Below are 106,052 nucleotides of genomic sequence, written 5' to 3' on the forward strand. Positions count from 1 at the left end.
TTCCATATCCAGATCGGTTTTATCTCCACCAATTAACCCTTTCAGGAAACGGGGAGTCAGTGCTGCGGAAAACGTGTTTTTTCCATTACGGCTGGCATTGGCCGAAGAATTCTTACTGGCGCTGACATTTTCCTGCAATGTAATCGTCAGAGTATCGCCAATATTTCGTGGTCGGCGATCTTCAAATAGCGGCTGATAACCATAATAAACCGGCTGTACGACTTGAAAAATAGCGCCATTAGGGACTGGCGCGGTTGCCGCAGAAGGTGCTGCGGTGGTTGCTCCCTCAACCAAGGGTTTTTGCGGTATATACGCACAGCCCGTTAGTGACAATACCGCCAGTGCTATACTACAACGCCATTTATTCGCCACATTTTTCCGTAAATGACGGAATTGACAAACGGCGCTGGTCTCGGCAACAGCCATTGTATCCATCTTCGATACTCTTTATTTATCCCTGAATAACGGGGAAACTGAGTGTTCCCCCGCGGTTCTGATTGACGATTAGGTTATAACTGAGTCAGTTTTTGTAACATCTGATCAGACGTCGATACCGCTTTACTGTTAACTTCATAAGCGCGCTGAGTCTGAATCATGTTGACCAATTCTTCAGCGATATTAACGTTAGATGTTTCCACATATTTATGATAGAGCAACCCTGTGCCATTAATTCCAGGCGTGTTTTCAATCGGCACGCCAGAACTGCTAGTCTCGACATAAAGGTTTTCGCCGATACTTTCTAACCCATTGTCATTGATAAAGGTTGTCAGGGTCAGTTGGCCAACTTGCTGAAGTGCCGATTGCCCCTGTACTTTCACACTGACAACACCATCACGACTGATGTCGAGGTCCGTTGCGTTATCAGGAATAGTAATGGTAGGAAAGATCAAAAAACCGCTAGCGGTTGTCAACTGCCCGTTTTGATCTTCCTGAAATGAGCCGTCACGGGTATAGGCGCTGGTACCGTCCGGTAACTGAACTTGAAAGAAACCCTTTCCTTTAATAGCAACATTATGACCGTTATTAGTTTCAGATAAGTTTCCCTGACTATGTATACGTTCTGTTGCTACCGGACGTACCCCGGTACCTATCTGTAAACCAGAAGGTAAACGGGTCTGTTCCGATGACATCGCCCCGGGTTGACGAATGTTCTGGTAAAGCAGATCTTCAAAAACGGCACGCTGGCGTTTAAAACCATTGGTGCTGACGTTCGCCAAGTTGTTGGCAATCACATCCATATTGGTTTGCTGGGCATCCAGCCCAGTTTTAGCAATCCATAATGATCGGATCATCGGTTTTATCCTCTGTGTCTAAATCAACTCATTGCTAATAGCTGATTAGCACGTTGTGCATTTTCATCTGAGCTATGGATGACTTTCATCTGCATTTCAAAACGGCGGGCATTGGCAATCATACTCACCATGCTTTCCATTGGATTGACGTTACTTCCTTCAAGCACTCCGGGAATTAATTTCGCCTCATCACTGGCCGGCAAGACATTACCCTGTAACGTTTGCGCCTGTTCCGTCATGTGAAAGAGGCCATCATCACCGCGGACTAGCTGATCGCTCTCCGGTTTCACCATTTTCAATCTGCCAAGCTGCCCCAACTGTGTTGGCGGATCGCCAGGAATCAGTGCAGATATAGAACCATCGGTCGCCAGGGTTAACTCAGCCTGCGGCGGAACATTGATCGGGCCGTTGTCCCCCATCAACAAGTTACCTTGAACAGTTAACTGACCTTCTGCTGAAATCTGAATACTGCCGTTACGCGTGTAAGCCTCAGAACCATCTTCAAGCTGAACCGCCAGATATCCCCCCTGCCCAATCGCCACATCTAACGGGCGAGAGGTATAGTTCATCGGCCCTTGGCGATTGTCAGAGCCCGGCGTTGAAGCGACAACCAAAGTTCGGGTATTAAAAGCAGCCCCTTCAACAGGTACCGCTCGCAAAGCAGCCAGTTGCGCCTTAAAACCCGGCGTCGATGCATTAGCCAGGTTATTTGCCGTCACTGCCTGATGTTCTAGTGTCTGACGCGCACCGCCCATTGCGGTATAAATGACATGATCCATAATGCTATCCCGAAACTATCAGCGCATACTGACCAGCGTTTGCAGGATCTGATCTTGGGTTTTAATGGTTTGCGCACTGGATTGATAGTTGCGCTGAGCGACAATCATATTAACCAGTTCCTGGCTCATATCGACATTGGATGCTTCCAACGAGCCGCTGAGCAATTTGCCAAAACCGCCAGAATCCGCAATGCCAACCACTGGGCTGCCTGACGCCCCCGTCTCTATCCAAACGTTGTCACCCTGTGCTGCCAGCCCCTCTGGGTTAGCAAAGTTAGTCAGAACGACCTGACCTAATAATTGAGATTGCTTATTGGAATAGGTACCAATGACACGGCCATCTTGCTCAATACGGTAACCATCGAATTCACCTGCGGCATAACCGTCTTGCTTAAGTGCCGATATGCTATCAGCATCAATTTTCTGCTGTTTACTGCCATTAAAATCAATCGTGATATCAGCGGCATTAGAGCCATTCAGAGAAGGAACATTAAAGATAAACTGATTATTGTCACCAATCAGTTTACCATTGCCATCAAATTTCAACGTCCCCAACGAAGCGGCTTTAGCGCCTTCAACCGAACTATCCTGAGCATGAACCTGCCATTCGTTATCATTCGTTTTCACAAAGAAAACCCTGATACCATGTGGGTTACCCAAGCTATCAAAGGTGGTAACACTGGTAGGATAGTTATAAGAATCCTTATCTTCTGGCGAGAAACCATTTGTCGGTTTTTTATGCATCGAATTAAGGTTGGTTGTCATCGTCACCTTAGTTGTTGCTTTAGCCGACAGTATACCTTGAGGTATTGTAATCGGCTCTGGGTTAGCCCCTTTCTGAATCTCCGGCGCACCGCCATTGATACCGACTGCGGGATAGCCGGTCAGTTTCATGCCTTGCATGTTGATGATATTGCGGTTCTCATCCAGCTTGAATTGACCGTTACGGGAATAGTAAATCCCACCATCACCACCTTGCAGGCGGAAAAAACCATTCTGAGTAATCGCCAGATCAAGTGGGCGATTCGTTGTCGTCGGCGTACCATCTTTAAAATTCTGATTAACACCCGATATTTTTACCCCCAAACCCACTTGAGAACCGGCAAAAATGTCAGAAAAAGCAACTGTGCTGGATTTAAAGCCATAGGTCGCCGCGTTAGCGATATTATTACCAATAACATCCAAATTACCTGCCGCGGCATTCAAACCACTTACTGCTTGTGAAAAAGCCATACTATTCTCCGTTAAAATTCTTGCTGGTTAAAGAATCTGACGTATCTGATCCATTGTGACAGTACCGATCCGTCCTAAATCTAACTTAGCGCCGTCCGCGTCACGAGTAACGCCTTTTACCTCCGCGAACCTCAATGGCTGAAACACTCTCTGCTCGCCTTTATAGCTAGCAGTAATGGTGAAGTTATAAGCGCCATCCTCAACATTAGCGCCGTCTTCTTTTGTTCCATTCCAAGTGAAATTATGGACACCTGCTTCCAACCCACCGAAATCAATTTGGCGCACAACCATCCCTTGTTTATCAGTAATGGTGACTTTTACACTGTCCGCTGGCCTTTCTAGTTCAACACCGAATGGTGCTATGCTGACGCTCCCCTCTTCTTTGTTTGAACCCACCAAAATGGTATCCCCAGGGACCATCACTTTCCGTCCAATCAGAGCCGATGCCTGTACAGGCTGATTATTATTTATCTGACCGACAATCGACCCCAGAGTGGTATTCAGCTTTTCGATCCCCGCGAGTGTGTTAATTTGCGCCAAATGGGAGGTCAGCTCATTGTTCTTCATCGGATTAGTTGGGTCTTGATTTTTCATTTGCGCTAACAGCAAATTCATAAAGTTGCTATTCAGCTCTTCACTCCCCTTCTTCTTGCTAGTCGATGCTGACTCTCCAACAATCGTGTTATTCGGTGATTCATTCACTGAACTGGTAATAGACATGAGTCACTCCTGTTACTGACCTAACGTCAATGTTTTCAACATTATCGATTTAGTGGTATTAAGCACTTCAACGTTGGCTTGATAACTACGGGAAGCGGAAATGGTATTAATCATTTCTCCGACCACATCAACGTTTGGCATCCGCACATAACCCTTTTCATCAGCCAACGGGTGTCCCGGCTGATACTCAAGGCGGAAAGGGGTGGGATCATCAACAATTTCACTGACTCTGACGCCGCCGGTTTCTTGCCCTGCTGGTGCGGCAACACGGAAAACCACTTGTTTAGCCCGATATGGCTGACCATCAGGCCCCGCAACGCTATCCGCATTCGCCATATTGCTGGCGCTGACATTTAATCGTTGGGATTGAGCTGATAATGCCGAACTGGCGATATCAAAAACACTAAGTAAAGACATTGCCCTTATCCTTGCTGTAAGACTGACATCATGCTTTTAACTTGAGAACTGGTCGCCGTCAGTTCAGCCTGATATTTCAAGCTGTTATCCATAAAATTGCTGCGTTCCATATCCATATCCACGGTGTTGCCATCCATTGCCGGCTGATAAGGCACCCGATACAGTAAGTCCATCTCCATTCTCTTTTGAGGCTGAATAGGAATATGCCGATCGGATGTCAGCGTCAGCCCGATCCCGTTTCCGGCGACCCGACCGTGTGCAATGGTTTTTTTCAGTTGTGTGGCGAAATCAATATCCCGCGCTTGATAACCGGGCGTATCCGCATTGGCGATGTTAGCGGACAATATTTCTTGTCGCCGTGATCGCAATGACAGGGCTTCCTGCTGAAAATGAAAGGCTGCATCTAATTTATCGAGCATATTCCTCCCTCTGATGTGACTGACCTGTATTGTGAACCTTTAATAACGCTTTTCGCGATCGCGAAATTCGCAGTAAATAGAATAAACGCAGAAAGAAAAGCCTATCGGATGAATAGACGCTAATTGGATTGCTATTTATCCCATTGACCGATATTCAATGCAGGTACACTTATACGTGACGAAACAGTACGCGACTAAACAGCAACGGATTCATCTACAGAAATAATGAGAGCGAGAAGATGCAAGCTATAAATATTATCGGGCTGTTCGCATTTTTCTTTATCACTTCGATGGCATGGGGCAATAATTTACCCCAAGCTATAGAGCACTATTTCCAGCAGATACATAAGGATAGTCATCACAAAGTTTCTGTTGACATCAGGACCCCTGAACAACAATGGCCCCAATGTGAACGGCCAGAAATTCAACCTGCTATTGGTGGTCAAAATTGGGGAAATCTCTCTTTACCGGTTATCTGCCATCAACAACGCAAATTCATTCAAGTCGCTGTCAGTGTGACAGGAAATTATCTGGTTGCCCGCCGCGCCCTCTCACGTAATGATGTTTTATCAGAGGGCGATTTGCAGATCAGAAGCGGATTACTGGAAAAACTCCCCCATGATCTGGTTATTAACAAAAATGAAATAAAAAACAGCATTGCGATACGTAATATTCCGGCAGGGCAAGTCATTACACGTAATATGTTACGCCGCGCGTGGGCTATACGATCAGGCCAGAGTGTGATGGTGATTGTACAGGGAAATGGCTTTCAGATACGGCATGAAGGGAAAGCTATTAATAACGCCGCCATTTCTGATAAAGTCAGGGTTCGAATGAATTCAGGGCATGTTATAACCGGCCAAGCATTAGAAAACGGCAGTGTAAAAATCATGTTATAAGTTACTAAAGTTTTCTTTCACTGTGCCGATATAACCAGCAGAGCACGATTTGCAGGTATGCAAATGGCATGTAACCTGCTCCGATCCATAGGTGAACCTATGCCTGGCCACAAAGGATAATAATTATGAGTATCGAACGCACTCACCCCTTATTAGCAATCGCTGCGGTTCAACAGCGACCCACTAATGAAAGCAGCGCCCAGGGCACCCGCAAAACCTCCGGCGTTACCTTACAAAGCAGCGATGCGCAAGTAAAACTGAGCGAAGCACAAACAAAACTGGTTCAACCAAGCAGCCAGGATATTAATATCCAAAAGGTGCAAAAGTTGAAAGAAGCTATTGCTCAAGGAACCTTAAAAATGAACAGCGGTAAAATCGCAGACGCTTTGCTCAAAGAAGCCGCCGAAAACTTTCAGTACGATAAGAAATAATTGCACCCGCTATGGAAGAACTACAACAATTACTCGAACAGCAAGTGACCTATTTGACCTCGCTGACCCAAACTATGGCGGAAGAGCAGCGTATTTTGTGCGCAGGTTTTATTGAAGCACGAGATTTGCACCAGATAACAGAACGAAAGAATTTTTTGTTATCTGCGCTTAGCCATTCAGAACAGCAACGTCTTAATTTGAGCAAAGCATTAAACATCATCGCGCCTTATGATAAGCAACCTGCGCTTGCCGCATTATGGCAACAGATCGGCAAAGCGGTTATCCGGGTTCGTGATTTAAACACCCATAACGGTCTGCTATTAACCCAACATCTTGAACTAAACAGCCAAGCTATCGCTTTTCTAAAAAGCCACCATAGCCCTTCTCTTTATGGCTCAAACGGCCAAGCTGCCCGTTACAGCATGCTTTCCGGCCACAAAGTTCAGGTTTGATTCAGTGCATTACCGCCCATTGCGGTAGTGCTACTTTTTATTGTTTTGATCGTATTTGTAAGTACCACCTTCCTGTTCAAACCGAGCTTCGTCGCTGCTCACAGAGTCCTCAAGCATGAATAATTCAAACGAAACGAAATGTACTGTGAAACAGTTGTTGCAATCAGGGAAGAACGGATTAGCAAAAATCACCGTTTGTAAGCTAACGTAACAATTGCTCAACAATAACGTTTTGCGTGTTGCAAAAATATACTGCAAAATAGGAATAAGCAACAACGGGGAATTATCAAAAATCGGGCTAATGGATTAACAACGAGAACACCCTTCATTTCATTGATCTATATTGGGAATAACACATTGATGCACAAAAAACTAAAAAAAAGCAAATCGAGCGGACAACAGATACCAAAAACGCCTCAGCAACAATTCAAAACTTACTGGAAGTCCATCGAAAAATACCAATTGAAGATCGCCAAGCTACAACAGCAACAAGACGAATTGTTCATGCGCTTTCAACAGGAGATCTTACCGGTAGAACATCAATATATGCAGTCCAGATATGATAAAGCGGCGCGGTTGCTTTCATTTGCCGATAAAAAATCGCTGGGGAAAAACCAACGAAGAGAATTATTTTCCTGGATAGAAGAAGAGCTTGCTGGGTTATGTACTTACCCCTTTAACGAAAACCTCGATCTCAATAAGTTGACCGATCACTTTTCCAATCTTCATGCGTTTAAAGAAGAGGAAATTCCGACGCCAGAACAGATGGCTGAGATCCGGCAGGCTTTTGATGAATATTTTGATCTTAATGAAGAAATATCTGATGAAGAATTACTTGATATGATAAAAAATCCCGAAAAAATGCGTGCCGCCATAGAACAGCATTTTCAACGGGAATCAGAACATTTCCACGATGAATATGATGCAGAAGAGACCACTGACTTCGATCCTGCGGCAGAAGACCAGAAAAAACTGGATTCTTTGTTTAAATCGCAGGAAGTGAGCCAAATGTATAGAAAAATAGCCAAGGTACTGCATCCAGATCGTGAACAGGATTTAGATGAGAAAAAGAAAAAAAACCAATTGATGGTACAGTTATCACAAGCCAAGAAAGATAATGATGTCTGGACGATAATAAACATGTACCACCAGTACATTGATCCAACTTTCAGTTTTAACAGCCGGGATATATCCGACGTCAATAAATTGCTCAAAGCACGTATAGATATATTAGCCAATGAACTTAATCAGCTAAAAAAATCTGATTCATTACCGGGCATGATTTGGCGCACACTGGGAGGTGAAACATCGAAAGCAATAGAGAATAACCTCCACGAACATTGCAAAAAATTGCGGCAAAATATAGAAAACGAAATCCAACTGCGCGAAAGCTTACGCTCACTCACTGTACTAAAAAGCTACCTTGCAGAACGACGTGATGCCTTAGAATTTGAACAAGAAATGATTGACTATTTTTTCAAACAATATTGAATCCGCTGAGTCTGACGTAAATTTCAGCGGCTTAGTTATATAGTTTACCGACCATTAGCCGCGCACTGCATCAGTGCATCACCACCCATTGTGGTAGTCCCATTTCCTTGTAATATATACAAAGCATGGGGCTGCCCTAGATTAGACCATCATTTGATATTCTCAAAAACATAAACTGCACCAGCTTTGGATTTAGAATCAACACTTTCTGACGTTGCCCCAACAGCCAAACTCGTCCCCGCCTTATTCAGGCCGACAGCCTTACCAAAACCATTTAAATTATCTGAATCGCCTGAAGGGTTCAAAATCTCCATCGGCGTTTCCATATTCCACTTACCATTCAGACAGGTATACACATACACCCGGGAAGCCGCCCCCACAGCCAGACGGTTTCCCGCATCATTCAGTTTGATAGCGTTGCCAAAATACGTTACGCCACTTGCCGGAGCCGAAAACTTAATGGGATTTTTCCTATCCCAGATCCCATTTTTGCGCGTATACAGATAAACCTTCCCCTTAGTAGGTAAATAATAATCCGCCCCAACCGCCAGACGATCTCCCTTTGCATTCAGGTTAAAAACCCAATTTAAAAGGGGTACGCCATCTTCAGGGACAAGCTTAATGGGATTTTCTATATCCCAAATCCCATTCGTGCGTGTATACACATAAACCGTGTTTATTGCAGGATCAGGAGGATAAGAAACATCGAAACCATGCACTGCCAGACAGTTTCCCGAAGTACTCAGGCAGACAGTCGGACTAACCCCTTCCGCCCCAGGAGGAGACAACTTAATGGGGTTTTCTCTATCCCAGATCCCATTCACACGTGTATACATATAAAACGAATAGCGGTCGCCCCCAACCACCAGACAGTCTCCTGCTCCACTCAAGCTGACATTCACAACAAAATATTCTTCTGTACTTTCGATCGTAAACACCACGGGATTTTTTGTATCCCAGACGCCATTCGTACGCATATACACACAAGCTTCCGCTTTTTGAGAACTAATTTTGTATCCCAACGCCAGGCAATCTCCCGCCGCATTCAAACTGATATCCCATGAAGAACTACGACGTCTATTTCCATAAGCCTCAAAGACAACGGGAGTGCTTGTATTCCACCCATTCTTCCGACCTGTATACACGCAGACTTTATCACCCACCCCAACCGCTAAACAGTCTCCCGCTGCGCTCATGCTAACAGAAGCGCCAAAGAACTCATTCGCTTTAGGGGAAGGAGAAACAATACGCGTTATCGTGGTGTTGGTGCTGCGTTTCAAACCTAACAACTGTGCGATCTCCATCCGCTCCCGCCGCGATAACCTGAAAAAATCCGCAAACTGAATCTGCCGATCGGCATCCAATTTCAGATACCCTCCCCCATCAAAAGAGAGTCCCCCTTCTGGTTTCAGTGATAGCGCCAAAGCGCCTTGATCAAGGTTTAACCCACCAGAATGGTGAACGTTGAGGGCCAGCTTTCCTTTATCATCTCGTTTCAGGCCTGCGGTCGGACCATCACCCTGAGCGCCATCAATGATTTCATATGCCTTATATGCCTCATCAATCAAGTGAGAAAATTCTTCAGGTGTGGGCAGAACACCGGACTTAAAACTCGTTTTCAACGAGTTAATAATATTCATTTCTTTATCAGTCATCATATTTCCCCAAAAGCCGTATTAGACAGTCTTCTGTCTTCTGTCTTCTGTCTTCTGTATAGGCATCAATTGATATTCTCAAAGATATAAACTGCACCGGCTTTGAGCTTAAAATCGACACTTTCTGACGTTGCGCTAACAACCAAACTCGTCCCCGCCTTATTCAGGCCGATAGGCCCACCAAAACCATTTAAATTATCTGAATTGCCTGAAGGGTTCAAAATCTCCATCGGCGTTTCCATATTCCACTTACCATTCAGACAGGTATACACATACACCCGGGAAGCCGCCCCCACAGCCAGACGATCTCCCGCAGCATTAAGTTCGAGAGAGCGTCCAAAATCTATTACGTCACTTGCAGGAACCGAAAACTTAATAGGATTTTCGCTATCCCAGATCCCATTTGTGCGCGTATACAGATAAACTTTTCCATTAATAATGGGGAAATAATCACGCACCTCCCCCACCGCCAGACGATCTCCCTCTGCATTCAGGCTAAAAATCTTGCCAAAAAGGGATGAGCTGCCTTCAGGGAACTTGAGCTTAATCGGGTTTTCGCTATCCCAGATCCCATTCGTACGTGTATACACATAAATCGTGCTTATTGTGAAATCATCGTAACCATGCACCGCCAGACAGTTTCCTGCGGCACTCAGGCGGACAGCCTTGCCAAATTCATAAGAACTCGAAGGGACCGGAAACTTAATGGGATTTTCGCTATCCCAGATCCCGTTCGTGCGTGTAAACATATGGAACGTAGAATCTAACGCAGATTTGAATTCGCACCCAGTCACCAGACAATCTCCCGCTGCGCTCAAGCTGACACCCAGGCCAAAGAATTCAATGCGGCTCGGAGCCGGAAACCAAACGGGCTTTCTTACATTCCAGACGCCATTTGCACGCATATGTACACCAACCCTCTGTCTGAACCTATTTGCCAACGCTAGGCAATCTCCCGCCGCATTCAGACTGACATCCCATGAAGAATCACTTTGATAAGACTCAAGCACAATAGGCGTGCTTGTATTCCACTCACCACTCTTCCGGCGCGTATATATACAGATTTTAGTATTCATCCCAACCGCTAAACGGTCTCCCACCGCATTCAAGCTAACAGAATAGCCAAAGGATTCACGCGCCTCGGGAGAGAGAGTGGGAGAAACAATACGCGTCATCATGGTGCGTTTCAAACCCAACACCCGCGTGATCTCCATCCGCTCACGCCGAGATAAACTGAAAAAATCCGCAAACTGAACCTGCTGATCGGCATCCAATTTCAGATACCCTCCCCCATCAAAAGAGAGCCCCCCTTCTGGCTTCAGTGATAGGGCCAAAGCGCCTTGATTAGAATTTAACCCACCAGAATGGCGAGTGTTGAGGGCCAGTTTTCCTTTGTCATCTCGTTTCAGCCCTGCGGTCAGGCCATCACCCTGAACGCCATCAATGATTTCATATGCCTTATATACCTCATCAATCAAATGGGAAAATGCTTCCGGCATGAGCCGAACACCAGACTTAAAACTCGCTTTCAATGAGCCAACAGTACTAATTTCTTTATCAGTCATAATATGTCCTCAAAAACCGTATTAGACAGTCACCGTCACCTGTTCTCTGTTCTCCGTTTTCTGTCCTCTGTCCTCTGTCCTCTGTCCTCTGTCTTCATTTGACATTCTCAAAGGTATAGACTGCACCGGCCTCAGGAGCGGAACCGACCTTGGTTAAAACCGCACCAACCGCCAAACTCGTTCCTAACTTATTCAAACTGACAGCCTTACCAAAACCATTTACATTATCTAAATTGCCTGAAGGGTCCAAAATCTCGATAGGCGTTTCCATATTCCATTTACCATTCAGATGGGTATACACATACACTCGGGAAGCCGCCCCCACTGCCAGACGGTCCCCCGCATCATTCAGTTTGACAGCGCAGCCAAAATACGTTAAGCCACTTGCAGGAGCCGAAAATTTAATGGGATTTTGTGTATCCCATATCCCATTCGTACGCGTATACAGATAAACCTTCCCATTAATAATGGGTGAATCATCATCCGCCCCCACCGCCAGACGATCTCCCTCTGCATTCAGGCTAAAAACCTTGCCAAAACCGGGTGAGCTATCTTCAGGGGGATGGAACGTAACGGAGGATTCTGTATCCCAAGTCCCATTCGTGCGTGTATACACATAAACCGCGTTTCGTACGGGATGATAAGAATAGCGTCCATACACTGCCAGACAGTTTCCCGAGGCACTCAGACAAATCGTGGTAACCCCGTTACCAACATCCGTAAAATGAAGCTGAATGGGGTTTTCTTTGTCCCAAATCCCATTTGTGCGTGTATACACATAGAACGTATAGTCCCCCATTACCACCAGACAGTTTCCTGCTGCACTCAAGCTGACACTCACACCATAGTTTCCATAAGAACGCGCGATCGGAAACACAATGGGATTTTTTGTATCCCAGACGCCATTCGTGCGCGTATACACACAAACCTCCACTTTTTGAGCACCAGTTTCATCTGAGTATCCCACTGCCAGGTTATCTCCCTCCGCATCCAGACCGACACTCCATGAAGCACTGCGATATTTATCGCCATAAGCCTCAAACACAATGGGCGTGCTTGTATTCCACCACTCATCCTTCCGGCACATATACAAATAGAGCACTTTCTCCATCCCAACCACTAAGCAATCTCCCGCCGCGTTCAAGCTAACAGAAGTGCCAAAGCGTTCATTCTCTTTAGGGGAAGGAGCAACAATACGCGTCATCTTGGTGTTGGTACTGCGTTTCAAACCCAACAACTGTGCGATCTCCATCCGCTCCCGCCGCGATAAACTGAAAAAATCGGCAAACTGAACTTGCCGATCGGCATCCAATTTCAGACGCCTTCCTCCATCAAAAGAAAACCCACCGTCTGGCTTTAGTGACAACGCCAAAGCCCTCTGTTCAAGGTTTAACCCGCCAGAATGGTGAGTGTTGAGGGCCAATTTTCCTTTGTCATCTCGTTTCAGCCCTGCGGTCGGGCCATCACCCTTATCACCATCAATGATTTCATATGCCTTATATGCCTCATCAATCAAGAGGGAAAATGCTTCAGGCGTGGGCGGAACACCGGACTTAAAACTCGCTTTCAATGAGTCAACAGAACTAATTTCTTTATCAGTCATAATATTTCCTCAAAAGCCGTATTAGACAGTCACCGTCATCTGTTTTCTGTTCCCTGTTTTCTGCCTTTTGTCTCAGCATTCAATAACAACCCGGCAATTTGTTTCCGTGTCTCCTCAGGAAGCAATTTAAAAGCTTGTGCTGAAACCGCTACAGTACCATCCACCGACAACGCCCCAGATTTATCCAACATCAATCCCCCATTGGGCTGTAGCCTTAACGCAAGCCCTCCCGGTTCCACCGCGATGCTATCGCCAGTCTTAACCGCCAAACGGTTATCGATAATCTGCAATCCGACCCCCGGATGATAAGCTTGATCACCATCCTGCCAACCAAAAAGCTGTCGCCACAATGTGGCCCAATCAATCAGTGAATAAAATGCAGCCTCAGTCGGGATCTTGCCAGGGGCGAAGTGGGTACTAAGCTGGCTGACCGTTTCATCTGTTATCTCTTTCGCCATCGTCTTTTCCTCATTTAGCTAGTCGTAAAGGTAAACTTTCCCTTCGCCACTTTTCCAGCCACTGGCGCCAATCGCCAATGTATTGGCGTCACCGCTAAAACAAACACCGGCGCCAAATTTATGGTTTGATTCCCCATCCAGCTCCAGTAACCTGCCCTGCATAATCCACTGTTCATCCTGATAGCTAAACCACCATACCGCACCGGTTTGCACACCTGTGTCATTTTTACCAACAGGTGTTGACACCACCAGTATCTGGCCGTCACTACTCAAAGACAACTCGCTGCCAAACCTTTCTCCGGCTGTCACCGCTTCTCTCAGTATCCCTATAACTTGCCATCCATTACGATGACGCTGGTACAAATAAACCGCACCAATATTGTTCTTCTCTCCCGGACACCCCACCGCCAGAATATTGCCGCTATCGCTCAGGCTGAGACTGGCGCCAAAATCGTCATTGCTGATGGTTAAAGGCGAAGTCAGCGAATTGAGCGGCAGTTGCGGCTGCCAGTATTCCCCATGACGATGAAATATCGTCACTTCACCATTACCATTACGCCCCGTTGCCGCCACTGCCAAGGTTGAACCATCCGCACTCAAGCTTAGTTTGCCGCCAAACATATCGCCCTGTGCCGGAGAAGCTAAGGTCAGACGCTCACCAAGCTGTGACCATTTCTTCCCGTCATACTGATAAAGATACGCTGCGCCGCAGTTAGTCAATAAACCCGATCTCCAGCCATAAGAGCCTACCGCTAATAGTGTGCCATCCGCGCTCAAGCTCACAGCGCAACCGAAATGCTGCTGAACGTTCGCCTCACTAAGCCAAAGTTTGGCCGATTTTTCCCACGCGCCATTTGCCAATCTGTGATAAACGAACACTGAGCCATGCCCGCCATCACTGTTTCGGTTATCAATACCCACCGCAAGAACATTACCATTTCGATTCAGACTTAGCGCTCTGCCGCCATAACCACTGACGTAATCAGCGAATTGCTGTCGCCAACCGTTATCGGTATAAGAAAATAGATATACAGGTTCCTTAGCCTCTGCCCCACTAAGCGCGATAGTTTTCCCATCGCCGCTGACACTGACAACAGCGCCAAGGTTTTTATTGTTACCATTGGTCGGCAAATCAAACGCGGGCAATTGCACCTTACTGGCTGCCATCTCCTCAGCATGAATCAGCCAACGGTAAAGTTCTCGTTGTTGTTCCTCTGTAAAACTCTCAAACAATTCCAGCGACAATTTAAAGTCAGGGCGTAACCCCAATTCGCCATTAATAAACTGTAAGCCGCTGTCCTTATCAATATTGACCGCAATTTCACGGTCTTCCCCGATATGCATCCCTTCTCCGGGATTCACTAAGAGTAAATTCACCTCATCCAGATCTCGGTTCAATCCTGCCCCTGGATTATTATCGACCTGACTAGGGTCCAGCCCGGCCAAACGCCGACCTTCCGCCGCTATTTGCACCAATTGAGTATAATTTTCACTTTTCGGCAAAGAATATAATTTAAACCAGGACTTAACTTCTTCTTTATCCAACAAATTATTTTCGCTGGATGTAGATATCTTATTGTGAGCCATTAATACCTCCAATTCAGAATGACAGATAAGTTGATGTTAATACACGCCGCTCTATTCTTTTATTTTCGGGATAAATAATATTCTGGCTTTATCCCTCTCTTGATACTTCTCTTTATTCTAATTGACCGCTTTATCGGTAAACTTTACCGAATCATCGGGCGTGGCGATATATTTACCCCCCGAACCGGGCATTCCTTCTCTTGGCACAAACAGCACCTCTGCGGCTTTTAGCTGTTCGTAGTCTTTTTTACTCCAAAAGAATTCTTTATCGGCAAACTTCGCCAAATCATCGGGTGTGGCAACATGTTTAATCCCCACACCGCGTATTTTTTCTGCGGGTATAAACAACACCCTTATAGCTTCCATCTGTTGGTAGGTTTTCTCATTCCAATAACCTTCTTCATCAACAAACTTCTCCAAATCATCGGGCGTAGCGACATATTTAATTCCCAAACCAGGTGGAGTTTCTCCCGCTGGTGTAAACAACACTTCCGCAGTTTTCATCTGCTCATAGGTTTCTTTATTCCAGAAGAGTGCTTGATCGGCAAACTTCACCAAATCATCGGATGTAGCAACATGTATCACGACAATATCTTCTTGATGTAGCGGCGGATCAGTGGACATAATGTTTCCCCCATTAATAAAGTCAGACCTCGGTATAGCTAATGCAACCCTCGAAAGACGCGCTCCCGATGACTCTTATTTAATATTTAACTTGACTACGCTATTCGTTTTTCGTATGACACAACCAGCTATATTTAAGCATTATAGAAAAGTGAATTTTTGCCAGTTATTTGATGAAAATTTAATTGCTTTTTTTTAGAAATCTCATATAAAAAGATATTATTTAAATAACATTCTACTAGTGTCGCAATAACCATTAATTTGATCAGATTTAAATTAATCAACCAAGAATTTTATTCTGAAAAACATAATAATCAATGACACTTATATACCCAATGGATTTCAAGTTGCATCGCGACGGCAAAGGAGCGAATCCCCGGGAGCATAGATAACTATGTGACTGGGGTGAGTGAAAGCAGCCAACAAAGCAGCAGCTTGAAAGATGAAGGGTATAGAATTTTAGATTTAATAGAATAGAAAACTAAGCATTATTCAGCCAGCTTTATATCTGATAATAAGGTTGGTAGCATGGAGCATGAGAGTTACCTGGCGTTTTGTTTAAGATTTCAAATTTATACCAAAACCGGCAACTCTCAATTCTGTATTAGCGCAAGTCGCACTTAATATACATTAAATAACTTAATAGATTATTTCCCAAATATCTTGGTTTTAGCTGGTATTCCATCTGAGAATTTCGTACCACTCCAGTCTATCCGATTGGGTGGTATACCAAATTTTTTCCACGTTAATTTAACAGGCACTCCAAGTATGCATGCAGCAATAAACCGATGCTGACCATCCATTATATGAGTAAGCCCCGTCTGGCTATTGCGCCAGACAACAATTGATATTGGATTTCCCTTTGTTTTGAAACTTGCTATTTTTTCGTCAACAACTGTTTGAAAAACTTCTGCTTGAGCGGGTAGTGGCGCATAATTCCCAATATCCCTTCGTCCTACAGGACTGCCTTTTAATATTGATGTGTCATATGTGTCCTCATTTCCTTTTAGTTGAGGTCCGTTTTCTGTTTTTCTTAATGTTACGGGATTTAACATATTTTTATACATATTTAACTCTCATCCTTTTGAATTGTGTAGGGAATCAGATATTACTGAATTTTCTTTTTTCGTCACTACATTTGGTGTATTATTTTTTATCTTCCCTTTATCACTCTTTTATTCAGCATTTGACTGTTTAACCCGTTATTTATTATTTTCACTCAGTATGACTTGATCTATTTTTAATCTATTTCGAGAATTTTTTAATATCAGCCACGGACATAATATTCGTCATGAATAAACTTAATAATCGTTCACGTAATACATTTAGGCACAAAACACCCAATGAATTATTTTTACATAAAAAAGTTCACTTATTATATGAGCGCACAAATATTAAATATAAAATTTATTTTTTAAGAATCTAAATTAACTTAAAAATAATTTATTCATCTTTTGATATCAGATTACCTTTACCAACCTCTGAGTCCATTGATGATTATTTAATAATGAAAAAACCGAAGTGAATAAAAATCACTTCGGTGATACTTATAAAAATATGCTATTGATACCGCTACCCGTTACCACCAATGGTCGCGGTCATCCGAATTTGACGGTTATCGCTGATTTCAAGATTAGATAAAACCACTAATTGAGGCAAAGCTCTACGCAAGAAACGCGATAATAGCGGGCGTAATGCATGATTAACCAGCAATACTGGGGGCGCTCCCAACATTTCCTGACGTTGTAGCGCTTCCGTCGCCTGCCGTTGCAAGTTATCCGCCAATCCGGGTTCCAAACCACCGCCATTTTGTAACGCCTGAATTAACAAACGTTCAAGGCCAGCATCCAATCCGATGACCTGAATTTCCTGCGCTCCCGGGAACCACTGTTGAGCAATTGCCCGGCCAAGCGCGATTCTGACCAAAGAGGTCAACTCATAGGGATCAGTTTGCCCAGGCGCATGTTCAGCCAAGGTTTCAATAATTGTCCGCATATCCCGGATAGGGACTTGTTCAGACAATAGATTTTGTAGCACTTTATGCAAGGTTGTCAGATTAACAACATCAGGAATAAAGTCTTCCGTCAGTTTAGGCATCTCCTGACTGACCCGCTCAAACAGTTGTTGAGCTTCCTGACGGCCAAACAGTTCATTGGCATATTGCGTCAACAGGTGATTCATATGGGTCGCAACAACCGTACTGGCGGCAACCACCGTGTAGCCCTGAACCTGAGCTTGCTCTCTGAGGCTATCATCAATCCAAACCGCAGACAGGCCAAAAGCGGGATCTTTCGTGATATCACCTTGCAATTCCCCCACGGCGCCGCCGGGATTAATCGCCAACCAGCGCCCCGGATGCGCTTCACCGCGACCAATTTCTACCCCTTTCATCAGAATACGGTAGCCCGCCGGGGCCAGTTCAAGGTTGTCTCGGATATGAACAACCGGCGGTAAGTATCCCATCTCTTGAGCAAATTTCTTCCGAATGCCGCTGATTCGCCCCAATAACTCACCATTCTGGCGAAAATCAACCATCGGGATCAAGCGATAACCCACTTCCATCCCCAAGGGATCTTCAAGCTGAACGTCAGACCATGAAGCCTCCGATGCCTGTTGTTGCTCTTCTATTTCTGGTTTTTCTGTATTTATCGCTGGAGCATCAGTACGACGATAGAGATACCAACCCAGACCAGCTAATGCCGCGGTAAATAGCAGGAAAACAAAATTGGGCATGCCCGGCACCATACCCAACAATCCGAGAACCCCCGCACTCAACATCATCACTCTGGGATTATTGAACAGTTGAGTCACCATCTGCTGACCCACATCCTGATCCGTTGCTACGCGGGTAACAATCACACCAGCCGCAGTGGAAATGATAAGAGCAGGTAACTGTGCAACCAAACCATCACCAATGGTTAACAGGGTATACGCTTCCCCCGCATCCCCCAGACTCATACCATGTTGGGCCACACCAACAATTAAGCCGCCAACGACGTTGATAACCAAGATCATCAATCCCGCAATCGCGTCGCCGCGCACAAACTTACTGGCGCCATCCATCGAACCGTAAAAATCCGATTCTTGTGTTACTTCAGCACGGCGTTTCTTCGCTTCTTCTTCACCAATTAATCCGGCATTTAAATCGGCATCAATCGCCATCTGTTTACCTGGCATGCCGTCCAGCACAAAACGGGCGCCCACTTCGGCAATCCGCCCTGCACCTTTGGTAATCACCATAAAGTTAATCAATACCAAGATGATAAATACCACAATACCGATAGCAAAATTACCACCCACCAGAAAGTGACCAAACGCCTCTACAACGTGCCCCGCCGCCGCAGAACCGGTATGCCCTTCTAATAAAATGATACGGGTCGAAGCTACGTTAAGAGATAAACGTAATAACGTGGAGAACAGTAAAATGGTCGGAAATGCGGCAAAATCCAGTGTACGTCGGGTAAACATCGCCACCAGCAACACCATGATGGATAGCGCTATGTTAAATGTAAACAGCAAATCAAGCATGAATGGCGGCAATGGCAATACCATCATCGACAAAATCAAGAGGATCAATACCGGCCCGGCCAGCATTTGCCATTGCGAGCCTTTCATATTGCCCGGTAAACGAAGTATAGAGGCCAGATTAGCCATGACGATTATTTTCTCCAGCAAAATCCAGTGCTGGCGGCACTGGCAGATTTTCAGGTTTCTTCGGCTTCAAGCCGCCTTCCCGTTTCCAACGTTTCAATTGGTAGACCCAAGCCAGAACTTCCGCGACGGCTGCATAAAGTGTCGCGGGGATTTGCCCGCCAACTTCACTATGGCGATAAAGCGCCCTGGCAAGCGGCGGCGCCTCAAGTAATGGAATGCGATTTTCTGTCCCTATTTCTTTAATCCGTAATGCAATAATCCCCGCCCCTTTCGCCAATACTTTCGGCGCACCCATCGCTTTTTCATCATATTTCAGCGCAACAGCATAGTGAGTCGGGTTGGTGACAATCACATCCGCTTTCGGTACATCCGCCATCATACGCTGACGGGCAGCCGCCCGTTGTTGCTGACGGATACGCGCTTTAACATGTGGGTCCCCCTCTTGTTCTTTAAATTCATCCTTTATTTCCTGCCGGGTCATCCTCAGTTTTTTCAAATGGCTGTATATCTGATAAACAACATCGAAAGCCACCATCGGTATCAACATGAAAACCACCACATAACCGGCGAATATCAGCATTTGCATAGCATCATCCAGCGCCAACAATGGCGGTTGAGCTATGAGCCGCAACATGGCAGGCCAGTTCATCCAAAGGAACAAAGCGGCGCCAATACCGACAAATCCTGCTTTAAGTAGCGCTTTGAATAATTCCGCCAACGCATTCATTGAGAAAATACGTTTCAGGCCAGAAATGGGATTCAATTTTTTCGGATCAAATTTGATTGATTTGGTACTGAACACTAATCCACCCAATAGCGCCGGAGCACTTAATGCCACTAACACTAATCCGGCAAAAACCGGCAACAAAGCCAAAACAGCTTGCTGGAGCAATCTGCCAATCTGTTGAACCATCTGTCTATCATTGCTGACTACATTGTGATCAAAGCTAAACCCTTCAAACACCATCAACGACAATTCATGCGTCATTGACTGACCACTCATCCAGAGCAAACTTAAACCACTGGTCAACATCAATATAGAACTCAGCTCTCTGGAGCGAGCTATCTGCCCCTCTTTGCGGGCTTTTTCCCGCTTATGGGGCGTGGGTTCTTCTGTTTTCTCAAGATCGCTATCTTCAGCCACGGCTTTCCTTGTCAGCGTTTAAAACATTGTCGGTCAGAAAATATGGAATCAAATGGCTGTTAGCATGACAAAAGAGAAAAAATCCGATGGCTGGAACAATGGGAAATTTGACCGGGTATTTGCGGGATCAAGTTCAATAGTATGAACAGCCTCAGATAACCACATGACTGGCGGCAAATGCGATTAATGTAAGAACCAACGACGTTGTATTTTCCAAAACCAATAGCGCCCTAATCAAACCTTTATCCATCTGATATCAAAGTTAAAGATAAAAAATTTGATCTTATTTTCACCAATTGCGGAACTTTTCTATATTTCTTTAACTCAAATCTTTTGCATTACCGATCAATTATTACCTTTTAAGTGGTAACGATATGGTAATTATTTTAGTTAAACAAACGATTAATGTGGTTAGTCAAAAGGGAAGTGAAGCGGATGGCAATAGGGTATTACCTGCTCGTTGGTGACAAAACCACCTGTGGCGGACAGATTATTACGGGTGATCACACCATGACATTCAATGGGCGAGCAACCGCGCGTGAAGGGGATAAGGTCACCTGCGGCAAACATCCCGGCACTTATATGATTGTCGGCGGCATATCAGATATGTTTGATATGGGACAACGATTAGCCGGTACACTGGATAGTGTCAGCACCTGCCCTTGTCGGGCCCGGTTTATCAATTCGGTTATGGACAGCTACGAGAAGCAGGAACAGCCTCGACATCAAGCGGTAGCGCCTGCTTATATGGCGTCATCACCAATGAAGGAAGCAACAACGGTTCAGCCCAACACTCCACCGGTGACACAGGCACCGCCTCCACCGATCCCGGTATTTGCCAAATCTCGTCAGCGGGGCAAAGGCTGTACCGATGCCGGTACGGAAACTGAACCGGCAAATAATTTCGGTGGGATGGGGATATATCAGGTTCCATCATCGCCCACACCCGTCACGGAATCAAAGCCTGAACAGCCTCCGCAAGGCAAGAAACACCCGCCAGAACCGGATAAGCCACAGGATAAAAAATTACCGTGGTATAAACGGTGGTTTAGCGGCAGCAAAGATAAGGCCGAAGTCGCGGCGACTGCGGTAGCTGCAACGACTCGCAGCGCGGTAGCGGATGGCGAAGCGCTGGTGATGCGTTACATTGGTGGTGGCGTTACCAGTGCCGGGCGTTGGCTGGCGGCGCCGAACCCGTTGACAGTCGGATTAATGGGGCTGTTTTATTCACCGGGATTGAATGAGGGCGAAGAGGATTACTTAAACCGATATCATCTTAGTGAAATAGCGGAACGATTCGGTAAAGCGCCGACCCGCGTTCGTTTTCGCTGGATCAGAGATGAAAAAAGCGGCAGGATGACGGTTCAGGGCTATCACGTCAGCCCGGAAAGTGGTCTGGATAAAGTACCGGTTCATATGATGCGACTGAATCCGGCCACTGGTAATTACGAGTTCTGGGAACCGGGAGAAAAATACCGGCCGACGATCTTATGGACGCCGAACGAACAGAAATTCAAAGTTCCACCCCATACCGGGAATGAGGAACAGCCGTTTATTCCATCGCAGATAACCGTATTGCCGATCCCGGATAAGGTAGGCAGCGATATTGAATCGTTGCCAATGCCGGAAGAGAAGGATTTTCGCGATTATATTTTGATCCTCCCCATCCCTAATATGCCGCCGGTGTATGTGTATTTGAGTAAAAATAAAGACACTCAGATTTGGACTGAAACAAAGAAATTACTACCTGTATCAAATGCATATAATCATTGGGAAAAACATAAGCATGAATTTCCTGAGCTTAAAAACTCTAAAGAATATGTTGATGCTACTCATGACTTTGTTAATAATCCTCCTAGTGGAACCTTAAGGAAAAAGAGAGCAAACGGTGATGAAATTTTTTATCATCCACTTTCAAACACATTTGCGTCAAAGAGCAAAGATGGTATTCCCAGGACAATGTTTAAACCGGAAAGAGGAATAGAATATTGGAACAGACAATGATGGAATATAATACTTGTCCGTGTTGCGGTAAACGGACAATTGAGCGTTTAGGGGAATATGAAATATGTCCGATATGTAATTGGGAGGATGATCCTGTTCAATCAGCAGACCCATATTTTTCAGGAGGAGCTAATTCTATGAGTTTAGAAGATGCGAAGAAACTCTATCTTTCAAAGAAAGATTGATTTTAGAGTTAAATATTCTTTGTAGTATTTCATTGCTTTTATTGTAAGTGATTAATATTTAGATGAAATTACTATCAAATGAATTATTCGCATAACATTATCAATAAAAAATAGTGGCTTATAAGGACTAAACTCTGCAACCAGCAGAGTTTAGTCATAACTATAATAAACTCTGTAAAAATGAAAGAGTATGTAAGATAGAATTAAAAAACAAAATCTGACTTCAAGAATAATATCGAATGAAGGTATAGAGGAATAACAATATTCTGGTATTTAAAGTCGGTTCAGGTGTTAAACTACTATCCACCGGAATCAACTAGGGTGGTAGCTAGCAGGAGGCAAAAAGGGTTATACAAATGACAGTCAATATAGAAGCATTAATAAATAGTTTAGGTAAAACTTATCAAGAAATTTTTGATGAAGGATTAATTCCTTATAAAACGAAACCAAGTGGTTTTGCGGGTGATAGTATAGTGTGCTTGGATATGGTTAAAGAAGGCGTTTTTCTGTCTTTTTATCGGGAAGGAAAGCGATTAAAAGAAATTACATTAACTTTGCTTGACGAGAGAAATTCTTTATACCAGTTTACTAATGAATTGCCATCTCCTTTAGTGCCACTGATGACCCGGCAATGGGTTCATGAACAATTTGGTAAACCTGAAAAATCACTTTCTCCAAGGAAAAGATTAAAGAAAGATATTGGTTGGACAGAGTTATATACTCTCCTAGGTTTTCGAGTTCCAGTGAATATGCAAGTTGATTACGATCTATCTGAGCATGTCAAAGAAGTGGCATTTTTACCCCCCTCAGAAGTACGTTGGTAGTCAATAAAGGAGTTTCTCTCTTGAGAGCCAATTCATTAATCAGCAGTTTAAAAGGCTATATTGAAAATGAATTGGCTTAATTGAGAAAAGAGGTTATATAAATAATGGCGATTAACATTGAAGCATTAATTAATAGTTTAGGTAAAACTTATCAAGAAATTTTTGATGAAGGATTAATTCCTTATAAAACCAAGCCAAAAGGAAACCTAGGCTGCGATTACATATCATTAGATATGATTAAAGAAGGGGTGTATTTGGCATTTAAAAGAGAGAATAAGGTTTTATTTGTTGTGACAATTACCTTAATTGACCGAGATAAGCCATCATATCAATTTCCCAATAAGTTACCATCGCCCCTAATTTCGATGATGTCTCGTCAATGGATTCATGAGCAATTTGGAAAGCCTGAAAAGTCGCATCCGCCTGAGATGATTATGAAGCACCAGTTTGGTCGTAAGGACTTATATACATTACTTGATTTCCGTATTCCGACAAGTATGCAGATCTCCTATGATTTGCTTGACCGTGTAGAATACATGACATTCTTACCCACCTCAGAAGTGTGTTGGTAGCCAACATAAAGAGAAGATTTTTCTTAAGAACCAGTTTATTAATCAGTAGTTTAAAAAATTAAACTGAAAATGAATTTGAATTGATTCAATCAAAAATGGAATAAATAATTGAATTTTAGGCAGAAAAAAGAGCACCCTCAAACCATGCTCGCCATTTTTCATCCACAAATTGTATTTTAGTCAGTCCATCAATACCTTCTAGAAAATGACTAAAACACTCGCTTTTACCAATATCCAAACGCAAGCAATGCAAACAGTTCAATCATATATTACCCCTTAAGTGGGATTTGAGCTTTTTGTAGAGTGCGTCGGGCGCCAGATCAGCATCATTCGGCCAGCACACCGCGCCACACTCATCAACACGCGCTTGGGCAAAGAATTTCTGCTCTTTCAGTGGCTCGAACATGGGTCCGAACAACCGATCCGCGATGCACACCTCTCCATAGGCTCCATCATCGAACGTCACCGCCAAGGTGTATTCTGGCTTTATTTCCACTTTCGTTACTCTGCGCATGGTAATCACTCTAGCAATTCAAGTAAGCATGGAAATGAGGCGGATTACGGTCGTCGTCGTACATCCAAATCAGGATGCCAAAAAATTCACTGATAGTTGGCATTTATAATGACCTGAAAAACAATGATTCACCAATAATACTATTCACAGTAGCGCTAAAATTGACACTACTCAACCATTAAATACGAGATATAAATATCGAGAAAGGGAATCCTTTAGTTGGTTCATCAATCCCCAAATACGAATATCCAATATTTCTCAGATAGAACATTCACGACACGGTAGTGTGCAAGGATTAATGTTAAATGTGTTAGAGGGACAAATAGCTTATTGTCTCAAAGAGAACAAAGTCACGGAATAATGTACAGGCTCCCCACCATCCATTGAAATTATTTCCCAATTTAAATATTATATTAAAATAATTTCAATAATCTTTTCCTATTTTATCATTACAATAGAATATTATCTCTAATATATTTCTCCATTTTATTTCCAGTAAATCTAATGTTTCATAGGCTAGTACCTGATCCCCTTCATGAAATGCCCATATTATATTAATTGAAAAAATATTATATCATCCTTTTATCACTCCAATTACTTTTCCTGATTTATGATTATCTTCATGAATATCATGGCATTCTCACAACCCATCAAGCACTAGCGCATATTTAATTTATACCCGTCATCTTTCAAGTTGCCTCTTTGTTGGCTGCACTCACTCACCCCGGTCACATAGTTAGCTATGCTCCCGGGGATTCGCTCCCTTGCCGTCGCGATGCATCTTGAAATCCATAGGGTATATCCCAAGTTAAACTTTTAATTCCTCTGGAGTTCCCTCTCTATATGGCACCAGCGTCGTTCTATCTTGCGAATCAACCGCACAATGATTATTACCGACAACAAGCATGACTAAATCGCTAGTTGCCTTAATCGCGTGATCTATTTCTCCATTCACAAAATAACAAACTCCAGGCTCTATTTCATGCTTTTCACCAGCATAAATAACATAACCCGTTCCTGCGAGTACAAATAAGATATGATGCCCTAAGTGAGTATGATTCTGCATCCCCTCATTTTTGCTGAAACGAATTAGATCAGCACCAAAGCCATCAAACGAAACTAATCCCTCGCCCGTTCCCATACTGTTAACCATTTTATGGTTTCTAACCATTGTATCTACAACGAGATGTTCGCCATTCCAGCGACAGAATCTATTTTTAATAAGTTCCATATTACCTTCCTTTTATCTCTACAAATAAAATTTTATTTCAAGGTAACTATCATCACTCTCTGTTAATTGAAATAATACTATCCCTCTATCAAATAAAATAATATTTCCCAGTAAAGTTTCAATCATCATAAATTCATATCAACAAAGAAATTAACTGGTTATTAATAATATATCAAATGGAAATATGTAATTCCATAGTAGTATTTTACAAAAGCTCACTCTGTGATAGCAATCACTGTAAAACTCTTATTTTAAATTTCTTTGTAGAAGATAATCTCCGTTTAAAATAATATCAGCTAAAAGTCAGGTTAATTATATTATTAAGTCAGGACAATAATAATATTAATTAAATTGACCTTAACTCTCACTACAAATAACTATTTCAGCGATATACCCGTTATCTTTCAAGTTGCCTATTTGTTGGCTGCATTCACTCACCCCGGTCACATCGTTATCTATGCTCCCGGGGATTCGCTCCCTTACCGTCGCGATGCAAAATATTCCTTTATTCACTGCTCAAGCCTGATATTTCATCTCGATCACAGAAGGTGAACAGCATAAATCGTGCCTAAAAGAAACCCCACAATCTCTTCCGAGATTGTGGGGTTTCCACTATGCTCTCTGGTTTTCCTGTCTCGCTTCACTACCTACTGTTTTGCAACCACAGATTCATTGTGAGGCAACCAATAGCGCCGATGTTCAAAAGCATATTTAGGCAATCGAATACGCAGCGGTTTCTGCCCGGAAGGCCAGCAGGTACGCCAATCTACATCCTGACCTTGTAGCCATAAGAATCGAGAGTCATCCTCTGCCATATGAAGCCATTGGTCTTCTTTGGTTGAAGCAGACGAAGCAAAATCCCGTAGCTGCCTTAGTAGATCCTGCCGCGATGTCGCAACAAATAATGCCCGATGGGGTAGCACTGCACGGCCAAACTGTAATGTCCAGCTAACCGCAGGCAGTTCAATGTTTTCATCGTTCTCAATAAAATCCCCTAGCATAGCCGCCATTTTTTGTAACGATGCCTGGCTATTAGCCGAGATGGGGTAATAATATCCCTCCAAATTGGCTTTAATCTGTTGCCGCACTTGAGTTGGAGCCTCTTCCAGAATGACATGGGAATTGCTGCCGCCCAATCCAAAAGAGCTCAGTCCAGCGAAACGCTTTTGCCCTGCCCCAACCCGCCAGGAATTTTCCTCTGTAGCCAATTGTAAACGTGAATCCACGCTATCAATTTCAGGATTCAAACGCTGAAACGCGGCGCTAGGTACAATGGATTTATGTTGCAGCATTAATAAAACTTTAACGATGCCAGCTAACCCCGCAGCCCCTTCTAAATGCCCTATGTTGGCTTTTACCGAACCAATATAGCAAGGCTGTGACATCTCTCCTGATTGATCATAGTTAAAGACTTCATTAAGCGCATTAAATTCTATGGGATCACCCAATGAGGTTCCCGTTCCATGTGCTTCAAGGTAACTGATTTGCTCCGCAGAGATTCCAGCCTGTTGCAAGCAATCTTTAACCAACGCAATTTGCTGCTCAGGGTTAGGTGAAGTCAGTGAATTAGCTCGCCCACCATGATTGACCGCCGATGCCCGAACGTATCCATAAATCGGGTCCCGATCTTCTAAAGCCTGTTTTTGCGTTTTCAAGAACAAACACACAGCCCCTTCACCACGGACAAAACCATTAGCATCCGCGTCAAAAACCCGACAACAGCCATCCTTAGATAACATTCCCGCCCGGTAATAAGCAGCCATGTTGAATGTGTTGCTCAATAGGTTGACGCTGCCAACTATCGCCTGTTGGCATTCCCCCGAACGTAATGAATTCACCGCTTGAGTCAGTGCCGTCAATCCACTTGAACACGCGGTATCAATCTGCAAACTCGGGCCAATAAAGTTGTAATAAAATGACAATCTGTTAGCCAGGAGGCAATTCAGTGTCCCTGTCGTCGCATAAGCATTTGCCATCGCCATATCAGCCGCAACAAGTTCACGATAATCATTACTGCACGAGCCAATAAACACACCGGTCTTTGAGCCTGAATAGCCAATCGGATTAGCGCCGCTATCTTCGATCGCTTGCCAAGTCAGCTCCAACAGCATTCTCTGTTGCGGGTCCATCATGGCCGCGACTCGCGGAGAAATACCAAAGAACGGCGCGTCAAAACCATCGATACTATCAAGCAGCCCCGCTTTTAAGGCTTTTTTAGGCAACGGAATAGCGTAAGGTTTTCCAGACGCAAACCGCTGCTCTGGAATCTCTTTTATTACACTGTGTCCAGTTCTTAAAATCTCCCACATTTGTTCTGGGGAATCTTCCGCCCCAGGAAGTCGGAAAGCCATGCCCACAATAGCAATAGGCATCTGTTTGGTATCACCCGCACTACTTACTGAGGGAGTAATGGAACTTAAATGTTCCAACAAGGCAGATTTAGCTATCCGTTGTTCATCCGGGCTAAGCGAATGATATATGTGGTGCAGATTATCCATGCTTTCCTCCTTCTATGAGGCGCTGTAACCTTAATGCTGCTTCGCCATCAAGACTACGCATCGCATTAATAAAGTCATCTAAGGAATGTTTCTTCTCAGTCAGTTCAGTTTTGGCCGTGTCAAGATATTCAATCAATCGATGCGGCGAGCTATAACGCCAGAACAGCGTTGGCGATAATTTTCGACGAAAATGCATTGACATTCTTTCTGCAAGTTTTACCGCCTTAAGCGAATCAATACCCAAATCAGCCCAAGTACGCTGCATCATTGATTCAGTAAAATCTTCGTCCCAATTCAGGAAATCCGCCAGCAACGTGCGTAATTGCCCAGAAACCGATTTACCTGATTTACTTTCTATTTGATGCGCGACAGATCGTGGCCCAGACAGAACACGAACCTGAGCAATAATCTCGGTAATAAACTCAGACGCCTCTACCCCATTGAGCAAATAGTGATTAAATGCCAGAACGAGGTTCATCTCTTTGTTATGAGGCGCGCCAATGAACAATGTTGACTGGGATGGCGGCACAATAACAGGCACGGCGAAGGTGGCGCCATCGTTGCCGGTATAGGAGATCATCATAGGAACATCAATATCAACAGGCAGTTTTTCCGCATCTGGATCAAGTACCCCATTCAGATGTTGCCTGAACTCAAAAAAGCTCATTATCTGCGTGCTCGGTACTTTCAACGAACTCAAATCGCCTTTTTCATCCAGAAAAGCAATACCCAGATTGATATCCGTATAAGTGTGATAACGCTCTTGATCAAGCGGCCTTGAACGCAGCATTGGGAATTTTTTCAACGCCTGAGCAATCGCATAAGTGATGACCTGAAATGGCGTTATCCACTCCTGCTGCCCAGAGGTTTCCGTTAAATGATGAATGGCGTTATCAACCAGCTCAATCGGTAATGGTTTAGCTGCCCAACAAGGCTGTACCGTCGCACTATTTAACCGTATTGCACGATTAAGACGCTGCTGATCTCTCGACAGAAAGCCCACATTGCCATTTTCTGCATTATCTTTTTCTGCATTGTCCTTCTCTGACGTTTTGGTTTCGCGGTGCTGTTGAAGGTAATCATCTATATGACCAGGCAATAATGTGCCATATTTTTCCGCCAGTTGATTAAGAATGTCCGCCTCAATTTGGTGTTCTTGTGCGTACTGACGAGTTTTCGGCGGAATACGCGCAGGAGGAGCAGATACTTTAGGGGCAGTCTCCACTTGCTCTATTTTTTCGACTTCCTCCGCCACTTTCTCCATTTTCTCCGGCGGAGGCGTTAACTCTTCACTGACAGGGGAAGATTCTGCCGTCTCGCCAACGGCTCTGATGACGGCAATAGGCGATCCAACAGGGATAATGTCATTTTCCGCCGCCAACCATTTTTCCAAGATCCCCTCAACATCAGATTCAATGGTAAAGGCAGCCTTATCCGTCTCCATTTCATAAACAGGTTCATCACGCTTGACATGATCGCCCACCTGCTTAAGTAACTGGATGATGACGACTTCAGTGGTTCCTTCTCCCATCGGGGGAATAAGCAACTGTGCCATAAGTTCTCCTTAGCTCATTACCGCATAGACGGAAGCCAAAATGTCATCCGTGCCGGGTAAAACCGCTTTCTCTAAACAAGGATTAAAAGGAATATGAATATCTTCACGCGTCACCAGGCGCGGAGGTGCCAATAAAGAGAAGAAATTGTCATTCTCATCCAAAATATCAGCAATAATGGATGCGCCGACACTGGCCGTCCGGGTATCCTCTTGCACAACGATAAGCCGTCCGGTTTTGCGCAAAGATTCCGCAATCCGTTGTTTATCCCAAGGTACCAGACTACGTAATTCAATCACTTCAATGTCAATATTGTCCTTTTCCGCCTGAACAGCAGCCATAGTCGCAAGCTGAGTCGTATTTCCCCAGGCAACCAGTGTAATATCCTTTCCTGCCCTGACGATATTTGCCTGTCCAAGCGACACCGGACTCACCAGCCGACGCTCATGGCGCTCTCTCATAAGGTGTTTAGGGATCAGGATCAGACTTGGCATATCCAGACTTAACGCGGTGCGGAACAATGCGACGGTATCAGCCGGCGTCGTTGGAACAAGAACATTAATACCGGGAATATGCGCTAAGATACCGTCCGAGCTTTGGCTGTGCCATATACCGCCGCCAGGAAGATAAGCGCCATAAGGAGCATATATCACCACCGGACAGCGCCATTTTCCTACCGTTCTCCAACTTAAAGTGCCAAGTTGCGACTGTAACTGATTGAGGCCTAATCCAACAAAGTCAATAAATTGCAGTTCAACAATCGGACGCCAACCACAGGCGGACAACCCAACAGACGAGCCAATAATCGTGGCTTCTGAAAGGGGAGCGTTAAAAACGCGATCAGGATAGCGAGTGGATAAACCACGGGTGAAACCAAAAACGCCCCCTTTAGGATCTTCAATATCCTCACCAAATAGCAGCACATTCGGATGCTGACTCAATGCCTCGTCCAACACCTGATTTACCGCTTTGACCTGCGTCTCTTCGGCTTCCATCTCAACATGTACGGCAGGAGCGCTTTCACGATTACACAAATAGGTACTGACAGTTGCAGGATCAGGCTCTTCTTCGTGATAAACACGCTCGAATATTTCCGCTACATCCGCTTTAATGCTCTCTTTTTGTTCAGCCAGAGCTTGGTCAGTAATCGCCCCCTTTTCCTTTAAATAGGCGACATAATTTTCAATAGGGTCCTGTAGTGTCTCCAGATCATCCGGGGTACGGTACAGTTTGTGAGAATCTGAATTGGAATGAGAATCCAGCCGATCCATACGACAAACCAATATGCAGGGAGTCCGCTCAAATCGCGCCTTATTGAATACCTCCTGTGCAACAGGAAATACGGTTTCCGGCTTGCGGGCATCAACACGGCGGATTAAACACTCGTCAAATATTCCCAATCGATACGGGGCCATTTTCTCCGTTGATGTACTAATACCCAGTTTATTATCGGAAACCACAAAGACTACCGGCAAACGCCTTTCAACCGCAAAACTGACCGCTTCATAAAATTCTCCCTGCCGGGTCGCCGCATCGCCGACGCCACACACGACAAGCCCGTTTCTATTGTCCAACACGCTTGCCCAAGCAGCGCCAGCCGCGGGAATACATTGGGTCCCCGTCAGGCTGACTACCGAGAAGATATTATGCTCTTTGGAGCAAAAATGGTTCGACATGGTTCGGCCGGCTGAGTGAGAAGTGGCCTTGCCCATAAGTTCCCTTGTCATTTCAACAATAGACATACCACGCGCTAACACTAATGCCCGATCACGATAGTAAGGAACCAGAACATCATTTTTTTCCATAAGCTGAGGCAACACAGCCAGCCCTTCATGTCCAGCAGCCGACACATGGAACCAAGCTCGGCCTTGTCGTGTGACTATTGCACTACGATTATCAAATTCCCGTGACAGCAGCATGTCATAAAGTAACTTTTGTTCATCCAAACAATCATTAATTGCAGGGCTGTGTTCCTTAAGAGGTACTTCATTGATCTGTACGTCTATCACTCTCTTTTTCCTCACAAATAGTTAACGTGGTAGTTGTCGTTATTGCGCTTAATGCCTGATAAAAAGGCGAACACGGGGTAGTCCCGTTCATGATTACTTGAGAGACTATAGATCCCGAATAAAGAAGTTAACGTAGGGTTATTGCCTACACGAATTGCAAAAGATAGAGGTATACGGTCACAATTTTTAATTACGTTTATACCCGTCATCTTTCAAGTTGCCTCTTTGTTGGCTGCACTCGCTCACCCCGGTCACATAGTTCGCTATGCTCCCGGGGATTCGCTCTCTTGCCGTCGCGATGCATCTTGAAATCCATTGGGTATATACCCGTCATCTTTCAAGTTGCCTCTTTGTTGGCTGCACTCACTCACCCCGGTCACATAGTTCGCTATGCTCCCGGGGATTCGCTCCCTTGCCGTCGCGATGCATCTTGAAATCCATAGGGTATATACACCTAACATGGGGGGAAAAATTATCTCCATAACCAGAAATGGTTTCGGCCGTCATGATATTCCCTAAATTTTTAGCATTGTCCTGAACATAATGTGACACCATTTAAAAAACTCCAACCGATGAACAATAGCCATTCGTTAAGAGTAGGGCCAACAAGCATCGGCATTTCCATGATTACAATACAATTACAACACAATTAAAAAACAGGTTTTTACCTGTGTCTTTAAATCCTGCAATGATAAGACATAGGAATAATTCATTACTTTGCTAAATTATTTTAACGATCAGATTTTTTCGACAAGCTCTTCATTAGGTATTTTTATCTTTAACCAAGACATGGCCTCAATAATAACACGTATTATATCAACCGAACTTGAGACTTTATGCTCACATTAGAATTCATTATGTTTTGTGATGAATGTCAATAACGTTCTCCTCATATCAAACAATAGATAAAGCTGAATTGACGAAATCATCCAGCATCAATCATGATATTTTATTAAAATTTAGCTTATTATCTCCTATTTTTTATCATAAAAAAAACTGTAGTAATGCGGGAATGATCACAAAAAGGGCACCAAAAAATTTAACTATATGATTATTATGAATTTATCATTACAAACAGCACTGATATTATAATGCAATTAATGGGATATCAACATATAAAAATATATTTCATAACTCTTTGAATATATTATCAATCATTCAAATAGTAAATTAAAAAAATGATAAAATTAAATATCATTTTCACACTTTTAAAATGATTAATTCATGCAATTATTTCCACTTCAGATATTCTTTCTTAATTTTAAATCGGTTCTTCTACTTTATCTCGCTATTTGGTCTTGATGAAAAACAAAGATTAAACATGGTAATCACTCAGGCCCAAGCCTGTGACGCATTAGTCACTACGACCAAAAACGTAATGACTGCGCTACCCAATGCCGACAAATCAACTGCTTTTTCGCCAATGCAAACCTGAACACACAGTGGTGGATATCCATCTACAGTTACTTACCTTTCATGCCAAATTTGCGTATTCGATCACAATAGTTTGATCTGGTTAGTAAACTTGGTTGCGATCTGCCAATCAACCCAATTATCTTTTAGCAAAAACCAGCTTAATAATTTACCTACGGTATAATAACGAGTATCCCAAAAGGGTAGAGCATCATGAAAAATCTTCGCTATCTGATTGTCACACCAGGATTAATGCTTTCCGCCTCTGCCCTTGCTTCACCTGCTAATAGCATCGAAGCACGCCTTGATGCACTTGAGCAGCGGCTACAACAAGCAGAACAACGAGCCGCCCAAGCGGAAGCGCGAGCCACAGCCGCCGAGCAACGCGCACAGCGATTGGAACAGCATGCTATCGAAACCAAACAACAGGTCACTCAAGTCGCACAGCACCCCATTTCGCTGGAAAATAGCGCTTCACCAACCAGCAATTTGAAACTGAATGATTTCGGCGATCTAAAATTATACGGCGATGTAGAATTCAATCTCGATGGCGCCAGCCGAACCGGTCAACTTACTTCACTCAAAACCAGCGATAATAAAGACTGGAAACCTGGCGACAAAGAGCGTTGGAATGTCAATGGCCGCATTTTGATCGGACTGGACGGTTACCGCCGTGATCAAAACAACAACTTTGCTGGTTTTAGAGTGCAACCGCTGGCAGACATGACCGGCAAAATGAATCTCGACGACGCCGCTTTCTTCTTCGGCAATGAGAAAAACTGGCAGGCCAAAATCGGGCGTTTTGAAGCTTACGATATGTTCCCACTCAACCAAGATACTTTTATTCAGTATTCTGGTAATACCGCCAACGATTTGTATGCCGATGGTTTTGGCTATATCTATATGATGAAAGAAGGACGTGGCCGCAGTAATAGCGGTGGTAACCTAATGCTAAGCAAATACGCCGGCAACTGGTATTTCGAACTCAATACTCTACTCGAAGATGGCACTTCTCTATTCCGAGATAGCGCCTACCACGGCAATACACTGGAAAATAAAAAAAATGTCGCCTATTTACGCCCGGTAGCAGCCTGGAAAAAAGACCAGTTTAGTGCAGCCATAGCAATGGAGAGTAATGTCGTCAATAACGCCTATGGCTATCAGAATAACCAAGGGCAATGGGTCGATCAATCCAGACGTAATGGTTACGGCATGACACTAAGTTGGAACGGTCTGGAGACCAATCCTGATGATGGCATTGTCGCTAACCTGAATACCGCCTATCTGGATGCCTCAGATGAACATAATTTCACTACCGGAATTAATGTGATGTGGCATCGTTTCGAACTGGGTTATATCTATGCCCACAACAATATCAAAGCGTTCAATACTGACGATACAACCGCACAGATTAATCACCCATTCAATGAACCGGGTAAATACGATATAAATACTATCCATATGTCATATCAGATTCCTAGTATCATGAATATGAAGAACTTTAATCTCTATCTTGGCGCCTACGTCTCTATGCTGGAAGCAAATGCTAACAACAAAATCGCCAACAGTAATAATGACCGACGCTACGGCGCACGAGCCAGATTTAAATATCTCTTCTGATGCAGGTTAATTATCTCTGATTATGGGCACGACGATAAATTTAATGTCAGACTTTGTTTCTGACATTAATGTAATAGGTGAAGTTGGTAATAATAAAAATTCAGTTATATCGCTGGGTTTAACTTATAAAATGTAGAGAGGTTAAAAGAATTGAATATTTCAGAATTAAAATATGATAATTTCCATACGATGAATATAGAAGAAATGGAAAGAACAAAAGGAAAAATAAGAGCTGCTGTAGCAATTGTCGCTCAGAGTGTTGTTGGAGCTAGTCATGGTAGCGGTTGTTCTACGCGCCATGCGGGTATAGTAAAGTGAATGTTATGCTTTTATTTACAAGTATAATTGTGTTATATGCTATTATAGCATGGAAGTTTTTTCCTGAATATAAAACGATAACTATTATAGTAGCTAGTTTTTGTTGGTTATCATATGGTTACTTACTAGAATATCAATCTTATGCATTATATATGCCTTTGTTTAGCATAGCATATGGTATATTATTACACTCTATTTTCAGAAAGAGAAAATTTAAATTATATGATAGCTCCTTGAAGCTTTATTATATAATTCCTTTTTTTGTCTTTATGCAAGAATTAATCAAAAGTGTCAATAAAATATAATATTAGGAATCTATTTCAGTAGGTATATACCCTATGGATTTCAAATTAGCATAAAAAATTAAATCCACGTTTTCTTCTGAAGATGGTAAAAACTAATGGATATTTACAAGATTAGCAATCCATTTATATTCAAGTAATATAAATGGTAGGATTTTATTACTGATAACTCCCTACTAACTGAATGGGATATGAATAGTCAATTAATTTCCTAGATTAATGATATACTAAAGTTAAAATCAATTAAATTTAATATCACATTCTAATATCTCTTTATATGTAAATTTTTTTTGCCAAATTAAAAATAAAAACCCGAGTTGACATTGTACACTTTGCGATCTATTTTTTATTTAATTTTGGTGAAAATATTTTTATTATTGGGCGGATTCGACTAATAAGCGCAATCTTTCAGAAAGACAGTCAGTTGCTATAGTAAACATCTATTTTGCCAAAGGAAAATGTTCTATGACCTAAACAGAAAACCAGCATCAGAATTAGTGACAACTACAGTGAAAACGTTGTACCCATTAAAACCTGTACCTATTAAAACCTGTACCTATTAAAACATAAGGATTAAAACAATGATGTTTGATAATGGTTTAGAATTTTCAAGTCATGAAATGATCAGTAAAAAATTAGATACAAAAATTGACTTTGCTAATCCTTATGCGTTGCTGGCTAGGGGGTGATAAAGGAAAGGTGAATTTCAAAGTATTGTAGGATGCTATTGTTTCACCCAGAGAGATGAGGTCATTAATTCACTCAAAAATGGTTGTTATAATATCGTAGGTTTGTTTAATAACCTATTTATTTAAAATTAGCTCTCTCATTTATCCAGCAATATTCTTTACTATCTGATTTGTCAGAAATTGATTGATTGATTTTGTATATCGACAAAAAGCATGGCAGTGTTGTTGTACTTACTATGCGAAATCGAGATATTCTTATTTATAGGTGTTTTAAAAATCATCAAATATAACTAAATAATTTTTTAATTAATTATTATTAACTGGTTTTTTCTAAGATATCGTAATTAATTCAATACGATGTCATTTTAGTTCACCCTAATAAAGAGATATTACAATGGGCTTGAATATATTTATTAACGCACCAGATAGTTACCATCTTACTACCGCACATATCCGCAACAGCTTGCACCAGCAAGGTTTCGCCACTTTCAATGCCGCCGATCTTGACCTTTCTGACAGTGAAAAAATCGATCTTATCTCTCTCTGTGAATTATCGAAGTCACTGCCGTTAGATCGATTTGGCGAAGGTGGTCGTCACCGCAGTTATTGCGAAGGTGTGTGGAACTGTGAAACAGAAACCATTCATTGGAAAACAGGTCATCAGCAGCCTGATGGTAGTATAGAGATTGATTATCATCAGGGAAGTGAATATCAACCTGAATTTGGCGGCGTGGTACGTAAATTCCTGCGCATGCCTGATGAGATACTGAATAAAGGACTACTTAATAAACTCATTTGTCACGATCTGAGTCTAACCGGCATGGCAGAGCATTATTCCCGTTTGCTGTGTGGTGTACATTTGATCCGAATGCAAGCACTACCTGGTAAACCGGCAAAAATTACGCCTAACTGTTTCCATCGTGATGGTCAGCCGTTCACCGCTGTACATTTGATTGAACGTTACAATGTCGAAGGCGGTGCAACGCATATCGCGCCGCCTTCTTATGCAAATTGCCAGCTTGAAGAAGTCCCTGCTCATAAGATAACTCGCTTTACCCTTAATGATCCCCTTGATAGCTACATCATCGACGATGCAGCGATTTGTCATTACATCAATCCCGTAACTTGCGATGAAAACTCCAGCGTTGGAGTCCGTACTATCATTCTGATTGATTTCACCCCGCTAGAACAGAGTGACACGTGTTCCCAGTAACGCTTTTGTCACGAAAACGGCCGACAACCAGGAATGATAGTTTTTACGGCGATCATTAAGCTTCAAGAACCCTTTTATCTTAGGAAAAATGTTGTGAGTAATCATTCAAACACCTCATCAAATGTTCCGTTCTTATTGCCAACACCTGCTCAACGCAGGCTATGGCTTATTAGCCAAGGAAATATGGACTCAGCATTATATAACGTGCCATTTTCGTTACGTTTGCGTGGTACGTTAGATAGGAAAGCGCTTGAACAAACTATTATTTTTATGATTGAGCGTCACCCCGTGTTGCGTTCACAATTTCATGTTCTCAATGGAGAATTACAGATAACGTTGCATCCGCAGCGGCCTGAATTACGTATCAGTGATCTCAGCTATTACTCCCCGGAAGAATGCGAAACCAAAATAAAGTCAATCTATAATAACGAAGCCAGATATTGTTTTAATCTCAGTAACGATTTGCCTTTTCGTTGTTTATTGCTTCGTCGGCAAGAGAACGATCATCAGTTGATATTTACGCTTCACCATATTGTATTTGATGATTGGTCTACTCACGTTTTTCTTAATGATTTTAGCCATGCCTATAACCAGTATAAAATCGGTCAACAACCTAAGTTGGCAGCAATTACCTACCCGCATGTCAGTGACTCTGTAACAGATATTCATATCGATAGCGCCCGTCGGCAACGCTTACGCAGCTATTGGGGAAAACAGCTCGCGGAATTGCCTGAACTACATAAATTACCCACCGATCGGCCGCGGCTATTAGAACAACGGGGACGTGGCGCGGTATATCAGAAGTCACTTCCTTTATCTCTCGTTGGACGTATTTCTAAAATCTGCCAACGTTATGGATTAACACCTTATATGGTGGCGATTTCCGCTTTTGCCGTATTACTGAATCGTTATTCATACGATGACGACATCGTTATTGGCAGTCCATTTGCGAATCGTCACAGTATTGATGAACATGTCCGTCTTGGCTTTTTTATCAATTTGTTACCGCTGCGTTTTCGCTTTAGCGAGGGAATAAGTTTCAGTGATCTATTAGTTCAAGCACGCGATATATTGCTTGATGCATATGAAAATGCTGATTTGCCGTTTGATGAGATTGTCGATGTGGTACAGCCCCTACGTTCTCTGAGTCATGCTCCTGTTTTTCAAATTATGTTTGATTATTTGAAGAGCCCGGGACAAGCATTGCAACTGGATGGATTAGAAGCAGAAATACAATTTATCCATTCTGATACTGCTAAATATGATTTGACGTTATCGATAGAAGAATCCCCGAATTCCCTACTCTGTCTGGTTGAATTTGATACCGATTTATTTGATACCCTCACCATTACTCGCATGGTGAATCACTATGAGAAATTGTTGGATTCCTTGTTAAGTGAATCTGAACGTTCTGTCTCCACATGTAGCATGTTGCCGCCAGAAGAGCTGGAGACACTGGCTCGCTTCTCCCGGCCGGCAGAACCTCTACCTGTATTGGAATTTATTTCGGTGGCTGAACGCATCAAGTCACAGGTGGGTAATAATCCAGATGCACGAGCGATTGTTTGGCGTGATCAACGTTTCACCTATGCTCAACTGGACCAATATGCGCAATGTCTGCTCGCGAAGATGCGCCAGTGCGGCGTTGGGCCGGGTAGCCGGGTTGCAGTGTTTATGAGCTACCGGCCAGAAATTGTCATCTCTTTTTACGCTATTCTCTCTGCCGGCGCGGTTTATGTGCCGTTGTCCCCTGCTGATCCTCGCTTTACCGACAAGATAAATGATGCACAGCCAGTACTGATCCTCACCAGTGAACAGGATGCTGTTAGTTTGCTTGATTTTCATGCTATCACGCTGGAAGTTGATGGGCTGTTTCGTCAACCAGCTCCGCCGGAGGAGCAACCCATTTGGCCGGTTCAGGAGAGTGATTCAGCCTATGTTATTTATACTTCTGGTTCAACAGGTAATCCCAAAGGGGTAGAGGTAAGCCACGGTAGTCTACATGCATCGTACCATGCCTGGCGCCATGACTATCGTTTCACCCAACCCGGTGAACCGGTATCGCTACAACTTGCCGCACCGATTTTCGATCTCAGTATAGGGGATTTCAGTCGTACTCTGGGTTGTGGTGGATGCCTGATTATGTGTCCGCGTGAGTGGTTGCTAGATGCCCCTGAAATGTACCGCTTGATGATGAGCGAAGGCGTGACCTTCGGTGATTTTCCTCCTGTAGTACTGCGTCAATTAATTCAGTTCTGTCAGGATAATGGGAAACGTCTGGATGGATTATCAACGCTGGTGTGCGGGGCTGATGTCTGGTTTGGTCATGAGCTGCATGCAGCACAAGCGCTTTGCCGCCAAGATGCGCGTATTCTCGGTTCTTACGGTGTAACCGAAGCAACCATTGACAGCACTGTTTTTGATCCGGAAACACACCCGTTAGAAGCCGGGCGAGTGATTCCATTGGGGAGACCGCTGGCTAGCTGCGAACTGTTCATTGTTGATGAACATCTGCAACAGGTGCCAATCGGCGTTAGTGGTGAATTGTTGATTGCTGGTGTTACCGTAGCGAAAGGATATCTCAACAATCCTCAACTCACAGCAGAAAAATTTATTACCGGCAAATTCGATAGCCAGGGCCGTTTTGTGGCAGACAGTTTTGCGCAAGATAATAGTGGTACGCGATTTTATCGCACCTCAGACATTTGCTGTTTCCTGGCTGACGGTACTATTGACTTCATGGGACGCAGTGATCATCAGGTTAAAATTCGCGGTTTTCGCGTCGAATTAGGTGAAGTTGAGAGTGCCCTACTGGAACACGCAGATGTGCGCCAGTGTGCGGTTGTCGCCTGTAATGACAGTACAAATAATAAAGTGCTGGTCGCCTATGTTGTGTCATCGGCTGATACTGACAAGTTACGTGGTTATTTGTCCCTGCGGCTACCCGGGCATATGATGCCGCGTGCTTTCGTGTTTCTCGATAAATTACCCACCACACCCAACGGGAAGGTTGATCGCAAGCGCTTGCAGGTTCCTGATTTTTCGCTACCAGAAAATCAAGAATCGATGACAGAACCCGCTAACGCTCGTGAAGAACAACTGCTGGCATTATGGAGAACAGCGTTAGGGGTTCAGGTCATCGGTACTGAAGATAATTTCTTCTATTGTGGCGGCAATTCATTAATTGCTGCCAATTTGATTACACAGATTAATAAGACATTTAGTGTTCAGCTTAAGCTTTCCGCTATTTTCAATCATCCGACTATCGTCGGGTTGGCCTCGTTACTGGATAGTATTGAAAAGGACGGTGTCGAAAAGAGCGGCGCGAAACAGAGTGTTACTATGCAGCACGTTTCGCAGATCAGTGATTTACTCTCATTCGGTCAGCGCAGTTTGTGGTTGCTTGCGATGCAACGGCCGGATGATTGCAGTTACAACGTGCCTTTCACATTGCGTCTGCATGGTAATCTGCATTTTAGTGCGTTAATGCAGGCACTGAATGACATAGTGCAACGTCATGATGTATTGCGCACTACATTCTCTAGCCAAGTCAGCAAAGTAAGCGGGCCGGATGGAACATCCAGTTTTGAACCCAGTTATCAGGTTGCATCTGAATTAACGCTCCCCCTGCGCCAGCAAAATATCGCCGGCGGTGAGTCAGCGCTGGCATCGAAATTGCGGGAAGAAATGATGGCAAGTTTCGATCTCGCCAATGGGCCACTCATCCGTGCGGTACTGTTTACGTTGTCCCCGCAAGAACATGTGCTTTGTATTACTCTGCATCACATTATTTCCGATGGCCGCTCGCTGGCAATACTTTCTGATGAGTTACGGCACTGCTATCAGGCACATCTGGCCGGTAAGGCACCCATGCTACCCATGTTGGAAGCAAACTATGGGCATTTCATTACCTGGCAACGGTCTCGACTGGCTGATCCAGCGGTACAGCAACAAATTCACTTCTGGCGTCAACAATTGGCAAATGCGCCAGCGACTCTGACACTGCATGATATGGCTGCACCAACTGACGAGGCGGCGGCAATAAGTTGTGTTATTCCCCATCTGTATGTTGAAGGCGTAGAGAAACTGGCTCGTGAGCAGAACTGTACACCGTTTATGGTCTGGTTGAGTTTGTTTACACTCCTGTTGCGCCAGCAAAGCGGCGAGCAGGATTTTATCGTCGGCACACCGGTGTCGCTGCGCACCATACCTGCATGGGATGCGCTGATTGGCTACTTTGCTAATACTTTGCCGGTACGCATCAATAGCCGTGAGTTGCAAACTTTTCAACAACTCTTGATGCATACGCGACAGGTTAGTCTCGACATCCTTGAAAATCGGGATTTACCATTCGATTATTTGGTACAGACACTTAATTTGCCTCGTGTAGCGGGTAAAAATCCTGTTTTCCAAACTATTTTTTCCTGTGAATTAGATCAACCAAACGATGCAACATTCGGGGACATGAAGGTTTCAGACGTTGAGTTGGGGGACTATCGCGCCAAAATTGATTTGGAGCTGGCGATTAACCGTGTAAATGGTCAGGTTTACGCTCACTTTATGACAATGCCGGGGGTGTTATCTGCCGTCACTCTGGAGCGGATGAGTGAGCATTTGCTGGCGATATTGCCACAACTCATTGAAAAACCAGATACTGCATTGGCTGATTTGTTGACGATTAATTCCAGCAATAGTGCTCAACCAGAACTCATTGTTGATAAGCCACAAGGACTGTTTCAGTTGTTTGAGCAGAACCTGTCCCAGTATGGCGGACATGTGGCGCTGGAAAGTGATGAATTAAGTCTGAGTTATCAGCAGCTTGATACATTGACGGCATATGTGGCGCAGCAACTACAACAAGCAGGTGTAGGCCGTGGTGATCGAGTTGGCATTCTGATGGGGCACCATCCACATAATGTCACGGCAATGCTGGCAATTAACCGGATTGGTGCGGTGTTTGTGCCGCTGGCTCCTGATAATGCCGAACCAGCAAATCGGTATGTGATTGATAATGCGAAAATAAAAGCGATTTTATGCCGAAATGAAACAGCCCCCCTGTGCCAGCGTCTTGGTCTGGCGGCAATTAATATTGATGAGTTAGATATAGCCAACGCACCCTGTATGGCAATGGCGGCGATCTGTCAGCCGGATGATTGCGCTTACGTTATTTACACGTCGGGCTCGACGGGCAAACCGAAAGGTGTTGCTGTCTCCCACCGTAGTGTCTGCCATAACATTCTGGCAATACGCGATGAACTGAGACTTGAACCTGCTTCTCGCATAGCACAATACTCTTCGCCTGTGTTTGATGTGATGTTGGGAGAAATTTTTCCAGCGCTTGTAGCGGGTGCTTGCGTGGTCTTCGGTAAGAAACAGCAACTGTTGCCTGGCAGTGATCTGACAGAGTGGCTGGCACATAAACAGATTACGCATCTGTGGATTGTACCTTCCGCGTTGGCGATAGTGCCGTTAGTACCGCTGCCTAATCTCCAGGTGCTTATCGTAACCGGTGAACCTTGTATGCCCGAAGTCGCCCAACGCTGGTCTGTAGGGCGCAGGCTGATGAATGGATATGGCCCTACTGAATGTGCGATTGTGGTATCCCTTACCGATTATCATGCCGCAGGACAAAATCTGGTGCTGCGTCCAATGGGCGATGTTCGCTTCTATCTGCTTGATGAACAGAGAAAGCCCGTGGCGCCGGGGGAAATGGGTGAACTGTATTTAGCGGGAACCTGTGTTGCACAGGGCTATCTGGGGATGGATGAAAAAACCGCTGAGGTGTTTTTACCCGATAGTTTTGCACCACAATTAAAGGCTCGCATGTACCGTACTGGCGATATTGTGCGCCAACGCGTGGATGGCGCACTGGAGTTTGTTGGTCGGGTTGACCGTCAGGTAAAAATCCGTGGTCACCGAATTGAACTGAATGCTGTACGTGCCGCCCTAAGTGCGTTACCGGGTGTACGTCAGGCCGAAGCGCTGGCAATCACCGATAGCCAAGGGAATAAAGAGTTGGCGGGATACATTGTTGGCGAAACTCGCCGTAATGAAATCCTGAACGCATTACGCCAACAGGTTAGTGACGTTATGGTGCCAACAGCGCTGTTCTTTCTTGATGCACTACCTACCGGCATTACGGGAAAAGTCGATCTGAAAGCGTTGGCTGAAATGAAACTGACACGTGCCGGTCAGCATCAATCTTCCCCTTTGCCAGTCAAAGTTGTGCCATCGCTTAGTCGCGTTGAGGCTATCTGGCGTGAACTGCTAGAGAGGGATGAAATCGGTTATGACGAAAACTTTTTCGATGCTGGCGGCCACTCACTGCGGATTATGGCGCTATTACAACAATTGAATGAGGTGTTTGGTCACGGCTTGTCTGTCACCGATATTTTCGCTCATCCCACCATTCAACAACAAGCTCAACTACTGGACACACTGTCGCAACAAAAAACACCTGCCACAATCACACCGCCGATAGTCACTAAAGAGACAGCAACGCCATCAACGCCGAATGTTTCGACTCAGGATAGCAATACTATTGCGATTATTGGTATGACTGGCCGCTTCCCACAAGCGCCAGATCTCGACACTTTTTGGCAGCGGTTGTTGGCGGGTTATGATGCCAGTGCGGCGTTGTCTGACGAGGAATTGTTACAACGAGGCGTCGATCCAGCGCTGTTAAGTCACCCGCAATTTGTCAGACGCGCACGTTTGCTGGAGGGTTGCGCGGAGTTTGATGCACGCTTCTTTGGTTATTCATCACGTGAAGCGCAGGTGATGGACCCGCAACAGCGGTTGTTTCTTGAAATGGCATGGGAAACGCTGGAATTATCTGGCTATGGCAATGATAGTACACCGCGTTCGGTGGGTGTCTTTGGTAGCAGTGGCTTCAATTATTACCTGCTGGAAAACGTCATGCCAAATAAAGACCGGATGCATCTCGACCCCGGTCAGTGGCAAATAGGTAATGACAAGGATTTTATCGCTACACGTACTGCTTACAAGTTGAACCTTAGCGGACCGGCTGTCAGTATTGGCACTGCTTGTTCGTCATCACTCACTGCTATTCACTTTGCCTGCGAAAGTTTACGACGCGGTGAATGTAACATGGCGTTGGCGGGTGCTGTAGCACTGGACCCGCAACAAGTTGGCTTTGTCCATGTCAGCGGCGGAATTATGTCTCCAGATGGCCTTTGCCGGCCATTTGATGCGGCGGCCAACGGTACAGCCAGCGGCAGCGGCGGTGGGATGATATTACTAAAACGTCTGTCCGCTGCTTTGGAAGATGGCGATACTATCTATGCGGTAATTAAAGGTTCTGCTGTCAATAATGATGGCGCACAAAAGGTTAGTTACACGGCACCAAGTATTGACGGTCAATCTGCTGTAATTAAAGACGCTCTGCGTAACGCCGGTGTATCGCCCGCCAGCATCAGTTATATCGAAGCGCATGGTACGGCGACCTCTCTAGGCGATCCGATAGAAGTACGTGCGCTGACTCAGGCTTTTGTGGAACAGTCTGATGGTGAGACATTGCCTGTAGGGAGTTGTGCAATAGGTTCTGTGAAAGGAAATATAGGGCATACTGATGCCGCCGCCGGTATCGCGGGTGTAATCAAAACCGTGTTAGCGCTGCGTCACCAGACTTTGCCGCCAAGTATTCACTATCATCAACCCAATCCTGCAATCCACTTCGAACAGACTCCGTTTGCTGTAATCAATACAGCACGCCCGTGGCCGCAAACAAGTAAGCCACGTCGTGCCGGCGTAAGTTCTTTCGGTATTGGCGGCACTAATGCCCACCTTATTCTGGAAGAAGCTCCGCGTCAGCAAGATACCCGCATATCAGATGGCGAGCGCTGGCATCTGCTGCCGATTTCAGCAAAAACGCCGCCAGCGTTAATTCAGCAAGGGGAACGCTTGGCAGTAGCACTGACTGCCTGTCATCAGCCATTGGCGGATATTGCCGGGACTTTGCAACAAGGACGTAGCGCTTTCGGTGAGCGTGCTTTTGTTGTGGGAAAAGATCGAGAGCAATTAATCAATCAACTACGCCAGCTATCGCCGCAGACTGTTAGTCGCAAACAACAGCATCGGGCAGTGATTTTTATGTTTCCGGGGCAAGGAAGTCAGTCTATTGAAATGGGCCGGTCGCTGTATCTGCGCGACGGTGTATTCCGCCAGCAATTTGATCGCTGTGCCGAACTGTTACAACCACACATCAAACTGGATATCAGGCAGTTAATTTATCCGCAATCAGAACGCGACAATGCGGTCAGTCGGTTAAATGCTACACGTTATACTCAGCCTGCGCTGTTCACTGTTGAGTATGCGCTGGCCTGTCAGTTACAGGCGTGGAGTATTACCCCTCAGGCAATGATTGGTCATAGTCTCGGTGAACTGGTTGCTGCCTGCGTAGGGGGTATGTTAGAGCTGGAAGATGCACTGGCATTGGTAGCCAATCGTGCTGCAATCATGCAACGTCAGCCCACAGGGGCAATGCTGGCGGTACAGGCATCACCTGAACGCATGGTTTCGCTGGCGCCAGAGTGTGAATTTGCCGCGATCAATGGGCCTGAACAGTGCGTGATAACTGGCAGCCATGACGATATTGCTGTACTGGAAGAGCAGTGTGAAAAGGCAGGTATTTCTTGCCAGCGACTCACGACATCACATGCATTTCATAGTTCATTAATGGATGCTGCCGCACAACAGATGCGGGAATTCAGCGCAGGCTTCACGCTACAATCCAGCACTATTCCGATGATATCCAATGTCAGCGGCAGTTGGTTCAGTGAACAGGATCGCGATAATTCTGGCTATTGGGGCGATCACCTGCGTCGGCCGGTACGCTTCTATGATGGAATTCTTACGTTGCTGACCCATTATGACAATCCAATCCTGCTTGAAGTAGGCCCGGGGAGTGCGCTGACCAGCATGCTGAAAGATCTACAGCAGACAAGCCAAGCTCAGATACTGACCACAATGCGCCGTACTCGCCAGCAGAAACCAGATGAAGAGGTGCTGCTCAACACCATCGGGCAGTTATGGCAGCAAGGAGTCGCCATCGATTGGGTTGCATTTGGTCATTCACACAAATTACATCGGGTTATGCTGCCAGCGTACCCCTTCCAACGCCAACATCTCTGGTTGGAACATCCGGTCACTACATCAGCCGCCGTAATAAGTACACAGCGGAGAAGCGTACCGACTTTCACACAGTTATCGGCTAGAGAGGAGGTCACACAGTTTACTTGTAAGCTGAATGATAATGTCTGGTTTATCAATGAACATCGCATTTTCGAAGGGCAAGGTGTATTACCGGGCACAGGTTGCCTGGAATTAGTGCGTCGTGCTTTTAACGAATTGCAACCCGGCGGCACGGCCACTTTTAGTGAGGTTTATTTCCCCTCGCCATTGGTACTTCCGTCAGGTGTTGAGCGTCGGATACGCATTAGCTTGACCGCCATTGATCACAGCTTTGCCTTTACGCTGGAGTCTCGCGGTGACGGTGATGACAGGTGGCAACTCCATGCAAACGGTAATATTACTGCCGTATGCTCGCCACCAGCAGAGATTGTTTCGCCTTATGAGTTACGTCGGAATTTGCAGCTTGAAGAAGTTGCAGAGGCGCCGGAGCGCTTCAATCAGGCATTTGCTGACTATGGACCACATTGGCAATGCATTACAGGTGTTTGGATGGGTGATCGCTGTGCGTTGGCACAGTTGCGGCTCAATCCGGCATTTATCGATGATTTACCTGATATTGCATTACACCCTGCTTTGCTCGATTTGGGCACGGTATTCTTACATGCCTGTCTGTTACCGGGTGATGCTTCAATCCCGTTCCATTATGGTTCACTGACGCTGCATCAGCCATTATGCGCTGAATTTTACAGCCTGGCAGTTGAGACGGCGCCACGGACCTATAACATAACGCTATTTAGTTGGGATGAGAGTCAGAATTGCAAACAAGTGCTGGTTGAAATCCACGGTTACCATTTACGGCAGTTTAATTCTTTGCCACTCCAACCAGAGCGCGAGGCGAATGTCGCACGGTGGTGTCGTCACCCTCGATGGTTGCCGAAGCCTCTAGGCGAAACAAAGCAGAATCGTGCGCCGTGGCTGATTTTTGGCGCTCAAGCCGCTGAGCTGAGTGATTTATGGGAAGCGGCGGCGCCCGGTAGTATTATTGTCGAAGATGCTGATGAATTTCTGCAACAGGATACTTACCGCTTTAGTTTGCGTAAGGATCAACCCGAAGATTATCAACGACTGATAGATTGCCTGATACAGCAACAAGCGCTACCAGAACGTATCATTTGGTGCTGGACTGCGGCAGTGATTTCTCAACCAGAGGCCGCGTTTGAACAACTGGCGGCTGCGATTAAAGCGCTCACCGGTCATCACAGGGTTTTTAATATTACCCTAATTTCCCGTGGGCTACAGGCGGCCAGAGTGTTGGAAGCCTGTAATGCCGCACCCGCGCTTGGTTTGCTAGGAATATTGGCGGCAGAGTATCCGGGGTGTTCTGCACGTCATATTGATCTGGATGATGACACTTTTGCTACATATCAATCGCTGATTGCGGAACTGTATACAGATATGCAACCAGAAGAGACGACAGAAGGAATACCGGTTACCAGCATTACGCTTAAACAGGGTGAGCGTGAATTACAGACATTTACCGAGTTTGATGAGATACCTCACCGGCAAATTCTGCGTGATGGCGGTGTTTACCTGATTACTGGTGGACTAGGGGGTATCGGTCAATTACTAGCACGTCACATCAGCAATAAATGCAATAAAGTTAAACTCGGTATTTTGAGCCGCCGGGAAACGAATGCGACAAGCGAAGCTTTACTCGATGTGTTGCGGAAATCTGGTGCTGAAATCATGATGTTGTCCGCTGATGTTGCTGATGGCGCGGCATTGACTAAAGCACTGGCACAGATGCGGGCAAGATTTGGCGCTATCAACGGTGTGATTCATTCAGCGGGTATTGAAGCCAGTGGGTTGCTGGAACATGGCACGTCGCAGGACTGGCGACATGTAATGGCGGCAAAAGTCAGTGGAACACAGCAACTGATGACGGCGATGAGTCAAGACCCTCTCGACTTTGTTCTGTTGTGCTCTTCACTTGCCTCATTTGTAGGTGGAATTGGTCAGGCAGACTACGCGGCGGCGAACCGTTATCTTGATGCCGTGGCGTACTACTGGCGACAACAGGCTATACCGGTAACGTCAGTTAACTGGGATACCTGGGCTGAAGTGGGGATGGCTGTGGATTATGCTGCACGTCGTCAAGAAAGTGTGACCGGTCTCAGTAATCAAGAGGGCTGCGCTATTTTCGATCTGGCTATCGCCGGAATGGAAGCACAGATCGTTGTCAGTAAATTTACTACTGTGCGGCGTGCGCAACTACAGAACTCATCGGTGATATCTGATTCCGCCAGCCCAGAAGAAGCGGTTCGTCAATTGTGGTATGAGCTACTGGGTGAAGAGACGATTCATTTGGAAGATGATTTCTTCGAACTGGGTGGTCATTCGCTGTTGGCAACGCAAATGATCTCCCGTTTACGTGATCATTTCCAGCACTGTCTGACACTGGCGGAGTTTCTCGAACAACCGACAATGGCACGTGTTGTCCGCTCACTATCTGATGAGAAAAAGAGCCAGGCTCCTGAAAATGCCCATATCCGCTACTGCCTGGTGCCCATTAATCATGGCGGTAATGGTAATTATTCACCCTTGTTTTGTGTGCCGGGTATGGGCGGCAATGTTACCCAATTTATGCCTTTGGCTGCGGCATTACCACGAGAACTGCCATTTATCGGTATGCAGTATTTGGGGCTTGATGGAAAAACAGCGCCGCACCAATCGGTAGAAGAGATAGCAACACATTATATTGCTTGTTTGCGCTCGGTACAGAAACAAGGACCATATCATATCGGCGGTCATTCATTGGGTGGCAAGGTAGCTTATGAAATGGCGCGGCAGCTTCATGCTGAAGGAGAAAGCGTCGGTTCTCTGGTGCTACTCGACTCCGCCGCGCCACCTTATGCACCAGTTCCGTATCAGGAAGATGCTGATATTGCCAAAGTTATTCTTGGTATTTTTGCCTACTACACTGACCGACTGGAAATGATCGATAGCTTGGATGACGACGAAATGCGTGCATTGCCACGTGAGGCGTTACTGAGCTATATCAAAGAGCAATTAAAACGTTTCTCGTTGATTCATGCACAGAATGATATGGGCTCAATTAACGGATTGTTTAATGTCTACCGGGCTGCGTCGGATATGTCGCCTAAATATCGTCCAACACCCGTACAGTTGCCAATTCCTATGCTGTTAGTCAAAGCGGTAGAACCCTTACCAAAAGGGGTTGTTGTGCCGGAAATACGGGAAACCAATGCCTGGGGTTGGGAGAAGTTTTCCACTCTTCCCATTCGTATCGCAGAAGTGCCGGGGAATCATTATAGCTGTCTGATGGAAGAGCACGTAGCCCATGTATCGCAGGCAATAATCCACCACTTTCCGTCAATAATAAAAGGAAGGCAAGTATGAGTCATTCTTTCCCAACAGCTTACCTTCCTGATACCCGGCAGCATAAACGCCGATTAGCAGTCATCCTAATGACATTGGCGGTAGATGCTTTGGGTATCGGGATTGTACTCCCGGTTTTACCCGATCTGTTGCGGGAGGTTGCCCCGCAACCGCCGGAAGCAGGTGTGCCGTTAATCGGGTTATTTGTCGCACTATATGCTTTTGCACAGTTTCTTTTCGCTCCGTTGTTAGGGACGCTTAGCGACGCTTGGGGAAGGCGACCGGTATTGCTTTCAACACTGTTTGGGACAGCGCTGAGCTATACGCTAGTAGCGACTGCGCCGTCGCTAGGATGGCTGGTGGTCGGTATATTTCTTTCCGGTTCCACCGCCGCTAGTACTTCCGCTGCATCGGCTTACGTAGCAGATGTTACGCCAGAAGCACAGCGAGCAGCGCGTTTCGGGCTGGTCAGCGGTGTTCTTGGCTTCGGCATGGTTGCCGGGCCAGCCTTCGGTGGGTTATTAGGCATGATTGCACCGCGCCTTCCATTTGTCATTGCTGGTTCACTAGCAGCAGTGAATGCTATTGCCGCCATGTTTGTTCTGAACGAAAGTCTGACCAAGGAGAACCGGCGTTCGTTCGACTGGCGCCGCGCCAATCCTTTGGGCAGCTTGAAACTACTGACAACGGATGGGGTACTGAGACGCTTAGTTTATGCTTCGGCTCTTGGCATGGTGGTTTATGGCATTTTTCTGGCCTGTTTTGTCTTACTCAATGAAATGCGTTTAGGCTGGGGACCACGTGAAAACGGGCTGGCTCTCACCGGGCTCGGCGTCGGGATCATCATAACGCAAACTTGGTTGCTAAAAATGTTCGTGACGCGCTGTAACGAATACCGCACAGCCATCATCGGTTATGGACTCTATATGTTGGCGTTTATCGCTTATAGCCTGGCCGTATCCCCCCTTATTGTTGCTGGCGCAATTGCTTTGCATGCACTGGCGTTGATCAGCGATTCAACGCTTCGTGCTTTGATTTCATTACGTGCAGGCAATGAACGACAAGGGGAATATCTGGGAGCGCAGAACTGTATGTTGGGTCTGGCTATCACTGTTTCTCCGTTATTAGGCGCGTTCTTGCTCCATTTCTCATCTCGTCAGGGACAATCTCTCTACTTTCAAGGGTTCCCTTTTGTTATTGCTGTGGTTGTTTGCTTCTGCGCCATATTGATTTTGCTACGTGGCTCTCAAGCAGACATTAAATTTCGCAGTTTGTATAAATAAAAAGATCACTAGCCTGTGAGGGTTAATTATATGAAACAACATCAAGGGGATTACTACCCCCTGACCGCAGCACAGCAGGAAATTTGGCTGGCTGAACAATTAAGTGCAAAAACAGGAATTTATAATACGGGTTGTTATATTGATATTTCAGGCTATATCGATATTGAGACACTTAACACGGCATTGTCCCAGTTGATAGATGAAGCTGAGTGTTTACGAGTGGTGGTTGTGCAGCACCCACAAGGATTACAACAACAGATTGTTACCCATCTGCAATGGGAATGTCCGCTGATTGATTTATCTAATCATGTGAATGCATTAACAGAAGCTGAAATCTGGATGAAGGCTGAATTGGCGCGGCAGATGGAGTTAACACAGGGGCCGTTGTTTGGCTTTGCGCTACTGAAAATCAGTGATGAACACTATTTTTTGTTTATTCGTGTCCATCATCTGGCTAGTGATGCTTTTGGCACTACGTTGCTAATTCAGCGGCTTGCTGAACTGTATACCCAGAAATTGACTGGCGCTGATGAGCTGGAAAATCCATTCGGCGCTCTTAGCGATCTGCTGGCTTTTGATGAAGAATACCGCCGCTCGGAAAATTTCCAAGGTGACCGTCAGTGGTGGGCACAATATATGGCAGGCCGAAGTGAACCACAGAGCCTTGCCGTGGGGGCGAAACCCGGTCAGTTTGCCGACTTGGGTTCGTTCAGTTGCACCCCGTGTGAAATCCCGGCAAAGGTCAATGATATTCTGCACACTCTGAGTGAAGAGAGTGGCAGTAGTATGGCGCAAATTATTATTGCTATCGTTGCTTCCTGGATTTCTCGTATGACCGATAAGCAGGATATTACGTTAGGTATGCCAGTAACTGCGCGTTCAGGGCGTGTGTTACGTAATATTCCAGGTATGGTATCTAATGTATTACCTCTGCGTCTGACAATAGATCCTGCTCATTCCATCGGCGACATTAGTAAGCAGGTCAGCCAGGAAATCCGCCAATTACTCAAACATCAGCAATATCGCTCTGAAGATATCTATCGTGATTTACAGCGAAATGGTTCTGCCCCCCGCTTGTTTGCGCAGAATATTAATGTGATGCTGTTTAACAGCAATGTGAGCTTTGCGGGTAATTTGGGGCGTACCAAAAATTTGTCCAGTGGCCCGGTAGAAGATCTCTCTGTGACCATTTATTATCATGACGAAGGCGGCAGTTTGCAGTTTACGCTCGATACCAATGATAACCTCTATACTCCCCACGATATTAACCTCCAGAAATCTCTTTTTCAGCATTTCATCACTGAATTGCTGGCGGATATATCACGCCCCATTGGTGAACTGACATTACCGGGTTGGCGCATAGGAGACAGCCTATTACCTGCGCGGCACGCAGTATTAAACGAGGAAACACTGGCCTCGCGCTTTGAACAACAAGCAATTGCAAGGCCAGACAGTATGGCGCTGACTTATCAACAGGAAAAGGTGAGTTATACGGTATTGAACCAACGTGCTAACCAACTGGCGCACTATCTGGTATCGCGGCAAATAGGCCCGGAACAGCGTGTTATGGTCTGTTTACCACGTTCTATTGAGATGATGGTGACACTGCTGGCTATCATCAAAGCGGGTGCTGCCTACGTGCCGGTGGAGGCAGATTATCCGCAAAGTCGTCTCGATTTTATGATTGACGATGCTGAACCTGCTTGTGTGATCACCACCAGCGAAATTGCGCAACGCCTGACAACCCATACCCCCATGTTACTGCTAGATGATCCCGAGTTAATTGCCCATCTGGAAATGCAGAGTATTGCTGATCTGTCTGATAAAGAGCGCTTGCAACCGCTGATTTCAGCACACCCTGCTTATATCATTTACACCTCTGGCTCTACCGGCATGCCCAAGGGCGTGGTAGTGACTCATCACAATGTGATGCGTTTGCTACAAAGTACTCAGCGCTGGTTTAATTTCTCTGAAACCGATTGTTGGACAATGTTTCACTCTTATGCTTTTGACTTTGCTGTCTGGGAGTGTTGGGGAGCATTGTTGAATGGCGGAAGACTGGTGATTGTCCCTTGGGAAGTCAGCCGTTCACCTACAGATTTTTTGCAGCTTTTGGTTAGCGAAAAAGTAACGGTGTTAAATCAGACGCCTTCAGCATTTCAGGCACTAATCCATGCTGATCGCGAAGCCCCTAAACTTGGGCAGAGCTTGGCGCTGCGCACAGTGATTTTTGGCGGAGAAGCGCTGAATGCGCATATCCTGGAGGAGTGGTATCAAAGGCACGATGATAACGCTCCTCAGTTGATCAACATGTATGGTATTACTGAAACCACTGTACACGTGACCTATTTCCCTCTTTCACGTGAAGTCGTTACGCAGCCTGCCTCAAGTCTTATCGGCGAACCTATTGATGATCTCAGTATTTATATTCTTGATGAGGCTCAGAGCCCGGTTCCGGTAGGTTTTGTGGGTGAGATATATGTGGGCGGCGCAGGGGTAGCTCGTGGTTATCTGAATCGTCCTGAACTCACGGCTGAACGCTTCATTGCTGATCCTTTTATCGGCACAGGTGCGCACATGTATCGCACTGGCGACTTGGCAAGATTGCGTCGGGATGGGGTATTGGACTTCCTTGGCCGTACTGACGATCAGGTTAAAATCCGCGGCTTCCGTATTGAATTGGGCGAGGTGGCGGCAGCGCTAAATGCACACCCTGATATCGCGCAGTCTGAGGTCATTGTGCGTGAAGATGAAGGTCAACAGAAGCGGTTGGTGGGCTATGTCATTGCTCATAAGGGTATTACGCTTGAACCACAGTTAATACGGGCCAGTCTAGCCGCATACTTACCTGAAGCGATGATTCCAGCAACAATAGTGCAACTTGACCGCTTCCCGTTAACCATTAACGGAAAGTTAGATCGTAAGGCGTTGCCGAAACCCACATGGAATAGTGCAGTAGTCAATGAAAATAGTTCCTCCAACCCACAGGAACTCGCACTTTGTTGTCTGTTTGCCGAGTTGTTGGGATTAGAAAATATCTCTCCAGAGGATAATTTCTTTGAGCTCGGCGGCGAATCATTGGTTGCAATGCGGATAATAGCAAGAGTGCGTAGTGACTTCGGCGTTGAAATAACGTTGCGCGATCTATTTAACGCACCGAGGGTCAGCCAACTGGCGCAACGATTAAACACTTTACAGCAGGAAAATGAAGTCGTCAGTCAGACCTAAATTTTTAACGCAATTATGTTGGCAAATAAATAAAACAGAGGACAAAACATAATGAACCGAATAGATGAATTAACCGCAGAGCTTCTCAGCTCAATGAATCAGTATGACCTTAAACGACTGGATAATATTTTTTCTGAAGATATTTCAATTTATTATCCGAGCCTCCCACCAATGGTAGGTAAAAAGATGTCGCTTAATTTTCTCAAGAAACTTTTCTCAAATTTTGAATATTTACATTTCACGCAAACTGGTTTTATTGCTAATAATAATCAGGCTTGTATTATTTGGGAAAATGAAGGACGTCGTAAAAATAGTGATATTTATAGCAATATGGGCGTGACATTAATCGAAATTATGGACGATAAAATAATTCTCCTCAGCGATTACTTTAAATTTGAAGTGCCTCATTAAGTAGGATATCGCTGTAATAAAAGTTTGGTGTTCTCTGGATGTTGTATTTGGTTTAGATATTATCGCTACGCTCTTGTTTTAGAAGGTAAAGAGAATAAGATTAATACCGATCAATACTATCAATCATATTTCCGGGAAATCTTTGATCCTGAGTGGCAGGTTTACCCCTGCCACATTTATTCAGAAACCTAAACTATCCAGTAGATCATCAACCTGAGCCTGATTAGCAATAACACCCACGCCATTTTGGTTCACCTGCGGACCATTTAGCAAACTGTCAGTCTCTTTCTTGGTTTTCGCCATCTGATCAGCCGGCATGTTTTCCATCAATACCATCACCAACTGTTTTTCTATTTCCTGAATAACATCCATCATCCGCTTGATAACCTGACCGGTAAGATCCTGAAAATCTTGCGCCATCATGATCTCCAGCAGTTGAGCGTTAGTGAATGCGGTATGTTCAGGTACCGTATTGAGGTAATTCCGGGTATCCATAACCAACGAACGCGCCACAGGCATCTCAACAGGGTTTTCAAACCACTCATCCCAACGTTTTTTCAGTGATATTGCCGATGACTCTAACTCATTTTGGCGAGGTTGCGCCGCTTCAACGCAATTAAGCGCCCTTTCCGCCGCCTGCGCTGTCATCTGCACAACATAGTCCAAACGTTCTCTCGCATCAGGTATTGCCTCAGCCGCCTGAGCAATAGTTTTATCCAATCCCAACTCACGTAAGCTATCACGCAACATACGCGTGAGCTGGCCGATACGGCTGATAATTTCACTGGTGTTAATGGTCTCATCCCTTGGCATGACTGGATTTACACTCATTATGTCTCCTTAGAGGCCCAGTTTTTCAAATATTTTGTTGAGCTTTTCTTCCAGAGTAGCTGCGGTAAAAGGTTTAACAACATAACCACTGGCCCCGGCTTGTGCGGCGGCAATGATATTTTCTTTCTTCGCTTCTGCGGTCACCATCAAAACCGGTATCTTAGCTAATTGAGCATCTTCACGAATGATTTTTAGTAGCTCTAAACCATCCATGTTGGGCATATTCCAATCAGAGATAATAAAGTCAAATTGAGATGCACGAATCTTAGTCAGGGCTTCTGCCCCATCTTGAGCTTCTTCTACATTATTAAAGCCCAATTCTTTTAACAAGTTACGAACGATGCGACGCATGGTTGAAAAATCATCAACCACCAAAAATCTCAGATCCTTATTCGCCATAAAAACTCCTTGAAATTATTTATCAATCAGCGCAGAGCCGCTTAAAAAATTAAATTTATACCCGCCATCTTTCAAGTTGCCTCTTTGTTGGCTGCGCTCACTCACCCCGGTCACATAGTTATCTATGCTCCCGGGGATTCGCTCCCTTGCCGTCGCGATGCATCTTGAAATCCATAGGGGTATATCCGATAGCGGTTAAATACGGACAGCTTGCCCCAAGCTTATTTTCGCCAGCATTCTCTTGCTCATTTTGAGTATATCCATAACCTCATCCACCGCCCCCATTTGTATGGCCGCTCTTGGCATACCAAACACCACGCAACTTGCTTCATCCTGCGCCAATGTGTACGCGCCAGCTTGCTTCATCTCCAGTAAACCTGCCGCGCCATCACTGCCCATGCCAGTTAGTAACACGCCAACAGCATTTCTGCCGGCAAATTTAGCCACTGATCGGAACAACACATCTACAGACGGACGATGACGATTAACCGCCGGTGCATCGGTAATCAAAACCTGATAATCAGCGCCATTACGGCACAGTTCCATATGGCAATCACCCGGAGCAATGTAGGCGTGCCCCGGCAAAATCCGTTCGCCATTTTCAGCCTCTTTTACGGTAATTTGGCTAAGTTTATTCAGTCGTTCAGCAAAAGAACGGGTAAAACCAGGTGGCATATGCTGAGTAATGAGCAGTGCCGGGCTGGTGACAGGTAACGGTTGCAACAAATTTTTTATGGCTTCCGTTCCGCCAGTAGAAGCCCCTACTGCTATCAGCTTTTCACTGGATAACAAAGGCTTAAAACTTAACGGAACAGAACTTATCGGCGTGGCTATTGGCACAGATAGTTTAGCCTGTGCTGCTGTCCGTATTTTCTCCGCAATAAGTTCACTGTAAGCCAGCATGCCTTCACGAATACCCAATTGAGGTTTGGTTACAAAATCAACAGCGCCAAGTTCCAATGCCCTTAATGTGATTTCAGAACCTTTGGCTGTCAAAGAGGAAATCATAACCACTGGCATTGGCCGTAAGCGCATTAATTTTTCCAGAAAATCAATACCATCCATACGCGGCATTTCAACATCCAGTGTGAGTACCTGTGGGTTATGCTTTTTAATCAGATCACGTGCTACCAGTGGATCTGGCGCACAAGCCACTACCTCCATATCCGGGTGGCTATTGATGATCTCTCGCATGATTTGACGCATCAGCGCTGAATCATCGACACAAAGAACAGTTATTTTATTCATGACCTCTCCTTGCCCGGCCTACACCGTAAACGGTCTGTCCTTGCAAGTAGAATTCCCGGCTTATTTGAGTGACATTTTCAGAATGCCCTGCAAAGAGCAATCCATCGGGTTTTAACAAAGCAACAAAATGACGCAGTATCCGTTCCTGCGTCTTTTTATCAAAATAAATCATAACATTACGGCAAAAGATGGCATCAAACTTCTCTTCAAACGGCCAATTAGGATCTAACAGGTTTAGATGCTGGAATGTCACCATGTCAGCAAGTTGGGGCCGGACACGCGCATAACCTTCATAAGATCCAACACCTTTATAAAAGTATCGCTTTTTCTGTTGATCGGTCAGTTGACGCAACTCATCCAATCGATAAACCCCTTTGCGTGCTTTTTCCAGTACATGGGTATCAATATCACTGGCAATAATTTTTACTTGGTGAAAACGTTCCCCCAATACATCGCTTAGCGTCATTGCTATCGAATATGGCTCTTCTCCTGTCGATGCCGCTGCACTCCATACCCGATACGCTCCATTCTTCTTACTTGCATGTTTAGCTAACAGAGGAAAATGATGAGCTTCCCTGAAAAAAGCCGTCAGGTTAGTTGTCAACGCATTGACAAATTCCTGCCACTCCTCACTACCCATGTCGTTTTCAAGAATGAACAGGTATTGCCCAAAATCACGTATTCCAAGGGTACGCAAACGCCGAATTAAACGGTTGTAAACCATCTCCCGTTTATGTGCGGCCAGCACAATACCCGCACGTTGATAGATAAGCTGGCAGATGCGCTTAAAATGCGCATCTGACATGGTATAACGCTGAATCATGTGATTCAGCGGCGAAGATGACAAACTACTTGTCGCTGAAGCAATTAAACTTGGTTTCATCTGGCCTCAACGAGTCTGACTGACTGCCCCTTCGCTATCCGCAGACCTCAGCGTCAGTGAAAGTTCATTTTCAAGCTTATTTTCTGAATTATCAGGTAACTCAAACTGCGCCACTATTTGCACCAAAATATCGGCCTGGTCTTCAAGCGCTGCTGCTGCTGCTGCCGACTGTTCAACCAATGCAGCGTTCTGCTGAGTAACTTGATCCATTTGTGTAACAGCTTGTGCTACCTGATGAATACCCCGACTTTGCTCATCAGATGCCGCAGCAATTTCAGCCATCAGATCCGTCACCTGATTTACAGAAACGACCAATTCATTCATGGTCTTCCCTGCATGGCTAACCAATTCAGAACCTTGGCTTACTCGCTGAACGGATTCACTAATTAATGTTTTAATCTCTTTTGCTGCTTCGGCACTTCGTTGAGCCAGATCCCTCACTTCGCCGGCAACAACAGAGAAACCTCGGCCTTGTTCACCTGCCCGCGCGGCTTCTACTGCCGCATTCAGCGCCAGAATGTTGGTCTGAAATGCAATACCATCAATAACGCTGATAATGGCGCTGATTTTCTGTGAGCTATTGGCAATCGCATCCATTGTCTCCACAACATCAACGGTCAGTTCACCCCCTTTAGAGGCTGTTTTCGATGCAGACACCGCCAATTCACTGGCCTGGCGAGCATTTTCCGCATTCTGACGTACAGTTGCAGTCAGTTGTTCCATACTGGCTGCCGTTTCTTCTAGTGAGGCCGCTTGCTCTTCTGTGCGGGAAGAGAGATCAGTATTACCCTGAGTAATTTCCTGAATACCGCTATACATCAAGTTAGTATTCTCTTTTACCAAAGTAATGGAATTAACAAGTGAACGTTGCATTTCGCGTAATTTTAGGAACACTTCGCCAATTTCATCTTGGGTGAAAACAGAAACTTCTTTATTGAGTTTTCCTTCCGCAACATTCTGGAAGTGACTACGCATATTGGCAAAAGGTCTGAGAAGATTCTTTTTTAACCACCAATGAGCCGCCCAGGCAACAACCAGCACCATTAAAATCGCACCTGCAAACATGGCAACTGAAATTCGGTAATAAAGACGACCATCTTGAACGGCGGTTGTAATCTCCTCTCCGATATACTGCATATATTGATTGAAATCGGATTCAAGTTGCTGCTGATACTTTTCCGTCGGCTGGTTTAAGAATGCATCATAATTACCACTTTCTAAAAAAGCCGAAAGTTCTCTAAGCGCTTTGATATATTCTTTATAACTGGTTTCTACTGAGGCCAATAATACGCTACTACCATCCTCTTCATTTAATTTAGGTAGCGCAATAAACTCGGCAAAATGCATCTCAGCCCTATCCAAGGTCTCCTTAACATTAGCGATCATACTCTCAATATGAGCTTCAGATTGTTGCAGCGTTTTCCCTACAGCGATTCGATTAAGTGTATTACGCGATTGCAGCAAAGCTGCCCAGCTCAACCCTAAGGTATCTCTCTTCTGTGTTCCCAAATCAATTCGTTCAATATAGGATTGATCTGCGTGAATGATTCCAAGTGATAAACCACTTGAGATTATCTGCATTACACAAAACATCATCAGTAACAGATATAAACTGGTAGATATACGAAGCCTGCCTAACATGTAATCACCTCTGTTAACGGCTGCATATGCAGCCATGGTTATCGCTTAGTGTTTTAAAATGTTTCCCAATTAGCTTGTTCTTCCACGTTGTTGACTTTCTTCAACACCGGTGGATTCGATTTAGCCGGAGGAGTCTTAGCCACAGGCAAATGCTCAATTTTCATTTCAGGTTGAGATTTATCGTCAAGATTCGGCAATTGGAATAGAGAAACCAGTTTCTTCAATCCAGCCGCTTGATCTTCTAGTGCAGCCGCAGCCGCAGCGGATTGCTCAACTAAAGCCGCATTTTGTTGGGTTACCCGATCCATTTCGGAGATAGCCAGACCAACCTGAGTTATCCCTCTGCTTTGTTCATCGGATGCAGATGCAATTTCACCCATAATATCAGTTACACGAGTGACTGAACTGACAATGTTATTCATGGTTTCACCGGCGCTCTCAACCAAGACAGAACCGGTATCTGCGCGGCTGACTGAATCTTCTATTAATGCTTTGATCTCTTTTGCTGCCTCAGCACTACGCTGTGCAAGGTTACGCACTTCTCCTGCCACAACCGCAAAACCGCGCCCATGTTCACCGGCACGCGCGGCTTCCACGGCGGCATTCAGCGCCAAGATGTTAGTCTGGAACGCAATAGCATCAATAACACTGGTAATATCGGAAATCTTCTGAGAACTGCCGGCAATTTCACGCATTGTCTGTACAACATTCGCCACAACTTTCCCACCCTGGCGTGCAACTTCAGAAGCACTATCAGCCAAGTTACTTGCCTGACGAGCATTTTCTGCATTTTGACGTACAGTTGCGGTCAATTGCTCCATACTGGCGGCGGTTTCTTCCAAAGAAGCAACTTGTTCCTCAGTGCGCGAGGAGAGATCATTATTTCCCGCGGCAATTTCACTGGTTCCGTTATAAATACTTTCACTGCTCTGACGAACACTAGTGACAGTAGTGATAAATTCTTTTTGCATATGCTTCAGGCCAATGGCTAACGTACTCATCTCATTTCTGCCTGAAACAGTAATATTTTGTGTCAAATTACCGGTAGAAAGCGCCTTAATGTTCTCCAATAATTTGTTTAACGGATTGAGCAAACTATGCTTGATGCTAACCCAACTAAAAATCATGGCTGAAACCAGAATCAGCATGACAATACCCAACATAATCATCGCATTTCTGTAGGAGATATTTGCATCAAATACCACATCAGAATAGAGGTGATCGTTTTGGGTCAAATAGAAGTTATATTCTTCTTCAAAAGCACTCTGATATTTGCCCGTTGGCTGATTGAAAAATTCTACCGTTCGATCATGTTCAAGCAGAACAATAAGCTCATGCAGCGCTGAAATATAAACATCATAGGCTTTTTTAAGACGATTAAGACTTTCCGATTCATGAATAGGCAATTGAGCAGTCTGTTCGTATTGTTCAAAGCGCTGTTCTGCGATAGAGAGATTACTTCTAGCATCAGTCAGTAACTGCTCCAACGTGTAGTAATTATCGACACTCTCATCTTTTTTCATCATATAGCGAATGCCAGCACGGTTCAAACTGTTACGAGCTTGTAACAAATTAACCCAAGTTTCATTCAAAAATGTCTGCTGTTCCCGCATTTTATCCAGTATTTCTAGGTTTTCTTTGTTACTTTTCAACTCATGAAAGAAAAGTCCCCCGGATATAAATTGCAGAGCACCAAATAATATGATGACCGCCATCAGCCCGGTCACTATTTTCATTCGGTTAAACATGTTTTCCCTTTTTACAATAGATCAGCATGGCTTTGTTATCGGCATCACCAAGGGAAACTTTACTGGTTGAATAAAAGAAATTTGAATATTTTTTCTGATTTGGAATTTACGGGAATTATAGACAAGAATTGACTGCCATCTGTCGATGATGGCAGCCACATTTAATGATTAGTTTTTAGCCACTGAATCGACTAACGCCATCTCTTCACTATTAAGCAATTTCTCAATATCCACTAAAATCAGCATGCGATCATCGAGTGAACCTAATCCCGTTAGATATTCAGTAGATAATGTTACTGCAAATTCAGGCGCCGGACAGATTTGCTCAGCTTTGAGCGATAAAACATCCGAAACACCATCAACCACAATACCAACCACCCGGTTTAATAGATTCAAAACAATAACAACGGTATTATCATTATAGGTAATCGTTTCCTGAGCAAATTTAATTCTCAGGTCAATAATAGGCACAATAACCCCACGTAGATTGGTTATTCCTTTAATGAATGCTGGAGTATTCGCAATACGAGTAACCTGATCATAGCCCCGGATCTCCTGTACTTTCAGTATCTCGATACCATACTCTTCATCACCCAGGGTAAAAACCAAATATCCTTCCCCGGCAGTTTCTCCTGACAATTTATTAAACGCTTCTATGGCCGACATGATTTTACCTTTCACTGTGAGATTGACGATTTTCTACAGGGATATTTCCCCATTCAGTGCTTATTTTTTGCTAATAACTCAGCTTTGCTAAATGCCAATTGGTCATGATTGAGTTGCTGCAAAGCAGAAACATCAATAATCAGCGCCACGCTACCATCACCCATAATTGTGGCAGCAGAGATCCCCGGTACTTTGCGATAGTTACTTTCGATATTTTTCACGACCACTTGATGTTGTCCAACTAATTGATCAACCAGCAAAGCATAACGACGGCCAGCACTTTGTACTATCACAATAATTCCTTGCGTCGGATCTGTTTTGGCATCAGGAATATCAAAAACTCGATGTAACTTAATCAGCGGCAAGTATTCTCCTCTGACATGCAGTAATTTTTCATCGCCAGCCAAAGGATAAATATCTTCTTCCTGCGGCTGGAGAGAACTCACCACCGCACTCAACGGCAAAATAAACACTTCGTCATTAACTTTCACTGACATACCATCAAGGATTGCCAGTGTCAGAGGCAACAAAATCCGCGTCACTGTCCCTTTACCGGCCTGGAAGTTAATCTGGATCTGTCCTCCCATTTCCTGAATATTTCTCTTAACCACATCCATTCCTACACCACGGCCAGACACATCTGTTACAACTTCAGCAGTGGAAAAACCAGGAGCGAAAATCAACATAGCAACTTCTTCATTGCTCATATTTTCACTAACCGACAATCCTTGTGACATCGCCTTAGCCAGAATCTTTTCACGATTTAGCCCAGCGCCGTCATCCACAACTTCAATGCAGATATTTCCTCCCTGATGTTCAGCAGAAAGTGTCAGGTTGCCTGTTTCAGGTTTGCCCACACTAAGCCGAACCTCTGGCTCTTCAATACCATGATCCAGACTGTTACGGACGAGATGAGTTAAGGGATCAATAATGCGCTCGATTAAACTCTTATCCAACTCAGTGGAACTGCCAACCAAAGTGAGATCCACTTTTTTATTCAACTTGCTAGCAAGATCCCTGACTAAACGCGGGTAACGGCTGAACACATATTCCATTGGCATCATACGAATAGACATCACAGATTCTTGCAAATCTCTGGAATTTCGCTGCAACTGCACCATGCAATTTAGCAAATCACCATGTAAAGTCGGTTCAAGAGCGCTACAGTGCTGAGCTAACATAGATTGGGTAATAACCAATTCACCAACCAGGTTTATCAGTTGATCAACTTTCTCAACCGCAACCCGAATACTGGAAGATTCTGCCCGTTGACGCGGCGATCCTGCCGGTGGTGTCGGCGCAGGGCGCCCGACAGGCGGAGTGGAGCCTTTTTCCGGCATAGTTGTTTTAACGACGTTAGCTGTATCTTTATTTTTAACTTTGTCTTTGGGTTCAGCTACCGGCAAGAAAGTGATCTGTTCCGGCTCAATAACAAAACAGAGCACTGCGGTGATATCGTCCTCTGTGGCTGATGTTACCAATGATGCTTCAACGCTATCTCTAGTCTGTTCAGCATCGTAAACCTCCCCCAGATTACTCAGCTCATCAAGCATCAGAGAAACTTCACGCTCTTTCAGACCAGAAAGATGAACTCGAACTCTGCCTTGCTGGTTTTCAGCCGCAACAAGTTCCGATTTTAATTCTGGCTCAGATTCAGGCACCTCCGGCGTCACCGCATCTACGACAGACTCAACCCCGCCTTCATTCTCTTCCTGTACTTCCAATGCAAGCTGGCGCAAAGTCTCACAGATGTAGGTAAACGCACTTTCATCTGGCTCCTGAGAACTTTTATAGGCATCCAACTGTTGCTGCATAATATCTTTCGCTTCTAAAAACAGGTTGATAATATCAGTCGTCAGACTCATTTCATCTCGTCTGGCGCTGTCCAGCAAATTTTCCAGAACATGGGTGGTTTGCTGTAGTTTGATAAAACCAAAAGTCGCAGCGCCACCTTTTATTGAGTGAGCACTACGAAAAATAGCATTCAATTGCTCCTGATCCGGCTCATCAGGATCGAGCTGCAATAGATGCTGCTCCATATCCTCCAGCAATTCGTCTGCTTCATCAAAAAAGGTCTGATAAAACTCGGTAATATCCATTGTTACTTTGTCACCTTAGTCGGTACACGATTAGGCTCAGCGCTCAGCGATGTTAGTGCTGGCTGGGCCAATACTGTGATTTCATTGGACTGTTGTGTTGGCCTATTCTCAGTCGAATCCTTTCCAATCACCTCGTGAATTTCCTGACTATCATTAATAATCAAGGAATCGCTGCCGGTGTTTTGCTGTTCAATCCGCTCTTCCGCTTGTTTATTGAGCACTAAAATACTGATGCGACGGTTAACTGGTGCGCTGGCATCTTCCTGTTTCAGGCGAACCGTTGAAGCCATGCCAACCACCCGCAATATCTTTCCTTCATCCAGCCCACCTATCAACAGCTCTCTCCTTGATGCATTCGCCCGATCTGCGGAGAGTTCCCAGTTACTGTAACCACGCTCGCCATTGGCATATTTCAAATCATCGGTATGACCGGATAGGCTGATTTTATTGGGAATATCGTTCAAGATTGGTGCAATAGCCCGCAAAATATCACTCATGTAACTTTCAACTTTTGCACTGCCAACCGTAAACATTGGCCGGTTTTCCCGGTCAATAATTTGGATACGTAACCCTTCATCCATCATGTCAATCAACAGATGTGGACGTAATGCTTTAAGGCGAGGATCTGTAATGATCAATTGATCAAGTTGCTCACGCAGCCTATTTAATTTGCGTGCCTCATCATTAGCTTCAACGACTTTAACCTGACGCAGAATATCGCCTTCCTGATGCAGCACATCTTCCCCCCCTCCCGGAATAGGATTGGAGCTATCACTACTACGCTCCCCTTTATTGATTGCAACTTGTAATGGGGTACGGAAATATTCTGCAATTCGGGTCAGTTCTTGCGGGCTGGAAATTGCCAGCAGCCACATAACCAGAAAAAATGCCATCATGGCGGTCATAAAATCAGCATAAGCAATTTTCCATGAACCACCATGATGTTTGATGCCATTTCTTTTACGTCTTTTTACCCTAATGACAGAGACGTTACGCGCCTTCATACTTGTTCTTCAGTTTCTTGCTGGACAGGCGCTTTTACCCGGCGAACATGTTCTTCCAACTCAGTGAAAGAAGGACGATCTGTGAGGTACAGTGTTTTACGGCCGAATTCAACCGCAATTTGCGGAGCATAACCATTCAGACTGGATAACAATGTTACTTTAATGCATTGCATCATTTTAATGTGTTCACCACTGCGTTGACGAAGCAACGTTGCCAGTGGTGAGATAAAGCCGTATGCCAGCAAAATACCGAGGAACGTCCCAACCATTGCATGAGCAATCAGCACGCCAAGCTCCCCTGCCGGGCGATCTGCCGAACCTAAAGCATTAACAACCCCCATAACTGCGGCGACAATACCAAAAGCAGGCAGAGAATCTCCAACCATCGTCAAACTGGTTGCCGGGATCTCGCTTTCCTGTTCATAAGTTTCAATTTCTTCATCCATCAGAGCTTCAATTTCATGAGGATTCATATTGCCGCTGACAATCAATCGCATGTAGTCGGTGATAAAATCCATCAAATGCTTATCCTTAAGCAAACGCGGATACTGGGTGAAAATATCACTCTGCTGAGGATGTTCGATATCCCGCTCCAATGCTAAGACACCCTGCATGCGGGATTTTGCTAGCAACCGGAAAAGCAGCGCCATCAGATCCATATACATGACTTTGTTATATTTAGATCTACGCATTACCTTTGGCAAAACACGCAATGTTGCCTTAATCGCTTTTCCGTTGTTACCCACAATGAAAGCACCGATACCAGCACCAGTGATAATTAAAAATTCAGCGGGTTGATAAAGTGCGCCCAAATGACCACCTACAATCAGGTAACCACCGATTACCGCACCAAAAACTACGATATATCCTAAAAATACTAACACGCGATATCCTTTAGCTAAGTTGGTGAGCGGATGGGAAATTGAACAGTCTGAATCCAGAATAGTTGTGGTTTCAATACAGGTTACAGGAGAAAAAGTACCAATCCGTAACCTGTAGGAATAATTTTCCCATTTAAATTCATACTGCGTGCTGAGCAAGTCCATCCAGCAGTTGTGAATTAGTATCGGCAGACTGAGAGGAAAGTTTACGTTTTTTTACTGCACGCGATGGCGGTTGGCAAAGGCTACAAACAAAGCTATTCACAGGTTGATGAGCATGAGTAATAAAAGTTCCACCACAGGTACGGCACTGTGAAGGTTGCAACATGCCACTGTCGACAAAACGTACCAAAGTCCAGGCACGAGTCAACGCCAAAACCGGGGCGTCTCCTTCAACAGGGGGACATTGTTCAAGATAGAGCCGATACGCTTTAACAACAGCTTCTACACCTTCACAATAACCACTCTTGAGTAAAAAACGATAGGCATTATAGAACATTGATGAATGAATATTCTGTTCCCATGTCATAAACCAATCTGTTGAAAAAGGCAGCATCCCTTTTGGCGGGGGACTCCCCCTCAATTCTTTATAAAGCTTAATTAGTCGCCCTCTGCTCAATTGCGTTTCACTTTCAAGCATTTGCAACCGCGCCCCCAAAGTGATGAGTTCCATCGCCAACTGTATATCCTTAGCTTCTTGAACTATACTTTTCTCGGCCATCTCTTATGCTCTTTTTTTCACTGATGTATCGTCTTTCGAAGATAACTTTTGAAATAAATGAGTAGATAACAAAATGCCTGTATGTATTTGTTGTAAATCATCCACTCGAGACTCCCTGGTAAGCTGCTGAATAGTTTCACTGTCTTCGAACCGGAAATTACAGACTAATTGATTAGTCTCAGCGAGCTTGACCAACTGAGGTAATGTCAATTCAGACAACGTATCAGCCATAGAATCACTAATACCTAAACGGAACATCGCTGATGCTTTTTCATGGTTAATTAATCGCTGAGCTAAAAGCAAATACGATAAATTTATGTCATAAATATGTTTGAGCAATTCAACCGTACTCATTTCTCTATCCCGTCCGATTACATTAAAAAATCAGTTAAGTGTTCGAAAAACCACTCGTGACAAAATTCCTAAAATAGCTTAGGGATTAATAATCTCTTACATAACTAAAATATACAGGCTTAGTCAGAGCAGTAACCATCCTTTGTATTACTTTTGATTCATCCAACTTCAAAAATATTACGGTAGTGAGCTACAAAAGTATTATTGCGTTACCTGATATAACATTTTTCATTGGCGATTAAGAATATTCTTAATACGGCACAACTTTACTCCTGAATCATCGACTTATACAACGGAAAGAGGGCGCAATTTTAAATACTATGTGACATAACTCACAAAAACAAGGGCTTTTAATATGCATTTAATCGATGAATTGCTCATTAACTATTCAAACAATTAAATAAAATCCGAATTCTCAATTTTAATAAGTTAAATTCTCTAAATAAAAATATTAGATATATTTTTTGATTTTATACGATCTATTAAACTTATAAATTTAAAATAACGATAAAAAATCCTATCTTTAGTCAAACTAACAACGAAAAAGACAGTTTTATCCCTGAGTATTAAGTGTAAACAATCATCTTATTCTGAGATCCGGTATCTCCATTTGTACGATAAAACAGATTAAGTTTATGTAAAATTTGGTTGCAAAAAAGATACTGGTATGATCACTTTTCGTTTAGATTTGTACTTTTTTTAATCTAAAGACTTAACTAAAAATGTATACCACCATGTGCAGATAACACTAACCATACAAAAATAGCATAAAATACAGTAAGATAATGAATAAAAAAACAACTATAACAACATTTTATTGATTGCATAACAATCAATATCCAGCATAGAGATAGCCAGAAAAATAGGCCTATTTCGACTCCTGACACTCTAAATAGCCAGAAAAAACATTAGAGATATTTATATATTATCAGGTCTCATAATATAATAGTACGCAAAATCTCTTTATTGATTACTTTATCTTTTTCATCTTTAGTCTTCGTATTTCAAATTAATTATTAATTAAATTTACATATAACCAATATATACATACCAAAAACATTAGGTATTTTAAATGAATTGGATATGGTTTATTATTCTTGCAATCTGCTTTGAAGATCTATAAAAGATACCATTCCAAAAATAAAAATCAAAAACCACATGAATATATAACCTTATTAAATATTCATCATAAATTAAATTACCATTCCTTATATAATACAGGAAATGAATAGTCTATACGTTAATATTCAAATAAAACACACACACTATTTGAAAATTCATATTCTTATGATACAAATCAAGTAAAATATTAAAAGTCATTTTTTCCATTTCTTATTATTTCATACAATATTTACGATCGCCATCCCAAAAAATTATTTATATATATAAAAATATGACTAATAATGTGATTAATGTATTTCACAAACGTCATTTTTTTAATTGATAAGAATAGATAAAAAAATTAATTCTACAGGAGCAAAGTAATTAATTGAGATTTATTGCAAAAGTAATCAACAGAAATAAAGTAAAAACTCAACTACATTCTCCACTATAATAATAACATTAATTACCATTGATAATAGAAATGTCCTGATATTTCATAAAAAAGGTGAAAGAAACAAAATTTTTATAGGAAATCTATTTCCCCACATAAATAATAGTGATAATCTTCCAAATAATTATAACTATTCACCAAACATGACAGTTAATGCAACAACCGATTACAACCTCAACTCATCACAGAAAATACTCTCAAGACAGAAGCTCTAAACCTAGTGGCCCATCAGATAGGAAAAGAATATAGATATCGAGAATCATTATCAATTGTGTAATCAATAACACTGAAAATATCTTTCTATTTTGGATAAAACACGTCCTTTATATGCACAATATATGAACTAAAAATATCTGAGAAAATAATAATTCAATACACTAGTTTGATTGAAAAAAATCCAAAAATACAATATTTTTCACTAAAATAATAACAAATATCAACATATATATCTATTCAATAAAAATGAATTAAGCTAGCTGCGCCAGTGTCATAGAATATCCAATATTTTTAATACCTCATTTATGATGATCTTCTTAGGAAACTTTTTATCCGCTTTATCCCAATGTAAAAAAACCGAGAAATATCACACATCAGATCTTGTACTAGTTAATGAATATTTTTTACTAGAAAAAATGGAATAAAGGCTCTGGTAATCAACATTGAAAAAACATTACCAAAGTTAAAACTTACCGTTATATTCAAGCACTTGATAATACTTCCACTCTCCTCTCTTCTCTTAACTCCCCCCTCATTTACCTCCCCCTAACTTCTTCTCAAGCTGGGTAATATCCACCACTTTTTCTTGTGCTACCTGTACCTTTACCAACAAAAATTCCGACATCAACGTATCTCAATACCACAGAATCATTAATGTTATCATCAAGAAACCAACCGCATATCTGCCCTTTTGCAACACAGGGATTTTTACGATATGCGGTTTGATAAATACCAAACTGATTTCATTTCTCAAGATTTCAGTAGCCATTAGCTCTGTTTGTTAGATTGCTAAAATAAGTTTGAACTCTCTCCCTATATCATGACAAATCCTGACAGTAATAGCTGAATTATCTTCGGTAAGGACTCTTGCTGCCACTCGACTCCCCCTTAATACTAAAATAACAAGGATGGCACTCTTGCCTGCCAGTTCAAGGAAAGTTAGCAACTCCTGTAATATCATCATCCTTTCATCACCATAAAGATGAGCTGCATTTTTACTTTATCATCGGATAAATATCGAACTGTTAAATTAATACCCTAAAATCTTGTCTAATGGTAACCATTGGCTGCCTCCATTATTTTTTCACGGCATTCTCCATCAAGCAGAATTATTATCTATTTTACTCTTATATAAGAACAAACTTAGATCATTTCTTCTACTTAGCCTTTGAAAATAATTGATATTTTCCCTGAAAATTCTAAGCAGTAACGAGCAACTGACGGCAAACCAAATTAAATATCAACTCATCAATTTTTCTGTACCCACGTATGATACCTATATCAGGTTTACCACGACTAAATTCTGATACAAAAGTAGCAATGTTAACAATCAATCTAGCAACAATGACTAAGGCTAAAAATACCATATCGAACAATTTCCACCCGATAAACCACTAATCAACAATACCATCCAAAACTACTACTGGTATAAAGCAAATTTGTAATCAACCTGACTTACGATCAAACGTAAAGGGAGCGAATCCCCGGGAGCATAGCGAACTATGTGACCGGGGTGAGCGAGTGCAGCCAACAAAGAGGCAACTTGAAAGATAACGGGTATAAATGGCTTCTTGATTACACGTTGCCTAACCGGAAAAACACACCATAGGCAACGCTTTGTTTGTTTCTTATGACGAAACACCATTCGCCAATGGTGATTCTTTATCAAATTAGTGATGGCTGTTTTATACAAAAGATTTTCAGATCGCGGGTTCCGAAGCAATTTTCCAGTTTACTGAGCTAACGCTCTTTTCCAGACTTATACGACAAACAATTGCTTCTATCTCTTTTTGCTCAGCCAATGTTGCCAACACTTCAGCACGCACTTCAAATTTTCCAGGTTGAACCCTGTCAGCGAAACTTAGAGATTGTAACCTCACAGCTACTCCATTGAGAGCCTGTAATACCAAAGTTCTCACCAGAATTTCATCATCGCTGTCACACACTACGTGAATTTTATAACACTGCACCTGATCGATGGCCTGCTGCCTGGGCTGTAGATTAATACGTTGGGCAGCTTCACGTAACAATATATTTGCGCAAAGAATAATGGCGGTTGCTATCGCGGCTAGCCAATATTGCCCAAGGCCGCACAACACGCCAATTCCAGCAGAGCACCATAGAGTTGCCGCGGTATTTAATCCACGAATATTCATACCTTCCCGCATAATGACACCAGCACCAAGGAAACCAATGCCTGAAACAACTTGTGCGGCAATACGACCAGCACTATCGGGTGACGTTGTTATTGAACTGAGGATAAAAACGGCTGCACCGGTCGCAACTAATGCATTGGTTCTTAAACCTGCCATACGTTGGCGCCATTGGCGCTCAGCACCAATTAATGCACCAAAACACATAGCCGATAATAAATGAAAGACAAAAGGAGTTATTAACATGACATTCTCCATACAACCAAATGGATAAATAATCATGTGCATTTATTTTGCACACAGAAACGTATGCTGAATGTTTAATTCAGCTCTATTTTCTGTCCATACCAGGAGGTAGCAAAGCGTAAATATATAACAGCATAATAAAAACCCAATATACTATCCTGGCTACTTGACTAAGTACCGGATAACGCTATTTTTTGAGTAAGTACAGCTCAGATATTTTGAGTGGTACTGCCCGCTTTATTTGGCAAGCAGCAAATCGAAAGGAAATGAACAGCTTACCGTTTTATTGTCTATTTAACTGAAAACTTTGACTGTCCAATGGCTATCTCTCCAATAAAATTTGGACGAAGTATAATCAGGAGTAATTAATAAGTAAAGAAGGATATGACTTTAACCAAGAAAAAGCCCACCGCTACAGAAAATAGCGACAGGCTTAAAAATCAGCCAAGCAATCAGATAGCTGTTACGTTTGCTGCTGCTGGACCTTTCGCACCATTTTCAATGGTGAATTCTACGTTCTGGCCTTCTGCCAAAGTTTTGAAACCGTTACCCTGAATGGCAGAGAAGTGAACGAATACGTCTTTGCTACCGTCAGCTGGGGTAATGAAACCGAAGCCTTTAGACTCGTTGAACCACTTCACTTGACCTTTCATTTTGTCAGACATTGTGACTTTCCTATATATCAAAAAAATTTTGCCACCATTGGGCATGTATTGGCCAGTTATATCAGCTATTACTTATGGAGGCACTAAGAAGGAAACGCGTCAACAAAGGCTATCTGAGGATAACACTTACACATAACTCATTAACTCAAGATGTCGTACATAAAGTAGGTCTGTTTATCAGGCCGGCTGCATTAACTCATGATAGAAAAGGAATAGCAACCTTTTTATGCATTGGTGTTTTAAAAAAAATATTTATGCTCATTATTAAGGCAATAAGTTAACAAACTATGTCATTAATTACAAATTTTTTTGATTTATTCAACCTTTATCTTAATGAAAGCACTAGAGTTAATCTTAGTCAATAACAGTTGGCAGATTAAAATAAGACAACTGATCTACGTAAGATTACCTCCGCCATGCTAATCTTGAAGACAAATAGTTATGAAAATATTTCACTTTTCCTTTGCTTAATCAGGTCAATATATGAATATCATTAAACAGATACTGATTCAGGATCTTGAACGAATCAACATTGCAGAACAACGTGATGGTAAACCTCGTTTTAACAGCCAGTTTATCAATCACCATCCTTATCTCTGCCTGGCTATGTTTGTATCCTACCTGTTTCTCGCCACACTTATCTGGTACACCCCATATTTTAATTTACTTTCACTGCTAGCTTTTACCGTACTCTTCATTATTATGTCAGCAGTTTTATTATTCGAAATCAAACCTGTGTATCGGTTTGATGATATCGGCGTACTTGATCTACGAGTGTGTTACAATGGCGAATGGTTCGTCAGCGAAAAAATCTCAGATTGCGCAATCAAAGAACTTTGTTCCCATCCTCATGTTCCATTAGCAATAAAAGATGAAATCAAACGCATTATACACATGAAAGGTGAAATTCATTTTTATGATGTTTATGTCATGGCATTTACTGAACAATCACATATAGCAACATCGTTACCAATCATGGATAGCTGATAATAAACAAAGGTACTCAATTTTAGTGAAATAGCACAGTTATAAGGCAATGCGTTCATATGACAAGCAAATAACAGAACAGTAAGCTTTTTTGCGTTGACAACGTTTCAATTGATCGCTAGTATTCGCCCCGTTCTCAAGAACGATTCCTCCATAGTTCAGTCGGTAGAACGGCGGACTGTTAATCCGTATGTCACTGGTTCAAGTCCAGTTGGAGGAGCCAAATTTCAGTCCAGAGGTACTAAAGAGAATCTCTGGTACGCATAAGATAGCTGGTATAAAAGCGGTTAATATGCAAGAAAAGCCCAATGCAAATTGGGCTTTTTTCTATGTAAGCAACAACACATTCGCGAACACCAAGCCAAATTAGTCCAGAACTACCTTGTAAGTTTTCTCTTTAGATTTATGCAATATATTCACTTCACCAACAAATGATATTTCGTAATGAATTTTTACTTGACCATTACCTATATAATTAAAGAAATCGACTCCACCCGGCTGACCATCAGCATTTTCTTCAGGCTTAATCACAGCTAACCGGAAAATATTATCTTCACTACCTTGCAAAGAATCTATCTTTAATACTAATTTCCCTGTATCCCGATTGTCAGCAGAATACCCTCTTACATGTACTGTGCCTTTTTTCAACTCCTTACCTTTGAGTTTAGCATCGTTGACCAAAATATTAATGTCATAATCAATAATATTCTCACCAATTGGTCGACCCTTGTTTTCATCATATTCTTCAATATAAGGTATTTCTAAATCGCGACGAACTTGAACTGTTGCAGAATCTTCATCAAGTTCTACAAACACACGTTGAATAGCAGAAAATCTAGCAGTACCACTTTCGCTAATAGTGTAATAAAGACTATCGTGTTTACCTTCAGTAAGAAGAGTATCTTTTACCGGCAAACTGCGAACATCGCCGCTATTTTGCACACCAGGAACAACTTCAACATTATCATTATCAAAAACAAATTTCAGTTCATGTTTATCTAAGATATTGGAATCAGTAAAAAGTACTTTAACTCCTGCTTTTATATCATCACTGCTAATAACATTATCATAATGTGCCGGATATACAGGTGCTGCCAATCCTACTGATTTAAGTTTAAATCTATTCAGAGCAGCTTTCGCTACCACACCACCACTAGCATCCGTCACTTCAACATCAAAACCAATTGTAGCGTTAACCTTCTGATCTGTCTTAATTTTTACTAATATTTCAGACGCTCTACTAACGGAATCAAATATGCTATCTTTATTTACGATTTCATATTCGCCTTCATTCAAGCCATTCACCACGATTTTACTTTTGTAATTTTCTAGTGGTACAGAACCATCATCATCCTGTAGAACTACAAATAATCGTAATGGAACGTTAAACCAGTCTTTATGTGAAACCCAGTTAGTTACATCAGTATTAATTAAAAACTTCATGACTTCTCCTCATCTGTTTTATAGAAATCACCAGAAAATTAGCCACTCTTTTCTGAGGGGAATTATTTTCTTATTTTATATTTAAAATTATTTTTACCTCCTAACCAACTATTAAATTTAATATTTTCTCTGAAATGGTTTTTATTTATTTTATTGCATTTTATATGTACATAAAAATATATTGTTAAATTGAGAATATCTTAGTGCACTAGCAGTCAATGAGATTTCATTATCAATGACAAACTCTTTAATATTTGCTTTGGCATGGATTAATATCATGTTTTCCCAAATCAGAGCTCAGATAACAAATTACTTTTTCAGTTAATAATTATAGCCGAGTAAATCCTCTAATAAATATCAAAATACAATAAGTGATCTGTTAAAACAGATCAAATAGGAAAATTACCATGAAATATAAAAATATCATAAATAACACCAAAATAAAATTATATGATATATATTTAATTATATTTTTAATGCTCATGATTAATTATTTTCCAAATAAAAAATACGGATTACATTTTCAACATCTAATTATCATAGAAAAATATCAGTTAATTCTCATATTTTTCGAACTGAAAAATTTAATTGACTAAAAAATATCATTTCGAACACCAGTTAACCAATTAAACTCAATTTTCACTTTTCCCCTTTGACAAGACCAAAATACCCAGATATTATGCGCCTCGTTGTCAAGGACAATTCCTCCATAGTTCAGTCGGTAGAACGGCGGACTGTTAATCCGTATGTCACTGGTTCGAGTCCAGTTGGAGGAGCCAAATTCATAAGAAAGCCCGCCTAGTGCGGGTTTTTTGCGTTCCGAGTTCCACCATTTACTCACAATGTAACGTAATCATTCCGATCAACCTGCTTACTGATAGCATGCATTTCCAGCAAATACCCCTTGTTTAGTATAAAAACAGATCAATAAGTTCAGTTTGCCAGCAAGCAAACTATTTTTATTATTTTCTACTTTGACAAAGCAAAAGCATACCGTTAATATGCACCCCGTTGTTAAGGAGTTCCTCCATAGTTCAGTCGGTAGAACGGCGGACTGTTAATCCGTATGTCACTGGTTCAAGTCCAGTTGGAGGAGCCAAATTATGAAAGTCCCGCTTAATGCGGGATTTTTGCTATTCCGACCTCTCTACTTAATTCTCCACCACCATTTGCTCGTAACATAAGCACAGTAATTCTACTCAACTCATGTTAATGGAATAAAATTCCATCAAACCTCAATTGATTAGCATGAAAATATAACAACAAGTGCATTTTACCCGCAAACAAACCATTTTTATCATTTTCTACTTTGACAAAGCCGAAACATATCACTAATATACGCCCCGTTGTGAAGGAGTTCCTCCATAGTTCAGTCGGTAGAACGGCGGACTGTTAATCCGTATGTCACTGGTTCGAGTCCAGTTGGAGGAGCCAACTTCATTTCTGTTTTTACCCTCATACTTCGTTTTTTCCTTTGTTATAAGAAAATCCACCTCTGATTACCCTAACTTAATTGATTTAGCTGAGTTTTTTCTAAAAATTATATTCATTAATAGCTATTCAACCATTTTAGCTTTATCATCCGTTCCCGGCCTGAATATGCTGAACTCAGCATCTTTCGTTCCTATCATATATACTGGAGCCGGTTTCTCATGACCACTGAATCATACACAATAAAAATCCGCCGCCCTGATGACTGGCACATTCATTTTCGTGATGGTGAAATGCTAAAAACTGTCGTTCCCTATACCAGTTATTACTTTGGCCGAGCTATCGTCATGCCTAATCTGCTTTCGCCGGTTACAGAAGTGGTCAGCGCCAAGGCCTATAGAGACAGAATATTAGCAGCCATTCCCAAAGAGCATCGCTTCCAGCCTCTTATGACCTGTTATCTTACTGACACTACTGAAAGCTCCCAGATAGAAATAGGTTATAAAGAAGGTATTTTTACCGCCTGTAAGCTCTACCCTGCCAATGCCACAACCAATTCAAGTCACGGCGTCTCTGATATAAAGAATATTTATCCACTATTAGCAGTGATGGAAAAACTGGGGATGCCTCTGCTCGTCCACGGTGAGGTTACTGCTTCTCATATTGATATTTTTGATCGAGAAGCCCGTTTTATTGAACAAGTTATGGAACCACTACGTAACCAGTTCCCAGCGCTGAAAGTTGTGTTTGAACACATCACGACCAAAGAAGCTGCACAATATGTGCTGGAAAGCGATGACAATCTGGCAGCGACATTAACTCCACAGCATCTCATGTTCAATCGCAACCATATGCTGGTTGGTGGGATTCGTCCACACCTGTACTGTCTGCCTGTGCTAAAACGCAATGTGCATCAAGAGGCTTTGCGGGCAGCCGTCGCCAGTGGCTGTGATCGCTTCTTCCTAGGCACAGACTCGGCGCCACATGCACAACATAAAAAAGAGTCCTCCTGTGGTTGTGCCGGCGTCTTTAACGCACCATCAGCATTACCTGCTTATGCAACAGTGTTTGAAGAGATGAATGTATTACAGCATTTTGAAGCTTTCTGTTCACTTAACGGCCCTAAATTTTACGGGCTACCTGTCAATGAAGGCTTTATCGAACTGACTCGCAAACCTGCTACTATCATTGAACACATCGATTGCAATAATGAAAGACTTATTCCATTTTTGGCTGGCGAAGATGCCCGCTGGGATGTAAAAGTAGTAGATTGATATAACATGAGGGGATAGTCATTATCCCCATTAATTTACATAGTTATCAATACACCAACAAATTGACTCATAATTCCTAACAAAAAACCTTCTTACTTTCATTAAAAAGCATATACTAACTAATGACTCATTCAAGAATGAGGCAGTTTGCTCTTAGTCAATGATATTAATAAATAATGCAGTGATCTGATTAGGAGGTTTTATGGGCAGTAAAGATGAGGTTATTCAAACGCATCCTGTAGTAGGTTGGGATGTCAGTACCGTTGATACATATGATGCAATGATGCTACGCCTTCACTATTTGTCCTCCCAAGATCAAACACCAGAACATGTCATGGTAGATCGAACCTTATGGTTGACAACTGATATTGCAAAGCAATTGATATACATCCTCCAGGCAGGAATTGAAAAGATCGAATCTTCAGAATACAGCGATCTAAACCATACGAAACATTAATAATCTTAAACCCGGACACCCGTATAAATGGGTGTCCGGCCAGGAGAAACATCAATTCACCTCAAAGATTTTGTCTGGAATACCATATCACTATATAATAATTTCGGATTAAGTTAACTTAACCATCACAATTGCCGAGTTGACTACTAATAGATGGGGCGTTTATTGTGAGTTTGGCCAAACAGGAACAGGGATGTACAATAATGAAAATCTTAATTGTTGAAGAGTGCTATTATACCCGTTCAGGTATCAGCGAGTTTTTAAAGAAAAACGAAAATGCTGAAAACCTTGAAATCGTTGATTCGCCTTCAATTGATGAAGCTATAAATATTGTAACTCATTTTTCTCCTGATATCGTTCTAGCTAACTTGACACATTATTGTCATCACGCCAGTTACTGTTCCGATTTACAGAAATTTATTACTCTTATAGATAACACGCGTATATATATATACCTTAATAGCGCTTATCCTTATTGTGACAATTATATTACACTGAAGGATAATGCTTTTATTCTGGCAAAGAAAAATCTTACCTATCTGCTTAATAAGATTAGCAAAACTACATTACAGGAAATTCAGAGACATAAAGCAACTGTCGATCAATGCTGTTCTATTTTCAGCCCTCAAGAGCACAAAGTTATCGATTACTGGATGCAAGAAATCCCTAATTACCAGATATCACAAAAGTTAAGAATCAGTAATAGCACAGTCTATTCTCATAAAAGACACATTACTGAAAAAATAAATGTGCGTAATAGAATCGAACTCTGCTTTATTTACAATGTATTTAAATACCTCTATTAAAGTATTCTATTAACTATACCCTATGGATTTCAAGATGCATCGCGACGGCAAGGGAGCGAATCCCCGGGAGCATAGATAGCTATGTGACCGGGGTGAGTGAGTGCAGCCAACAAAGAGGCAACTTGAAAGATGACGGGTATAAATCAAATAAACTGGCACATTGATCTCTGTGCCAGCGGTTAATCACGTTATTCAACAGACTGTAATGAAGTACTGTTCAAGCCATCCTGTAGACGATGCCGGGATTTATTAAATATTTTAGCTCCATTTTCACGACCGGCACGGCGAGCACGCTGCTCGGTTTCCGGCAACCTGACTTCTTCTCTGCATACTTCGCTACAACAGCCTTCAAATTTAGTCGCACACTCTTGGCACTGAATAAATAACAAGTGGCAACCTTCATTCTTACAATTAGTATGACTGTCGCAAGACGCACCGCATTGATGGCAATGAGCAATCACCTGATCTGAAATACGCTCTCCCATCCGCTCATCAAAAACAAAGTTTTTACCAATAAAACGTACCGGTAATCCCTGTTCTCTCGCCTTACGGGCATATTCAATAATACCGCCCTCTACGTGATAGACGTTTTTAAAACCATTGTGCAACATATAAGCACTGGCTTTTTCACAGCGAATACCACCAGTGCAATACATTACAATATTTTTATCCTTATTATCCTGCAACATTTCCACAGCCATTGGCAGTTGTTCACGGAATGTATCAGAAGGAATTTCAATGGCATTTTCAAAATGCCCGACTTCATATTCATAGTGATTGCGCATATCGACAAATAGCGTATCAGGATCATCCAGCATCTGGTTGACCTGATCTGCTTTAAGGTACTCGCCGGTTCTTGATGGATTAAAAGTTTCATCTTCAATCCCATCAGCCACTACGCGATCACGTACTTTCATACGCAAAACCCAGAAAGATTTTCCATCATCATCAAGGGCAATATTCAGCCTCAAATTATCTAATGCAGGATCAACGCTATACAACAAAGCCTTAAATGCTGCCAAATGATGAGTTGGTAAACTTATCTGAGCATTGATCCCCTCTTTAGCAATATAAACCCGGCCAAATACTGAAAGGTCGGTAAATTGTTGATACAAGCTGTTACGAAAAGCCAGAGGATCTAAGATATTAAAATATTTGTAAAAAGAGATGGTAGTACGAGGTTGGGTCTCCGCCAACATACGTGCTTTCAACTCTTTATTAGAAATGCGGTTGTGTAACACTGGCATGGTGTACTTTCCTGAATTTCAAGTCATAAAATATGGATGTATAAGTGATAGCCTCCGCTATCAAGCGCAGTATGATAACGAAAATGATTTTCAACGAGTAGTCATTTGTAACGCAGCAATAGGAAATCAGTCATAAAACGGGAGGCGCCCCTCCCATTAGTTGAGCATGCAGCCCCTTACACACAGGCAATAGGATAATGAGTCAAACAACCGATAGCCAGCAGGTTTAACTGACCGTAGCTTAAGGCTGGAACCAATCATCAGCGCTTTCCCATGTCTCCTGTAGAATCTCTTCAACGGCTCTCCTGTCATCAGGAGTGCCGCCACGAACAGATAGCCCATCATGACTTGCCAACTTCACATTGGTTTTAATATCAGGCCATCGACGTTTAAGACGGTTATCCAGTTCCTCAGCAAGCGCAGGGACAGCACCTTTCGGCAGTTTTTTAGATTTATCGACGGTGACTTCTACATGCATAATTTTTCCCTCCACAAACAATACTGTTCATATAAACAGTAATATTATCTACATGAATTGTAAATAGCTCTGTAAAACTATTTTAATTTTTATTTATCAGTAAATTATGAGCTACTATTCTTTCACCAATGGCAAAGCGGGATAGTAAATAAGCATCCCACTATCGACCAAAATTGAGATCATAAACATTTCATACTTGAAAACTTCGATATCCCGTTAAAAAATGTCACAATAGAGAAATTGTTTTGTCCATCTTATTGGAACTATAAAAACCTGAGAATCCATGATACAAGCACCTTCTTTTCAACGTTCACTACTTCATCCCCGTTACTGGCCTACCTGGTTTGGCATCAGTCTGCTTTACTTACTGGTTCTGCTCCCCTATCCCATTATTTACTGGATAGGAACTCGTCTGGGCAGATTTTCTATGCGCTTTCTGAAAAAACGAGCCAAAGTTGCCGAAAGAAATCTTGAACTATGTTTTCCTGATATGTCACAGGAGAAACGCGATGCGCTATTAATAAAAAACTTCGAATCTGTCGGAATGGGAATATTTGAAACGGGTATGGCCTGGTTTTGGCCTGACTGGCGGATAGAACGCTGGTTTAAAGTTACTGGGCGAGAAAACATTCAGAAAATTCAAACTACTGGGCAAGGAATAATTGTTATTGGTATCCACTTCCTGACGTTAGAACTCGGAGCCCGTATTCTCGGTTTGCTCAATCCCGGCATTGGCGTCTACCGACCTAACGATAATCCGGTTATGGATTGGCTACAAACATGGGGGCGACTGCGCTCCAACAAATACATGCTGGACAGAAAAGATGTCAAGGGCATGATCCGCTGTCTGAAAAATGGTGAAATTGTCTGGTACGCCCCCGATCATGATTACGGCCCACGAAAAAGCGTATTTGCACCACTATTTGCTGTAGAACATGCTGCAACCACCACCGGCACTTCAATACTTGTGCGCCTCGCTGATCCGGCAATGATCCCATTTACTCCCCGTCGTCTGCCTGATGGAAAAGGTTATGAACTGACTATTCAACCGGCAGTAGCAGGATTTCCAAAGGACGATGAAGTGAAAGCGGCTACTTTCATGAACAAAGTTGTAGAGCAGGAAATTTTACAAGCGCCGGATCAATATATGTGGTTACATCGTCGCTTTAAAACCCGGCCTAAGGGTATGCCTTCTCTGTACGGACAAGCTGATAAAGTCCATTAAGTTTATTAATGGCTGTTTCTTCACCCAGGAAACAGCCATAATCACTTTCGTATCTTTTAATAATTGACTATCTCATTTCAATGCTGATGTTATATTTCTTAATCTAATTAATTTCCAATTTTTATATAAAAAACAAGGAATCATCTAAAATCCGCTAATAAATACTAAGTTGATAATCAAATTACTTTACTTTTCTTATCCTTAATTATCACTGTTAATATCTATCCTTTGAAAAGATGTTTTATATATTATAGTTATGACTTAATTTATTATTCTAAAATATTTTTTCATAAAAAGACATCGAATATAAATAGAAGTAAGTCAATAGATTTTATCCTCATTTTAACCTATCAATTATGAGAAATGAGATTTATGTCGGATTTTGCTTTGAAAAATGGAATATAAAGTAAGAGATATCCTACTTGTTAATAAAATTGACCGAAAAATATGTTAAAAATATATTAACAAAACAGGACATTACTTAATAAAAAACATGGCTTTTTTGTTTGCTCTAAACCTAAATTTAAAAGAGCTTTTTAAAAGCTTTATTTGTCTCACACACTGCACTCCTGGAGTGTAGTCTTATAGGAAAACTTAGATGCAATCCTCCATTAACAATACAAAAACCAGAACTTTCTTTGGGCACCCTTATCCATTAAGTTCTTTGTTCTTCACAGAAATGTGGGAACGTTTCTCTTACTACGGCATTCGTCCGCTGCTGATCTTATTCATGGCTGCAACCATCTATGATGGTGGTATGGGTATTCCTCGTGAACAGGCCGCTGCCATTGTCGGTATCTTTGCAGGTAGTGTTTATCTGACCGCACTACCCGGTGGTTGGTTGGCAGATAACTGGTTAGGCCAACGTCAAGCAGTCTGGTATGGCTCAATCATTATTGCACTAGGACACTTGTCTATCGCTCTTTCCGCCTTCTTCAGTCATCACCTGTTTTTTATCGGCTTACTACTGATCGTATTAGGTACAGGACTGTTTAAAACCTGTATCACCGTAATGGTCGGAACACTGTATAAAAAAGATGATCCACGCCGTGATGGTGGTTTCTCTCTATTTTATATGGGAATTAACCTGGGCTCCTTTATCGCTCCATTAATTACCGGCTTACTCATTCAAGACTATGGTTGGCATTGGGGTTTTGGTATTGGTGGGCTAGGAATGGTGGTTGCCCTACTGATATTCCGTTTTTACGCTGTTCCCCTGATGCGTCGCTATGATAAAGAAGGTGGCTTAGATTCAAATTGGGATCGCCCTACAGTCAAACGTAAAAATGTCGGCAAATGGGTTTTCACCGCTATTATCGCTATGATTGCGATTATTGCCCTACTTATCCTCGGTATTATTCCATTTAATCCCGTGGCTGTAGCCAGTACGATGGTCTATATCATCTCATCTTGTGTAACACTTTACTTTGTCTATCTGTTCCTGTTTGCTGGTTTGAGCGGTAGTGACCGTTCTCGCCTACTGGTTTGTTTTATTTTACTGGTATCTGCCGCCTTCTTTTGGTCTGCATTCGAGCAGAAGCCAACCTCATTTAACCTATTTGCCAATGATTATACTAACCGCTTAGTCATGGGATTTGAAATCCCAACAGTATGGTTCCAGTCAATCAACGCACTATTCATTGTCCTACTGGCTCCCGTATTTAGTTGGCTCTGGCCCGTATTGGCAAAAAGTAATATCAATCCAAGCAGTATCAGCAAATTCATTATTGGTATTCTGTTCGGTGCCGGTGGTTTTGGTCTGATGATCCTGGCAGCACAGAATGTACTCGCAACAGGTGAAACCGTTTCTCCATTCTGGCTGGTCGCAAGTATTCTATTGCTGACACTCGGTGAACTGTGCCTTAGCCCCATTGGTCTCGCAACGATGACGCTACTGGCCCCATCTCGAATGCGTGGTCAAGTCATGGGCTTGTGGTTTTGTGCGAGCGCTTTAGGTAATTTAGCTGCCGGCTTGATTGGTGGACATGTACGTGCTGATCAACTGGACAACCTACCTGATCTGTTCTCCCGTGTATCTTTAGCTCTGGTTATTTGTGCAGTCGTCTTGATGGTGTTAATTGTCCCCATTCGCCGCCTGCTTAATAATGCTGATAAGTCAGAAGCGAAAGCTCAATAATATTTACCGCTAACGTAAAGCTATCTTATTATAAGATGGCTTTACGTATTTCAACGCATTTGTGCTCTTGAAAACAAACACATTAGTGCATTGCCGTTGTAGAGGATGGCTTAACTATCTGTTTTACATCCAGTAATTCCGTTTGATATGCATGATTACGCACATCCCATAGTTCAACTGCATGTTGAATATTAAGCCAAAATTCCGCAGTGTTCCCCAAAGCCGCTGCCAATTTAATCGCCATAGGAACGGTTAACGAACCTTTATCATGCACAATTCTACTTAATGTATTGCGGTGAACACCCATTGCTTCCGCAAGCACATTAATTTCGATATCCAAAGGCGCCAGAAACTCACTCACCAATATTTCACCAACTGTTGCCGGGCGACGTTTTGTATTTCTCATCATTTATTTCCCTCAGTTTAATAGTTATGAGGATCCAGATATGTATCAACCGCAACACCATCAGTCCACTGAAAAATAAGCCTATATTGCCTATTTACTCTTATTGAGCACCATCCCCTCAAATAGCCATTCAAGTGCTCAAAATGGTTTCCCGGAGGGATTCTCAAATCAGCCTCTTTAACCGAAGCATCCAGAATTTGTAGTTTTCGGTATAACGCACTCTGTAAAGATGCAGGTATACATTTGTGCGGTAAATCTTGCTCATAAAATCTTTCTAGCCATCTATCCCTGAATTCAACAGCCATAACATCCTCGTTGTTTGTATATTACGCACAATCATGTTGTGCATCAAGTCATAAAATGCTGAAAACATCATTTGGCTTTACGCAACCTAGCTGGAGTACAACCATAATGTTGACTAAATGCAAAGGTAAAAGCTGACTGGGAGGCATAACCCGACAGAAAAGCAATGTCAGCCAAAGTCCTATTACTGTAAGCCAGCAGATTATAGGCAAATTCCATCCGGCACGTTTTCAAATAAGCCATTGGACTCATCCCTGTTGCAATAAAAAGTTTACGACGTAAAGTACTGGCAGATACTGCGCAAATATCAGCCATATCCATCACCGTTACTTTCTCATGCAGACGCCCAATAAGCCCCTGATGTAGTTTGACTATCAACGTTGAAGACGAACCTACTTGTGGTAGCTGAGCGAGCAACAAACGGGCAGCATCAGCGTGATTAGCGGGCGGCTGCGGGTAATCATGCAACCACTTAATAAGAGCAAGGGCAGAATCAGGTAATAGTTGCCAGAAAGTATCACTATGTAATGGATTAAACAGTGCCGAAGGCAACTCCAGCACCAATTGCTGATTTTCACCACCAGCGAAAAAGCTGTGTTTCGCATCCGGTGGGATCATAACAACATTTCCAAAACTAACGGTACTTTGTTGCCCTTCTACGTTTAACTCAAGTTGTCCGTTATAGCCAAAAACGAACTGCCATAACCCCTGGTGGCTATGGCTAATAGTTTCAGCAGAATACCGGCGTAAGTGTAATGAAGGTAATTGAAAAGCCATATTTATTATCGCTGATTAAAATACATGCCATTCATTCGACAACAAAATAGCGTGGTTTACAATAACTTATGACCATTCGGGACAGGAAGAGTAAATTCTGCGATCACCACCGCACCATTTTCATCCATACTGCCGGTTAACAACACCTCCGATTTAACACCAGCGATCCGTTTTGGTGGAAAATTACACACGCAAAGAACCTGACGACCTATTAATTGTTCAGGTGTGTAATGCACAGTTATCTGGGCGCTTGAACTTTTAACGCCCAATTCGCCAAGATCAATTTGTAATTTATAGGCAGGTTTGCTGGCTTTAGGATTCAATTCTACTGAAATAATTGTGCCAACCCGCATGTCGACTTTTTCAAAGTCAGCCCACTCGATCTGTTCCATGTATTTCTCTCCTTAGTATGAAATCATTATATTCACATGCTAATGGAGGAAATTCTTTCGAAAGACTACCAACAATTGTCGACAAACTGCCTATTTTTTCCGACAAATCATTCAACTCATCACTGAGTCGCTCTGAGCCATGATTATTCCCGATCGAAAAAATTATTTCTGGTCATTCCTCCGTTCTCTTTAATGCGGGCATCACGTTCAAGATCCTGACGGATTTTCTCACTAAACCTATCATTAAAGTGGTTAAAATTATTAAATTCTTCGCCTTTCCGCCGAAGCTCAATTTCTCTTACCTGTCTTTCCAGTTCCCACTTCTTCTCCGCTTTATTATTTGCAATGAGTTCATTCAGATCCCTATTCATATCCAAATGTTTAGGTTCAAGATTTTCTCGCTTCTTTAAATATTCCGCAGATGGCTTATTATCAGCCGGAATATCACTTTTGTAATCAAAATTTGAGGCAAATACCTGGAAAGAAATTGCAGATAAAATAACAAAAATGTAACGCGATCCTTTACTCGCCATATTGATCCCTTTTCAAAACCATAACTCCGAATAATTATTAAATAATTATCACCAATAAGAATCAACAACATTTATGTCTAACAAACCAGTTATCAATATCAGGTTTACATTCTATTGAAATTATGGTCTTTCTACTGATCTGATAAAGCATTAACCCGCAGTGATTGCGGGTCAATAGTCATTAGAGGTTTATCGGGAATATAAGCGATTATTTCATAATTAAATCGGGTTTCCTTGCCGGTAAGCCAGCGCAACCGCCAAAGATTGTACTAAACACAAAGTAGCAGATTGAGAACGGAATGCATCCACCTGTGCTTCTTTAACCACAAAACAAACATCACTGAAACTGGCAAGCGGGCTAATCTGGCTATCCGTAATCACGATTTGTTTTGCCCCGGCTTTCGCCGCCCACTCGCTGACCATCAGTGTTTCTTCTGCATAAGGGGTAAAACTGATTGAAACAACAACATCTTCTTCCCCAATTAAATTAATCTGTTCCCTGAACATTCCCCCCAAACCATCCACCAGTAAAGGGCGACATTCCAAATGATTCAATGCATAAGAAAGATAAGCCGCCACACTAAAAGAACGGCGCAACCCAATAATGTAAATGTTCTTAGCCTGAGCCAATAAGTCTACTGCGCTCCTTAAATCTTCAGGGGCAGTTCTGGCAGCTAACTGTTGCATAGCCTGCACATTTGAACGAGCAAATTCCTGCAAAATATGCTGAGGGTCTTCCGGCGGTTCCTGTTCGCCATCCAGTTCCCGAAATAATCTGGCCCGATCAGCATAACTGGCGGTTTCTTCCACCATATGCATGCGAAATAGCTGTTTCATTTCATTAAAACCACTGAAATCAAACGCATTAGCGAAACGAATTAATGTTGATGGAGGAACATCAGCTTCTTTGGCAATCACAGCAACAGTATCAAAAGCGACACTATTGGTATTATCCAGCACATATCGAGCTACTTGTTGCAGGCGTTTACTCAATTCACTATAGCGTGAACGGACTTGTTCTTGAAATTCATTCAGATTCGATGCGACAGACATAAATCCCCCATAAAATTTATCGCCAGCAATTGTAATCCTTTTACCGTATAAGCTGAATCATATTTCATTTTTAACTATAAAAATGAAATACATAATTCATTCACTGTAATGATTTATTATTATCACTATATTGATTAACATCTAATTAGTCACCTAATTATCGGTAATTCATAAAAACTTTACTCTGATCACACTAATTGCCTTTCGTTCCAAATCATATTGAAAATAAAACAAATATTTCATATATCTATTACCAAAGTTTCTGATTCAGTACTAACATCAAATCCGCAAAAGAGGCTCAGAATGGAACACGTACAGAATTATGTTAATGGGCAACTCATTCCTAGTCATAGCACCCGCTTTTCTCCGGTTTTTAATCCAGCGACGGGAAAACAGATACGCCAGGTAACATTAAGCACAGCCCACGAAGTTGAACAGGCAATTGAGGCCGCTCATCAGGCTTACAGTGAATGGTCTAAAGTTTCACCTCTCAAACGTGCTCGTGTCATGTTCCAGTTCAAAACATTGCTGGAAGCCAATATAGACAAACTGGCGCGATTGATTTCAGAAGAACATGGAAAAATCTATTCAGATGCCATCGGTGAATTAACTCGCGGTCTGGAAGTCGTCGAGTTTGCCTGTGGTATTCCTCATCTACAAAAAGGTGAACATTCCGCTAATACCGGAACAGGCATAGATAGCCATTCATTAATGCAGCCTTTAGGCGTTTGCGCCGGTATTACCCCTTTCAACTTCCCGGCAATGGTTCCTATGTGGATGTTTCCTATCGCATTAGCGACCGGGAATACTTTCGTATTGAAGCCTTCAGAAAAAGATCCCTCTCTCGCGATTGAATTAGCATTACTACTTAAACAATCCGGTTTACCCGATGGTGTATTTAATGTTGTCAACGGCGATAAAGAAGCCGTCGATGTACTGCTCACTGATCCTCGCGTGCAAGCCGTCAGCTTTGTTGGTTCGACGCCTATCGCTGAATATATCTACACGACCGCCTCAGCTCACGGGAAACGTTGCCAGGCTCTCGGTGGTGCAAAAAATCACTGTATTCTGATGCCAGATGCCGACCTTGATATGGCTAGCAATGCTATTACAGGCGCGGCTTTTGGCGCAGCCGGAGAACGTTGTATGGCACTGTCTGTTGTACTGGCGGTTGGAGATGAAACGGCGGATGCGTTAATTGAAAAATTACGTCAACAGATCAGCAAAATATCTGTCGGCCCCGGTATTGTCGCAACTAAAGAAAATGATATGGGTCCCGTTATCTCCGCCCAACACCAAGCTAAAATCTGTGATTACATCGACAGCGGCGAAAAACAGGGGGCGAGCTTGTTAATTGATGGCCGTCAACTCAAGGTTCCGGGTTATGAAAATGGCTATTTTATCGGCCCGACGCTATTCGATAACGTCACGCCAGATATGAAAATCTATCAAGAAGAGATCTTCGGCCCTGTTCTGTCAATTGTTCGAGTACCCGATTATGCCACCGCGCTGACATTAATTAACTGCCATCAATATGGTAATGGTACCGCGATATTCACCCGCGACGGAGAAACCGCTCGCCAGTTTAGCGAAGATGTACAAACGGGTATGGTAGGCATCAATATCCCCATTCCGGTACCAATGGCCTTCCACAGCTTCGGCGGCTGGAAACGCTCAATTTTTGGTCCACTTAACGTTCACGGTAATGATGGCGTCCGCTTCTACACTCGCATGAAAACCGTTACCAGCCGCTGGCCGGCAAGTATCAGGTTAGAACATCATTCCAGCAGTTTTGTGATGCCCACAATGGAATAAAATGGAGTTCTGTAACATGAACAAATCAACAATGACAACAGCTCAAGCATTGGTGAAATTCCTGAACCAACAATATGTGGAAATAGACGGAAAGCAATACCCATTCATCAGAGGAATCTTTACCATCTTCGGTCACGGCAATGTTGTCGGATTAGGGCAAGCACTGGAGCAAGATCCCGGTCACTTGACCGTTTACCAAGGATGCAACGAGCAAGGTATGGCCCATATCGCCACAGGCTTTGCTAAACAGAAAAAGCGCAAACAGATTTTCGCCGTAACCTCATCCGTCGGCCCTGGCTCTGCTAATATGGTCACCGCCGCGGCAACTGCCACCGCTAATCGTATTCCTCTGTTATTACTACCCGGCGATCTCTTCGCCTGCCGTCAACCTGACCCGGTTTTACAGCAAGTTGAACAGTTCCATGACTATACTGTCAGCACCAATGACTGTTTCCGTCCGGTTTCTCGTTACTGGGATCGCATCTCCAGACCAGAGCAGCTAATGAGCGCTATGATTAATGCGATGCGAGTTCTAACCGATCCCGCTGATACCGGCGCCGTCACAATCTGTTTGCCCCAAGATGTTCAAGGCGAGATTTGGGATTTTCCTGACTATTTCTTCCAAAAACGCATTCACCGCATTGAACGCCGCCCAGCTTCTGCCGCCATGATTAACGATGCCGTGGCGCTCATAAGCCGCAAGAAAAAACCGTTGCTTATCTGCGGTGGCGGAGTGCGCTATTCAGAAGCACATAACGCTTTTCGTCAGTTCGCAGAACACTTCAATATTCCTTTTGTTGAAACACAGGCAGGTAAAAGCGCCGTAATTGCCGACCATCCGCTGAATTGTGGCGGTTTAGGCACAACAGGCTGTCTTGCGGCAAACCTGATAGCCAAAGAAGCCGATTTGGTTATTGGCGTTGGCACCCGGTTTACTGATTTCACCACCGCATCTAAATCGCTATTTCAGCATCCAGAAGTTGAATTTCTTACTATCAACGTAGCGGAATTCGACGCCTGTAAACTGGATGCAATCCCCGTGGTATCAGACGCCCAAGCAGGGTTAAACGCTATTGCAGAACAGCTTACTCAATTGCATTATCGCAGTGGTTATCAAGATGAGATTCATCAGGCGCGGGAGGAATGGCGAAAAGAGTTAAATCGTCTGTTTGAAATTGAATATCAGGAGGATTTCACACCAGAAATTCCCGGTCATCTTGATGATAAATTGGGAGAGTACAGCCAGACATTACAAACCCGCCTGGCACAAACTAGAGTATTGGGATTATTAGACAAATATCTTGAGCCCGAAGCGATTATTGTTGGCGCATCAGGTTCCCTTCCTGGCGATTTACAGCGATTATGGCAACCCAAACAACCGGATACTTATCATCTTGAGTATGGCTATTCCTGTATGGGCTATGAGATAGCCGCTGCTATTGGCGCTAAACTAGCCTGCCCCGACCAACCGGTTTATGCCATCGTCGGTGATGGCGCTTATATGATGCTTCATTCAGAGCTGCAAACCGCAATACAGGAAAATATCAAAATCATCGTGTTACTGTTTGATAACGCAGGATTTGGCTGTATCAATAATCTACAAATGAGCCAAGGGATGGGCAGTTTCGGAACAGAAAATCGTTACCGTAACCCAGAAAGCGGCAACATGGATGGCAAATTGATTAAAGTCGATTTCGCCAAAAATGCAGAAAGCTACGGCTGCAAAAGTTACCGAGTCCACGATGAGCAACAACTGCTTTATGCGTTACAGGAAGCCCAAAAACAGACCATACCGGTACTCATAGATATCAAAGTGCTGCCTAAAACGATGACGCATGATTATGAATCATGGTGGCGAATAGGCACAGCACAAGTAGCGGAAAATCCAGCGATAGAATCTGCTGCAAACAAAATAAAGGAGATGGTTGCAACCAAAGTACGCCAATATTAAAAAGTGATGGCCTGTAAGATAGCAGGCCATTTTCCCTTCCTTAATCACTTTTAATGCTATTTTTGGAATTTTTATTCTAAAAACAAATGACTTTTTTCCTTCCCCAATCTCTACGACCAAGCGTAGTAATCACTTAGTCGAATACCTATTATAATTTGTTTTTAAAAGATAAATATCCTAATTCATCCAGCAGCAATTTTACTTTACGTGATCTAATTAACACAAATCTAATATTATCATTAACAAAATGCTACGCCACACTCAAAAATATAATATCCAAAAATTAATAAATTGAAATAAATGTTTTATTTGATATATTTTAAAGTATCTCATAAGCAGATACTTAGGTATCAAGGAGCATCCATGTTCAACATTGCATTATTTGGCGCCGGACGAATTGGACAAGTACATGCAGGGAATATCTCTCATCATAAAGAAACTTCTCTCTATTCCGTCGTCGATCCACATCAGAAAAGTGCTGAAATTTTAGTACAGAAATACCAAACAAAAAGACAAACTATTGAACAGGCAATGTCTGATCCTGAAATAGATGGTGTTCTTATCGCCTCAGCAACAGATACTCATGCAGACCTAATTGAACTTGCAGCAAAACATCATAAGAAAATCTTCTGTGAAAAACCGGTTCATCTTGATATTGAACGTGTTCGTCAATGCCTTGAAACTGTTAAACAATATCAAGTTCCCTTATTTGTTGGCTTTAACCGTCGTTACGATCCACAATTCCGCCGAGTAAAAACACTATTTGACGCCGGAGCGATAGGAAAAGCCGAATCTCTGCTGATTATTTCCCGTGATCCCGCTCCGCCTTCTGCTGAATATGTCAAAGTTTCTGGTGGTATGTTCCGGGATATGACCATACACGACTTCGATATGGCGCGTTTTATTATTGGCGAGAAACCCTGCTCGATCTACGCTCAAGGCAGTAATCTGGTTGATCCAGCAATTGGGCAAGCGGGTGATATTGATACCGCCTTTATCGTTATGAAATTCCCATCAGGGGCAATGGCAACCATTACCAACAGCCGCCGTTCCGGGTATGGTTATGACCAACGGATTGAATTGCATGGTGAAAAAGGACTGCTTAGCGCCGGCAACATCAAAGAAAACAGTGTTGAACTCTGGGAAAACAGCGGTTGCTTAACAGCCAAGCCAGAGCATTTCTTCCTGCAACGTTACCAAGAAGCCTACATTGCTGAATGGGATCATTTTGTCGATGTCATGGCTGGTCGCGCCACACCAGAATGTAGCGGCGCTGATGGCGAACAAGCACTTTATCTGGCCGATAAAGCTCTCGAATCCCTACATTCAGGTAAAGAAATCAGATTATAAACAGACCCACATCGCTGAATAACTGACTCACATTTATTTTCACCCTAAAAACGGGAAAGGCCGCTTTCCCGTCAGCATATTGCTGCCTGAAAATAGTCAATCAGGCTTGGAGGATAGTATGTTAGCTTTTCTCTCATTTATTGGTTTTACCCTATTAGTGGCGGGCTTCGCTTATTACAAAACCCATAATGCTCGTCTGACAGAATCTACTGAAGGCTATTTTCTTGGCGGACGATCTCTCACCGGTGTTTATATTGGCAGCTCTATGTTATTAATGAACCTGTCCACAGAACATTTAATCGGTTTGAATGGATTAGCATTCCGAACCGGATTTATTGTTATGGCTTGGGAAGTAATAGCCGCTGTGACAATCGTTCTATTTGCTATTTATTTCCTACCTAAATATCTGAAACTGGGTATTTCAACCATCCCGGAATATCTTGAACGCCGATTTGATAAAAATACGCTGCTTATTACTTCAATTCTTTTCCTGGCTATGTATATCATTTCACTACTCCCCATTGTGCTATATACCGGCGCGATTGCATTAGAAAGTCTATTTCAGGTTTCCAATGTATTCAGTATTGATAAAACTACAGCGCTATGGGTTATGGTTTGGGGCGTTGGTGGATTAGGCGCGGTCTATGCTATCTTTGGCGGTATTAAAGCCATTGCCGCCGCGGATACTATTAACGGCGTTGGCTTAATCGTTGGCGGATTAATGGTAACCATTTTTGCCCTACTCTATGTTGGCAATGGCAATGCCTGGCAAGGATTAATTGAAGTTTATCAATCTAATCCTGATAAATTTAACTCCATCGGCAGCGAAGATTCGTTGGTTCCTTTCTCCACGCTATTTACCGGCTTAATTGTTTCCAATATGTTTTTCTGGTGTACCAATCAATCTATTGTTCAGAAAGCCCTTGGCGCAAAAAATCTCGCCGAAGGACAAAAAGGGGTCATGTTGTGTGCTTTACTTAAACTCATCATGCCGTCTATTATTATTCTACCGGGCATTATTGCTTTCCATATTTTCAAAGGACAAATAGATAATCCAGATAACGCTTATCCAGAATTAGTACATTTAATTCTACCGGAAGTATTAGTTGGTTTCTTTGCCGCTGTGGTCGTTGGTGCCGTATTTTCTACATTCAGCGGAGGACTTAATTCATCTGTGACACTGTTTATCGTCAATATTTACAAACAGCGAATCAACCAAAATGCCACCGAAACTCAAACCGTCGCGATGAGTAAATATCTGGGAATCGGGTTAGCGTTAATCACCATGATCGTCGCACCGTTAGTCGCTAATGCGCCGGATGGTCTGTTTTATCTCATTCAACAATTACAGGGGATTTTTAACGCGCCAATTCTCAGCGTGGTATTAGTCGGCCTGATGACTAAACGAGTGCCGCCTATTGCTGCTAAACTTGGCCTATTATTCGGTATGTCTGCCTATATTATCTGTAATTTCATTTTAAAAATTAACCTGCACTTTTTTCATCTGGTTGGTATTTTATTTGTTCTCAATGTGATTTTCATGTTGGCTATTGGCTACTTTTTTCCAGCTAAACCCTTTGAAGATGTCTATACCGAACAGGTAAATATTACGCCGTGGTCTATGGTGAAACCAGTGGCATGGTTAATTACATTATGCTCAATCTCTATATACGTATTTCTCGCACATAATGTTCCCAAGGTAATCATGATTATTTATTACCTATTTGCTGCCTTAATACTATCTTATGCGCTATACCAGATAGGTAAAACGCTATTCAGGAAACGTGTGATAAATAGTGCGCCACAAAAAACCAAATAAAGATAACTCACTGACTTTATTACTCCGACATCATTATCAAAATAACCGACTACCAGGATTTCCCTACACCTCATATTCGAAAGAGGAAATCCTGGATATAGGGATATAACGGCTCCCTTTACTAACCAACACACACTCCATATATACCAAACTATAAATGAAACAAAAATTCTAATATTCCATTTTTTCCGCTCTTACCTCTGAATGGTACCTATTTCATTAGAAAATTAACCCCATATAACGCGATGTTAGCTAAAAAACCCTTATCAGATCACAACTTGAAATTAATATTTTCATTTTAGTTGAAAATGAAATAAATGTTTCCTATAACAGATATACGACAACAACCAAGGCTAACTGGCAAACACTAAAGAATTGACTGCAACAATAAACGACCTATCCGCTTCTATTTGGAGAAACAGCTATATGGAAGAGATTCGTATCGGCCTAATCGGTACTGGTTACATCGGACGGACGCATGCCATTGCTTACGCACAAGCGCCCACTGTTTTCCCTCTGACAGGCAAACTAGTTTGTGAAATGGTGGCGGAAGTTTCTGCTGAACTCGCCGCAAAACGGTCTGAACAATTAGGTTTCCGGCGCTTTACTGATAATTGGCGAAAATTAGTATCAGATCCCGATATTCATGTTGTTGATATCTGCTCGCCAAATTTCCTTCATAAAGAGATGGCACTTGAAGCGATCAAACATGGCAAGCATGTTTATTGTGAAAAACCACTGGCACTAAACTCAACTGATGCAAAATTAATGGTCGAAGCCGCCAAAAAAGTCGGAGTGAAAACATTAGTCGGTTTTAACTACATGAAAAACCCTACCGCCCAACTGGCTAAAGAGATCATTTCAAATGGTGAAATTGGCGAAGTCATTCACTTCTACGGCACTCACAACGAAGATTATATGGCCGATCCATTCACCCCTATTCACTGGCACTGTTTTAAAGATAAAGCTGGATTAGGCGCATTAGGCGATCTTGCTGCTCATATCATCAATATGGCGCAGTACTTGGTTGGAGATATTCAAACTGTTTGCGCAGACATGGCGACTGTCATCAAACAACGCCCGGAAAAAACCGGCTCCAGCGTTATGGTTGCAGTAGAAAACGAAGATCAAGCACATGCTATGGTGCGTTTCGACGGCGGAGCAATGGGTGTTATTGAAACCTCCCGTATTGCTTGCGGCCGCAAAATGGGTTTGAGCTACGTCATTACAGGAACAAAGGGGACTTTAAGCTTTACACAAGAAAGAATGGCCGAACTAAAACTTTACCGCCACGATGAACCGGCGAACCGCCAAGGCTTTAAAACTATTCTTATTGGACCGGAACATCCTGACTATGCGCCATTCTGTCATGGCGCAGGTCACGGCATCGGCTTCAATGATCAAAAAACAGTGGAAATCAGAGACTTGATCAATGGCATCGCCAGCAATAAAGAGATATGGCCGGATTTCGCCGAAGGCTGGAAAGTCTCACGTATTCTGGACGCCATTGCTCGTTCTTATCAAGAGCAACGTTGGGTGAATGTCACTGAAATTAATTAATCCTTCTTATCAACGCTCCACGATTGGAGCTCAGCATAGCAACACTTGATGTTGTACTTAATAAGGAATTGTTCAATGGAGCAGCAAAAAAAATTTGATGTCATCTGCATGGGACGAATCGCCGTTGACCTTTACGGCCAACAAATCGGAGCACGTCTGGAAGACATGGGAAGTTTTGCGAAATACCTTGGGGGTTCTTCCGGTAATGTTGCCTATGGCGCCGCTCGCCAGGGGCTTAAATCCTCCATGCTAGCCAGAGTCGGTGATGAGCATATGGGACGTTTCCTTAGAGAAGAGTTGCAAAGGGTTGGCTGTGATACCAGCCATCTAACCATTGATAAAGAACGCCTTACGGCACTGGTGCTGCTAGGAATCAAAGATAAAACCACGTTTCCTCTGATCTTCTATCGTGATAACTGCGCCGATATGGCAATTACCCGTGATGATTTCAGTGAAGAATACATTGCATCCGCCCGTTGTCTGGCAATCACCGGAACACATCTTTCTCATCCTAACACTCGCGATGCCGTGCTGACGGCCCTCAACTACGCCCGCCGTAACCGTGTGAAAACGGTCATGGATATTGATTATCGCCCGGTACTTTGGGGATTAACTTCTCTGGGAGATGGTGAATCACGTTATATCGCATCGGAACAGGTAACAGCTCAGTTACAGGAAGTATTATCACTATTTGACCTGATTGTCGGCACAGAAGAAGAGTTCCACATTGCCGGTGGTTCCACAGAGACTATCGAAGCACTACGCAACATTCGTAAATTCACGTCTGCTACATTAGTTTGCAAACGGGGATCACTGGGATGCTCTGTTTTTACCGCTGAAATCCCTAATTATCTGGATGATAGCATGACCATACAGGGCGTTCGTGTCGATGTACTTAACGTGCTCGGCGCAGGGGATGCTTTTATGTCCGGCCTGTTACGCGGCTATCTAAACAACGAAGGTTGGGAAAAAGCCTGCGCCTACGCGAATGCTTGCGGCGCATTAGTCGTTTCTCGTCATGGGTGTGCGCCAGCAATGCCGGATAAAACCGAGCTTGATAACTATTTATCACGCGCTAATCAAATATTACGCCCTGATTTAGATGAAACACTCAATCACCTCCACCGTATCAGCGCCCGTAAAAATCAATGGGACGAACTGTGCGTAATGGCATTTGATCATCGTATTCAATTTATTGAATTAGCCCGACAAGCCAATGCCAGTATCAAACGTATTTCATCATTAAAACAACTTCTATTGCGCGCCAGCCGGGAAGTTGCCACAGAAGCAGGGCTACAAGGAAAAATAGGCCTGTTATGTGACAGCACTTTTGGTCAGGATGTTTTAAACGAAATCACCGGTCAAGGCTGGTGGATAGGCCGCCCAATTGAGCTACCTGGCTCTCGCCCACTTAGTCTGGAACATGGCAACATCGGTTCTCAACTTATTGATTGGCCACTGGAACACATTGTCAAATGTCTGGTGTTCTTCCATCCAGAAGATGCTCACCCGCTCCGACTGGAACAAGAGAAAAAAATTCGGGAAATTTATGCCGCATGTTGTAAATCTGGTCACGAACTTTTACTGGAAGTGATCCTACCTGCGGAAATGAAACACTCAGATGAGTTCTATATTCGCGCGCTTAGACGTTTTTATAACCTTGGAATTAAACCGGATTGGTGGAAACTCCCACCTCTCAGTTCTGAAAGTTGGGACAACATTAACTCTCTAATCCAACAGCGGGACCCTTATTGCCGTGGCGTCGTTATTCTTGGCCTTGATGCTCCACAAGAAGAACTGGAAATGGGCTTTAATGCCGCCGCCGGCAAATCTATCGTCAAAGGTTTTGCTGTCGGAAGAACCCTCTTTGGTCAACCATCCCTAAAATGGCTAAAAAATGAGATTGATGATAACCGTTTGATCCAGAAAATAAAAACCAACTATCACAACCTGATTAGCCTATGGCGTCAGCGTGGATAGCAACATAATAAAATTATTTTATTCAACTAGGAGCACCATCATGGCTGTTCAACTTGGTATCAACCCTCTGACCTGGACTAATGATGACTTACCCACTCTCGGCGCAGACACACCACTGGAAACCTGTTTAACCGAAGGCCGCCAAGCAGGTTTTACCGGTTTTGAATTAGGCAATAAATTTCCTCGTCAGGCCAACATATTGGGCCCCATTCTTGCCGCCCACGATCTCATGCTGGTATCTGGCTGGTACTCTGGCGAATTACTCACCCGTTCGGTCGCGGAAGAGATTAAAGCAGTACAATCCCACCTGACCCTGCTGCGCGAACTGGGAGCGAATGTCATGGTATTTGCAGAAGTGACAAACTGCATTCACGGCGATCAAAACAAGTCAGTCCATCTTCGCCCTCAATTTCCAGCTAATCGCTGGCAAGAATACGGTGAAAAATTAACTGAATTTGCCCGTTACACCCAAGAACAAGGGGTTCAGATTGCTTATCACCATCACATGGGGACTGTCATCGAAACTGAGAAAGATGTTGATCATCTGATGGAAAATACCGGTGATGAAGTTGGATTGCTGCTGGATACCGGTCATTTAACCTTTGCTGGCGCTGATCCACTGGCTATCGCAGAACGCTGGGCAAAACGCATTAACCATGTTCACTGTAAAGACATCCGTCCTGATGTACTCAACGATATAAAAAACCGTAAAACCAGTTTCCTTGATGCAGTACTGAGCGGTGTATTCACAGTACCGGGAGATGGTTGCGTTGATTATCCGGCAATTTTTCAAGTGTTGAAAAAACAGAATTATAAAGGCTGGCTGGTAGTTGAAGCAGAACAAGATCCTGCCATTGCTCATCCACTCACCTACGCAACAATGGGTTATAACAATTTACATCAACTCGCTAGAAATGCAGGATTACTTTAATAGTCGCCGTTCGATTTATACAAAAGCAATGCTGAGGTAGGTATTATGTCCAAATTACTATCAAAATATCATGCACCGGATCAAAATAGACGAACTCAACATATCACACCAGAATCTGCCAACTGGAAGTATGTCCATTTTGATGTTTATGAGTTAGCCTCGAGTGAAAAAATCACCTTACCCGCATCAGAAAATGAAACCTGTCTGGTTTTAGTGGCGGGAAAAGCCACAGTAACGACGCCACATCAACGATTTGAGCATATTGGCGATCGCATGCAACCATTTGAACGCAAAAAGCCTTATGCCGTTTACATCACGGCGGGGGAATCTGTTGAAATTATTGCCGATACTGCTCTCGAACTCGCGGTATGCCAAGCACCGGGCAAAGGAAACTACCCGACTCGCCTGATTACGCCACAGGATATTGGTGCAGAACAACGTGGAAATGGCTACAACCGACGCTATGTTCACAACATCCTACCGGATAACAAACCTGCTGATAGCTTGCTGGTGGTTGAAGTCTTTACCGATGAAGGCTGTACCAGTTCCTACCCTAGCCATAAACACGATACCGACAATGCGCCACAGGAAACCTATCTGGAAGAAACCTATTACCATCGCTTGAATCCATCTCAAGGATTCTGCATGCAACGCGTCTATACCGATGACCGTTCACTGGATGAATCAATGGCTGTTTACAACAAAGATGTAGTAATGGTCCCCAAAGGCTATCACCCAGTAGCAACCATTGCCGGTTACGACAACTATTATCTCAACGTAATGGTCGGACCAACCCGTAAGTGGTTATTTACCTGGGAAAAAGACCATCAATGGGTTAATAGTGAAACGTATGCTCAAAAGCATAAGAATTGATGCTCATCAGGACGGAAATAGGCTTCTTTATTTTAATTTTAGCGCACTCGATTGAGTGCGCTGCTGCCTGTGCGGCAGTGAACAACCGGAAACCGCGCAAACATCATGCTCAACTTTTCTAAGCTGCCTATGCGGCAGTGAACAATGTTCATGTCAGAACGGAGAATGGCATCCATTTCTAAGCTGCCTGTACGGCAGTGAACTGTATCAAGGTAAGCGATTTCGTGAGTCTACTTTTCTAAGCTGCCTGTACGGCAGTGAACTTAAATCCGTTCAATTCCACGGCCAACCGTGTTTTCTAAGCTGCCTGTACGGCAGTGAACAACGGTATTAGCCCTAACTTCGTACACTCTATTTTCTAAGCTGCCTGTACGGCAGTGAACTGTATGCCGGAACATGAACCGTCAAATGCGATTTTTCTAAGCTGCCTGTACGGCAGTGAACACATGGCAGAAACTTACGATCCTACTGTCTTCTTTCTAAGCTGCCTGTACGGCAGTGAACCCGTTGGTATTTACATTATGTGTGATAACAACTTTCTAAGCTGCCTGTACGGCAGTGAACTGTTAGATACTACCTTTAATTTACTGATTATTAAAGAACATGATGATAAAAAGCAGAAAAACCCTTTTTATTAGCAGCGGCTAATCCCTTAAATAAATCAATAAGTTATAATTAGCCGCAAAAAAAGGGTCAAAACCAAGGAATGGTAGCTGATGAACTTAATCCATAAGAACTGAAAACGCCTGACGCTGGGCTGTCTTGTATTGGCCCTTGTTCGACAAACAACAGAAAGCTTTGACCTGATGACAAGCTCTTAAGGTACAGAAACGGTAAATGAGTACGTTGTTCCTTGCTGATTGGAATACGTTGCCAAGCTTGCTCCTCCGTTAACCATCCTTTTTTAATCGAACGACGGCGAATCCTATCAACGTTGCTTTTTACCTGCACTCGGCTCACACGACGATATCGAGTATCTTGAGGGGCCGGCTGGATATCAATCACCTCAGTATAATCCCTGAGCCCTTTTAACCAGGATAATGCTTGTAAGTCATTCAGCGCTTCGCTTGAACCGTGCATTCTCAGCGTGTCCCCCAACGTCTTCCCCGCACGAGGAAAACTGACACCAATACGTCCGTTACCTACTTGCCCTAATGCCCGATGCAGTTTAGCAAACAGCGCCGCCATAAGATCTTGTTGACTGAATTCAAGATCGGGAAGAACACGGATTTCAAGGTAATAATCCATTTGATCCCCTTATTCACCTTTTTCACCGAAAACACCGCCACGAATTAGCGTCGCCATAACATAGTGTTGTTGCTCTACTTCTGGTGCTTTTCCTTTAACGACCCAGTTATCTAACAAAGTATAAAAATCCATTTTTACTTTAGGCTGACGATAAGCTTTACCGCGACTGGTGACAGAACCATAGGGTTCAACCGCTATTGGACCAAGACCCAACTCCGTCGCGTCTGGATACCACGTGTCAATAGTTCGGAGCGCATTACCCACTTTTTGCGAATGCAGTGCGGCAATGTCATTTACTTGATACAACACTTTGCTTTTTTTACTGTTGCTATCAAGAACCAATTCTTGAGAAGGGAAAATTTCCTGTCCATGCCCCAAACGAACAAAAGCTTCAACGTTGAAAAATGTTGATCTATCGCCTGCCAATCCTTCCTCAATTTCGGCGGCAAGTTCAGCTAAGTGACCTTCTGCCTTACCAAATGCACGTAAGCTGAAATCTTCACAATCAAACTCCCACCATTTGCCACTCTTACCACTTACGCGAACCTTAATTTCTTCTGCTCCAACTCGGTTACGCCACAAAAACCGTCCATTCGCCAGATTTTCTGCATAGCGTGCAGCAAGCGTTTTGAAACCGTGTTCAGCAATATAACCGTTGATCACGTTTGCCAATTCAGCTTGATAATCCTGATCATTACAGACTGATGGTGTTGAAAGATTACCTAAAACCCTTAATGTGAAACTGACTTTTAGGGTATCAGCATCATAAGGCAATGCGGCAACATCGACACGTTGCAAGTTTGCTTTTTGAATCTCCGCATCCAATTTGGCCGGATCGCTGGTTAAAGCGTTTTTTAAACGGTTGGAAATCGTCCCTCGGACAGCTTTTTCCTGAATAGCAATAGGTTGCCACTCTTCCGCTTTCTCCCAATGCTTCCAGTTTCCAGCAAACATTAAAGCATCAGAGTTAGAAAGTTTACGTTCAAATGCCAGTACAGAAGCCGTTTTAATAGTTGATTTAGACATGTAGATATCCTTCTTTAAATTAATCAGTCGATTATTCTTACTTTCTTATTGGGTTTGGATTGACGGGCAACAGATTGCTGATTGCAGCACCGATAGATCCCCTCTTGATAGTCATAACACCAGAGTAACTGGCGAATATCATTAATACGATGCGGGCTTTTCCATTCACCAACTCCGTAAATTGCTTCAACAAAACAAAATGGAGTCTTAGGATCACGGGTTTTATCTACTTTCCCGGCGGGATATAACGGCGATATTGCCTGATAACCTGTCATTAGAGGAACTAAATATCCAGAACCGGGTTTAGGAATATATTCCCAAGATGCAGGATCGCCAATTTCAGGTTGCTTATCTTCACGAACAGGAATAGCCCGCATTTTTATCGTCGAAAAATCAAGCCAGGCATCAAGCATTTCTACCTGTGGATTGTCCTGTTTTAATTCTTCGTAGTGTTTAGCTAACAATTCAGAACGATCTAACAAGGCGAAACCCGGCAATAAACGACGCATTAACTTACGGGTTTCCCGTTCTTCCTGCGGAAAAGCAATAACATTGACTTTAGCAATTTCAGTAATAGTACCACCCGCTAGTCTCTGAGTTGGACATATTTCTAGTAAATATTTTTCCAATTCATTAGCCTCTGCATCGCCAGCAATTTCACCAGAACATTCTATTAATAAAGAAACTGTCATATGCATTCGACCTTCTTCATTAATCGTTGCCGTTTTTGCTTCTTTGGTTAACGGATTGCGAGTTAAAGCAAAAACTTTATCTCTAATTGGATCGGACCGATATGCATGAAGTTGGTGGTTATGGCAAATTACACCACAATTTTCCAGTTTTAGATTATGGCTTTTTTGTAGCTTACGTGAAATAGCATGAGTAAACCCAAGAAAGTGAGTGATTGCCGGAAAACCATAGGTTAAGCCAGTAATAGCATTAGCATTCTCTACTCGAATATGATGTAAAATAATTAAATGGCTCATAACGGTACCTCTGGCAATTCATCCTCAAACTCACGTAGCCGCTCTTTAAACACAGAAGCCCACTCACGACGCTCAGATAATCCCATTTCTAACCGCTCATGCTTCAAACTCTGATTCAGCCAGTAGCTAAAATCTGCGGCTATCTCTTTTTTCCAGTCACCACCTTCGCGTTCAAATTTAAACGTTTCATCTTGCTGACAACGATAAGGATCAAGCCAAAGCTGTTGAGCGCGTTTTAATTCACAATCTTCATTAGCACTCCAGCCTTTAATCTCAATCAAATTTTGTATGACGACGACATAGTTAAACAAAATATCAATAATTTCATCAACATATTCCTGACGACATTGCCGAATCTCTAATGTGCTTTCATATTTTCGTACACTTAACAAATATCGTTTCATCAGCCAAATAGTGCTACTGACTAATGATACAAACTCACAGTCCAGATCAAAAATAGACCTATGTTTCATCGGTGGTTTAGTCGTATTTCTCCATTCAGGAGCTGAACATGGTAAAAGATAGACTCGTCCACCCCGCATATTGTTAAGATAAGAGATAATTTGTGGCTTAGTGCTACCAAAGTACTGCACAGCAGTATTAGGATAACTCGCGATAGTTTCGGGACGCCAAAATTCTTCCTTTCTCGCTTTGTTAATTTCTTTAGATAATTCCCCAAAGCGTGCTTCAGTGATACGCTGATGCATGGTATGCGCCAGAGATGAAGAAAATAGTGGGCCTAATAAATGATATTTATCATAGCCAGCAGGAAAATAAAGCTGTTTCGCTAGTCTATGTGAAGAAAGTCGTTTATCTGATAAAACTTGACTAAACCCATTGATCCATAATTCAAGCTGCTGCTCATTTTTCGCCAGTTCAGCTAGTGCTGAATAGTCTGCCCGATTTATATTTGCCAGCAATGAATCACCTTCCCGATATTCTGTTAATAATAATCTCGCAATATCAAGAGCAGCCGCATTTCCCGCCGCATCTGTAACAGGTTTATCTAAAGCTGCCGTGGAAAGATATTTAATATCTTTTTTTACATTTGCTTTTGATTGTACCGCGAAAATACTGCTACCTCTTGCATCAGTATGGGTAAATTTCAGAACATGTGTCACTAAGCGGATTTGATCTACTCGGTTAACTGCATCATCCAGCCAATTTCTAACTTCATAGTGCTCTTCCAATTCATTACGCTGTTCATCTAACTCTTGTTTAACTAGCGAAATATCCTCCATAGAGGTTAGTTTTGCCAATTTTTTTTCAGCCTCTTTATCAAAAGCCTCCAGCTTTGATTGTTTACGACTTTCAATATAATCGACAATAAATCGACTCAATCCATTTTCATTCATAGGCTCTTACCTACCTTATCAAAATGATTATCTGGTTGCCTGCTAAATTTAGCACGAAAACACGACTTGGTTCATAACCACCGACCAATGAATACTTCAGCCCTACATTCATCACCCTAACTAGGGTATTTTAATTTATTCTGTTCATTCCTTTTACCAATATTTTGCCTCTGTATATTTCACAATAAAATACCTAAAAATCACCCTATTTTCACCCTAAATTATCACTGTAGTAATGAGAAATAGGGCATCAATCAAGTCATGGTATTAAACTTGTTTCTTCTACCAATTCAAGATAAATATATCCATGAAACATCTCATCATCAATGACATATTCATTAGATAGTTTATCTCTTTAAACGTTCAATTTATTTTAAAAAAAATCTCCCTTCTTTAAGTACTAGCGTTTTCCATCTCTAATCTCAATTCAAAACAATCAGCCACATTAAATCACTTCTCGCTCGGCTAGGTGGTTCAACGGCACCATTCGTTTGTGTAGCACACCGAACACAACTAATTGCTGCTCATGTGCTCATGCACTACGTAATAAATGACATGGCTGGCATAGGGAAAACTCAAAATATCCGGTCCAATATCAGGCTTAGACTTGCCTAGGAAAGGAGTATCAGTGAGCAGGCTAATGGTTTTTCGTAGTTCCAACAGATATTTTTGTAATTGAGCTGTCCTCTATTGTTTCATGGTAAATCGGCAGATTTCGATCAGATCTCTTTGGACGTCCAGTGTTAAACGATAGAGGATCGGCATTATGTCTCTAGTTCATAAAAAAACGATTCCCCATCAACTAGGTTACCTTCTTCAATATCAGCTTTGGCTTGGATTGCTCTGGATTTCAAAAGCCGAAGTTTAAACGCCTCAATATTTTCATATTCATCCAGTGCTAGAACAACAGCAACCGACTTGCCGTTCTTGTTAATTTGGACTGGGACACACTGCGCTCTTAACAACATGTCACCAAATTGAGTTTTGGCTTCATCAGAAAGTGTATCCATATTTGTGACCTCTCTAATATCGTTCAATTTGTTTAGTATCATCGAACAACAATCACTAAGATCATTATCCATTATCTGTCAAAAAACACATAATATGACTATGGTTATTTTTCCTAAAAACACCGCATATTATTCAGCTAACTTCTCTAAATACCCCTAAAAATGGGTGGTAGCGCCATGCTTCTCCACCATCCTTTTTCTTATCTTTTTTCCTGAGGCAAATCTCACCAAAATGTAGGCTTACATTTTTTAATTCCATTTCATTAGTATCAGCTAAATTCTGGTAAATTGTCTCAGTATCAAGTTTAATCCAAGCACTCACACCTGGCGCAAACTCTAATTCTGGCACATAGTCAAATGCTTCACTCTCTTTTATCCCTGCCCAACCGCTGTCCAGAGCCACAAACTTCGCTTCTTCACCTTCTTCTTCAAGCCACAAATAATATAATTCGTCAGGTTCTGACTGACGAAACGGTTTATGACGTTGTAGTTCCGCACACCACGAAGCTTGTTTACGCCACCAAAGAGCTGAGCAATAACCATGTTCATTATCAGAGCAACCTTGAAGTTCTTCCCATAAACGTTGATGTTCAAGATCAACCAAATTTTCAAAAGGTGAACTCTCTCCAGCATTATCACGTTCCTTTATTCTTGGCAATGCACTAATTAGTTCATATTGATAAGGTTCCAGTAATTCATGTAAATCATGGCTAGCAAGAAGATAATCTTTCGACTCAAATCCTGGCCGACAATAAGCCGGATGTTCTAAATTATTCGTTTTAAGTGCCTTATAGTTCTTCGACAGAATATGTAGATTTGGTAAGAGTGGTGCTTTTTGCCGATGACGTTGAATACGCCCGGCAAGTTGTATCAATGAACGCATTGAGCTAGGTTCAGCAATACTCCAGTCATAATCATGATCCCGACCGACTTCAGCTACAGACGTGGCGAGTACGACAAAAATATGATGCTTCTCTGGCATCTCCTCTAATGCTTTACAAATTTCTGCCACCTGCCACAACGCTTCTTCATCATAACGTGTTAACG

At 43.0% G+C, this 106,052-nt stretch carries 81 protein-coding genes, 4 tRNA genes, 1 pseudogene and 1 CRISPR repeat array (1 of these 87 only partly in view); of the genes and pseudogenes, 33 read left to right on the top strand and 53 right to left on the bottom strand.

Features of this window, described 5'->3' with window-relative positions; all coding sequences use genetic code 11:
• From TI10_RS04495 to flgB, 7 genes are all read right to left on the bottom strand, one after another.
• Nucleotides 1-435: the 5' portion of a flagellar basal body L-ring protein FlgH gene (locus TI10_RS04495; RefSeq protein WP_049582016.1), read on the bottom strand. It extends 318 nt beyond the left edge of the window; 435 of the gene's 753 nt are visible here — the first part of the coding sequence; the start codon lies at nt 433-435; its stop codon lies off the left edge, out of view.
• 74 nt (nt 436-509) lie between these two features.
• Nucleotides 510-1,292 carry a flagellar basal-body rod protein FlgG gene (flgG, locus tag TI10_RS04500; RefSeq protein WP_049582017.1) on the bottom strand — a complete coding sequence of 261 codons (783 nt, stop codon included), beginning with the start codon at nt 1,290-1,292 and terminating at the stop codon, nt 510-512.
• Between the two features lie 23 nt (nt 1,293-1,315).
• Nucleotides 1,316-2,071: a flagellar basal body rod protein FlgF gene (locus TI10_RS04505; RefSeq protein ID WP_049582018.1), complete on the bottom strand. Its 756-nt coding sequence runs from the start codon at nt 2,069-2,071 to the stop codon at nt 1,316-1,318.
• Nucleotides 2,072-2,089: 18 nt separating this feature from the next.
• The gene (gene flgE / locus TI10_RS04510) at nt 2,090-3,304 is read right to left on the bottom strand and encodes a flagellar hook protein FlgE (RefSeq protein ID WP_049582019.1); all 1,215 of its coding nucleotides are present in this window, start codon (nt 3,302-3,304) and stop codon (nt 2,090-2,092) included.
• Between the two features lie 27 nt (nt 3,305-3,331).
• Nucleotides 3,332-4,024, bottom strand: coding sequence for a flagellar hook assembly protein FlgD (gene flgD, locus TI10_RS04515; protein ID WP_049582021.1), 693 nt, complete (start codon nt 4,022-4,024; stop codon nt 3,332-3,334).
• Between the two features lie 12 nt (nt 4,025-4,036).
• Nucleotides 4,037-4,441 (bottom strand): flagellar basal body rod protein FlgC, encoded by a 405-nt coding sequence (gene flgC / locus TI10_RS04520; protein WP_036775735.1) that lies wholly within the window; start codon nt 4,439-4,441, stop codon nt 4,037-4,039.
• A gap of 5 nt (nt 4,442-4,446) precedes the next feature.
• Nucleotides 4,447-4,860: a flagellar basal body rod protein FlgB gene (gene flgB / locus TI10_RS04525; protein ID WP_036807421.1), complete on the bottom strand. Its 414-nt coding sequence runs from the start codon at nt 4,858-4,860 to the stop codon at nt 4,447-4,449.
• Between the two features lie 239 nt (nt 4,861-5,099).
• Here flgB and flgA point away from each other — a divergent pair, with 239 nt between their 5' ends.
• The 4 genes from flgA (at nt 5,100) to TI10_RS04545 (ending at nt 8,133) form a co-directional block, all read left to right on the top strand.
• Entirely contained in the window at nt 5,100-5,759 is a 660-nt protein-coding gene (gene flgA / locus TI10_RS04530) for a flagellar basal body P-ring formation chaperone FlgA (protein WP_049582023.1), read from the top strand.
• A gap of 125 nt (nt 5,760-5,884) precedes the next feature.
• Nucleotides 5,885-6,190: a flagellar biosynthesis anti-sigma factor FlgM gene (gene flgM / locus TI10_RS04535; RefSeq protein WP_049582025.1), complete on the top strand. Its 306-nt coding sequence runs from the start codon at nt 5,885-5,887 to the stop codon at nt 6,188-6,190.
• A gap of 11 nt (nt 6,191-6,201) precedes the next feature.
• Complete coding sequence (locus TI10_RS04540) at nt 6,202-6,642, top strand: flagella synthesis protein FlgN (RefSeq protein WP_049582026.1); 441 nt, start codon at nt 6,202-6,204, stop codon at nt 6,640-6,642.
• 360 nt (nt 6,643-7,002) lie between these two features.
• Nucleotides 7,003-8,133 carry a hypothetical protein gene (locus TI10_RS04545; RefSeq protein WP_049582027.1) on the top strand — a complete coding sequence of 377 codons (1,131 nt, stop codon included), beginning with the start codon at nt 7,003-7,005 and terminating at the stop codon, nt 8,131-8,133.
• A gap of 149 nt (nt 8,134-8,282) precedes the next feature.
• Here the strand turns inward: TI10_RS04545 and TI10_RS04550 are convergent, their stop codons facing one another.
• The 9 genes from TI10_RS04550 to flhB all read right to left on the bottom strand — a co-directional run bounded on the left by TI10_RS04550 (nt 8,283) and on the right by flhB (nt 20,423).
• Nucleotides 8,283-9,791, bottom strand: a complete 1,509-nt coding sequence (locus tag TI10_RS04550; RefSeq protein ID WP_049582029.1) for a hypothetical protein — start codon at nt 9,789-9,791, stop codon at nt 8,283-8,285.
• Between the two features lie 62 nt (nt 9,792-9,853).
• Nucleotides 9,854-11,356 carry a hypothetical protein gene (locus tag TI10_RS04555; protein WP_049582030.1) on the bottom strand — a complete coding sequence of 501 codons (1,503 nt, stop codon included), beginning with the start codon at nt 11,354-11,356 and terminating at the stop codon, nt 9,854-9,856.
• Nucleotides 11,357-11,447: 91 nt separating this feature from the next.
• A complete protein-coding gene (locus TI10_RS04560) occupies nt 11,448-12,956 on the bottom strand; it encodes a hypothetical protein (RefSeq protein ID WP_080984987.1) in 1,509 nt (502 codons plus the stop codon).
• A 35-nt stretch (nt 12,957-12,991) separates the two neighbouring features.
• On the bottom strand, nt 12,992-13,414 hold the full coding sequence (locus tag TI10_RS04565) for a hypothetical protein (protein ID WP_049582032.1): 423 nt from the start codon (nt 13,412-13,414) through the stop codon (nt 12,992-12,994).
• Between the two features lie 18 nt (nt 13,415-13,432).
• A complete protein-coding gene (locus TI10_RS04570; protein WP_049582034.1) occupies nt 13,433-15,001 on the bottom strand; it encodes a WD40 repeat domain-containing protein in 1,569 nt (522 codons plus the stop codon).
• 117 nt (nt 15,002-15,118) lie between these two features.
• Entirely contained in the window at nt 15,119-15,625 is a 507-nt protein-coding gene (locus TI10_RS04575; protein ID WP_049582036.1) for a hypothetical protein, read from the bottom strand.
• A gap of 647 nt (nt 15,626-16,272) precedes the next feature.
• On the bottom strand, nt 16,273-16,692 hold the full coding sequence (locus TI10_RS04585) for a hypothetical protein (RefSeq protein WP_049582038.1): 420 nt from the start codon (nt 16,690-16,692) through the stop codon (nt 16,273-16,275).
• Between the two features lie 505 nt (nt 16,693-17,197).
• Nucleotides 17,198-19,279, bottom strand: coding sequence for a flagellar biosynthesis protein FlhA (gene flhA / locus TI10_RS04590; RefSeq protein WP_049582039.1), 2,082 nt, complete (start codon nt 19,277-19,279; stop codon nt 17,198-17,200).
• A complete protein-coding gene (flhB, locus tag TI10_RS04595) occupies nt 19,272-20,423 on the bottom strand; it encodes a flagellar biosynthesis protein FlhB (RefSeq protein ID WP_049582041.1) in 1,152 nt (383 codons plus the stop codon). The genes flhA and flhB overlap by 8 nt, the downstream gene beginning before the upstream one ends.
• A gap of 435 nt (nt 20,424-20,858) precedes the next feature.
• Here flhB and TI10_RS04600 point away from each other — a divergent pair, with 435 nt between their 5' ends.
• The 4 genes from TI10_RS04600 (at nt 20,859) to TI10_RS04615 (ending at nt 24,008) form a co-directional block, all read left to right on the top strand.
• On the top strand, nt 20,859-22,427 hold the full coding sequence (locus TI10_RS04600; RefSeq protein WP_049582042.1) for an S-type pyocin domain-containing protein: 1,569 nt from the start codon (nt 20,859-20,861) through the stop codon (nt 22,425-22,427).
• Nucleotides 22,424-22,612 (top strand): CPCC family cysteine-rich protein, encoded by a 189-nt coding sequence (locus tag TI10_RS04605; protein WP_049582043.1) that lies wholly within the window; start codon nt 22,424-22,426, stop codon nt 22,610-22,612. The genes TI10_RS04600 and TI10_RS04605 overlap by 4 nt, the downstream gene beginning before the upstream one ends.
• 356 nt (nt 22,613-22,968) lie before the next feature.
• Nucleotides 22,969-23,436, top strand: a complete 468-nt coding sequence (locus TI10_RS04610) for a DUF6392 family protein (protein ID WP_049582044.1) — start codon at nt 22,969-22,971, stop codon at nt 23,434-23,436.
• Between the two features lie 104 nt (nt 23,437-23,540).
• Nucleotides 23,541-24,008, top strand: a complete 468-nt coding sequence (locus TI10_RS04615; RefSeq protein WP_049582046.1) for a DUF6392 family protein — start codon at nt 23,541-23,543, stop codon at nt 24,006-24,008.
• A 115-nt stretch (nt 24,009-24,123) separates the two neighbouring features.
• Here the strand turns inward: TI10_RS04615 and TI10_RS24825 are convergent, their stop codons facing one another.
• The 6 genes from TI10_RS24825 to TI10_RS04640 form a co-directional block, all read right to left on the bottom strand.
• On the bottom strand, nt 24,124-24,270 hold the full coding sequence (locus TI10_RS24825; RefSeq protein WP_155416460.1) for a hypothetical protein: 147 nt from the start codon (nt 24,268-24,270) through the stop codon (nt 24,124-24,126).
• Entirely contained in the window at nt 24,271-24,522 is a 252-nt protein-coding gene (locus TI10_RS04620; RefSeq protein ID WP_049582047.1) for a DUF2442 domain-containing protein, read from the bottom strand.
• 808 nt (nt 24,523-25,330) lie between these two features.
• Nucleotides 25,331-25,753, bottom strand: a complete 423-nt coding sequence (locus tag TI10_RS04625) for a cupin domain-containing protein (RefSeq protein ID WP_049582048.1) — start codon at nt 25,751-25,753, stop codon at nt 25,331-25,333.
• Between the two features lie 647 nt (nt 25,754-26,400).
• Nucleotides 26,401-28,251: a type I polyketide synthase gene (locus TI10_RS04630; RefSeq protein ID WP_049582049.1), complete on the bottom strand. Its 1,851-nt coding sequence runs from the start codon at nt 28,249-28,251 to the stop codon at nt 26,401-26,403.
• Nucleotides 28,244-29,806 (bottom strand): biotin/lipoyl-containing protein, encoded by a 1,563-nt coding sequence (locus TI10_RS04635; protein ID WP_049582050.1) that lies wholly within the window; start codon nt 29,804-29,806, stop codon nt 28,244-28,246. The genes TI10_RS04630 and TI10_RS04635 overlap by 8 nt, the downstream gene beginning before the upstream one ends.
• Before the next feature lie 9 nt (nt 29,807-29,815).
• Entirely contained in the window at nt 29,816-31,813 is a 1,998-nt protein-coding gene (locus tag TI10_RS04640; RefSeq protein WP_244161505.1) for a dehydrogenase E1 component subunit alpha/beta, read from the bottom strand.
• A gap of 1,626 nt (nt 31,814-33,439) precedes the next feature.
• On the opposite strand from TI10_RS04640, the gene TI10_RS04650 reads away from it, so the two are divergent.
• From TI10_RS04650 to TI10_RS04680, 7 genes are all read left to right on the top strand, one after another.
• A complete protein-coding gene (locus TI10_RS04650) occupies nt 33,440-34,846 on the top strand; it encodes a carbohydrate porin (protein ID WP_049582054.1) in 1,407 nt (468 codons plus the stop codon).
• A gap of 150 nt (nt 34,847-34,996) precedes the next feature.
• A complete protein-coding gene (locus TI10_RS24830; RefSeq protein WP_155416461.1) occupies nt 34,997-35,164 on the top strand; it encodes a hypothetical protein in 168 nt (55 codons plus the stop codon).
• 1,385 nt (nt 35,165-36,549) lie between these two features.
• Complete coding sequence (locus TI10_RS04660) at nt 36,550-37,368, top strand: 2OG-Fe dioxygenase family protein (RefSeq protein ID WP_049582056.1); 819 nt, start codon at nt 36,550-36,552, stop codon at nt 37,366-37,368.
• A 93-nt stretch (nt 37,369-37,461) separates the two neighbouring features.
• Nucleotides 37,462-49,941 carry a hybrid non-ribosomal peptide synthetase/type I polyketide synthase gene (locus TI10_RS04665; protein ID WP_244161506.1) on the top strand — a complete coding sequence of 4,160 codons (12,480 nt, stop codon included), beginning with the start codon at nt 37,462-37,464 and terminating at the stop codon, nt 49,939-49,941.
• Nucleotides 49,938-51,203, top strand: a complete 1,266-nt coding sequence (locus TI10_RS04670) for an MFS transporter (protein WP_049582057.1) — start codon at nt 49,938-49,940, stop codon at nt 51,201-51,203. The genes TI10_RS04665 and TI10_RS04670 overlap by 4 nt, the downstream gene beginning before the upstream one ends.
• Nucleotides 51,204-51,233: 30 nt before the next feature.
• A complete protein-coding gene (locus TI10_RS04675; protein ID WP_049582058.1) occupies nt 51,234-54,431 on the top strand; it encodes a non-ribosomal peptide synthetase in 3,198 nt (1,065 codons plus the stop codon).
• A 51-nt stretch (nt 54,432-54,482) separates the two neighbouring features.
• Nucleotides 54,483-54,842: a nuclear transport factor 2 family protein gene (locus TI10_RS04680; protein WP_049582059.1), complete on the top strand. Its 360-nt coding sequence runs from the start codon at nt 54,483-54,485 to the stop codon at nt 54,840-54,842.
• 180 nt (nt 54,843-55,022) lie between these two features.
• Here the strand turns inward: TI10_RS04680 and cheZ are convergent, their stop codons facing one another.
• The 15 genes from cheZ to cspE form a co-directional block, all read right to left on the bottom strand.
• The gene (cheZ, locus tag TI10_RS04685; RefSeq protein WP_049582060.1) at nt 55,023-55,673 is read right to left on the bottom strand and encodes a protein phosphatase CheZ; all 651 of its coding nucleotides are present in this window, start codon (nt 55,671-55,673) and stop codon (nt 55,023-55,025) included.
• Between the two features lie 9 nt (nt 55,674-55,682).
• Nucleotides 55,683-56,072 (bottom strand): chemotaxis response regulator CheY, encoded by a 390-nt coding sequence (gene cheY / locus TI10_RS04690; RefSeq protein WP_049582061.1) that lies wholly within the window; start codon nt 56,070-56,072, stop codon nt 55,683-55,685.
• A gap of 195 nt (nt 56,073-56,267) precedes the next feature.
• A complete protein-coding gene (locus TI10_RS04695) occupies nt 56,268-57,320 on the bottom strand; it encodes a protein-glutamate methylesterase/protein-glutamine glutaminase (RefSeq protein ID WP_049582062.1) in 1,053 nt (350 codons plus the stop codon).
• Entirely contained in the window at nt 57,313-58,203 is an 891-nt protein-coding gene (cheR, locus tag TI10_RS04700; protein WP_049582063.1) for a protein-glutamate O-methyltransferase CheR, read from the bottom strand. Before cheR ends, TI10_RS04695 begins: the two co-directional genes overlap by 8 nt.
• A 6-nt stretch (nt 58,204-58,209) precedes the next feature.
• Nucleotides 58,210-59,844, bottom strand: a complete 1,635-nt coding sequence (locus TI10_RS04705) for a methyl-accepting chemotaxis protein (RefSeq protein WP_049582179.1) — start codon at nt 59,842-59,844, stop codon at nt 58,210-58,212.
• Nucleotides 59,845-59,897: 53 nt separating this feature from the next.
• Nucleotides 59,898-61,592: a methyl-accepting chemotaxis protein gene (locus TI10_RS04710; RefSeq protein ID WP_049582064.1), complete on the bottom strand. Its 1,695-nt coding sequence runs from the start codon at nt 61,590-61,592 to the stop codon at nt 59,898-59,900.
• 168 nt (nt 61,593-61,760) lie between these two features.
• Nucleotides 61,761-62,258: a chemotaxis protein CheW gene (cheW, locus tag TI10_RS04715; protein WP_049582065.1), complete on the bottom strand. Its 498-nt coding sequence runs from the start codon at nt 62,256-62,258 to the stop codon at nt 61,761-61,763.
• A gap of 53 nt (nt 62,259-62,311) precedes the next feature.
• Nucleotides 62,312-64,357 (bottom strand): chemotaxis protein CheA, encoded by a 2,046-nt coding sequence (cheA, locus tag TI10_RS04720; protein ID WP_049582066.1) that lies wholly within the window; start codon nt 64,355-64,357, stop codon nt 62,312-62,314.
• Between the two features lie 2 nt (nt 64,358-64,359).
• Complete coding sequence (gene motB / locus TI10_RS04725; RefSeq protein ID WP_049582067.1) at nt 64,360-65,361, bottom strand: flagellar motor protein MotB; 1,002 nt, start codon at nt 65,359-65,361, stop codon at nt 64,360-64,362.
• Nucleotides 65,358-66,245 carry a flagellar motor stator protein MotA gene (motA, locus tag TI10_RS04730; RefSeq protein WP_049582069.1) on the bottom strand — a complete coding sequence of 296 codons (888 nt, stop codon included), beginning with the start codon at nt 66,243-66,245 and terminating at the stop codon, nt 65,358-65,360. Before motA ends, motB begins: the two co-directional genes overlap by 4 nt.
• A gap of 136 nt (nt 66,246-66,381) precedes the next feature.
• A complete protein-coding gene (flhC, locus tag TI10_RS04735) occupies nt 66,382-66,963 on the bottom strand; it encodes a flagellar transcriptional regulator FlhC (protein WP_036807309.1) in 582 nt (193 codons plus the stop codon).
• A gap of 3 nt (nt 66,964-66,966) precedes the next feature.
• A complete protein-coding gene (flhD, locus tag TI10_RS04740) occupies nt 66,967-67,317 on the bottom strand; it encodes a flagellar transcriptional regulator FlhD (RefSeq protein ID WP_036775787.1) in 351 nt (116 codons plus the stop codon).
• Nucleotides 67,318-69,869: 2,552 nt separating this feature from the next.
• Complete coding sequence (locus tag TI10_RS04745) at nt 69,870-70,052, bottom strand: hypothetical protein (RefSeq protein ID WP_049582070.1); 183 nt, start codon at nt 70,050-70,052, stop codon at nt 69,870-69,872.
• Nucleotides 70,053-70,788: 736 nt separating this feature from the next.
• Nucleotides 70,789-71,487 carry an MgtC family protein gene (locus TI10_RS04750; RefSeq protein ID WP_049582071.1) on the bottom strand — a complete coding sequence of 233 codons (699 nt, stop codon included), beginning with the start codon at nt 71,485-71,487 and terminating at the stop codon, nt 70,789-70,791.
• 452 nt (nt 71,488-71,939) lie between these two features.
• A complete protein-coding gene (gene cspE / locus TI10_RS04755) occupies nt 71,940-72,152 on the bottom strand; it encodes a transcription antiterminator/RNA stability regulator CspE (protein WP_010847246.1) in 213 nt (70 codons plus the stop codon).
• Nucleotides 72,153-72,635: 483 nt separating this feature from the next.
• Here cspE and TI10_RS04760 point away from each other — a divergent pair, with 483 nt between their 5' ends.
• Both TI10_RS04760 and TI10_RS04765 read left to right on the top strand, forming a co-directional pair.
• Nucleotides 72,636-73,139, top strand: a complete 504-nt coding sequence (locus TI10_RS04760; protein WP_049582072.1) for a YlaC family protein — start codon at nt 72,636-72,638, stop codon at nt 73,137-73,139.
• A 147-nt stretch (nt 73,140-73,286) separates the two neighbouring features.
• Nucleotides 73,287-73,362: transfer RNA gene (locus tag TI10_RS04765), tRNA-Asn, on the top strand.
• Between the two features lie 143 nt (nt 73,363-73,505).
• Here TI10_RS04765 and TI10_RS04770 read toward each other — a convergent pair.
• Entirely contained in the window at nt 73,506-74,582 is a 1,077-nt protein-coding gene (locus TI10_RS04770; RefSeq protein ID WP_049582074.1) for a hypothetical protein, read from the bottom strand.
• A 703-nt stretch (nt 74,583-75,285) separates the two neighbouring features.
• Here TI10_RS04770 and TI10_RS04780 point away from each other — a divergent pair.
• From TI10_RS04780 to TI10_RS04805, 6 genes are all read left to right on the top strand, one after another.
• Nucleotides 75,286-75,361, top strand: a tRNA-Asn gene (locus tag TI10_RS04780).
• Between the two features lie 244 nt (nt 75,362-75,605).
• Nucleotides 75,606-75,681: transfer RNA gene (locus TI10_RS04785), tRNA-Asn, on the top strand.
• 259 nt (nt 75,682-75,940) lie between these two features.
• Nucleotides 75,941-76,016: transfer RNA gene (locus TI10_RS04790), tRNA-Asn, on the top strand.
• A gap of 218 nt (nt 76,017-76,234) precedes the next feature.
• The gene (gene pyrC / locus TI10_RS04795; RefSeq protein ID WP_049582076.1) at nt 76,235-77,287 is read left to right on the top strand and encodes a dihydroorotase; all 1,053 of its coding nucleotides are present in this window, start codon (nt 76,235-76,237) and stop codon (nt 77,285-77,287) included.
• A gap of 202 nt (nt 77,288-77,489) precedes the next feature.
• A complete protein-coding gene (bssS, locus tag TI10_RS04800) occupies nt 77,490-77,744 on the top strand; it encodes a biofilm formation regulator BssS (RefSeq protein ID WP_036775794.1) in 255 nt (84 codons plus the stop codon).
• A 203-nt stretch (nt 77,745-77,947) separates the two neighbouring features.
• Nucleotides 77,948-78,550, top strand: coding sequence for a response regulator transcription factor (locus tag TI10_RS04805; protein WP_049582077.1), 603 nt, complete (start codon nt 77,948-77,950; stop codon nt 78,548-78,550).
• 188 nt (nt 78,551-78,738) lie between these two features.
• Here the strand turns inward: TI10_RS04805 and trhO are convergent, their stop codons facing one another.
• A complete protein-coding gene (trhO, locus tag TI10_RS04810; RefSeq protein WP_049582078.1) occupies nt 78,739-79,797 on the bottom strand; it encodes an oxygen-dependent tRNA uridine(34) hydroxylase TrhO in 1,059 nt (352 codons plus the stop codon).
• Between the two features lie 241 nt (nt 79,798-80,038).
• Nucleotides 80,039-80,275 carry a DinI family protein gene (locus tag TI10_RS04815; protein ID WP_049582080.1) on the bottom strand — a complete coding sequence of 79 codons (237 nt, stop codon included), beginning with the start codon at nt 80,273-80,275 and terminating at the stop codon, nt 80,039-80,041.
• Nucleotides 80,276-80,558: 283 nt separating this feature from the next.
• On the opposite strand from TI10_RS04815, the gene TI10_RS04820 reads away from it, so the two are divergent.
• Nucleotides 80,559-81,500 carry a Kdo(2)-lipid IV(A) acyltransferase gene (locus tag TI10_RS04820; RefSeq protein ID WP_049582081.1) on the top strand — a complete coding sequence of 314 codons (942 nt, stop codon included), beginning with the start codon at nt 80,559-80,561 and terminating at the stop codon, nt 81,498-81,500.
• Between the two features lie 598 nt (nt 81,501-82,098).
• The gene (locus TI10_RS04825) at nt 82,099-83,637 is read left to right on the top strand and encodes a peptide MFS transporter (RefSeq protein WP_049582082.1); all 1,539 of its coding nucleotides are present in this window, start codon (nt 82,099-82,101) and stop codon (nt 83,635-83,637) included.
• A gap of 82 nt (nt 83,638-83,719) precedes the next feature.
• On the opposite strand, the gene TI10_RS04830 is transcribed toward TI10_RS04825, so the two are convergent.
• The 6 genes from TI10_RS04830 to TI10_RS04855 all read right to left on the bottom strand — a co-directional run bounded on the left by TI10_RS04830 (nt 83,720) and on the right by TI10_RS04855 (nt 87,101).
• A complete protein-coding gene (locus TI10_RS04830) occupies nt 83,720-84,046 on the bottom strand; it encodes a HigA family addiction module antitoxin (RefSeq protein WP_208599770.1) in 327 nt (108 codons plus the stop codon).
• Between the two features lie 14 nt (nt 84,047-84,060).
• The gene (locus tag TI10_RS04835; RefSeq protein ID WP_049582084.1) at nt 84,061-84,348 is read right to left on the bottom strand and encodes a type II toxin-antitoxin system RelE/ParE family toxin; all 288 of its coding nucleotides are present in this window, start codon (nt 84,346-84,348) and stop codon (nt 84,061-84,063) included.
• Nucleotides 84,349-84,415: 67 nt separating this feature from the next.
• Nucleotides 84,416-85,123, bottom strand: a complete 708-nt coding sequence (locus TI10_RS04840; protein ID WP_049582085.1) for a helix-turn-helix domain-containing protein — start codon at nt 85,121-85,123, stop codon at nt 84,416-84,418.
• 56 nt (nt 85,124-85,179) lie between these two features.
• Complete coding sequence (locus TI10_RS04845; protein WP_049582086.1) at nt 85,180-85,515, bottom strand: tRNA-binding protein; 336 nt, start codon at nt 85,513-85,515, stop codon at nt 85,180-85,182.
• A gap of 143 nt (nt 85,516-85,658) precedes the next feature.
• The gene (locus TI10_RS04850) at nt 85,659-86,048 is read right to left on the bottom strand and encodes a hypothetical protein (protein WP_049582087.1); all 390 of its coding nucleotides are present in this window, start codon (nt 86,046-86,048) and stop codon (nt 85,659-85,661) included.
• 219 nt (nt 86,049-86,267) lie between these two features.
• Complete coding sequence (locus TI10_RS04855) at nt 86,268-87,101, bottom strand: MurR/RpiR family transcriptional regulator (RefSeq protein WP_049582088.1); 834 nt, start codon at nt 87,099-87,101, stop codon at nt 86,268-86,270.
• Nucleotides 87,102-87,404: 303 nt separating this feature from the next.
• On the opposite strand from TI10_RS04855, the gene TI10_RS04860 reads away from it, so the two are divergent.
• From TI10_RS04860 to iolB, 8 genes are all read left to right on the top strand, one after another.
• Nucleotides 87,405-88,916, top strand: coding sequence for a CoA-acylating methylmalonate-semialdehyde dehydrogenase (locus TI10_RS04860; RefSeq protein WP_049582089.1), 1,512 nt, complete (start codon nt 87,405-87,407; stop codon nt 88,914-88,916).
• Between the two features lie 16 nt (nt 88,917-88,932).
• The gene (gene iolD / locus TI10_RS04865) at nt 88,933-90,867 is read left to right on the top strand and encodes a 3D-(3,5/4)-trihydroxycyclohexane-1,2-dione acylhydrolase (decyclizing) (protein WP_208599771.1); all 1,935 of its coding nucleotides are present in this window, start codon (nt 88,933-88,935) and stop codon (nt 90,865-90,867) included.
• Between the two features lie 363 nt (nt 90,868-91,230).
• Nucleotides 91,231-92,217, top strand: a complete 987-nt coding sequence (iolG, locus tag TI10_RS04870; protein ID WP_049582091.1) for an inositol 2-dehydrogenase — start codon at nt 91,231-91,233, stop codon at nt 92,215-92,217.
• 118 nt (nt 92,218-92,335) lie between these two features.
• Entirely contained in the window at nt 92,336-94,036 is a 1,701-nt protein-coding gene (locus TI10_RS04875) for a solute:sodium symporter family transporter (protein WP_049582092.1), read from the top strand.
• Between the two features lie 426 nt (nt 94,037-94,462).
• Nucleotides 94,463-95,596 carry a Gfo/Idh/MocA family protein gene (locus TI10_RS04880; protein ID WP_049582093.1) on the top strand — a complete coding sequence of 378 codons (1,134 nt, stop codon included), beginning with the start codon at nt 94,463-94,465 and terminating at the stop codon, nt 95,594-95,596.
• A gap of 75 nt (nt 95,597-95,671) precedes the next feature.
• Nucleotides 95,672-97,576 (top strand): bifunctional 5-dehydro-2-deoxygluconokinase/5-dehydro-2-deoxyphosphogluconate aldolase, encoded by a 1,905-nt coding sequence (locus TI10_RS04885; RefSeq protein WP_049582094.1) that lies wholly within the window; start codon nt 95,672-95,674, stop codon nt 97,574-97,576.
• A gap of 40 nt (nt 97,577-97,616) precedes the next feature.
• Nucleotides 97,617-98,507, top strand: a complete 891-nt coding sequence (iolE, locus tag TI10_RS04890) for a myo-inosose-2 dehydratase (protein WP_049582095.1) — start codon at nt 97,617-97,619, stop codon at nt 98,505-98,507.
• Nucleotides 98,508-98,552: 45 nt separating this feature from the next.
• Nucleotides 98,553-99,380, top strand: a complete 828-nt coding sequence (gene iolB / locus TI10_RS04895; protein ID WP_049582098.1) for a 5-deoxy-glucuronate isomerase — start codon at nt 98,553-98,555, stop codon at nt 99,378-99,380.
• A gap of 115 nt (nt 99,381-99,495) precedes the next feature.
• A CRISPR array of direct repeats spans nt 99,496-99,944; the repeat unit is 28 nt; unit sequence TTTCTAAGCTGCCTGTACGGCAGTGAAC.
• A 129-nt stretch (nt 99,945-100,073) separates the two neighbouring features.
• Here iolB and cas6f read toward each other — a convergent pair.
• The 7 genes and pseudogenes from cas6f to TI10_RS25365 form a co-directional block, all read right to left on the bottom strand.
• Complete coding sequence (gene cas6f, locus TI10_RS04900) at nt 100,074-100,628, bottom strand: type I-F CRISPR-associated endoribonuclease Cas6/Csy4 (RefSeq protein WP_049582099.1); 555 nt, start codon at nt 100,626-100,628, stop codon at nt 100,074-100,076.
• A gap of 9 nt (nt 100,629-100,637) precedes the next feature.
• On the bottom strand, nt 100,638-101,654 hold the full coding sequence (csy3, locus tag TI10_RS04905) for a type I-F CRISPR-associated protein Csy3 (protein ID WP_049582101.1): 1,017 nt from the start codon (nt 101,652-101,654) through the stop codon (nt 100,638-100,640).
• 23 nt (nt 101,655-101,677) lie between these two features.
• Nucleotides 101,678-102,640 carry a type I-F CRISPR-associated protein Csy2 gene (gene csy2, locus TI10_RS04910; protein WP_049582102.1) on the bottom strand — a complete coding sequence of 321 codons (963 nt, stop codon included), beginning with the start codon at nt 102,638-102,640 and terminating at the stop codon, nt 101,678-101,680.
• Entirely contained in the window at nt 102,637-103,995 is a 1,359-nt protein-coding gene (gene csy1 / locus TI10_RS04915) for a type I-F CRISPR-associated protein Csy1 (RefSeq protein ID WP_049582103.1), read from the bottom strand. Before csy1 ends, csy2 begins: the two co-directional genes overlap by 4 nt.
• 513 nt (nt 103,996-104,508) lie before the next feature.
• Nucleotides 104,509-104,655: a type II toxin-antitoxin system RelE/ParE family toxin gene (locus TI10_RS25835; RefSeq protein WP_244161507.1), complete on the bottom strand. Its 147-nt coding sequence runs from the start codon at nt 104,653-104,655 to the stop codon at nt 104,509-104,511.
• Nucleotides 104,656-104,759: 104 nt separating this feature from the next.
• Complete coding sequence (locus TI10_RS04920) at nt 104,760-105,005, bottom strand: type II toxin-antitoxin system Phd/YefM family antitoxin (RefSeq protein ID WP_049582180.1); 246 nt, start codon at nt 105,003-105,005, stop codon at nt 104,760-104,762.
• 133 nt (nt 105,006-105,138) lie between these two features.
• Nucleotides 105,139-106,052, bottom strand: a pseudogene (locus TI10_RS25365) (type I-F CRISPR-associated helicase Cas3f); the annotation flags it as partial.

It is taken from the genome of Photorhabdus luminescens subsp. luminescens, from assembly GCF_001083805.1.
Taxonomy (GTDB): Bacteria; Pseudomonadota; Gammaproteobacteria; order Enterobacterales; family Enterobacteriaceae; genus Photorhabdus; species Photorhabdus luminescens.

Coding starts and splice junctions, on each gene's coding strand:
- TI10_RS04820 (WP_049582081.1), top strand. CDS start 80,559: ATGATACAAGCACCTTCTTTTCAACGTTCACTACTTCATCCCCGTTAC.
- cheR (WP_049582063.1), bottom strand. CDS start 58,203: ATGAAACCAAGTTTAATTGCTTCAGCGACAAGTAGTTTGTCATCTTCG.
- flgC (WP_036775735.1), bottom strand. CDS start 4,441: ATGTCTTTACTTAGTGTTTTTGATATCGCCAGTTCGGCATTATCAGCT.
- csy2 (WP_049582102.1), bottom strand. CDS start 102,640: ATGAGCCATTTAATTATTTTACATCATATTCGAGTAGAGAATGCTAAT.
- TI10_RS04565 (WP_049582032.1), bottom strand. CDS start 13,414: ATGGCGAAAGAGATAACAGATGAAACGGTCAGCCAGCTTAGTACCCAC.
- TI10_RS04845 (WP_049582086.1), bottom strand. CDS start 85,515: ATGGAACAGATCGAGTGGGCTGACTTTGAAAAAGTCGACATGCGGGTT.
- TI10_RS04885 (WP_049582094.1), top strand. CDS start 95,672: ATGGAGCAGCAAAAAAAATTTGATGTCATCTGCATGGGACGAATCGCC.
- TI10_RS04635 (WP_049582050.1), bottom strand. CDS start 29,806: ATGGCACAGTTGCTTATTCCCCCGATGGGAGAAGGAACCACTGAAGTC.
- csy1 (WP_049582103.1), bottom strand. CDS start 103,995: ATGAATGAAAATGGATTGAGTCGATTTATTGTCGATTATATTGAAAGT.
- TI10_RS04550 (WP_049582029.1), bottom strand. CDS start 9,791: ATGATGACTGATAAAGAAATGAATATTATTAACTCGTTGAAAACGAGT.
- TI10_RS04815 (WP_049582080.1), bottom strand. CDS start 80,275: ATGCATGTAGAAGTCACCGTCGATAAATCTAAAAAACTGCCGAAAGGT.
- TI10_RS04855 (WP_049582088.1), bottom strand. CDS start 87,101: ATGTCTGTCGCATCGAATCTGAATGAATTTCAAGAACAAGTCCGTTCA.
- motB (WP_049582067.1), bottom strand. CDS start 65,361: ATGAAGGCGCGTAACGTCTCTGTCATTAGGGTAAAAAGACGTAAAAGA.
- TI10_RS04600 (WP_049582042.1), top strand. CDS start 20,859: ATGGCAATAGGGTATTACCTGCTCGTTGGTGACAAAACCACCTGTGGC.
- TI10_RS04575 (WP_049582036.1), bottom strand. CDS start 15,625: ATGTCCACTGATCCGCCGCTACATCAAGAAGATATTGTCGTGATACAT.
- cas6f (WP_049582099.1), bottom strand. CDS start 100,628: ATGGATTATTACCTTGAAATCCGTGTTCTTCCCGATCTTGAATTCAGT.
- TI10_RS04695 (WP_049582062.1), bottom strand. CDS start 57,320: ATGAATAAAATAACTGTTCTTTGTGTCGATGATTCAGCGCTGATGCGT.
- TI10_RS04620 (WP_049582047.1), bottom strand. CDS start 24,522: ATGCGCAGAGTAACGAAAGTGGAAATAAAGCCAGAATACACCTTGGCG.
- TI10_RS04825 (WP_049582082.1), top strand. CDS start 82,099: ATGCAATCCTCCATTAACAATACAAAAACCAGAACTTTCTTTGGGCAC.
- cheY (WP_049582061.1), bottom strand. CDS start 56,072: ATGGCGAATAAGGATCTGAGATTTTTGGTGGTTGATGATTTTTCAACC.
- TI10_RS04860 (WP_049582089.1), top strand. CDS start 87,405: ATGGAACACGTACAGAATTATGTTAATGGGCAACTCATTCCTAGTCAT.
- TI10_RS04770 (WP_049582074.1), bottom strand. CDS start 74,582: ATGAAGTTTTTAATTAATACTGATGTAACTAACTGGGTTTCACATAAA.
- cheZ (WP_049582060.1), bottom strand. CDS start 55,673: ATGAGTGTAAATCCAGTCATGCCAAGGGATGAGACCATTAACACCAGT.
- flgG (WP_049582017.1), bottom strand. CDS start 1,292: ATGATCCGATCATTATGGATTGCTAAAACTGGGCTGGATGCCCAGCAA.
- TI10_RS04830 (WP_208599770.1), bottom strand. CDS start 84,046: ATGATGAGAAATACAAAACGTCGCCCGGCAACAGTTGGTGAAATATTG.
- flhC (WP_036807309.1), bottom strand. CDS start 66,963: ATGGCCGAGAAAAGTATAGTTCAAGAAGCTAAGGATATACAGTTGGCG.
- TI10_RS04920 (WP_049582180.1), bottom strand. CDS start 105,005: ATGGATACACTTTCTGATGAAGCCAAAACTCAATTTGGTGACATGTTG.
- flgA (WP_049582023.1), top strand. CDS start 5,100: ATGCAAGCTATAAATATTATCGGGCTGTTCGCATTTTTCTTTATCACT.
- TI10_RS04760 (WP_049582072.1), top strand. CDS start 72,636: ATGAATATCATTAAACAGATACTGATTCAGGATCTTGAACGAATCAAC.
- trhO (WP_049582078.1), bottom strand. CDS start 79,797: ATGCCAGTGTTACACAACCGCATTTCTAATAAAGAGTTGAAAGCACGT.
- TI10_RS04560 (WP_080984987.1), bottom strand. CDS start 12,956: ATGACTGATAAAGAAATTAGTTCTGTTGACTCATTGAAAGCGAGTTTT.
- TI10_RS04545 (WP_049582027.1), top strand. CDS start 7,003: ATGCACAAAAAACTAAAAAAAAGCAAATCGAGCGGACAACAGATACCA.
- csy3 (WP_049582101.1), bottom strand. CDS start 101,654: ATGTCTAAATCAACTATTAAAACGGCTTCTGTACTGGCATTTGAACGT.
- TI10_RS04625 (WP_049582048.1), bottom strand. CDS start 25,753: ATGGAACTTATTAAAAATAGATTCTGTCGCTGGAATGGCGAACATCTC.
- TI10_RS04875 (WP_049582092.1), top strand. CDS start 92,336: ATGTTAGCTTTTCTCTCATTTATTGGTTTTACCCTATTAGTGGCGGGC.
- TI10_RS04705 (WP_049582179.1), bottom strand. CDS start 59,844: ATGTTAGGCAGGCTTCGTATATCTACCAGTTTATATCTGTTACTGATG.
- TI10_RS04840 (WP_049582085.1), bottom strand. CDS start 85,123: ATGGCTTTTCAATTACCTTCATTACACTTACGCCGGTATTCTGCTGAA.
- pyrC (WP_049582076.1), top strand. CDS start 76,235: ATGACCACTGAATCATACACAATAAAAATCCGCCGCCCTGATGACTGG.
- cheA (WP_049582066.1), bottom strand. CDS start 64,357: ATGGATATTACCGAGTTTTATCAGACCTTTTTTGATGAAGCAGACGAA.
- TI10_RS04850 (WP_049582087.1), bottom strand. CDS start 86,048: ATGGCGAGTAAAGGATCGCGTTACATTTTTGTTATTTTATCTGCAATT.
- TI10_RS04605 (WP_049582043.1), top strand. CDS start 22,424: ATGATGGAATATAATACTTGTCCGTGTTGCGGTAAACGGACAATTGAG.
- TI10_RS04650 (WP_049582054.1), top strand. CDS start 33,440: ATGAAAAATCTTCGCTATCTGATTGTCACACCAGGATTAATGCTTTCC.
- TI10_RS04615 (WP_049582046.1), top strand. CDS start 23,541: ATGGCGATTAACATTGAAGCATTAATTAATAGTTTAGGTAAAACTTAT.
- TI10_RS04585 (WP_049582038.1), bottom strand. CDS start 16,692: ATGTATAAAAATATGTTAAATCCCGTAACATTAAGAAAAACAGAAAAC.
- flgE (WP_049582019.1), bottom strand. CDS start 3,304: ATGGCTTTTTCACAAGCAGTAAGTGGTTTGAATGCCGCGGCAGGTAAT.
- iolB (WP_049582098.1), top strand. CDS start 98,553: ATGTCCAAATTACTATCAAAATATCATGCACCGGATCAAAATAGACGA.
- TI10_RS04750 (WP_049582071.1), bottom strand. CDS start 71,487: ATGTTAATAACTCCTTTTGTCTTTCATTTATTATCGGCTATGTGTTTT.
- TI10_RS04710 (WP_049582064.1), bottom strand. CDS start 61,592: ATGTTTAACCGAATGAAAATAGTGACCGGGCTGATGGCGGTCATCATA.
- TI10_RS04630 (WP_049582049.1), bottom strand. CDS start 28,251: ATGGATAATCTGCACCACATATATCATTCGCTTAGCCCGGATGAACAA.
- flgM (WP_049582025.1), top strand. CDS start 5,885: ATGAGTATCGAACGCACTCACCCCTTATTAGCAATCGCTGCGGTTCAA.
- cspE (WP_010847246.1), bottom strand. CDS start 72,152: ATGTCTGACAAAATGAAAGGTCAAGTGAAGTGGTTCAACGAGTCTAAA.
- flhA (WP_049582039.1), bottom strand. CDS start 19,279: ATGGCTAATCTGGCCTCTATACTTCGTTTACCGGGCAATATGAAAGGC.
- bssS (WP_036775794.1), top strand. CDS start 77,490: ATGGGCAGTAAAGATGAGGTTATTCAAACGCATCCTGTAGTAGGTTGG.
- TI10_RS04660 (WP_049582056.1), top strand. CDS start 36,550: ATGGGCTTGAATATATTTATTAACGCACCAGATAGTTACCATCTTACT.
- TI10_RS04610 (WP_049582044.1), top strand. CDS start 22,969: ATGACAGTCAATATAGAAGCATTAATAAATAGTTTAGGTAAAACTTAT.
- TI10_RS04805 (WP_049582077.1), top strand. CDS start 77,948: ATGAAAATCTTAATTGTTGAAGAGTGCTATTATACCCGTTCAGGTATC.
- TI10_RS04880 (WP_049582093.1), top strand. CDS start 94,463: ATGGAAGAGATTCGTATCGGCCTAATCGGTACTGGTTACATCGGACGG.
- TI10_RS04745 (WP_049582070.1), bottom strand. CDS start 70,052: ATGATGATATTACAGGAGTTGCTAACTTTCCTTGAACTGGCAGGCAAG.
- flhD (WP_036775787.1), bottom strand. CDS start 67,317: ATGAGTACGGTTGAATTGCTCAAACATATTTATGACATAAATTTATCG.
- TI10_RS04670 (WP_049582057.1), top strand. CDS start 49,938: ATGAGTCATTCTTTCCCAACAGCTTACCTTCCTGATACCCGGCAGCAT.
- iolD (WP_208599771.1), top strand. CDS start 88,933: ATGAACAAATCAACAATGACAACAGCTCAAGCATTGGTGAAATTCCTG.
- cheW (WP_049582065.1), bottom strand. CDS start 62,258: ATGTCGGCCATAGAAGCGTTTAATAAATTGTCAGGAGAAACTGCCGGG.
- flgD (WP_049582021.1), bottom strand. CDS start 4,024: ATGTCTATTACCAGTTCAGTGAATGAATCACCGAATAACACGATTGTT.
- iolG (WP_049582091.1), top strand. CDS start 91,231: ATGTTCAACATTGCATTATTTGGCGCCGGACGAATTGGACAAGTACAT.
- flgB (WP_036807421.1), bottom strand. CDS start 4,860: ATGCTCGATAAATTAGATGCAGCCTTTCATTTTCAGCAGGAAGCCCTG.
- TI10_RS04680 (WP_049582059.1), top strand. CDS start 54,483: ATGAACCGAATAGATGAATTAACCGCAGAGCTTCTCAGCTCAATGAAT.
- TI10_RS04570 (WP_049582034.1), bottom strand. CDS start 15,001: ATGGCTCACAATAAGATATCTACATCCAGCGAAAATAATTTGTTGGAT.
- iolE (WP_049582095.1), top strand. CDS start 97,617: ATGGCTGTTCAACTTGGTATCAACCCTCTGACCTGGACTAATGATGAC.
- TI10_RS04675 (WP_049582058.1), top strand. CDS start 51,234: ATGAAACAACATCAAGGGGATTACTACCCCCTGACCGCAGCACAGCAG.
- TI10_RS04505 (WP_049582018.1), bottom strand. CDS start 2,071: ATGGATCATGTCATTTATACCGCAATGGGCGGTGCGCGTCAGACACTA.
- TI10_RS04835 (WP_049582084.1), bottom strand. CDS start 84,348: ATGGCTGTTGAATTCAGGGATAGATGGCTAGAAAGATTTTATGAGCAA.
- TI10_RS04540 (WP_049582026.1), top strand. CDS start 6,202: ATGGAAGAACTACAACAATTACTCGAACAGCAAGTGACCTATTTGACC.